Origin of the sequence: Flaviaestuariibacter flavus (genome assembly GCF_004337505.1) — a bacterium.
Classification (GTDB): Bacteria; Bacteroidota; Bacteroidia; order Chitinophagales; family Chitinophagaceae; genus Flavisolibacter; species Flavisolibacter flavus.
Genome location: NZ_SJZI01000011.1, coordinates 8,300 through 96,232, shown reverse-complemented (window position 1 = coordinate 96,232; position 87,933 = coordinate 8,300). Strand labels below are relative to the sequence as shown.

At 55.3% G+C, this 87,933-nt stretch carries 59 protein-coding genes, 2 tRNA genes and 2 pseudogenes; 37 read left to right on the top strand and 26 right to left on the bottom strand.

What is annotated here, in order from left to right:
* Positions 1–168: 168 nt before the first annotated feature.
* The 4 genes and pseudogenes from EPD60_RS07545 to EPD60_RS07535 form a co-directional block, all read right to left on the bottom strand.
* Positions 169–756, bottom strand: a complete 588-nt coding sequence (locus EPD60_RS07545; protein WP_131448455.1) for an SMI1/KNR4 family protein — start codon at positions 754–756, stop codon at positions 169–171.
* A gap of 39 nt (positions 757–795) precedes the next feature.
* Positions 796–1,620, bottom strand: coding sequence for a hypothetical protein (locus EPD60_RS07540; protein ID WP_262708835.1), 825 nt, complete (start codon positions 1,618–1,620; stop codon positions 796–798).
* Between the two features lie 18 nt (positions 1,621–1,638).
* Positions 1,639–1,857 (bottom strand): annotated as a pseudogene (locus EPD60_RS17305) (RHS repeat domain-containing protein); the annotation flags it as partial.
* A gap of 100 nt (positions 1,858–1,957) precedes the next feature.
* A complete protein-coding gene (locus EPD60_RS07535; protein WP_131448451.1) occupies positions 1,958–3,007 on the bottom strand; it encodes a tyrosine-type recombinase/integrase in 1,050 nt (349 codons plus the stop codon).
* Positions 3,008–3,270: 263 nt separating this feature from the next.
* On the opposite strand from EPD60_RS07535, the gene EPD60_RS07530 reads away from it, so the two are divergent.
* Genes EPD60_RS07530 through EPD60_RS07520 form a run of 3 tightly spaced genes read left to right on the top strand, consistent with a single transcriptional unit; the run spans position 3,271 to position 10,720 of the window.
* Positions 3,271–4,434 (top strand): M48 family metalloprotease, encoded by a 1,164-nt coding sequence (locus tag EPD60_RS07530; protein ID WP_165871460.1) that lies wholly within the window; start codon positions 3,271–3,273, stop codon positions 4,432–4,434.
* Positions 4,435–4,468: 34 nt separating this feature from the next.
* Positions 4,469–9,862, top strand: a complete 5,394-nt coding sequence (locus tag EPD60_RS07525) for an AAA domain-containing protein (protein WP_131448447.1) — start codon at positions 4,469–4,471, stop codon at positions 9,860–9,862.
* Between the two features lie 54 nt (positions 9,863–9,916).
* A complete protein-coding gene (locus EPD60_RS07520; protein ID WP_207896559.1) occupies positions 9,917–10,720 on the top strand; it encodes an ion transporter in 804 nt (267 codons plus the stop codon).
* A 472-nt stretch (positions 10,721–11,192) separates the two neighbouring features.
* On the opposite strand, the gene EPD60_RS07515 is transcribed toward EPD60_RS07520, so the two are convergent.
* The gene (locus EPD60_RS07515; RefSeq protein WP_131448445.1) at positions 11,193–12,008 is read right to left on the bottom strand and encodes a hypothetical protein; all 816 of its coding nucleotides are present in this window, start codon (positions 12,006–12,008) and stop codon (positions 11,193–11,195) included.
* Between the two features lie 118 nt (positions 12,009–12,126).
* On the opposite strand from EPD60_RS07515, the gene EPD60_RS07510 reads away from it, so the two are divergent.
* The 5 genes from EPD60_RS07510 to EPD60_RS07490 all read left to right on the top strand — a co-directional run bounded on the left by EPD60_RS07510 (position 12,127) and on the right by EPD60_RS07490 (position 18,926).
* Complete coding sequence (locus EPD60_RS07510; protein ID WP_131448443.1) at positions 12,127–12,513, top strand: helix-turn-helix domain-containing protein; 387 nt, start codon at positions 12,127–12,129, stop codon at positions 12,511–12,513.
* A gap of 222 nt (positions 12,514–12,735) precedes the next feature.
* On the top strand, positions 12,736–14,082 hold the full coding sequence (locus tag EPD60_RS07505) for a hypothetical protein (RefSeq protein ID WP_131448441.1): 1,347 nt from the start codon (positions 12,736–12,738) through the stop codon (positions 14,080–14,082).
* Positions 14,055–14,711, top strand: a complete 657-nt coding sequence (locus tag EPD60_RS07500) for a condensin complex protein MksE (protein ID WP_131448439.1) — start codon at positions 14,055–14,057, stop codon at positions 14,709–14,711. The genes EPD60_RS07505 and EPD60_RS07500 overlap by 28 nt, the downstream gene beginning before the upstream one ends.
* On the top strand, positions 14,708–17,983 hold the full coding sequence (locus EPD60_RS07495) for a hypothetical protein (protein WP_131448437.1): 3,276 nt from the start codon (positions 14,708–14,710) through the stop codon (positions 17,981–17,983). The genes EPD60_RS07500 and EPD60_RS07495 overlap by 4 nt, the downstream gene beginning before the upstream one ends.
* Positions 17,970–18,926, top strand: coding sequence for a hypothetical protein (locus tag EPD60_RS07490; RefSeq protein WP_165871458.1), 957 nt, complete (start codon positions 17,970–17,972; stop codon positions 18,924–18,926). The genes EPD60_RS07495 and EPD60_RS07490 overlap by 14 nt, the downstream gene beginning before the upstream one ends.
* 465 nt (positions 18,927–19,391) lie before the next feature.
* On the opposite strand, the gene EPD60_RS07485 is transcribed toward EPD60_RS07490, so the two are convergent.
* Both EPD60_RS07485 and EPD60_RS07480 read right to left on the bottom strand, forming a co-directional pair.
* A complete protein-coding gene (locus tag EPD60_RS07485) occupies positions 19,392–19,703 on the bottom strand; it encodes a hypothetical protein (protein ID WP_131448433.1) in 312 nt (103 codons plus the stop codon).
* Positions 19,696–20,100, bottom strand: a complete 405-nt coding sequence (locus tag EPD60_RS07480) for a hypothetical protein (RefSeq protein WP_131448431.1) — start codon at positions 20,098–20,100, stop codon at positions 19,696–19,698. Before EPD60_RS07480 ends, EPD60_RS07485 begins: the two co-directional genes overlap by 8 nt.
* Before the next feature lie 92 nt (positions 20,101–20,192).
* On the opposite strand from EPD60_RS07480, the gene EPD60_RS07475 reads away from it, so the two are divergent.
* Positions 20,193–21,101 carry a hypothetical protein gene (locus tag EPD60_RS07475; protein ID WP_131448429.1) on the top strand — a complete coding sequence of 303 codons (909 nt, stop codon included), beginning with the start codon at positions 20,193–20,195 and terminating at the stop codon, positions 21,099–21,101.
* A gap of 239 nt (positions 21,102–21,340) precedes the next feature.
* Positions 21,341–22,204: pseudogene (locus EPD60_RS17380) on the top strand (recombinase family protein); the annotation flags it as partial.
* Positions 22,205–22,937: 733 nt separating this feature from the next.
* On the opposite strand, the gene EPD60_RS07460 reads toward EPD60_RS17380, so the two are convergent.
* Positions 22,938–23,019 (bottom strand) — tRNA-Leu (locus tag EPD60_RS07460).
* A gap of 319 nt (positions 23,020–23,338) precedes the next feature.
* Entirely contained in the window at positions 23,339–24,151 is an 813-nt protein-coding gene (locus EPD60_RS07455) for a 2,3,4,5-tetrahydropyridine-2,6-dicarboxylate N-succinyltransferase (RefSeq protein WP_131448427.1), read from the bottom strand.
* Between the two features lie 62 nt (positions 24,152–24,213).
* On the opposite strand from EPD60_RS07455, the gene EPD60_RS07450 reads away from it, so the two are divergent.
* From EPD60_RS07450 to miaA, 5 genes are all read left to right on the top strand, one after another.
* Positions 24,214–25,395, top strand: a complete 1,182-nt coding sequence (locus EPD60_RS07450) for a glycosyltransferase family 4 protein (RefSeq protein WP_243647783.1) — start codon at positions 24,214–24,216, stop codon at positions 25,393–25,395.
* Positions 25,365–25,943 carry an L-threonylcarbamoyladenylate synthase gene (locus EPD60_RS07445; protein ID WP_131448425.1) on the top strand — a complete coding sequence of 193 codons (579 nt, stop codon included), beginning with the start codon at positions 25,365–25,367 and terminating at the stop codon, positions 25,941–25,943. The genes EPD60_RS07450 and EPD60_RS07445 overlap by 31 nt, the downstream gene beginning before the upstream one ends.
* A gap of 99 nt (positions 25,944–26,042) precedes the next feature.
* Positions 26,043–27,464, top strand: a complete 1,422-nt coding sequence (locus EPD60_RS07440) for a CCA tRNA nucleotidyltransferase (protein ID WP_131448423.1) — start codon at positions 26,043–26,045, stop codon at positions 27,462–27,464.
* Positions 27,465–27,562: 98 nt separating this feature from the next.
* Positions 27,563–28,132 carry an IS1096 element passenger TnpR family protein gene (locus tag EPD60_RS07435; protein ID WP_131448421.1) on the top strand — a complete coding sequence of 190 codons (570 nt, stop codon included), beginning with the start codon at positions 27,563–27,565 and terminating at the stop codon, positions 28,130–28,132.
* Positions 28,133–28,213: 81 nt separating this feature from the next.
* Positions 28,214–29,131 (top strand): tRNA (adenosine(37)-N6)-dimethylallyltransferase MiaA, encoded by a 918-nt coding sequence (gene miaA / locus EPD60_RS07430; protein ID WP_131448419.1) that lies wholly within the window; start codon positions 28,214–28,216, stop codon positions 29,129–29,131.
* Positions 29,132–29,259: 128 nt separating this feature from the next.
* Here the strand turns inward: miaA and EPD60_RS07425 are convergent, their stop codons facing one another.
* Positions 29,260–30,801: an OmpP1/FadL family transporter gene (locus EPD60_RS07425; protein ID WP_131448417.1), complete on the bottom strand. Its 1,542-nt coding sequence runs from the start codon at positions 30,799–30,801 to the stop codon at positions 29,260–29,262.
* 26 nt (positions 30,802–30,827) lie between these two features.
* Complete coding sequence (locus EPD60_RS07420) at positions 30,828–31,460, bottom strand: hypothetical protein (RefSeq protein ID WP_131448415.1); 633 nt, start codon at positions 31,458–31,460, stop codon at positions 30,828–30,830.
* A 163-nt stretch (positions 31,461–31,623) separates the two neighbouring features.
* Here EPD60_RS07420 and proS point away from each other — a divergent pair, with 163 nt between their 5' ends.
* Positions 31,624–33,102 carry a proline--tRNA ligase gene (proS, locus tag EPD60_RS07415; RefSeq protein ID WP_131448413.1) on the top strand — a complete coding sequence of 493 codons (1,479 nt, stop codon included), beginning with the start codon at positions 31,624–31,626 and terminating at the stop codon, positions 33,100–33,102.
* Between the two features lie 229 nt (positions 33,103–33,331).
* On the opposite strand, the gene EPD60_RS07410 is transcribed toward proS, so the two are convergent.
* On the bottom strand, positions 33,332–34,144 hold the full coding sequence (locus EPD60_RS07410) for an RDD family protein (protein ID WP_131448411.1): 813 nt from the start codon (positions 34,142–34,144) through the stop codon (positions 33,332–33,334).
* Positions 34,145–34,226: 82 nt separating this feature from the next.
* On the opposite strand from EPD60_RS07410, the gene EPD60_RS07405 reads away from it, so the two are divergent.
* From EPD60_RS07405 to truB, 6 genes are all read left to right on the top strand, one after another.
* Entirely contained in the window at positions 34,227–35,192 is a 966-nt protein-coding gene (locus EPD60_RS07405; protein WP_131448409.1) for a stage II sporulation protein M, read from the top strand.
* Positions 35,185–35,985 carry a DUF4129 domain-containing protein gene (locus tag EPD60_RS07400; protein ID WP_131448407.1) on the top strand — a complete coding sequence of 267 codons (801 nt, stop codon included), beginning with the start codon at positions 35,185–35,187 and terminating at the stop codon, positions 35,983–35,985. The genes EPD60_RS07405 and EPD60_RS07400 overlap by 8 nt, the downstream gene beginning before the upstream one ends.
* Positions 35,982–37,175, top strand: a complete 1,194-nt coding sequence (locus tag EPD60_RS07395; protein ID WP_131448405.1) for a DUF4350 domain-containing protein — start codon at positions 35,982–35,984, stop codon at positions 37,173–37,175. Before EPD60_RS07400 ends, EPD60_RS07395 begins: the two co-directional genes overlap by 4 nt.
* Position 37,176: 1 nt before the next feature.
* The gene (locus tag EPD60_RS07390; RefSeq protein WP_131448403.1) at positions 37,177–38,154 is read left to right on the top strand and encodes an AAA family ATPase; all 978 of its coding nucleotides are present in this window, start codon (positions 37,177–37,179) and stop codon (positions 38,152–38,154) included.
* Positions 38,154–39,500 carry a DUF58 domain-containing protein gene (locus EPD60_RS07385; RefSeq protein ID WP_131448401.1) on the top strand — a complete coding sequence of 449 codons (1,347 nt, stop codon included), beginning with the start codon at positions 38,154–38,156 and terminating at the stop codon, positions 39,498–39,500. The genes EPD60_RS07390 and EPD60_RS07385 overlap by 1 nt, the downstream gene beginning before the upstream one ends.
* Before the next feature lie 125 nt (positions 39,501–39,625).
* The gene (gene truB / locus EPD60_RS07380; protein ID WP_131448399.1) at positions 39,626–40,327 is read left to right on the top strand and encodes a tRNA pseudouridine(55) synthase TruB; all 702 of its coding nucleotides are present in this window, start codon (positions 39,626–39,628) and stop codon (positions 40,325–40,327) included.
* A gap of 107 nt (positions 40,328–40,434) precedes the next feature.
* Here the strand turns inward: truB and EPD60_RS07375 are convergent, their stop codons facing one another.
* On the bottom strand, positions 40,435–42,765 hold the full coding sequence (locus EPD60_RS07375) for a BamA/TamA family outer membrane protein (RefSeq protein ID WP_131448397.1): 2,331 nt from the start codon (positions 42,763–42,765) through the stop codon (positions 40,435–40,437).
* A gap of 17 nt (positions 42,766–42,782) precedes the next feature.
* Here EPD60_RS07375 and EPD60_RS07370 point away from each other — a divergent pair, with 17 nt between their 5' ends.
* A complete protein-coding gene (locus EPD60_RS07370) occupies positions 42,783–43,520 on the top strand; it encodes a TrmH family RNA methyltransferase (RefSeq protein ID WP_131448395.1) in 738 nt (245 codons plus the stop codon).
* A 131-nt stretch (positions 43,521–43,651) separates the two neighbouring features.
* Here EPD60_RS07370 and EPD60_RS07365 read toward each other — a convergent pair whose 3' ends face one another.
* The gene (locus EPD60_RS07365) at positions 43,652–44,890 is read right to left on the bottom strand and encodes an ABC transporter permease (RefSeq protein ID WP_131448393.1); all 1,239 of its coding nucleotides are present in this window, start codon (positions 44,888–44,890) and stop codon (positions 43,652–43,654) included.
* Between the two features lie 226 nt (positions 44,891–45,116).
* On the opposite strand from EPD60_RS07365, the gene EPD60_RS07360 reads away from it, so the two are divergent.
* A complete protein-coding gene (locus EPD60_RS07360) occupies positions 45,117–46,325 on the top strand; it encodes a type IX secretion system plug protein (RefSeq protein ID WP_165871457.1) in 1,209 nt (402 codons plus the stop codon).
* A gap of 163 nt (positions 46,326–46,488) precedes the next feature.
* Entirely contained in the window at positions 46,489–48,738 is a 2,250-nt protein-coding gene (locus EPD60_RS07355) for a Tex family protein (RefSeq protein ID WP_131448389.1), read from the top strand.
* Positions 48,739–48,810: 72 nt separating this feature from the next.
* Here EPD60_RS07355 and EPD60_RS07350 read toward each other — a convergent pair whose 3' ends face one another.
* On the bottom strand, positions 48,811–49,800 hold the full coding sequence (locus tag EPD60_RS07350; RefSeq protein WP_131448387.1) for a M48 family metalloprotease: 990 nt from the start codon (positions 49,798–49,800) through the stop codon (positions 48,811–48,813).
* A gap of 183 nt (positions 49,801–49,983) precedes the next feature.
* On the opposite strand from EPD60_RS07350, the gene EPD60_RS07345 reads away from it, so the two are divergent.
* The 3 genes from EPD60_RS07345 (at position 49,984) to EPD60_RS07335 (ending at position 67,729) form a co-directional block, all read left to right on the top strand.
* Positions 49,984–50,394, top strand: coding sequence for a hypothetical protein (locus tag EPD60_RS07345; RefSeq protein ID WP_131448385.1), 411 nt, complete (start codon positions 49,984–49,986; stop codon positions 50,392–50,394).
* 259 nt (positions 50,395–50,653) lie between these two features.
* Positions 50,654–58,681: a beta strand repeat-containing protein gene (locus EPD60_RS07340; protein WP_131448383.1), complete on the top strand. Its 8,028-nt coding sequence runs from the start codon at positions 50,654–50,656 to the stop codon at positions 58,679–58,681.
* A gap of 360 nt (positions 58,682–59,041) precedes the next feature.
* Positions 59,042–67,729 carry a beta strand repeat-containing protein gene (locus EPD60_RS07335; RefSeq protein WP_131448381.1) on the top strand — a complete coding sequence of 2,896 codons (8,688 nt, stop codon included), beginning with the start codon at positions 59,042–59,044 and terminating at the stop codon, positions 67,727–67,729.
* A gap of 166 nt (positions 67,730–67,895) precedes the next feature.
* Here the strand turns inward: EPD60_RS07335 and rocD are convergent, their stop codons facing one another.
* From rocD to EPD60_RS07310, 5 genes are all read right to left on the bottom strand, one after another.
* Positions 67,896–69,131 (bottom strand): ornithine--oxo-acid transaminase, encoded by a 1,236-nt coding sequence (gene rocD / locus EPD60_RS07330; protein ID WP_243647782.1) that lies wholly within the window; start codon positions 69,129–69,131, stop codon positions 67,896–67,898.
* 172 nt (positions 69,132–69,303) lie between these two features.
* Positions 69,304–70,128, bottom strand: coding sequence for a 4-(cytidine 5'-diphospho)-2-C-methyl-D-erythritol kinase (gene ispE, locus EPD60_RS07325; RefSeq protein WP_131448379.1), 825 nt, complete (start codon positions 70,126–70,128; stop codon positions 69,304–69,306).
* Positions 70,129–70,131: 3 nt separating this feature from the next.
* Entirely contained in the window at positions 70,132–70,755 is a 624-nt protein-coding gene (locus EPD60_RS07320) for a bifunctional nuclease family protein (RefSeq protein WP_131448377.1), read from the bottom strand.
* Positions 70,756–70,849: 94 nt separating this feature from the next.
* Positions 70,850–71,809, bottom strand: a complete 960-nt coding sequence (locus EPD60_RS07315; protein WP_131448375.1) for an electron transfer flavoprotein subunit alpha/FixB family protein — start codon at positions 71,807–71,809, stop codon at positions 70,850–70,852.
* 97 nt (positions 71,810–71,906) lie between these two features.
* Positions 71,907–72,647: an electron transfer flavoprotein subunit beta/FixA family protein gene (locus tag EPD60_RS07310; protein ID WP_131448373.1), complete on the bottom strand. Its 741-nt coding sequence runs from the start codon at positions 72,645–72,647 to the stop codon at positions 71,907–71,909.
* 98 nt (positions 72,648–72,745) lie between these two features.
* Between EPD60_RS07310 and EPD60_RS07305 the strand changes: the two genes are divergently transcribed.
* Complete coding sequence (locus EPD60_RS07305; RefSeq protein ID WP_131448371.1) at positions 72,746–73,057, top strand: tetratricopeptide repeat protein; 312 nt, start codon at positions 72,746–72,748, stop codon at positions 73,055–73,057.
* Between the two features lie 82 nt (positions 73,058–73,139).
* Complete coding sequence (gene tilS, locus EPD60_RS07300; RefSeq protein ID WP_131448369.1) at positions 73,140–74,519, top strand: tRNA lysidine(34) synthetase TilS; 1,380 nt, start codon at positions 73,140–73,142, stop codon at positions 74,517–74,519.
* On the opposite strand, the gene EPD60_RS07295 is transcribed toward tilS, so the two are convergent.
* Both EPD60_RS07295 and EPD60_RS07290 read right to left on the bottom strand, forming a co-directional pair.
* Complete coding sequence (locus EPD60_RS07295) at positions 74,485–75,135, bottom strand: rhomboid family intramembrane serine protease (protein ID WP_131448367.1); 651 nt, start codon at positions 75,133–75,135, stop codon at positions 74,485–74,487. The genes tilS and EPD60_RS07295 overlap by 35 nt on opposite strands.
* A gap of 4 nt (positions 75,136–75,139) precedes the next feature.
* On the bottom strand, positions 75,140–75,613 hold the full coding sequence (locus tag EPD60_RS07290) for a 23S rRNA (pseudouridine(1915)-N(3))-methyltransferase RlmH (protein ID WP_131448365.1): 474 nt from the start codon (positions 75,611–75,613) through the stop codon (positions 75,140–75,142).
* Between the two features lie 136 nt (positions 75,614–75,749).
* On the opposite strand from EPD60_RS07290, the gene EPD60_RS07285 reads away from it, so the two are divergent.
* From EPD60_RS07285 to EPD60_RS07275, 3 genes are all read left to right on the top strand, one after another.
* Entirely contained in the window at positions 75,750–77,105 is a 1,356-nt protein-coding gene (locus EPD60_RS07285; protein WP_131448363.1) for a hypothetical protein, read from the top strand.
* Between the two features lie 202 nt (positions 77,106–77,307).
* The gene (locus tag EPD60_RS07280) at positions 77,308–77,637 is read left to right on the top strand and encodes a hypothetical protein (protein ID WP_131448352.1); all 330 of its coding nucleotides are present in this window, start codon (positions 77,308–77,310) and stop codon (positions 77,635–77,637) included.
* A 146-nt stretch (positions 77,638–77,783) separates the two neighbouring features.
* Entirely contained in the window at positions 77,784–78,266 is a 483-nt protein-coding gene (locus EPD60_RS07275) for a hypothetical protein (RefSeq protein WP_131448350.1), read from the top strand.
* Positions 78,267–78,344: 78 nt separating this feature from the next.
* On the opposite strand, the gene EPD60_RS07270 is transcribed toward EPD60_RS07275, so the two are convergent.
* Complete coding sequence (locus EPD60_RS07270; protein WP_131448348.1) at positions 78,345–78,533, bottom strand: hypothetical protein; 189 nt, start codon at positions 78,531–78,533, stop codon at positions 78,345–78,347.
* A 185-nt stretch (positions 78,534–78,718) separates the two neighbouring features.
* Between EPD60_RS07270 and EPD60_RS07265 the strand changes: the two genes are divergently transcribed.
* Both EPD60_RS07265 and EPD60_RS07260 read left to right on the top strand, forming a co-directional pair.
* Positions 78,719–79,009: a hypothetical protein gene (locus EPD60_RS07265; RefSeq protein ID WP_131448346.1), complete on the top strand. Its 291-nt coding sequence runs from the start codon at positions 78,719–78,721 to the stop codon at positions 79,007–79,009.
* A gap of 152 nt (positions 79,010–79,161) precedes the next feature.
* A tRNA-Arg gene (locus EPD60_RS07260) sits at positions 79,162–79,235 on the top strand.
* Between the two features lie 261 nt (positions 79,236–79,496).
* Here the strand turns inward: EPD60_RS07260 and nagB are convergent.
* Both nagB and argS read right to left on the bottom strand, forming a co-directional pair.
* The gene (nagB, locus tag EPD60_RS07255; RefSeq protein WP_131448344.1) at positions 79,497–81,416 is read right to left on the bottom strand and encodes a glucosamine-6-phosphate deaminase; all 1,920 of its coding nucleotides are present in this window, start codon (positions 81,414–81,416) and stop codon (positions 79,497–79,499) included.
* 99 nt (positions 81,417–81,515) lie between these two features.
* On the bottom strand, positions 81,516–83,393 hold the full coding sequence (argS, locus tag EPD60_RS07250; RefSeq protein ID WP_131448342.1) for an arginine--tRNA ligase: 1,878 nt from the start codon (positions 83,391–83,393) through the stop codon (positions 81,516–81,518).
* A gap of 243 nt (positions 83,394–83,636) precedes the next feature.
* Here argS and EPD60_RS07245 point away from each other — a divergent pair, with 243 nt between their 5' ends.
* On the top strand, positions 83,637–84,149 hold the full coding sequence (locus EPD60_RS07245; protein ID WP_131448340.1) for a GtrA family protein: 513 nt from the start codon (positions 83,637–83,639) through the stop codon (positions 84,147–84,149).
* Here the strand turns inward: EPD60_RS07245 and EPD60_RS07240 are convergent.
* Entirely contained in the window at positions 84,146–85,549 is a 1,404-nt protein-coding gene (locus EPD60_RS07240; protein WP_131448338.1) for a DUF4403 family protein, read from the bottom strand. The two genes, EPD60_RS07245 and EPD60_RS07240, sit on opposite strands and share 4 nt — an antisense overlap.
* Positions 85,550–85,946: 397 nt before the next feature.
* On the opposite strand from EPD60_RS07240, the gene dnaK reads away from it, so the two are divergent.
* A complete protein-coding gene (gene dnaK, locus EPD60_RS07235; protein WP_131448336.1) occupies positions 85,947–87,851 on the top strand; it encodes a molecular chaperone DnaK in 1,905 nt (634 codons plus the stop codon).
* Positions 87,852–87,933: the final 82 nt, after the last annotated feature.

Below are 87,933 nucleotides of genomic sequence, written 5' to 3'. Positions count from 1 at the left end.
CCTAGGGCGATGACTGCGTATTTGTATACTTCTTGTTTTTGAGGGTCGATTAGGAGATCTGAAGTCCCCGCTTTCTATAAAAAATCTATTCCAAGCGAGTTCTTATAGATCCTGGACAAAGCCCCCCTCTAATTCTCCGCCGAGAATTGGAAATTTATTACGATTTGATCAAGACTCCGCAACTGGTATCGGACAAGTTGGTGAGTCGCTTTCTATTAATTTGCCATTTGCATCGAAAAGACGAGAGAGCCGATTACATTCCTCATTTATGTATGTTTTAAAGTTCTCCCAGGTATTCAATGGCTCAACGGACTCGCGCGAACATCTAAATACACGTTCTTCGCTCGACTTCAGATAAACTAATGAACCATCCCAATCATATCCCCCAATAAAAAAATCTTCATTCATCGCGTCATCAACTCTTTCATCGACGTTTGAAGTAATAATTGAAAATGGCTGCCAAGCGTTCTCAATGCGCCGCCCTTCGCTTTTTCGAAGCCCATCTAGACTCAGTGAGCCAGAAAAAACTTTCAATCCGTTTGATACCGTGCACAGAAAGGACCTGTAAGCAATTGGGATTGAACGTCCCAGAGCGTGTTCTAGCTCGATCGCCTCAGATTCTTTTAGCGGTGGGTAGACTGAATGCAGCCAGGCTTCTTCCGCCACATGTGGAGCATGAGATATAAGACGTGTTCCATCTGGCAGCACCTTGGTTCCGTTGATGCCATAAGATTCAATCAGTTCAATGAAAGTCATAAGTCAATAAATTTAGAACAGGAATCACTATCCTCCTTTCTAGCCATCCTTTTTTCTGTTGAGAAGCTTTCCTTTTGTCGGGTTGGCATAGTTGCCATTGTGTTTCCTGAGGTGCTCTGCACCTTTTTTAACAAACTGAACATTATCAGGATTTTTCGCCATCGCCAGCGAGTTATCATGTACACTATTTGTATGGTGCCCGACATACCCTTTTACTTTTCCATTTTTTAGCAATTCTACCTTTTCTCTGATTGACCAACGACGGGTACCGTCACCAGTCCTAGCTAAGAGTGCACGTTCCTCTCTCCATGCCTGTCGAACGCCAGCTCGCCGAGCTAGTGTTATTTCTCTCTTGGTCGCTACGTTTCTTAGGAGTGTAGTTGCTACTTCTTTCTTTAAAATAGTACCGGCAATTCCCCCACCAAGCAATTTTAATTCAGCTGGACCGACCCAATCAAACAATCCTAAATTGTCACTCTCAATTGGAGCGTCGTCTGGCTTTGAAATGTCCAGAAACTTTTGGTTAAGAACCGTACCGATTTGAGCACCGGTTGCTCCCTTGTAATTTCCTTGTACTCCTTGTGAGTTTGTTACGCTTTGGATACTGCCGTCATCGTCAAGAACCTGAAAGTTTATTTTTGCTGTTCCGTCGTTATATAAGACAGCTGCTTTGACAATGTTAGATCCATTGTCAACACTTAACGTTCCTGAATTGGTGAAGAACGGTGAGGATTGATATCTATATATCTCGTTACCTCTGACGAGAGTTGCGTTACCAACTGAACCTTTGGGAGCCGACCCGTCTGCGTTAAATCCGGCCCAAGAGTAATCTGTTATGTTACCTTTAGAGCCAATGACTGGCATCCATTCCAACCCATCAAGATCAATCCCATCTAAGGGACGGTTACTTGCAAATTGATAAGGTGTTAACATCGGATACTCCGATGTAACTGGATCTACCGAGAGGAATCGACTAATTTGAGGATTATATATCCGCTCGCCATAGTCCTGAACTCCTATTTCTGGGTCTTCTTCTTTTCCGTTAAACCCATACCGGTAGCTCGTTCCAGCCGCAAAAGCCTTTCCTGGCATTTGCATTCCAAATGGATAGTAATAATTATTGCATAAATAGTTGGTTTAGTGTGAATAACGTTGATGTCATTGGCGCTCCATTTCGCCAAAATACGCATTTTTCGACGTTTTAGTTCGGGTTGCTGAGCTTAGAAAAGGCATGCGTCAAGTGCTGGTTTACGTAATCCTGGGCAATGACAACGTACTTATAAAATTCCTTGCTCCCTGGGGCATGACCTGAAATACGACGTACAGCCAGTTCGGGTACCCCCATGATGAGAAGGGTGGTTATTGCCGTTCGGCGCATAGTATGTGCAGTTACTTGTCCCGCAAAGGTCTGCGTGCCGCCATCTGCGGTTCGCTGCTCTACAACCCTGCCTCGCCGGTGACGCAGTTTAGGTAGGGGATGGTCCCAACCAGCTTCAATGCAAAGTTCCTTAACCTGCAGGTTCACATTAGTAGAGGAAAGGCGAGGCAGCAGGTATCGGTTTCTGGGGCTTTTATAGCGCTTGATTATATCAATCAGGTATGGAGGCAGCGGAATTTGGACAGGCGTGCCGGTTTTCTGCGTCCTTATATTAAGGCTGTATCCCTGATCAGTTGGGATCAAATGCTTACGTTCCAAGGCCATTAAGTCGGAATAGCGTAGCCCAACGGTACAGCCAAAAACAAAAAGGTCTTTTGTACGGGCTAATCGGGGTGATAGGCGTTCGGAAAAGGGACGATCGTGAATAAGGAATTGAAGTTGTTGCGGCGATAGGATTACCGGTTCGATCGACGGGGCCTTGACCTTAAACGACTTATGAAAGCTTACAACTGGTAAGTGCTTGTCTTGAATAATATAGTTAATGCATGCCCTGATCGTTTTCAACACGGCAGCGACATAGGAATCGTGATGCTTTTTACGAGAATACAAAAAGTCAAGGAATTGCCGAAGAAATCGTTGCCAATACCGTTTTTCCTGACCAAGTATCCGGGTTGATGTTCCCTTGTAAACCAAGAGACGGATGGGAGCCCCATCCAAATTTTCGTACTCTTCCAGTAGCTGGTCTACGAATTCATATTGGCGAATGGTGCCTTTCGTTAACTTTTTTCCGGGATACTTTTCTCTTTGCCCTTTTTCAGATTTCGTAATAAAATCTCGGAATAAGGGCCGGAGCAGGTAGGTTTTGGTGGACATGTTTTTCGGCAAATATATTTGTGATGGCAGAGGGCAATTTTTAAGGAATGCCTGTTTCAATGTATTGGATGGGATTAGCGCCGGAGAAGAGCGTAAACCTGAAGATCACGGGGGATTTTCTGTTTTAAGAGTCTGCAACACGTAAAGGCGATTTTTCAATTCTAAATTGCTCTGGCGTGTTGGACATCAAATTTCATCCCGATGCACTATATTAATGCCTCAAATCAACTGTAGTTATGCTATCCCCATTAGCCTACCACCAAATGGCCGTTGAGTACTTCCGCAGAAATGAACCCGTCTGGAACTTTTTCGCCAGCCCAAAGCATCAGAAAGAGCAGCTGCAGGATTTCAAAGTAAACCTGCTGAAGAGCACGTACAAGTTCGACGAGGCTGGGCATCCCGTCCTGTTTCAGCAACTGGAAACAGCCAAACAGGCTTTGGGACTATCAATTCCGGTATACGTTTACCAGGCTGAGCACGCTACTGAAATGAATGCCTCGATCGTATACTTAAACGAGGAGGCACATATTGTCTTCACCGGAAAGCTGATAGAGGTCCTTTCGACCGAAGAGCTACTGGCCATTCTGGGCCACGAGTTGAGCCACGTACTCCTGTACCGGCAGGAGGGAGGCGCCATCGAGGTGGTGGACCGGATCGTGACCGCGATCGGCGCCCACTCGGATGCGACCCCGGCCCATTACGAAACGGCGCGGCTTTTTCAACTCTATACGGAGATCTTCTGCGACCGGGGCGCCTGCCTGGCCACAAAAGACCACCGCCCCATCATTAGTTCACTGGTTAAGATTTCCACCGGCTTGCAATCCGTAAATGCCGACAGTTTTGTAAAACAGTCCGAAGAGGTCTTTGCAAACGATGCCCTCACCAAAACATCGGGCTTGTCTCACCCGGAAAACTTCATCCGGGCCCGTGCGCTGGCACTGTGGCAGACTAAGGGGCAGGGGGCGGAACCGGAAATTCAGAAGATGATCGAGGGGCATGCGGGCATCGACGAACTTGATCTTTTCAAACAGCTTCATATATCGGAAATCACCCGAAAAACGATTTTGTGCGTTTTGGGAGAGGAGCGGCTCCGCACGCCACCGGTCCTGGCGCTTGCAGCCCAGTATTTTGGAAAGCTGCAGGTTGATGAGGTGGTTGATCCGGTCATACTCGGACAAGCGACGGAACTACTGCACGCCAGCCTGAAAGACTACCTGGCCTATGTGCTGTACGACTTTGCCACTGCAGACAAGGAGGTTGAAGAACTCGGCCTTGGGCGCTCCTTCCAATTAGCTGACGACCTCAAAATTCAGGAAGCCTTTTCCGCAGCAGTCAAAAAAGAGCAGAAGCTCACGGACAAGAAAGTAGCCACACTGCGAAAGAATGTCCTGAAAGCTTACCAGCAGCAACCTTCAGTTGAGGCCTGAGCCTTCCATCTATTTACCAACCAACTAACTCCGCATGTCACCCGTTACGACATTTCAGCAATTTCTTCAATCCGCTTTTACCCGCGGCCCCCTTTCCACCGACGAGGTCGTCGAATTCGTGCTGCCACTCTTCGAAGAAGTTTTGAGTTTCCACGATGCCGGCCAGGTTGGCTCTTTTGACCGACCGGACACTGTTTTCCTGACCGATAGCCGCCTGGATATTGACGAGAACTTCACCCATGCCCCGGCGTCCGGGCTGGAAGCGGTGCAAAGGCTGCTCGACGAGCAAGCCATACAGGGGTATGAGATCACCGGTCGGATACTTGTTGATCTGGACCTGTCGGCCATTACCAGTAACGTGGCCAATCTGGAGGTGCAAGGCGATCGGAGTCAGAAATTGGCGCACCCGGCCTACCTGCCCGGTTACCAGTGTTACGAGATGTTGCTGGGGCATCATGATGCCCGTACCGACATTTTTTGTCTTGGCTTAATCCTCGGGAGCGTCGTTATGGGACTCAACCTGTACAACCGCGAAGAGCTGGACCGCTTCGCTTCGTTCCGGGTGCAGCCAATCGGCCTTAATCCAAGGATGCATCCCACCATTTGCGCATTGGTAACCGAGATGACCGAGCTGGACCGGCGGAAGCGCTCGGTAGACCTCGCAGAAGTAATCCAGCGCCTTCGCAATTACCGGGATTACGATCCACAGCGCAATTCGGATCTCTCGGAACTGGCTGCCCTAAGTGCCGCAAAGCCTGCAGACCGGAAAGGATTCATCCTTTCCAAGCTCCGGAACCGTCTGTTCGATACGAGCCGGAGAAACCGCCTGCTATATTATAAACCTAATGCCCGCTTTGTTAACCTGACAGTAAGCAGCGTTCCGCTGGTATTACATTACCAAACCATCAACCCCCAGTTGCTGTTTACGTGGAATGAGGAGATCTCGAAACTCCTTATCAAGCAGTCCGATCTCGCCTTGAATAAATACCTGCGATTTGAGGACCATCCTTATCTCAACAGTCAGCTAAATGCGATCCGGCACCAATCGGAAAATGATAAGAAGGAATTCGGCTTTAGCCAGCTCAAACTAGTAGTTGCTTTCCTGCACTGGCACAACCTGAAGGAAAACCCGAAAGAACGGATCCAGAGTCCGCTGCTGCTCCTGCCTGTGGATCTGGAGCGGAAGAAGTCTCTGAAAGAGGAGCGGTTTACCCTCAAAATCAAGGACAACGCCGCCATCATCAACCCGGTTTTGGCGAACCACCTGAAAGACCTTTATGGCATCGTTCTTCCGGAAAGCATTGATTTCGATGATACGAGCATGGAGCAGTTTTTCGAGTTGCTCCGCGCCCAGATCGATGCGGCCAAACAGGGAGTAAAGCTTAGTTATATCGACAAACCCCGGATCAAGATCGTACATACCGTGGCGCGGCAGACGGTTAATAATTACCGCAAGCGCCTGAAACAGAAAGGGACACCAGCGTTTCATCAGGTAGAATACAGCTACAGCGAGGAAAACTACCGGCCTTTGGGCCTGGAGCTGTTCCGCCAGCGCGTAGAACCGCGGCTCAGCACCCTCGAATTCCTACTGAAAGACCTTCCACCGGCCCAACCGGCCGCGAATTTCGCAGCCGAGGCGGTAAAAAGCACCTTTCAGCTTACCGACGGAGATGAGAATCCCTATCACTGGGATTTTGACGTCTGCAATGTCGTTCTGGGCAATTTCAACTATAAGAAAATGAGTCTCGTTCGCGACTATAACCTGGTTGCGGAGGAGGGGATTGATCATAAGGTATTTGAGGATCTGTTCAGCAAACACCCGAAAGAAGCCGAAGGTGCGGCCGTAGTCAATGATCCGGCAGAATGGTACCATGTGGTATCGGCCGATCCGACGCAATCGAAAGCCGTATTGCAGGCCAGAACTGGAAAGAGCTACATTATTCAGGGGCCTCCCGGTACCGGGAAAAGCCAGACCATTACCAACCTGATCGCCGACTTTTTGGCGAATAACAAGACGGTCCTTTTTATTTGCGAGAAACGAGCTGCGCTGGATGTTGTGTATTACCGTCTGCAGGAGAGTGGGCTCTCCGAACTGTGCTGCTACATCCACGACAGTCAGGCCGACAAAAAAGAGTTCATCAAAGACCTGCGAACCGTTTACGAGGATTTCCTCAAAAACAAGATGGATCTGCCCTCTATCGTGGCGCACCGCAGCGAAACGCTCCGCCGCCTGCTTGCACAGGTGGATGTATTAAAGCACTATCACGATACGCTCACTGGTGTACCTGCCGACGCCGGCATTCCGGTGCGAGGCCTGATCGAGACGCTGATCGAGCTAAAGCCTCATTTACCGGGGGATGGAGTGTTGAAAGACGATGGTCTGCCGCATTACCAAAGCTGGGTCCGGTTCGGTCATGTAGTTTCCGAGTTGAGCGAAGCCCTGGATAAGAGCGGCGCCGAGCCGGTTCTTGCAAAGCACCCGTTCCGGAACCTTTCCCATACGGTGGTTCAGTCAGACAACCCGTTTTCTTTGCTTGAAAGTGTCTCAGGAAGCGCCCTGAGTGCGATAGCCGGGCTGATGGAGGTGGTTGCAAAGAATAACATTCCCCAGCAACACGCGACTGAATTGCAGCAGCTGAAAAACCTCATAGAGGATTCGCTTGTTTTGGAAGACCTGGCCCGAACCGGCAACCTGCGACTGGTTGACCCGGCAACACCAGAAGCCAGAAAGTTTGAAACGGAGCTGGATGCATACCGGTCGCTGCAAAACAGTTACGAGGAAGCGGCCCGGAAGAACGGCAAATGGCGTGACAAATTCGGAAAAGACGAAGTGGTCGGCGCCCTGGAAATAGCCAGTAAGTACGAGCGCTCGTTCTGGCGGATCTTCAATGGTTCGTGGCGCCGCTTGAAAAAGCAGCTGGAGCAATCCTATGATTTTAGTGCCCATAAGCTAAAACCAGCCTATAGCCAGATCCTTCAACTGCTTCAGGAAGAGTACCGCGAGCAGGACAAAGCGGAGGCTGTCCGCAGATCGCTTCAGGGTCAGTACCGCGTGGATGATATCGAGTCGGTTTATAGCGGGATTAGGCTTTTACGCGAGAAGCAAGGCGATAAGGAGGTAGATTTCCTCCTTGCCCATCCGCGCTCCAATGAGCTCGTACTGGCGCTGAGCAGGCTCAATAATCCGCTGCAACAGCTCGAGGTGCAGCTGGCGCAATGCCTGGCGGGTTTGGGGCAGAAAACGATCCAACAGATCAACGACGAACTGACAACCATCCTTGCGAACAAAGCTGCCTTGAAGGATCTATTGCCAGCGCTGCGGAAGTTTTCGGAGCTGCCAGTTGGTCTGCAGGAACTGTTGCGCCGCCTTCCGCTGACACCGGTGCAGGCGCAAGCAGCAATGGCCAAACGTACCCTTGAAGAGATCTACCGGCAGAATACCGCTTTTGCCGCGGCTAATCAGGCGACGCTACAAGATGCTGTGCGCGAGCTCGAGAAGGCCTACCGTGAACTCCTGGATCTGAATAGTGCTTTTATCCGGGCCCAAAGGCGCCAAACCTTTCTCGCCCACTACGAAATCAGCAATGCGTCGGTGACGGTGCTATCTCCTGACCAAAAGGTATTCAAAAAAGAATATGCCAACGGTCGCCGTGTGCTGGAGCATGAAATGGGCAAATCCACCCGGCATAAAAGCATCCGGGAACTTGCTTCGGGCGACAACGGGAAAGTGTTGCGGGATATCAAGCCGGTTTGGCTAATGAGCCCTTTGAGTGTAAGCGACAGCTTACCGCTGGATACTTCCTATTTCGATGTGGTCATTTTTGACGAGGCAAGCCAGATCACCCTCGAGGAGGGAATTCCCGCCTTGTTCCGTGCCCCGCAAAGCATCATCGTCGGCGACGATAAACAGATGCCGCCAAGTAATTTCTTCAATGCCCGTGGCGAGGATCCGGAAGACCTGGAGTCCGTCGAAGGGGAGAAGGAGGATGAAATATTGAGCTCCGACGCGGACAGCCTGCTGGTACAGGGTGCCCGCAAGTTGCATGGTACGATGCTGAGCTGGCACTACCGCAGTCGCCATGAGACACTGATCAGCTATTCCAACCATGCCTTTTACGAAGCCGGACTGCTGACGATCCCGGACCGGGCCTTCCAGAATATTGAAAAGCCGCTGCTTGAGGTAAAGTCGCCTGATGAGGGCGCCGGAAATGCCGGTTCGCTGCTCGGAGGTGGCATCACCTATCATTACCTCCCGCAAGGAGTATACGAGGCACGCAGCAACCGGAGCGAAGCCCGGTATATTGCCCAGATGGTTCGAAAGTTGCTCCTCGATGGTGCTCCGGATAGTATCGGCATCGTTGCCTTTAGCCAGGAGCAGCAAGGTGTCATCGAAGAGGCGATCGACGAGCTGGCGCTGGCGGATAAGGCCTTTGAAGAAGCACTGGAAAAGGCAATCAACCGAAAAGATGACGGACAGTTCACCGGGCTTTTCGTAAAGAATCTGGAAAACGTTCAGGGCGATGAGCGCGACATCATCATTATGAGCGTTTGCTATGGTTTCGATGCGAACGGGAAAATGATCATGAACTTCGGTCCGATCAACAAGAAAGGAGGCGAGAAGCGCCTGAACGTCATTTTCAGCCGGGCGAAGAAGCATATGGCTGTTGTGGCCAGCATCCGTCACCAGCACATCACCAACGACCATAACGACGGCGCGAGCTATTTCAAGCGTTTCCTGCACTATGCTGAAATGGTCAGCACGGGAAATCTTCGCCTGGCAAGGACCATCTTGGACAGTCTCGTGCTATCTGAAGGACGGAAAAGCCAAACAGTTGCCGGGTGGTCAAAAGTTGCCGAGGGGATCAGGCAGGCGCTCCAGTCTAAGGGGTATTTGGTCGATGCTTCGGTCGGGCAAAGTAGCTTCAAATGTTCGCTTGCCGTGCGAAAGGGCGGTGCGGCCAGCCATTACCGCATGGGAATCTTGATCGATGACGAGGCCCATTACCAGAACCGTGACTTGGTGGAGCAGTATTTCCAACGGCCGGCAATCCTGCAAAGCTTCGGCTGGGATGTAGTCAGCGTTTTTGCCAAGGATTGGTGCGAGTCTCCGGACAGTGTGCTGCAAAAAATCGTAAGTCGGCTGGAGGGGAAAGCACTGGAGGTCGATCCTGCACCGGCCGCGGCCACGAAGGCGAGCCCCCAGGCAGCTCCAACTTTTACCGAACTTACCTCTGCTGACGGGCTTCGGTTCTGGCGAATTGCGCAGGAGCAAAGGCAATTGCGCATAACGGAAGGTAAGGCGGGAACAAACGGACTGGTTCAGGTGAGCACGTATGGGAGCGAGGCTGAAGCGGAAATGCACATGAACCTTTTGATCGAAAAGCAACTTTCCGAAGGGTATCAGAAACAAGCGCCGGTATCACAATAGAGCTGACGATTATCAATGGTTATCAAAAGTTGATTTGATGAAATTTAGTTTGGTATGTATGCATTAATAAAAAGGCGCGTTTTTACGTTTCTGGATCCATCTGAGACCGAGCACCCTGCTGAGAAGTGGGTCGATGCGGCAGTAATCGCACTCATCCTCGCCAATACGGTGGCTGTGATACTGGAAACAGTGGAGCCGCTCTACCAGCGCAACCGGGTATTTTTCGACGGCTTCGAGAGCTTTTCCGTTGCTTTTTTCACGGCCGAATACCTGCTCCGCCTCTGGACGGTAACTGCCAATCCAAAGTACCGACACCCAATTCAGGGGCGTGTGAAGTGGATGGTGAGCTCCGGGGCGATCGTGGACCTGCTGGCGATCCTTCCCTTTTATTTACCGCTTTTGATCGGCTACGACCTCCGCTTTATCCGGCTGCTCCGGCTTACCCGGCTGCTGCGCTTCTTCAAAATGGGACGTTATGTCGGTGCCTTCCGGATGATTCACCAGGTATTCCGTACCAAGAAAGAGGAGCTGGTTTTAAGCTTGTCGATTACGCTGCTTTTGATTGTAGTCGCCTCCTGCCTCATGTACTTTGTCGAACATGACGCGCAACCCGCCAAGTTTTCCAGCATACCCGAAACGATGTGGTGGAGCGTGGCCACCCTGACTACAGTAGGTTATGGAGATGTCTATCCGGTAACTACGCTTGGTAAAACACTCACAGCGCTGATTTCCATATTGGGCGTAGGGATGTTTGCCTTGCCGGCCGGAATCTTGGCCTCGGGTTTCTCGGAGAGCTGGAAAGGGGAGAAGAATGGGCAGAACTGTCCGCATTGCGGTGAGTCAATTAAGTGTCAATAGATTAGCCTTAGGAGGTGCCTAACGAAAATTTGATTAGGCACGTGCCCAAAAGTTTGGGGAGGTCCTCCGGACTTTGGTCGGATTTTCTGGAGATGTTTCGGGAGCTAGGGGCCGGGGCCTCAGAAATTCGAAATCATTTTTGCGTACCTATTTTCGGAATCTGGTAAATACAGCTGGAAATTGTAAGATGAACGGGTGCCTGTCGTTTCAAATCCCTTTCCTTGCTATTTTATAAGCTGGCGCCGGAATCTATGCCGATTTCCCGGAAAATGAAAAATGGTTCTCGTGACCTGGATGGAATTCCGTGAAAATTCACGATTACTGACTAACGTCGCCCGCGAAATGCATCATATCAATGCACTTCAAAGCGTTTTGAAATTCATTGATACGTATCAATACGCATCGACTTTTCGGGGTTCACGTGCTTTTTTACGGTTTTCCGCGTTTTATGCGATTTCTCTGGGCTTGCTCCTTAATTGCTAAAAAGTGAGTTTTCGGCTGCTTTTGCTTCTGTGTACCAAATAGCTTCGAGATCCGTTTTCGTTATTCCGAGGATCGATTGGGCTTTCAACTTGGTGAGTTTGGGCTCCTTTTTCCGGAGATCAACCAGCTTCGTCTCGAGTTCTTTTTTCACAATCGGCAGGACCCGCTCCGGATATTGCCGTTCTGCCATCCGGAACACATTGAACGCAATGTCATAAGATTTCCCCTTTTGGTTCTGTAAGAAGGATAGTACAAAACGTGACCGGTCTGGGAATTTCATCTTTTCTCGGTATTCAGGATGATTCAACACCTCTTCAACCAGGGTTTCTATTTCCTGGCGCCAGCTCCTGGATTCCTCTGATTCTGCCTGATTTTCGCTGTTGTCCTCATCCCCAAATTCGGCGTCTAAAAGTGTTTTCACGATTTCTGCCAGTTCGTTTTCTGCTTCGTATTTATAGAGTACGGAGTTATGGAAGAAAGAAAGCTCAAAAGAATAGGGCTTTCCGTTCGACACTTTGGCTTTCTCAATAAGTTCCGGAGTGAGGTCTTCGTCATCCGGTGAATCTTCCACGATTTGGTCAATGTCGTCGGCGTCGTAGTCAAAATGCTCCACTTCCAGGTGAAGCATAGGCGTTCCGCACCTTTGCGCGATTTCAATGAACTTTCGCCAATCCTCCGTGTTTTCACCTTCCCAGGTGCAATCAATCAGGTCGGGTGCATATATGCGCCCGGGGAAAATCAAGGTGTTCTGTTCCGAACAATACTTCTTTAGCTCAGAAATAATCTGCTCTAAGTTGGCTGCCATTTCGTGGATTTTAAGGTATTCGGAATTGAATTTCCTCAATCCAGCATAGATCCACCCCAAGGTGATAGCTGTGTTTTACCCGGCGGAAGTTGTATTTTACGCCAAATTCTGGCAGATTATGAACGGTACGGGTAAAGGCACCCACATTGGACAGAAGATCGTACGCATCCGGGAACTCCGGGGCATGAAGCAGGATACCCTTGCCACTATTCTGGGGGTTTCTCAACAGTCAATATCCAGGATGGAGCAAAGCGAACAGATTGATGACGAACGTTTAAAGGCAGTGGCAGATGCCTTAGGGGTAACGCCAGAGGCCATTCGTCAATTCAACGAAGAGGCACTTTTCAATAACATTCAGAATAATTCGGATACCGCTTCAAATAATTTCATCGTCAACTATCAGTTCAACCCAATCGATAAAATCGTTGAATTGTACGAACGTCTTTTGCAAAGTGAGCGGGAGAAAGTGGAATTATTGAGCGGGATTGCGAAAAAGGATAGCTGACATATTCGATAATCTTTACACCTTCCAAGATGTTTTAATGTAGTTGGACTTTTTGCTTTTTTCCAAGTCCGTTTTTTGAAATATAGCCGTTGGGCTTGCCAAGATTATATCCTGCGAACAATCAAAAGCCCTAATAGCTGCCTTTTTTGCCATTTCAATCATTTACAGCAGGAGTAAAGCACATTTTTGTTGTACATTTTACCTCCTAAACCAATCTGGAATATGGAGGAGGTGAATCCTAAATTCGATTTTTTAAGCGAAATAGAACGCGATCGTACCTATTCTCTGTTATTTCCTACGCGCCAGCAAGGGGTTGCAATCATTCGTTTATACCTGGCGGTTAAGAATGGTGCTTTCCCGGATAAGAGTTTCAAAGAAGAAGATATTTACGATGCTTTAAGCAGTTCCCATGTCGGTGACGAGGCATATTCCAGAATACCACAGGAGCATTTCGTTGAGCTCATTGGACAATTAAAAGAATATTTCCTGATTTGGGACGATGAGCGGCAGGTATATTACTTAAAGGAATATGCCTTCGATTTCTGTAGGAATGCGGAGAAAATACTCGAAGCAAATTTTAACCCTACCAAAATCGAGGTGCTTTGTTCAGAACTGCTACAGCGTTTAAAGCAGGTAGGGGGTGAAGGAGAATTGACAACCTGGCTCGAAATTCATTTTGATTTGTTTAAACCCGAAATGAAGAGTCAAGTCGATTTTCTAGATAAGCAAATTGATAACACTGTAGCTGAATTGCGCCAAACTGCTGGGGTACAAAATGAGTCAATTTTGGCTGTTTTGAAGAGGATTGATGCCGAGTTGGATCGGCTACGGGACCAGAACAGGGAATTGCGGGCGGCATTTCGCCAGATGAAAATAATACGGGAGACTCTGGAACAGTTGTCCGTGAATATTGACAGTGCGGCTTTATTTGAAAAAGCAGCACTAGCCAGAGAATTTTTTCCTGAAGTCAAACGACGGCTTTCACTCATCGATCGGCGATTGGATCGCATTCATCCGAAACTAAGACAGTTTTTCGGAACGCTCAACAAGCCCTTGTTCAATAACCGCGTCGAGAAATTTTTGAATTTTTTGTTCCAGTATTCCAATGTTACATACTTAAAAGCTAGAAAAATCCTTGAATTGCCATCTAATGTCAGCCTTCCGCAGATCTATATTCCGACTGCCCATCTAGCGATCTTGGAGCGCAAGGAAAATCTATTTCCGGTGAAAGCTAGAGCAGCACTTGATTTTGAACAAAATCCCGTTCAGGCGAAGCAGGCCGCAATCTTTGTACAGTCGAAACTTAAGGTCCAAGAAGAAATAGAAGAATGGTTCGGGCGTATTCTCGAAGATGTCAAGTCGCGGAGTAAAGTTTATTTTTCTCAGTATTTCTTTGCGCTTGCAGAGGCTAAAGATGGCAATCTGGAACTTCCGATAAAGCTTGCGCATCGAATTGTCCGATCTGGATTCTTTCTGCATGCTTATCTTATAGATGTTCAAGAAGAACTTATTGTCCACGAAAATTTTACAGGTGTAGCAATATGCGAAATCAGCATTTCTCTGAAATAGAAAAATTTGATTTTCTGTTTGACTTGGAGGCCCGAGATCTCTTCGGGAAATTGGACTATTTATTAAAAGATGGCGTCCATATACAGAATCGAGATGGACAATTCAATTTTTTCCAATTTATACAAAAGCACATTGGTTCACTTAAGCATTATTATGCCACATTTTTTCAAGTGAAACTCGACAGTGGTGGGAGTGGTAATGATATATATTATTTTTTAAGTTTTTTCGAGTCCGGCCGAGGCAAAATCGACGCAGATCATAGGTACTTCCTTAGGAGCGAGTTCGTTGTTATTGGGATTCTGTTGTACAAGATTGTTTACATCGATAAAAACTTCGAGCTTTCTTCTGTCAAGAAGCTTCAAGAAACCATTCGGCACGACTACGAAGAGTTAAAACTAGGTATATACCGTTTGCTTGCTAAAACTAAAAATGGAATTATTTCTCATAAAGGCGATAGCCGAATCGACAGCTTGGTTTTGGATTGCTTAGAAGAATTTAGTAAAATCGGTTGGGTGGATTTGGATGATGATTACTTCGATTTATTACCGGCTTTTCAACGACTAATCAGTATCTACGGTGACCAGATCGCAAACATTGATACTTGGCTGCATCAATTTATAACCGAATGAAAGCTTATCCCCGCATCTATAGCCTGACCACTTTAGGTATAAGGCAGCATCAGCATTTCGAGTACCGGTTTCACCCGTTTCGTACTGATTTTGTAGGTGACAGCGGTTCCGGAAAAAGTATGATAGCAGATATGCTTCAGCTCATTTTTGTTGGGTCGGAGGCTTGGATGTCACCCACTGAAGCGACTGAACGGCGAACCGTTGATGGTATGGTGCTAAGAACGGCGTCGCGGGGGACCGAGATTGCCTATATGTTTTTGAATCTAGAGGTTGAACAGGAGGAATATGTCATTGTAGGGGCTTACTTAGAGTCATCAAGCGAAAACACAAGGTCTTTTATTATACACAAAAGTTTCGACGAGAATATATTAGAGTCGACTGCAGAGCCCCTTGCCAAAGCGACCTTCCTCAAGGATAAAACCATTCTGCCTTTAGATGAGCTAAAACACCACCTTGAGTCGCAAAATCTGGTGCTGCACACCTACTCAAGAAAGAAATTCCATAAAGTTCTTTTCGATAATAACATTTTGATGTTAGATATGAGTAGCAACGAACGCTTACTGCGTGACTATGCTATGATCATTCAATCGTTTTCTAGAGGCAAGGTTCTGGAGATAAACAGAAGTGATAGTCTCAAAGCTTTTTTGTTCGGCCACACAAAAGGGAAAGAGTTTGCCAGGCTGTTTCGCCAGGCGGAGGATGAAATGCGCGCAACTATCAATGACTACAGTTTGAATAAGGCTGAAATAGAACAAGTCGTGCAAAAGCACAAAGCCCTGCTTGAGTTGCAAAGGCAGCAGCAGGAGCGTGATGCAGCGAAAAAGGATTGGTTAACTAGCAACTGCCGATTCGCGAATCAGGAGGTGCGGTTTCAATTCGAGAAGCTGCAGGGGGGGGTTAAATCGCATGTGGTTGCAAAGCAAAGGTTGGTAGCTATTCAACGAGTACTGATGGAATATGTAAACGCACTCGACGAAGAGCTGGCACAATCAAACGGATATTTAGAAAACGCTAAAGCAAATTATGAAAGTTATGTTCCCCAGTGGGAAGGTCTGAAATCGGCTAGAGAGCTTGTTACAAAGCTCGGTATTCCCGCTGGCCGTCTTTCGGAAAGGTATATAGAGAACAAAACGTACCGTCGAAAGCAGGAACTGCTTGATCGCGTTGATCCAAAACTAAAAAATGCGGGCTTAGAAATATTGTCAATTGAGATCGCTAACTATTCTACAAATGCAGAATTGCTCGAAACCTTACACCAACTTCGGGAGCAATTTAGGTCGGATCTAGAGGAGAAAGAACGATATCTTGAGTTTGCAAACATGCGGGATGAACGCTCCTTGGGCTATTGGGCGTTGAAGGAAGGACGTGCTTTAACAGACGTAGAAGAAAGTATCCTTATGCATTTCAAAAGTACACGCCTATCGCAACCAGCAAATCCGAGCCCTGGGGACAAATATATTCCGGATCCTTTAAGGTTACTAAAAGAAGCAATACCAACAAGTATTACAGAGGAGGGCTTTTGGACAACGTTTGGCGGAATAAGGGAGTACATCACATTGGTAAAAGAACAGAAGTTTACCGCATTGAACATAGAAGGCCTTGACAAAGTTCTTAAAATGATCAGTGAAGGGGTGTCGGGAGAAATCGAGAGTATAAAAAGGATAATTAATGCAATCGATTCAGTTAAAGAGGTCATTCTAGCAGAAAGCGATTTCAATGAATACTTACAGGCCGCCAGGGACCGCACGCAGGTTCGTTCATATGAGCACATTGAAGCTTTAGATAAAGGAATCGAGGAAGTGCATCGAATGCAGCATCTGCTAAGCTCCAGTATGCAAATTGAAGCGGGCTACTCGCAATCTCACTTGGTTTTTTGGGATTTGAGTCAATCAATATCAAACAGGAGGTTTGAAAAAGTGCGGTTGACGAAAGAGGGGGAAAAACTCGAATTAATACTTTCTGATTCTCAATGGACAGATCGCCTGCAATCAGTAGTAGATCAAGTTCGGCCCCACTTGGAGATAATAGATGACTTGCGTCCCGTCGTGGCAGATATAGAAAAAATGGTGAAAATTTCGGCTGATCCGGCTAAAGTCATCTATGATGAAATCGAGGATCAAAGACCTAAATTGAACTCGCTAACTATTATAGGAGAATTCGAAGAGTATCAAAAAAAGATCAAGGTTCGGGATGAGGTCTGGAGAAAGTACCAAAGCACCTATATGGCTGATCCCGAATTTTTTGGCACTGATAAGGAATTCCAGTCAGATCCAAGTGGTAAAGAGCGCGTTTTTCAAGTCTTGAAAGAAGTGTTCGAACGTTCTTTTTTGGCGGTGATCGACCAGTTTCAATTAAAGGACAGTTATAAACTAAAAGATGAATTTAGCCTGGTCGTTCTAAGCCATATGTTGTTGCCGGAGGCTTTTAAGGAGGTTGACGTTCACGAAGAAGCAATTATTACGACGATTGAATCTTACCTGAAGAAGATTAACGAAAAAAATAGGGAACTAAGTAAGCGGAAACTGCAGAAAATACATGACGTATTAGAAAAGGTTCGTGATGAAATCAGTTTGAATGTTGACTTTGCCCGTAGGATCGACTTGTTCTTGAACCGACCAGAAAGCGAAATTACTGGTGGAAACCGCGCACGCCTTAAACTAGAGTTTTCGAGAGAGTTTCCAAAGGTTTGGATTGACAATTTTTCTGAAAAATTGCAACAAGAAGGGACACTTTTTCAAGATGTATCAATTGCGGAACAGCTTGCGGAAAGTATTAGTCTTCAAGATAAGTTATTTCAGGCTTTTCAGCTTTGCGGAGGCTCCTATGCTATCTACAGTTTGGAGAAGTTACTCGATCCGAACTCCTATGTTGACCTCAATTTTCTAATGGAGTCAATTCTGACTGGTCGGTCCAATAAAGGCAGCTCTGGGCAAACATATGCGGCTGTAGCCTTGCTTTGTATTGCTCGAATGTCATTGATTGATAAAGATGCCGGTTCTAAACGACGCAAAGGAATCCGGTTCATGCCGATTGATGAGGCGGAGGGACTTGGAAGTAATTATGATATGCTTTATTCGATTGCCAAGAAGTTCGATTATCAGATTATATCGATGTCAATCAATCCTCTGGGACGATTTGTCGAAGGCGATCAATATTTGTACATGCTGCATAAGAATACAGATTCAGAATTGGATGTAAACAATGAACCCTTCGCTGTTTTGCAAAATTATACCAACAAGGAAAACACTGATTTCGCAAATGGGCAGTCGTAATCTTTCTTGGTCGGAGCTGCGAGGTTTGCATGAATTGTTTGTCGCTGGCGAGACCCGGTTGGCTATTCTTAATAGTGCTTATGTCAAAAGGCTGAAAACGGACCGAAGATTAATTGATTACAAGTTCGGCAATCGTGGGGTTTTTGTTGCTAAACGCGGCTATTCGGAATTTTATGAAGAAGTACTGATGGATGATTTTATTCGATACTCGGATTTCTTTAGTCGAAATGGGATTGAAAATGATGGTAGACGAAACTACGATGAATATGACCTCAATACGCTACTCTTTATTGAAAGAAATCAAAGTGAATTAGCTAATAGCCTAACAACGATAAGGCAGTTCTCGGCTATTGTTTTTAAGGGGAAGGGTTCAAAGTATTTGCAGGAAAAGCGTAGTTTGAAAAAAGCAGTTTGCAAAATTCTGGGAATAGAGGAGTTTCCGGATAAAGATCCTAAAACACATCAATGGCGATTGGTTGTAGATTGCCTTAATCCGGAGGCTGTAGTGCTCTGTGAGAATATTGCCTATTTAAAGAGTCCTGATAGCGCACGCGCCAATAATATTGAGCCTTGGTACGTCGGAGGGAATAATATTGCGATCCTAGAGCATATTCCTCCAAGCAAGTTGGCATTGCCTCTTTACTACTCCTGTGATTGGGACTTGGCTGGTTTACAGATTTATGTCCGAATAAAGCGGTTGCTTAGGGAAAAGGGCATATCTATTGGGTTGTTTTTCCCATACGAAACATCCAATCGGTTGTCGGTAAATTCTCCATTTCACAGGAGTAAATGGAATAGTTCAATAGATTTTTCTGGACTGCCGGAAGATTGCTTCACAGCACGTGAGCGGAGTTTGATTGGTGAATTAATAAGGCAAGGACGGTGGATCGAAGAGGAAGGATTGGATTTGATATCAAACTTTGTTTTCAACCATAATCGATAGAGCTCATTTTGTTTATTTTTGCGGTTGCTCGCTTGAAAAACATCCGGCCAATCCATGACGTTTATTGTCTTTATGCAGCTCTATGGACTGTTAGGATTTTGAACAGTGCCTTTAGCGCTGTTCTTTCTCTTCCAAATTACATACGGGGTTTGCACCTTTGGCAAATAAGGGCGCAAATCGACCTGTTCTCTTTTTTTGAGGTTTCGAAAACAGTTTTAGTGAAGACTCTTTTGTCCCATGCTCATTACCTGCCGGGTCTTAACCATTTGTTATGGAGACAGATCAGATTCTCGAACGATATTTTTTTCCGGGCGACGACCAAATTAGTGAAGATGGCGGCATCGACCTTCTAATCTCGGAATGGCAAACAGGAATTCTGCATCTTATGCCGTAACCTGGAAAGTAAACCTTTCAAAACTCAAATGGGCATGTTTCAATATGTGGCGTTTCCAAGGGGGTATCTATTTAGTCGACAGAATTATTTACATCTTGGGTTTCTTGATCATTATCCTCTTTGTTCTTTTGTTGCTGATGTTGGCAGTAGATAATTGTACATCCAACAACTATTATAATAGCCAATCCAATCAGCAAACCGCGGTGTTTGCTTGATGGTGCTTTTGCTACTTTTTCGGCTATTGCTGCTACTTCTGGAGCAGGTGCGACCGGGATGGGCACTATTATCGGCTGGACGGGCAGGGCAATCGGTTTGCCAATGCGCCATCTTGGAAGGCGGATCAATTCATCGGGGGTAAAGGGGGCAGATCTCGGATTAAGCATAATACTTTGTTTTTGTACGGTAATGAATGGTGAATAGGCGGGCCTCAGCGTTAACTAACTCCAGGCCATAGGCGTAAAACCAGAGTATCGGCCGGCCCGTATCAAGGTTTTTTTCCCAAGTTCCAACCTCTTGGTCGATGCACAGTAGTTCCAGGCTGGACTCCGGAACCCCGTTCTCTTCATAGTTAGGGCTCTCGTACAGGCATTCCAGCAGCTGGTCATTGAGCCGCCGAACCCCGTCGGTCGCAAAGCGGGTGGTGTTCTGCAGCCGTCGCTGATCGTTGTGATAAGCCACCCGGCATCCGGTACTGCAATACCGCATGCGGAAGTCGTCGGGGAAAAACTCGACCCGGCAATTCGGGTTCTCACATGTACGGGGTGGATGTATACGGCCCATGTTAACTATTTTTCAAAATCGTGCGTATTGCACAAGATATTTGTAAAAATAGATAAAAATCGTAGTATTGGGTGCTCAAACGCGATTTCTACATGAATTTGGAAAAAGTAAATCAATCTCAGAATCTGCCCGTGGAGGTGTTCCGAACAAAATTGTTCGACCCGTTGATCCCAATTGACACTTTAGGCATCGATCGGTCGGTTACTGCTTTTTGGAGGCGCGAAGGGCTGATGCCCTTTATGATGAATTACCAACATGCGCGCCTGAGTCCTGTTAAAGCCATGTGGGTTATGCTTCTGGACGTCGTGCGCGGACTGGGGCTCCCCACAAAGCGGATGCGGGAACTGGCGGAGTACTTCCTGTATCGGGCCGAAAGTGACAATCTGCCGAAGCTCAATATTGAACATCATATCAATCGAATGGAAGAAAAGGCGCGGCTTGTACCACTTATGGTCGAGGAACTGGAACTGCTAACCGAAATCAAGCGCACGCTCGCGGACGAAGCTGCACTTGAGATCCTGCGTTGGGATGTCAACTACTTTTCAAACCTGGTGCTGGAATCGCTGACCACGGGAAAGCAGGCCGGGATTCAGCTCTATAAGGATTATATCGTTGAATACGTGGGTGATAAATACCGGACGTTTCCCGATCGGGAGTGTGATCTGGGCGAACCCCATATTAATATTCCACTTCACCACCTCCTGAACCATTTTGTAGTCTGGGAGGAGCTGGACGGTTTCCCCGGGCTTTACTTTTTTCCGAGCCCGGATGAGCGCAAAGTTCTTGATGCCATTGCCGATAGAAGGGTAAAGACCATCACGATCAAGCGCGGAAAAAAGCGCGAGCCGCTCATCATCACCACAACGGAGATGAAATACCTCAGCTCGGAGGAAAGCGCAAAGCTCCGGGAGGTTTTGCGCCTGAAAAACTACGAGTCCATCACGCTCGATACCGTTGACGGCAAAACCGTCTCGTTTACGAAAACTAAGAAAAAGCTATAAACGGTTCTGATACAATCAGGCCTTTGGTTGGACCCTTGGCTGCATTCTGATACAATCAGGTGCCGGCCGCAAAGCAGGGTGAAACATGTTCAAAGAAAATGAAAACGCCTATGTAACAGAGAATAGTAACGAAAGCGATTCCCCGACACACAGTAATACTTCGGCCTCCCTTCCAACTTTGGAAGAGCAGTTGGAGCGGTTCGCAGAAATTCTCATTGATCAACTTTTAAGCAACCCCGATGTCGAAAAATAAAGCCGGCAGCGATCTGGTGGCGCTCCTGGAGGCTGCCACCGAAAAGCAATATCAAAAGTCCACGGCCAAAGCCCGTACTGGCCGAAGCGGAGTGATTTACACCCGCGTTAGCTCGCAGGAACAAGCGGAAAGCAATTCTTCCCTTGAAGTGCAAGCAAAGCTCTGTGCGGAATACGCCCAGCGGCATGGAATTACCGTTAAAGCCTCCTTTGGAGGCACCTTTGAGTCTGCCAAAAGCGATGGTCGAAAGGAGTTCCAGAAGATGCTGGCTTACGTAAAGAAGGAAAAGGAGATAGCATTTATCCTTGTATACAACTTTGATCGCTTTTCCCGAACCGGACCGGCCGCTGCGCAGCTCAGTGCGGACCTAAGGGGGATTGGCGTGTCAATTAAGTCTGTGACCCAGGAAATAGATGCCTCAACTCCTTCCGGGAGCCTACAGGAGAATTTCTTTCACCTATTTAATCACTTCGATAACCAACAGCGGGCCTCCCGCACCTCGACCAACACCCGGGAGGTAATGCTTAAGGGTTATTGGCCTTATCCGACACCGTTGGGATATCGGAACCTGAAGCCAAAACACCGGGCCTGTGAGCACGTTTACGAGATTACAGAGGAGGGCAAATGGCTTAAAAAAGCCTTCGAGTGGAAGGCAGAAGGATTGCTGAGCAACGTAGAAATCGTAGAACGCCTAAAAGTGCGGGGGCTTCGGCTGAACACGAGCAATTTCAAATGGATCCTTTCCAATCCGTTCTATGCAGGCTATGTGACCGGCAAGCTGGTAGGAGGGAAGCTGATCGCGGGCAAACATCCAGCGCTGGTCAGTTTGCACACCTTTTTAAAAGCCAACGAAATGCTAGCAGGAGCCTCTAACGTGGGCATAGCCAAGGTGCCCAATCGAGAGGAACTGCCACTCAAGGTATTTATTCGGGAGGAGGCGACCGGCTCGCCACTTACAGGCTATAAGACAAAAGGGAATTGGTATTATAAGGCCCGGGCGAAAGGGGCGGGCGTTAACATCCGCGCAGAGTCCCTTAACAGTCTGTTCTGTGACACTTTAAAAACCTTTGAATTCGATAAGAAGCACAAGGCTGCGCTGGCTCAGAAAATCGAAGAGGGGCTGCACAAACGGCTTGCATCGGCACTCGAGGAATGCAAGGCGCTAAAGAAGCGTCTCGCCGAATTGGAGGGCCAGTTGGAGGAGATGGAAGAGCGTTATGCACTCGGAAAAATTAAAGAGGAGACCTATGAAAAGTTCGCGGCTAAATACAATCTACAGATGTTGGAAATTAAGGCGGAATTGCAAAAGTCCGACGTAGACAGTTCGAACCTGAAAAAAGCCGTTGAAAAAGCGCTCGAACTTGCGCAAAGCCTAAGTGGGCAGTGGATTTCAGGGACCTATGAGGTGAAACAGAAGTTGCAACAGCTTGTGTTTCCTGAAGGAGTCCTGTATAACAAGGAAAAAGGGTTAGTTCGAACTACCCGTGTCAACGACCTCTTCCTCGAAATCCCGCTACAGGCAAGGGATTTGGACACAAACAGAAAAGGCAACCCGTTGCCGGATTGCCTTTTTGTTGATGCTGTGCCCAGGACTGGATTCGAACCAGCACACCTCGCGGCGCCGCCACCTGAAGACGGTGCGTCTACCAGTTTCGCCACCTGGGCAACTCTTAAAACTCATCCCGCCTTGGCAGGATCCCCAACTTCCTAAAGTATTGGTAGCTACTTTGTTCCGTTGCGGGAGTGCAAATTTAGGGGGATGGGATTATTCCAGCAAAAAGTTTTTTTGCCGGAGGCAGCAGGAGAGAAGGAACGCTGATCCGCAAGCGGAATACGCAGATGGGTTATATTTTATTATGATCGCTGACGCACGCTTGATTTGACAAGCTCACCATGACATTGTCTGCCTGAGCGTAGCCGAAGGCGGCGTACATCCTAACAATCATAAAAGAGCTGCGTTCTTTCTCTCCCAGCGCTTGCATCATCACACACTCACGTTGAAGTCGCGCAGCGCATCATTCAGGCTGGTCTTCAGGTCGGTGCTTTCCTTGCGCTTGCCGATGATAAGGGCGCAGCCGACGCCGAATTCGCCGGCAGGGAACTTCTTGGTGTAGGAGCCGGGGATCACCACGCTGCGGGCGGGCACCACGCCCTTCATCTCGATGGGCTCAGGGCCGCTCACGTCGATGATCTTGGTGGATTGGGTGAGCACCACGTTGGCGCCAAGCACCGCCTCTTTCTCCACGCGAACGCCCTCTACCACGATGCAGCGCGAGCCGATAAAGCAGCCGTCCTCGATCACCACCGGGGCTGCCTGCAGGGGCTCCAGCACCCCGCCGATGCCCACACCGCCGCTCAGGTGCACGCCCTTGCCGATCTGGGCGCAGGAGCCTACCGTGGCCCAGGTGTCCACCATCGTGCCCTCATCAACATAAGCGCCGATATTTACATAGGAGGGCATCAGCACCACGTTGCGTGCGATATAGGCACCGTAGCGGGCCACCGCATGCGGTACGGCGCGCACGCCAAGCTCCTGGTAGTTCTTTTTCAGCAGCATCTTGTCGTAAAACTCAAAAGGAGCGAGGTCCCATGTCTGCATCGGCTGGATGCCGAAATAGAGCAGGATGGCCTGCTTTACCCACTCATTCACCACCCACCCGTTTTCGGTGGGCTCGGCCACGCGGAGGCGGCCCTTGTCCACCTCTTCGATGATGGCGCGGATGTCGTTCTGAACCGATGGGTCTTGCAGGAGACTGCGGTCCTGCCAGGCTTTTACAATGGATTCTTTTGCGTTCATGCCGCAAAAGTAGCGCATGCCGTCCTTCCCTCGGCGCTTCGGCGTATCTTGCGCAGCACCGCATGATGACGATCGCCTTTGATGCAAAACGCGCCTTTCACAACGGCACCGGGCTGGGTAACTACAGCCGTACGCTTATCCGCGGACTGGCAACCTTTTACCCCCAGCACCGCTACCTGCTGCTGAACCCGAAGCCGGGAAAGCATTACCACAAGCCGGCCCTGCCGAACGTGGAGGAAGTGCGGCCGTCCGGCTTTCGCGACAAGGCCTTGCCGGGCGCCTGGCGCAGCCGCTTTGTAAGCGGTGAGCTCAAAGGCCTCGGCGTGGACCTGTACCATGGGCTTAGCCACGAAATTCCCGTAGGCATCGGTGCCACCGGCATCCCTTCGGTGGTAACGATGCATGACCTCATTTTTGAGCGCTACCCGCACCAATACAAGAAGATCGACCGCGCCATCTACCGGCGCAAGTTTTTGTATGCCTGCCGGCATGCTACACGGATCATTGCCATCAGCGAGCAGACGAAACGCGATCTCGTGGATATCTACGGTGCCGATGCGTCGCGCATCGACGTGTGCTACCAGAGTTGCGACCCGGCTTTTGCGGAGCGGGTTTCCGGCGACATGCGCGAAGACATCCGGCGGCGCTACCACCTTCCGGAAAAATTTCTCCTTTACGTCGGCTCGCTCATCGAGCGTAAGAACCTGCTTGGCATCTGTAAGGCGCTCGATGCGCTTCGCAAAGAAGCGTTGCCGCCCCTCGTTGTTGTGGGCGGAGGTGGCGCCTACGCACAGCAGGTAAAGGATTTTCTCCATGACAAAGGACTCCAGGACCGCGTGCGTTTTCTTTCGGAAGAGCCGGCGGTGAAGACAGACCCACGCTTTCGCGAGCCCGCCACGCTGGCGGCCCTTTACCAGATGGCCGATATGATGCTGTACCCTTCTTTTTTCGAGGGTTTCGGCATCCCCGTGCTGGAAGCGCTCTGGAGCCGCGTGCCGGTGATCACGTCCAACACCTCCTGCCTGCCGGAAGCCGCGGGACCGGGCGGCTGCTATGTCGATCCCGCGCAGCCGGAAAGCATTGCCGAAGCGATCCTCAAGCTGCGCCGCGACCCGGCGTTGGCCGCTTCGCTGGTGGAGCGCGGCTGGGAGCATGCACAGAAATTTACACTGGAACGCTGCAGCGCTTCGGTGATGCAGGTATACGAACAGGTATGGAAAACGCATTCTTCAACTCGGAAATAGAAGCGGCACTGGCGGCGCTGCGCCGCGGCGGCACCCTGCTGTATCCCACCGATACCGTATGGGGCCTTGGCTGCGATGCGCGCAACGCCGAAGCGGTGTCCCGTATTTATACGATCAAGCGACGCCCCGACAGCAAGAGCCTCATCGTTCTGGCCTCTTCCGCGCGCGACATCCTGGAGCTGGTGGCGGCACCCGACCCGGAAGCGCTGGCATTCATGGAGGTGCAGGAACGGCCCACCACCGTGATCTTCAGCGACGCTATCGGTCTGCCCGGTAACCTGATAGCCGAAGACGGGTCGATCGCCATCCGCATCGTACGCGACCCTTTCTGCCGCCACCTGGTGCGGCGCCTCGGCGGCCCCATCGTGAGCACATCCGCCAATATCAGCGGCGAGCCGGCAGCCCCCTTCTTCAAGGATATATCAGAACCGATCCGAACCGGCGTCGATCATATCGTCAGGTGGCGGCAGGACGACGAAACACCCGCGCAGCCATCAATGATCGTAAAATGGATCGGCGGCGGAAAGTATGAGGTCATCCGGAAATAAGTTAGTCAAGGTTGCATACCCCTATTTGCATGAACCAACCTTAAAACCTCGGAACCACAGAACCTTAGAACCTTCCCGGGAGCCTTATCTTTGCGCCCCATGGACATCCCGGTTTCTCCATACGAGCTCGATATCCTGAAGAAAGTGGCCGCGGCGGCGCAAGCCAACAGCCTTCCGGCTTACCTGGTCGGTGGCTTTGTGCGCGACAAGCTGCTCGGCCGTCCCACCAAGGATGCCGACTTCGTATGCATCGGCGACGGGATCGCGCTTGCAGATGCGGCCGCGGAGCAGTTCCGGCCACGTCCGCGGGTGCATTTCTTCAAAAACTTCGGCACGGCGCAGTTCCGTATGCCCGAGGGCTTCGACCTCGAATTTGTAGGTGCCCGCAAGGAAAGCTACAGCCGCGGCTCGCGCAACCCGCAGGTAGCACCCGGTACGCTGGAAGACGACCAGAACCGCCGCGACTTCACCATCAACGCGCTCGCCATTTCGCTCAACCGCGACGACTTCGGCACACTCGTGGACCCCTTCAACGGGATGGCCGACCTGAAGGAAGGCCTGATCCGTACGCCCGGGGAGCCCGCCATCACCTTCAGCGACGACCCCCTGCGGATGATGCGCGCCATTCGTTTTGCATCGCAGCTCGGTTTTCGCATTCACCCGCCCACCTTCCGGGCCATCCGCGAGCAGCGCGAACGCATCCGGATCATCAGCCAGGAGCGGATCACCGATGAGCTCAACAAGATCATCGCCAGCCCTAAGCCCAGTGTCGGCTTTAAGCTGCTTTACGATTCGAAGCTGCTGGAGCTCATTTTCCCGCAGATGGTCGACCTCGCCGGTGCAGAATTCGTGGATGGACTCGGGCACAAAGACAATTTCTACCACACCCTGCAGGTGCTGGATAATGTGGCCGTGCGAACCGGCAATATCTGGCTGCGCTGGGCGGCCATCCTGCACGACATCGCCAAACCGGCCACGAAGCGCTTCGAGGAAGGCCACGGCTGGACCTTTCACGGCCACGAGGTGGTGGGCGGGCGCATGGTACCCAAGATCTTCAACCAGTTCAAGCTGCCGCTGGGCGAACCGCAGAAATACGTGCGCAAGCTGGTGGAGCTGCACCTGCGCCCTATATCGCTTTCAAAGGAAGACATCACCGATTCGGCCATCCGCCGCCTTCTTTTCGATGCCGGCGCCGACTTCGATGACCTGATGATCCTTTGCGAAAGCGATATAACGTCGAAGAACAAAGCCAAGGTGCAGCGCTTTCTCGACAACTTCGAGCTGGTGAAGCAGCGCTGCATCGAGGTGGAAGGCAAAGACCGGATGCGCAACTGGCAGCCGCCCATCACCGGCGAGCTCATCATGGAAACCTTTGCCCTGCCGCCCTCGCGCGCCGTAGGAGAGATCAAGGACGCCATCCGCAACGCGATCCTGGACGGGCATATTCCCAACGAATACGAGGCGGCTTTCCAGTTTATGCTGGTGAAAGCGGCTGAGCTCGGAATCAAGCGCCCCGTGTAAATAATCCGGCTTTTCCGCAGATCTGAGGTCCGAGATCCGAGATCCGAGATTCCTGTGTTTCTCCTTATTTTTGACGTTCACCCATTTGGCAACCCTGCATGGCGATTCTTAAGTTTCGAGTACAGTACGAGGATGACGATAGTGTTTACCGCGATATCGCCATCCGCCATACACACACCTTTTTCCAGCTGCACGACGCGATCCTGAAGGCATTCGAGTTTGACAACAAGCACGCCGCCACGTTTTTCCGCAGCAACGACAACTGGCAGCGCGGCCGCGAGATCACGCTCGAGCATTACGACCGGCCCTACCGCATGGCGCCCCTGCTGATGAAGGACGTGACGATCGGATCGGAGATCAAGGACCCGAACCAGAAATTCGTATACGTGTACGACCTGGCAAAGAACTGGACCTTCCTTGTATCCCTGATCGGTGTGTCGAAAGAAGAAAACCCGAAAGTGACCTACCCCACCACGGTACGTTCCGAAGGCATCGCCCCGAGCCAGTACGGCGCCAAGAGCCTGCTCGGCGAACGCTTTGCCGATGTGGAAGAAAAGTATGACCTCAGCAAGGACGCCGAAGGCTTCGGCACCGAAGGCGAAGGCGGTGGCGACGACCACAGCCCCGAAGAGTCGGGTCATGACGAAGGTGGCGGTGAGGATTTTTAAATATCGAATAACGAATATCGGATAAGGAATATCGAAGACCGCTGCACCGCAGCGGTCTTTTATTTGCGACCTTTACCGGCGATGAAAAAGACCGTGATCGTTATTGCCGGGCCGACGGCCGTTGGAAAGACTGCCGTGGCCATCGATGTGGCCCTGGCGTTCGGAACCGAAGTGCTGTCGGCCGACAGCCGCCAGTGCTACCGCGAGCTCAACATAGGCGTGGCACGCCCCACCGACGAGGAGCGGGCAAAGGTGCGCCACAATTTCATAGCCTCGCATTCGGTATACGACAACCTCCATGCGGCTTCGTATGAGCAATATGCGCTGAATGTAACGCGCCGCGTTTTTCAAAAGCAGGATACGATCGTAGTGGTTGGCGGCACCGGTCTTTACATCAAGGCACTTTGCGAAGGCATGGATGCCATCCCCGAAATCCCCGCAGAAATACGGAAAGGGCTGCAGGCCGATTATGAAAAATACGGCCTGGAGTGGTTGCAGCAACTCGTGGCAAAATCCGATCCGCACTATTTCGCGTCCGGCGAAACGCAGAACCCGCACCGCCTGCTGCGTGCTATGGAAGTGAAGCAGGCAACAGGCCGCTCCATCCTCGACTTTCACAGCCGGCAGCCGTCGGAACGTCCCTTTGATGTGGTGAAGATCGTGCTCGACCTGCCGCGCGAAGAGCTCTACGACCGCATCAACCGGCGGGTGCTGCAGATGATGGCCGACGGGCTTGAAGCAGAAGCCCGGGCGCTCCTGCCATTGCGCAAACTCAACGCCCTGCAAACCGTTGGCTACAAAGAACTCTTCGAGCATTTCGATGGCAAGTGCACACTTGAAGCGTCGGTAAATGATATTCAAACCAATACGCGTCATTATGCAAAGCGACAACTCACCTGGTTCCGGAAGGAGGAAGGAAGCGCGTGGATGGCGCCTGATTCTGAAACAGTAATAAGTTATTTGAAGGAGAATAAGAGTCTTTCACCGCTAAGAGAATAAGAAGAAGCGATATGCTAAGTTGTTACGTTAAAGGTCCCGCCGCAGGCGGGACCTTTTCAATTGTATTCCTTAGCGTAACGCTTATTCAACTTTTTTCTTCGCGGTTTAGAACCTTCTTTTCCTTTCTCTCAAAACTTCACCCCGACTGTTAACGCCACATTTCCCTGCATGCGGTTGGTACTGGCGATCGGGTAGGGGCTACCGGCAAGCCGGTACGGCGCGTTGATATCTTTTTGAAGGCTGTGCACATAGGTGAGGTCAATGAAATAACCTTTATCCCGGTAGCCGAGGCCGCCGCTCAGGTTGAGCCGGTGGCCGGTGCCGCCGTTTACTTCCTTGTACGGGTTGCCGTAGTAGGCCGCGCCTGCGCGCACCATCCAGGTGGTGAATTTGAGCTCGCCACCCACGCGGAAGTTGAAAGCGCTGTGGTACGCGTTCCTGATGGCGCGGTTCAGCTCGTCGAGGTAGGGCTGGTTGCCGCTGTCATCCGTTTCTGCGTCGTTGTCGGTGAGGTATTTCATCATCGGGTAGTGCACGAATTCGGCGTCGGCGGTGATGAAGCCGCGCTGCTTTGAAACATCCTGTGTTTCTCGGATGACGAAGGACACCGAGCCGGTAACCTTGAGCGGCGTTACCAGGCGGTACCTGAATTCATTTTCCTTACCGTCATTATAGTCCTTCGAATAATCGGTCCACTCGCCTTCGTAATGCTCCGTGTTGGTGGTCAGCTCGTATGAATAACGGTCGGTGAGTTTATAGAGTGTCGGTGATTGAAACGACAGGCCAAGACGCCAGAATTCGGTAGGCTTGTAAATCGCGCCCAGTCGCACATTGATGCCGACACCGGAGGTGTTGAGGTTTTCGCGGTACTCGGCAAAGTCGAAACGGTTGGAGGTGTCCGTTGTAGCATCGGCCTCGGTGAACGTTGCCTTACGGTCGTAATACAGAAACGGAATGCCGAGCGTGCCGCCCACGAACCATTTCGACGTCACCTGTTCGCCGCCACCCACCGCGGCTTCGTAAATGCCGCCGCGGCTGCGGATGTACTGCTCCTGGATAAGGCCGGTGGCGATGGGCGAATTGGTAGCGAAGCCCGTAACAGCGCCGCTACCGTCTTTCACCGGGTCGAGCCAGAACGTATTGATCGCAAGGCTGGAGCCGGTGGGATACAGGTAGGCCGCCGAGCCATCACGCACACCGGAGCGCTGCAGTTCTTCCAGGAACCGCTGCGAGTAGGAGCTTTGCCGGTTTCGGCCCAGGTAACGCAGCTCGCTGCGGAAGTCGGCCTGCGTGCTGAAGCCGAGGGTAAAGGCAGAACCGCGTTCTCCGCGTTTGCCTTGCGCATGCCCGAGCACAACGCCGATGGAGCTGAAGTCGAAGCGCTGCTCCTTGCTTTTTTCGGTGCGGCCAAGGTAATCGGCTTTCGTATCGCCCCAATGAAAGGAGGGCGTGAATACAAAGTCACCGGTGCGGTAGAACCCGAGTCCGGCGGGGTTGACGAAAGTGGCGCCGTAGTCGCCGCCAAGTGAGCCCATGGCGCCGCCAATGGCCTGCTGACGGGCGGTGGCGCCGGGAAAGGTTTGCGAAAAGCGCAGCGCGTCGGTCGGCTCCTGCGCGCGGAGGGCACCCGCTGCAAGCAGCACCGGGGCCAGGAAAATCCCTTTGTTCATATGGGTGTATTCGGGAGGTTCAGGAATCAGAATCGGCGCACGCCTGCGTTGCGGCTACCCGAGGAGGAGCTGGACGAAGACGAGGAGCTGGACGAAGAAGACGAACTGCTGCGCGTCGGCGTGCCCGAGCTGCTGCCATTGTTATAGGCATCGCGGAGCGAGCCGCCGCGGGTATTACGCGGCTCGTAGCTGTTGGCGGGCGGCGTGTAATATTCGTTCTTGCCTCCCGTCTGCACGGTCGGTGCCGGCGGCGTCTGCCAGCCGTCAAAGTTGAAACGGCGCGGCGTGTTGGGCACTACCGGGCGGTATACCACCGGCCCGTAATAGCTGTACGGCGAATAGTAGTAGCCCCAGGAGAGACGCGGGTTCACGGCGTAGCCGCACTGGCAGTAGTGGTAGTTGTACGCGTAGGGATCGCGGTAGTATTCGTCGAGGTCGGACCAGCGCTGGCGGTTGCGGACGCGCATCCGCAGGTAGCGGTCTTCCTGCGTCGTGGGCTCGTCGCGGCGCGCCACGCTGCGTTCTTCCACTTCCTCGTATTCGCGCACCGGGCGGCCGGCTGCGTAATAAACGTCGTCGGGCGTTTGTCCCGACTTGTAAGTAGTGCTGCAGCCCGCAAGTGCCGCGGAGAAAAGAAGGACAGGTAGAACAGGTTTCATAAGCGCTTCTTTATAAGGTGCAATCGGAGGGATGTGTTACTTTTGGGCGCCCCGGCCGCGACAGGTGGCAGGAGGGTCTTGCTGTAAAGTTGGCAAAAGGACATTTAACAGTTGCGCAGCAGGTTCGCATTCACAAAACATTAGCAAATATCGCCATAACATCATGAGCAAAGAAATTACTTCCCGGGAACAGGATTATTCGCAGTGGTACAACGATCTCATCCTCCGCGGCGGCCTCGCCGACTATTCGGCGGTGCGCGGCTGCATGGTGATCAAGCCCTATGGCTATGCCCTTTGGGAAAACATGCGCGACGTGCTCGACCGGATGTTCAAAGACACCGGTCACCAGAACGCCTATTTCCCGCTTTTCGTGCCCAAAAGCCTTTTCGAAGCCGAGGAGCAGAATGCCGAAGGCTTCGCCAAGGAGTGCGCCGTGGTGACGCACTACCGGCTTAAGAACGACCCGGAAAAGAAAGGCAAGCTGATGGTGGACCCCGAGGCGAAGCTCGAAGAAGAGCTCGTGGTGCGTCCTACTTCCGAAGCCATCATCTGGAATACCTATAAAGACTGGATCCAGAGCTACCGCGACCTGCCGATCCTGGTGAACCAGTGGGCCAACGTGGTGCGCTGGGAAATGCGTACGCGTCTCTTCCTGCGCACGGCCGAGTTCCTCTGGCAGGAAGGCCACACGGCGCACGCCACCGCCGATGAAGCCATCGTGGAAACGAAGCAGATGCTCGACGTCTATGCCGCCTTCGCAGAAGAGTATATGGCGATGCCCGTCATCAAGGGGGTGAAGTCGCCCGCCGAGCGCTTTGCCGGCGCCGAAGACACCTATTGCATCGAGGCCCTGATGCAGGACGGCAAGGCCCTGCAGGCCGGCACCTCGCACTTCCTGGGGCAGAATTTTGCCAAGGCTTTCGAAGTGAAGTACCTCACCAAAGAGAACAAGCAGGAATACGTGTGGGCTACCTCCTGGGGCGTGAGCACCCGCCTCATCGGCGGCCTCGTGATGACGCATTCCGACGACCAGGGCCTGGTGCTGCCGCCGCGGATCGCACCGCTGCAGGTGGTGATCGTGCCCATCTACAAGGGCGACGAGGGCAAGGCCGAAATGGCACCGCATGCCGATAAGCTGATCGCCGAGCTCAAAGCCGCCGGTATCCGCGTGAAATACGACGACAACGACAATACCCGCCCGGGCTGGAAGTTTGCCGAATACGAGCTGAAAGGCGTTCCGGTGCGCGTTACCCTCGGTGCCCGCGACCTGGCCAATGGCGTGGTGGAGCTGGCGCGCCGCGATACGAAAGAGAAATCGACCGTGCCGCTGGAAGGGCTGGCGGAGCGCATCAAGGGCCTTCTTGTAGAAATACAGGACAACCTATTCGCCCGTGCCAAAGCCTTCCGCGACGCACACATCACCAAAGCAGATACCTGGGAAGAATTCGAGCGTGTGCTCGATGAGAAAACGGGTTTCGTTTCCGCTCACTGGGACGGCACCGCCGAAACCGAAGCTGCGATCAAGGAAAAAGCAAAAGCCACGATCCGCTGTATTCCGCTCGACAACCCGCTGGAGGAAGGCAAGTGCATCCTCACCGGGAAGCCGAGTACGCAACGGGTGCTGTTTGCCCGGGCGTATTGACCTCAGCCCCGGCCCAAACCCATCCCCCGGCCCCTTTCCAAGGGGAAAGGGTGACTCTCGGGTAGTTTCCTGTTGTGTTTAAGCAGTCCTCTGTTTAATCCTATACTAAAGAGCGGATGCCGAAGGCATCCGCTCTTTGCTTTCGAGGTTCAATCAGCAGACAGTAACAAACATTAAGAATGATCCACAGAGTCACCCCGCTCCGCTCCGGAGAGGGGCCGGGGGGAGGTCAGTGCGTCGTCAAATAATTATAATCCTTCAGCAAAATCTCCAGGAAATCATAAGGCGACATGGAATTGTCGATCCGGAGGTGGTTGCGGATCTTGTCGGCGGCGCGCTCGGCGAGGGCATAGTCGTGGTGCCTGCGGGCCGAGTCGAGGATATTCTTAATGGCGTTGATGTCGCGGTCGGAAAGCTGCAGCACCTGCGGGAACTGCGGCGTATAGGTGTCTACCACGTGCTGGAAAATGGTTTCTTCAATGCCGGTCTTCTGGGTGGTCCGGATAAGGATGGTATGGGCGAGGATATCGCCCAGCCGCTGGTGACGCGCGGTTACGTTTACCAGGATGATATCGAGGGCCAGCAGGCCGAAGGCAATACCGACCTGCGTCAGCACCTGCGGGTAGCGGCTCGCGATCAGTGACATCAGGATCACCACCAGCACCATGTAGTCGGAGGTGCGGATCAGCCAGCGGATCAGCACCTGCGAGATGCTGGCACGTCCGCCCTTGTCGTTGATCACCCGCAGCTGGGTCACTTTTTTGCCGATGCTTTGCCCGTTGAGCAACAGCTCGCAAAGCGGGTGGTACGTAAAGATGGGCACCACCGTCAGGAACATCCAGATGCCGCGGACTACCGATCGCTCGGCGTCTTCATCGAAGGGCGTTCCGCTCACAAAGGCGCTGAAGATCTTGGTGAGGAAATACAGGTAGGTGATCAGGATCGCCAGGTCGATGGCCCAGGCACCCAGCCGCCGGTGAAAGGAAGCCGCGGGGAAGGTGATGCTGATGTTGAAACTCGTGGGAATGTGGATGGTGGACATAAGCGCGATGGGGACAAGTTAGGATTAAATCGGCTGCGGCGAAGTGAAAAATCTGTATTTTACGAAGCCTAAACAGACCCGTTTGCGCGAAGGTTTATTTATCAAGAAGAACAAGGACCACTGGGAGCAGATCGAGCACGACCGTACCGCCAATGCCGATGAAACCGCCAGCCATTTTACCCGGCTGGTCAACGACCTGGGCTACGCCAAAACTTTTTATCCGACCAGCAAGATCACGGCCTACCTCAACGCGCTTGCCTCGCGCATCTACCTCAATATTTACCAGAACCGCAAGGATCCGTCGAACCGACTCGCGCTGTTTGTAAAACGCGACGTGCCCCTGGCGATCGCGCGCCACTACCGCGTGCTGCTGTTCGCCCTGGGCGTTTTCCTGGTTTTCTTTAGCGTCGGGTTCTTCTCCGCGATGCAGGAAAAAAGCTTCGTGCGCCAGATGCTGGGCGATGCGTACGTGGATATGACAGAAAAGAATATCGCTGCCGGCAATCCTTTCGACGTTTATGGCGACACGAGCCCCTTCCTGATGTGGATCATGATCATGCTCAACAACATCCAGGTATCACTGCACTACTTTGGTGAAGGCATCCTGCTCGGCATCCCGAGCATCATCGCGCTGGGACGCGAATCGGTGCGCATCGGCGCCTTCGAATACATGTTTTACCAGCACGGCCTCGGCTTCAACTGGCTGGTGTCGGTGATGCTGCACGGCACCCTTGAAATCACCGCCATCATCATGACCTGCGGGGCTGGTGCCATACTCGGCACTTCCTTTCTTTTCCCGGGGACCCAGCGTCGCCTCACGGCCTTCCGCGAAGGCGGCAAGGACGCTATCAAGATCGTACTCGCCCTGATACCCGTGTTCATGGTGGCCGCTTTTATCGAAGGCTTTATCACGCGTCATTACAAGATGCCGCTTTATGCAAGCGGGTCGATCCTGCTTGCCAGCCTGCTGTTTGTAATCGGATACTTTGTGATCTACCCGATCCGTGTGTGGCGCCAGGTGCGCAAAGAGGAGGCCGCCCATGCGTAATTTCTGGCTGCTTGCTTTGATGCTGGCTTTGGGCTTTTCCGCCGGTGCCCAGGCAACGGATGAATCGGATACGGTGGTGGTAACGGAGGCGCCTGTATCGGCGGATGAACAGACCACGACGGTTGAATCGGAAGAAAGAAGTGATTCCGAAGAGAATACCCCGAAAAATTACCTGTTACCCGTACGCCCCGAAGACCGCGCGCCCGTTGCCGCACGGAGCGTTCCGCCGGCGCAGCTGGACTCCATGCGGCGCTCGAAGGATTACTGGTATTGGAACCACCGCAACAAAGAAGAGCGTCCGGAGGGTAAAAGCTGGCTTGCTTCGCTTTTCGAGTCGGGAGCGATGCGCTACCTGTTCTGGGCGCTTATCGCCCTTGGCTGTGCGGCACTGCTGTACTTTTTCCTGCTTTCGCTCAACGTCAACCCGTTTGCCCGGCGCGTTCCGAATGCTGACGATGAAGGCACGGCTGCGGATGCCGAAGCCGATTTCTTCAGCCGCGACTACGACGCGGACGTAGCACGCGCGCTCGCCGCCGGCGACTACCGCTCGGCCATCCGGGCGCGCTACCTGCAGCTCCTCCGCGAGATGGCCGGGCGCAATATCATCCAGTACCGCCACGAGCGCCCCAACGGGGTATACGTGAGCCAGCTGCTTGGCACCAACTATTTCAACCCTTTCTTTCGCATCACCCGCACCTTTGAATATGCCTGGTACGGTGAAATGGCCGTGACCCGCGCCGCTTACGATTACATGGAGCAAGACATCGATCACCTCAAAAAGCAGTTTGTATGAAACGGAACGGGTTGCTGATCGGCGGGGCCCTGCTGCTGGTGGTGATCGCCGTGCTGGTGATCGGGGGCGGGCGGCGCAAGGAATTCAACCAGCGCATCACCCTGCGCTATGAAGACCGTATTCCCTACGGCTACAGCATTGCGCGGGGCCTCGTGCCCGATCTGTTTCCCGGGGTGCCCCTGGTCAACGACCGCAATGCGCCGGGCGCGTGGGATTCGATCGACGTCAACACCGGCGGGCAGGCCGTCGTGCTTGTCGGGCGCGAACTTGCCGCCACCGACGACGAGCTCGAGACACTGCTGGCCTTCGTGGAAAAGGGTAACTACGTTTTCTGCATCGCGCCCGATTTTTCAAGTGCCGTGTTTGACCGCCTTCGGCTCTATAATTCGACTTTCTACTCCCTGAAGGGTGAAGACACGCTGCGGGTGCAGCTCCGCGCCCCACGCTTCAACGAAAAGCGCTATACATTTCCGGGGCCTTCGGCCGGCATCCATTTCTCGCTCCGCGGTGCCGACAGCACCGTGGTGCTGGGCACCGACGGCGATGACCATCCGAATTTTCTGCAATACCGCGTCGGCAAGGGCGCGCTTTTCCTGCACGGTGAGCCCATGGCCTTCACCAATTATTTCCTGCTGCAGCCCGGTAATGAAACCTATTATGCACAGGCGTTTTCCGTGCTGCCGCAAGGGCTGCGCCGCCTGGTGTGGAACGAATACTACCTGACCGCGCACAGCGGCGCCGGGGGCGAGCCCAACTGGCTCGGGGTGCTGATGAAGCAACAGCCCTTTGCGTGGGCGTTCTGGGTGTTATTGTTCATCCTGGGGCTCTACCTGTTGTCGGAGATGCGTCGCCGCCAGCGCCCCATCCCGCCGCACCCGGCGCCGCGCAACGAATCGCTTGATTTTGTAAAAACCGTCGGGCGCCTTTATTACGACAAGCGCGACGATCATAACCTGGCGCTCAAGATGATCCAGTATTTCCTCGAAGGCGTGCGCCATCATTACAAGATCAATACGACGGTGCTCGACAGCGAGTTTGTGCAGCGCCTGGAGGCCCGCTCGGGTTACCCGCGCGAGCGGCTGCAGTCGCTGATGGACCTCGTCGCCCGCCTGCGCCACGAAGGCCGCACCACGCCCGCCGAACTGCAGGACCTGCACCGGCAATTAGAAGCCTATTATCAAACTATATAGAATGGAATCAGAAATTTTTGAACAGAGAACCGACCTCAGCGCACTCAGCGAAGCCATCGCGGCCGTGCAGCACCAGATCCGCACGGTGATCGTGGGACAGGAGGAGCTGGTGCGTCTCGTTATCGCCGCCCTGCTGGCCGACGGTCATGTGCTGCTGGAAGGTGTGCCGGGCGTGGCGAAAACGCTTTCGGCCAAGCTGACGGCCCGAAGCCTCGACGTACCGTTCTCGCGGATCCAGTTTACCCCCGACCTGATGCCTTCCGATGTGCTCGGTACGCCGGTCTTCAACCCAAAGGAAGGAACCTTCGACTTCAAGAAGGGCCCCCTTTTCAGCAACGTCGTGCTCATCGACGAGATCAACCGCGCACCCGCGAAAACGCAGTCGGCAACCTTTGAGGTGATGGAGGAGCGGCAGATCACCATCGACGGCAAGACCTACCCGATGCAGCCGCCCTTCATGGTCATCGCCACGCAAAATCCCATTGAGCAGGAAGGCACCTATCGCCTTCCCGAGGCGCAGCTCGACCGCTTCCTCTTCAAGATCGTGGTGTCATACCCCGATGCCGACCAGGAGTACGCCATCCTGAAGCAGTTCAACCACCAGGCCACCGCCGAAGTGCTGGCCGCCATTCAGCCCGTGCTGCGCCGCGACGACGTGGTGCGCCTCCGCGAGCAGGTGCGCTCCTTTGTGATCGAAGAAAAACTGCTGCGCTTCATCGCCAACTTCGTCAGCAGCACCCGCAACCACAAGAGCATCTACCTCGGCGCTTCGCCCCGCGCATCGCTGGCGATCATGAATGCCTCGAAGGCGGTGGCGGCCCTCGGCGGCCGCGACTTCGTAACGCCCGATGACATCCTGGAGGTGATCCCGCCGGTGCTGCGGCACCGTATCATCCTCACTCCTGAAAAGGAGATGGAAGGAGTGACTGAAGACACCGTGATCAAACAGATCCTTCAAACGATAGATATCCCGCGTTGATGAACAAGCTTCGCTACCTGCTCAACCAGACCAGCTTTTTCCCGAGGCCGAAGGTGTATTATGCCGGCTTCGTGATCAGCGTGTTGTTCATGGCCAGCTATTATGTGCCCGTGCTTTTCGCCGTGGCGCAGCTGTGCCTGCTGTTCGGGGTGGTGGCGATTGCCGCCGATACGCTGCTCCTGTACACCCGCCGCGGCATCCGCGCGGCACGTATCTGTCCCGACCGGTTCAGCAACGGCGACGAAAACACCGTACAATTACAGGTGCACAATGCGTACGGCTTTCCCGTTTCGCTGAAGGTGATCGACGAGCTGCCCTTCCAGTTCCAGGAACGGTCCTGGGAACGCTTCCTGCACCTGGGCAGCGGGCAGAAAGATGGCATCACGTATTCACTTCGCCCGGTGCAGCGTGGTACTTATGACTTCGGTGCCATCAACGTGCTTGCCCGCTCGCCGCTCGACCTCGTTAGCCGCCGCTACCGCTTTGCCCAGGAGCAGACGGTGAAGGTGTATCCCAGCTTCCTGCAAGTGCGCCGCTTCCAGCTGCTGGCGGCCGCCAACCGCCTGCAGGAGGCCGGCATCAAGCGCCAGCGGGCCCTGGGTCACAGCCTCGAATTCGAGCAGATAAAGGAATATGTGCGGGGCGATGATTACCGAACCGTGAACTGGAAAGCCACTGCCCGCCGCGGCGACCTGATGGTGAACAACTTTACCGACGAGCGCAGCCAGCAGGTGTACTGCATCATCAACAAGGGCCGCGCCATGAAGATGCCCTTTAACGGGATGACCCTGCTGGACTATTCGATCAACGCGGCGCTCGTGCTGAGCAATGTGGCGCTGCAGCGCCAGGATAAGGCGGGCCTGATCACCTTTGCGCAAAAGACCGGCGCCTTCCTGGCGGCCGACAAGCGACCCGGCCAGTTCAGCCAGATCCTGGAAACCCTCTACAAGCAGGAAACCACTTTTCTGGATGTCGACTTCGAGCGGCTCTTTGCCGTGGTACGCAATCGTATTACCCAGCGCAGCCTGCTGGTGCTGTTTACCAATTTCGAATCAATTGAAAGCCTGGAGCGGGAGCTGCCTTCGCTGCAACGGATGGCGCATTACCACCTGCTGGTGGTGGTATTTTTCGAAAACACCGAGCTCAAAGAGCTGACGCAGAAATCGGCAAAAAACGTCGAAGAGATCTACATTAAAACCATCGCGGAGAAGTTCATCCAGGAAAAGCGCCTCATCGTGCGCGAGCTGCGCAAGCACGGCATTCTCGCCCTGCTCACCTCCCCGGAGAACCTGACGGTGCAGACGATCAACAAATACCTGGAAGTAAAGAACCGCGCGGGGATTTGAGAACGAGAGAACAAGAGGACGAGCGGTGAAAGAACGAGATGCGTTCTCAAATTTGACCAGCTCTCTTTGTCTTGTTCTCACGTTCTCTCGTTCTCTTTTTCTCGTCCACCGTACCTTTGCGCCCGATGAACAAGCCGCTGAACAAATATGAGGAAGGCCAGGTGTTGCTGGTGAACAAGGAACTGCGCTGGACCTCCTTCGACGCTGTGCGCAAGCTGCGCAACACGATGCGCATCAAGAAGGTCGGGCACGCCGGCACGCTTGATCCACTGGCCACGGGGCTGCTGATCATCTGCACCGGGAAGTTCACCAAGCGGATCAACGAGTTTATGGCGCAGGAGAAAGAGTACACCGGTACCATCACCCTGGGCGCTACCACGCCTACTTATGATCTCGAAAGCGAGCCCCGCGATTTCAAGGCAATCGGGCATTTGAGCACCGACGAAATCCGCGCCGCCACGGCACAATTCACCGGCACTATCCAGCAACTGCCACCGGCGCATTCGGCCATTAAGAAAGACGGCAAGCGCCTCTACGAGCTTGCCCGAGCCGGAAAGGAGGTGGTGCTCGAGCCGCGTACCGTAGCGATTTCTGAGTTCGAGCTGACGCGCATCGAAGGCGCGGAAGTTGACTTTCGCGTTGTTTGTTCCACCGGCACTTATATCCGGAGCCTTGCCAATGATTTCGGCGCCGCACTCGGCGTAGGCGGCTACCTGAGCGCACTTTGCCGCACCCGCATCGGGGCATTCACCCTTGATCAGTCGAAGACGGTCGGTGAGTGGGAAGAAGAGATCCGTCTTGAATTAGCGAAAGAGAAAGAACACTGATTCCGTAAGCGGAATGCGCAGATTGATTATGATTTGCGCAGATGCCGGTGCCGACATCAGTGTGCATCATAACAGATCATAAAAAATCTGCATTCTTTCCCTCTAAATCAAAACGGGTAATCCACCCCCAACTGCACCGTTCCTCCCAGCACCTTGAAATTCGGGAAAGGCTTGTTCTGCAGGTTCGGGTCGGCCGGGCTCGGATCTTTTGCCTTGTAGGCATAATCAAGGCGAATCTTGATGAATCCGAAGTCGACGCGTACGCCGGTACCGACGTCGATTGCGATGTCTTGCCAGAGGCGGTTCAGCTTAATGTTTCCGTTCGGAAAATCCGGGTTTTCCCGCAGGTACCACACGTTTCCGAAATCGGCAAAGACCGCGCTGTTCACGAACACGCCCCGGATATTGGCCACCAGGAACCGGTATTCGATATTGGCTTCGAGCTGCATGTCGCCGAAGCGCTCGGGGAAGGAATCACGGGCGAACGTGCGGATGGTGGATCCCGGCCCCAGCTTGCGCAGGCCCCAGCCCCGCATGCTGTTGGCGCCCCCGGCGAAGTAGGCTTTAAAGAAGGGCATATAACGCCGGCTGTCGTTGTCGCCGGGATAGCTGTAGCCAACGCCCCCAAGCACCCGCCAGGCAAGCACCGAGTTCTGCCCGAGCTTCCGGTTTTGGGCATACGAAGCATCGAATTTAAAAAAGCGCTTCAGGGTTGTATCCAGGAACGCGGATTTTCCCATTCCCAGGAAAAGTCCTGAAATCTCGGCACCGAGACGCAGGATGCTGGTGGTGCGGGTTTTCACACGGCTGTGGGTTGCGCTAAGGATTGTAGATACTACCAGACCGTCGTTAAAAATGTACTTGTACGATTTGTTGTTTTTTATCAGGGTGTCAAGGATACTCCGACGCTGTACGCTTGTGAACTCAACATTGGGAAGACGAACAGACACCAGCCATTTAGGAAGGGAAAAATCGTATCCCCAGGAGGCGTTCACGCCCACGAGGTCGAGGTAGTTTACCCGGTGGATATACCGCGCATTGATGCCGATCGACGTGCGTGGATTGGCGTCGCGCCACTTTGCAGGCAACCGGAAGCCAGGGATGAATCGGGGAAATACAAGTGAATACCCCCCGGAAAGCTGCGTTGTTTGCGTCACGGTGGAATTCAGCTCGGTGGCCACGCCCAGGCTATAGGTAGCCTGCACGGCCCGCTGCGCAAAGTTGCGGTTCTGCAGGTTGAGATTTATACCTACCAGATTGCTTCCTACAAAAAGACCACCGAGGTTCTGGCTCGCTTCGATGTTGAAGTCGTAAATGTATTTCTGCGCCGGTGCGAGGCGGATGATCATGTCCACGGAATCCGTCCCCGGCCGCGGCACGGCTTCGATATTGGCGGTGCGCCAGGCCGGTATCGAGTTGAACCGGTTGGCCGTTTTCTGGTGGATGCGCTGGTCGTACAGCTGCCCGCGCTTGAAGTAAATGTTTTCGGTAAGCACGCGGAACTTGAAACGGTCCTCGTAGTGCTTGATAAATACGTCGCGGTAGTAGTCGTTATAGACAACCGGGAGCTTGCTGTTTTCGGCGTTGAGATCGGGAAAGATGGTCACGTTGCCGATATGGTAGCGCACCAGCTTCGTGCTGTCGGTGATGGGGCGCAGGCGGAACTCGATGTCGGCCACCGGGTTTTCGCGCCGGTGTTGCAGGGCCTCCAGCAACTGGGCCTGCTCGAGTGGGTCGGCTGTGGGACGCAGCAGCCCGATGCCTACCGTGTCCCAGATCACCCGCAGCTCGTCGCGCGTCATCCGGAGGTAGCCATTGTTGCGGTAGATATTGGTAAGGCGATCGAGTTCTGAGGAAAGCAGCGGCTTGGCAAAGGGAGCCCCTTTTTTTACTTCCGAACCGGCACGCGCCGCCAGCGTAAGCTGCTGCAGCGTATCGAGCGAAGCCGCCTGGCGCGGGCTGTTGAGTACCGTGTCGTTCAGCGCGACGCTGATGGAGTCGACTTTGAACAGCTTTTTGGCATCCACGTAAAAGCGAACCGTGGTGCGCTGCTGGTCGTCTTTTGCCCGGATGTCGGCATTGTACCAGATCGAGTCGCGGTAATACCCCAGTGAATGCAGCAAGGCATTCATGAAGCCGATCGATTTGTCGGCATTGGTACTATCGTATACCGGCGGGTTTTTAAGCTGGGAGAAGAAGAACTTCGATACCCGGCGCACCGCGATGCTGTCGTGGAGCTGCTGGTAGAGGCGGCTTTCGAGGTCCTTGCGGTCGTCGGGCTTAACGTCTCCGCCCACCACATGCACCTCGGCATTGTATACAAAAGGCCTGCCTGCGGGATAGTCTTTTACCGAACAGGCGCTTAAAAACAGGAGCAGGGCAGCGAGGAGGATGCTATTTTTGACGCGTTTGGTGCGAATTGCTGCCGAATGGATCATACAGTTAATTACAGGCCATGCCCAGTAAACAAGTGCTCAAAGATATTCAAAGATTAGGCCTGAAAAAAGGGCGCGCCGGGAGCGGCCGCTTCCTTGCCGAAGGCCCGAAAGTAGTAGGGGAGCTGCTTGCCGCGATCCCGGAGGCGGTGGAAAGCGTTTATGCATTACCGCAATGGATCGACGCACATGCTGCCGCCGTCCCCGACGGCCTCCTGCAGCCGGTCACACCGGAAGAACTGGCGCGCATCTCCCAGCTACAGACGCCCAACGAGGTGCTCCTGGTTGCACGGCAGCTCCCGGCCCGCGAGCCCGTGCTGCAAAGGGAGCTGGCGCTTTACCTTGATGCCATCCAGGACCCGGGCAACCTCGGCACCATCATCCGCATCGCCGACTGGTTCGGCATTCGTCACATCGTGTGCGGGCCCGGATGCGCCGAGCTGTACAACCCGAAAGTGGTGCAATCCACGATGGCTTCGCTGGCGCGCGTCAATATCTGGTACGATGAGGAAGACACCTGGCTTTCCCGCCAAACCCTTCCCGTGCTGGCCGCGGTGCTCGGCGGCACTTCAGTGTATGAATACAGTGGCAATGCGGGCGGCATCCTGCTCATCGGGAACGAATCGAAAGGGCTCCGACCGGAGCTCCAGGAGCGCGCTACCGTCAAACTGACGATACCCCGTATTGGTGGTGCCGAAAGCCTGAATGCGGCGGTGGCGACGGGGATTATGCTGAGTGAGCTGACAAAGCCGCGGTAGAGAAAGGCCGCAGATCTTCTATGATTCTTATGATTTACGCAGATATGATTGCGTGCGTCAGCTAATCATAAAAAATCATAACCAATCTGCGCATTCCGTCCGCGGAATCAGCGTTCTTTCTCTCCGCTGGTCTAGCTAAAGCGGATCGCCTGGATCGGCCGGATCCGCCGCACGATCAGCGAGGGCAGCAACAATACCAGTAATGAAATGACCAGGGTTCCGCCCACAACGGCGCCGACCTGCGTCCAGTCGACACGCACGGCAGCCGTGGTCATGTAATACTCTTCTTCCTTCAGGTGCACAAACTGGAACCGTTGCTGCAGCCAGATCAGCAGCAGCGAAAGCCCGGTGCCGATCACGAGTCCCGTCAGCGTGATGATCGCCGAATGGGCGAGGAAGATCTTTTGAATGGCCCAATCGGTAGCACCGACGGCCTTGAGAATGCCGATCATCCGCACGCGCTCGAGCACCAGGATGATGAGGCAGGTGATGAAGTTGATGATGACGATCACCGCAACGATGATCAGCAGCACACTGCCGTTGTTGGCCACGATGCCGAGCCAGTCGAAGATATTCGGGTAGATCTCGCGGATGGTGCGGGTTTCCCAGAGCTGCGGAAAAGAGGGCTGCTCATAGATCCGGCTGCTGACGGCATCCATGTTGTGGTAGTCTTTCAAAAACACCTCGTAACCGCCAATCTCGTCGGCCGACCAGCCGTTGAGGCGGCGGATAAGGCGGATGTCGCCGAGGGCAAAGGTCTTATCGTACTCTTCGATGCCCGTTTTGTAAATCCCCACGATGCTCAGCTTGTCGGGACGCAGCGAGCCGTCGGGCCGCACGAAGTAGATCAGCAGCCGGTCGTGGAGCTTCAGCCGCAGCTGGTTGGCGGTATAACGGGAAACCACGATCTCGCGGGTATAGCTCGAATCGTCGAAGCGAATCCAGCGCCCGCCTTTTTCGATATAAGGCTTGATATGAGCCGAATCGTAGGTGTCATCGAGCCCCTTGATGAGCGTGCCCTCCATCTCGTCGGGCGTTTTCAGGATGGCGTATTTCGTGGCAAAGGGGTGGATGGAGCGTACGCCCGGCATCTCCCGCACCGTTTGAACAATTGAATCGCTTTTCTCCATGGGCGCCTCTTCGGCGATCGCCACCTTCCCCGGCTGCCGGTAGCCGATCCGGATGTGGCCCCAGAAGGAAAAGACCTTCTCGCTTACCGCATCCTGGAAGCCGTTTACGAAGGAGAGCGTGACGATCATCACCGTTACCGAGATCACCGTGGCCACCGTAGAGAGGCGGATGATGAAGCGCGAGAAGCTGCGCTGCTGGTTGAAGGCGATCCGGCGGGCAATGAAGGAGGAAATATTCACAGTGTTTTTTCGTTTCTTCGGGAACCATCGGGCGCCTGAGCGCGTCTTCTGGATCAACGCGGTAAAGATAAAGGCACCCGCAATAGAACGCCCCGATATGAAACGTATTATCCTTTTCCTGATAAGTTCCCTTTCCCTCGTACCGGTTTTCGCTAGTGGGAAAACCGGAGGTCTTCACCCTGAGATCCGAGATCGGAGATCCGAGATCAGAGATCCTTCCGGCTATGTGGGTGATATCCACAGCGTCAAGCTCTACCGCCCCGGCGACCAGACCTCTTTCCCGATGTATGCACTCAACTCGGCAGAGGGCCTGGAACTTCACTTCGACGACCTCGATGCCGACGTAAAGAATTATTATTACGCCTTCCAGCTCTGCAACGCCGACTGGTCGCCGAGCATTCTCAATCCATTCGAATACACCCAGGGTTTCCGCAACGTGCGGATCACCAACTACCGGCAGTCGTCGATGACCTCGACGCGTTACACGCATTACCAGGCCTCGGTTCCCGACCGCAACTGCGCGCCTTCCCGCTCGGGCAACTACCTGCTGAAGGTGTTCATCAACGGCGATACCTCGCAGCTTGCCTTTTCAAAGCGATTCGTGGTTACCGACAACAAGGCCGTGGTGGCGGTGCAGGTGCAGCAGCCTTATAATGCGCGCTACTTCCGCACCCACCAGAAGCTGTTCATCGGGGTTACGCCCGACGAGCGGCGCGTGCGCCTCATGGGCCCGCAGGACCTCAAAGTGGTGGTGCTGCAGAATAACAACTGGGCAACCTCCCTGCAGTTTAACCGGCCCACCATTTACCGGGGCAATTATTACGAGTACAGCGATGAAACGCTCACCGGCATTCCCGCCGGCATGGAATGGCGATGGGCCGATATCCGCAGCCTGCGTCTTATGAGCGACCGCGTGGAGTCGATCAACACCCGCGCCGATACCACCCAAATCTACATGCGGCCGGATGCGCCCCGCAACGGCCAGATGCGGGTTTACTATCGCGATCTTAACGGCGCTTACTCCATCGAGTCGATGGAAGGCCTCAACCCGTTCTGGCAAACCGAGTACGGCGCCGTCCATTTCCGCTTCCAGCCGCCCGGGGGGCAGGCCATCGAGGGGCGCGACGTGTATGTATTCGGCGAGCTGACCAATTATGCGCAGGATGGAGATGGCCTGATGACGTTCAATTCCGACAAGGGCGTCTATGAAGCCACCCTTTATCTGAAGCAGGGCTATTATAACTACCAGTACATGACCCTTCCGAGTGGAAAAGGCGGCTACCCGGACTTCGAGGCCACCGAGGGCAATAACTGGTCGACCGAGAACAGCTATATCGTGCTCGTTTACTACCGTCCTTTCGGTGCCCAGGCCGACGAGCTGATCGGGGCGTCGCGGGTGAGCTCACTGTTCAGCGACGAGCTGCGGCAGCGGTAGGGAAGGAACGCTGGTTCCGCGAGCGGAACGCGCAGCCTGTTTATGATTAACGCGGATATCGGTACCAACATCCGCGTAAATCATAACAGATCATAATAAATCTGCGGTCTTTCTCTCGCCCGCGCAGCCTACCTTTGCCGCCCTACAAAAGACACTGCAGCGAATGGAACCGAAGTATATCCAGCAAATTGCCGGGAAGCTTTCCCTGGCCACCAAACAGATCACCGCCGTTGACGGCATGCTCGCCGAAGGCGCCACCATCCCCTTTATGGCCCGTTACCGCAAGGAAGCCACCGGCGGTCTCGACGAAGTGCAGATCGGGAACGTGGTGGAGGAGATCGGCTATTTCAACGAACTCGTGAAGCGCAAGGAAACGGTGCTCAAGACCATCGGCGACCTGGGCAAGCTCACCCCGGAGCTGCAAAAGCGGATCGACGAGTGCTTCAGTGCCACCGAGCTTGAAGACATCTACCTCCCGTATAAGCCGAAGCGCAAGACGCGCGCCACGCAGGCAATCGAGAAAGGCCTCGAACCGCTGGCGCAGAAGCTCTTTGCGCAGGAAGGCGATCTGAACCTGGACGAGCTGGCTGCCGCCTTCCTCAACGACCAGGTGAAGGACACAAAAGAAGCCCTGCAGGGCGCCCGCGATATCATCGCCGAATGGGTTAGCGAAACCGAGGAAGCCCGTGCCGGCATCCGCAAACTGTTTACCGAAACGGCTACCGTTGTTTCGAAAGTACTGGAGTCGAAGAAGGACGAGCCGGAGGCGCAGAAATACCGTGACTATTTCGAATTCAGCGGCTCGCTGGAGAAGAGCCCGTCGCACCGCATCCTGGCCATCCGCCGCGGTGAAAAAGATGGTTACCTGCTGATGGACCTTACCGTAGACAAGACCACCGCCGTAGAACTACTGGACCGCCAGTTCGTGAAAGGATCGGGACCTGCGGCCGCCGAAGTGCGCCGCGCGCTGGAAGATTCCTACAACCGCCTGCTGAAGCCTTCGATCGAAAATGAGTTTCGCATGGCGAGCAAGAATAAAGCCGACGAGGAAGCGATCGCGGTGTTTACCGAAAACCTGCGCCAGTTGCTCCTGGCCTCGCCGCTGGGATCCAAGCGTGTGCTGGCCCTCGACCCGGGTTATCGCACCGGTTGCAAAACAGTTTGTCTCGACGCGCAGGGTGCATTGCAGCATCATACCGTCATTTACCTGCACCAAAGCGACAACGCGGTGCACGAGCTCAAATACCTGGTACAGAAATACGAGATCGAGGCGATCGGTATCGGCAACGGCACCGCCGGCCGCGAAACCGAGGCGCTGGTGCGCAGCATCGACTTCGGCAAGCCGGTAAGCATCTTCCAGGTAAACGAAAGCGGCGCTTCGATCTACAGCGCTTCTGAGGTGGCACGGGAAGAGTTTCCCGACCAGGACGTAACGGTGCGCGGCGCGATCTCCATCGGCCGCCGCTTGCTGGATCCGCTCAGCGAGCTCGTGAAGATCGATCCCAAATCGATCGGGGTGGGGCAGTACCAGCACGACGTGAACCAGGTGAAGCTCAAGAGCGCCCTCGACCGCGTGGTGGAAAGCGCCGTGAACTTCGTGGGGGTTGACGTTAACACGGCATCGAAGCACCTGTTGCAATACGTGTCCGGTATTTCTACAACGCTGGCCGGCAACATTGTAGCGTACCGCAACCAGAACGGACCCTTTAAAAGCCGCGACGAACTGAAGAAAGTACCGCTGATGGGGCCGAAGTCTTTCGAGCAGTGCGCAGGCTTCCTGCGCATCCCCGGCTCGGAAAACCCGCTCGACAATTCGTCGGTGCACCCGGAACGCTATGGGCTTGTATCACAGATGGCGACGGACCTCCAGGCGACGCTCGAAGACCTGATCAGAAAGTCGGAGCTCCGCAAGCAGATCGACCGCAAGAAGTATGTGAATGAAACGGTAGGTACTTATACCATCGATGATATCCTCAAGGAGCTTGAAAAGCCGGGCCGCGACCCGCGCGGCGTGGTGGAAGAGTTTCGCTTCGAGGAAACGATCAAGAGCATCGAGGACGTAACGCCGGGCATGCAGGTGCCGGGCATCGTTACCAATATCACGGCCTTTGGTGCCTTCGTGGATATCGGTGTGAAGCAGGACGGCCTCGTGCACGTGTCGCAGCTGAGCAACCGCTTTGTCAGCGATCCCAACCAGGTGGTGAAGCTTGGTCAGAAAGTACAGGTAACGGTTAGCGAGGTAGATGTAGCCCGTAAGCGCATCGCCCTTACGATGAAGACCGCGGCACCGCAGAAAAACGAGGCGCGTCCTGCAAAGAACTTCAGCAAGCCGGCGCCCGCAAACAAGGCGCCGCAAAAAGAGGAGAGCTTTGCCGATAAGCTGGCGAGTCTCCAGAGTAAGTTCAAGAAGTAACCTGCTGTTGCGCGGATGCGTTTGCACAAAGGGGCCCCGCCGGGGCCCCTTTGTCATAATGAGCCTGAAGCACTAGGCTCTTGGCGTCAATTTGCCAACCGTCCGGCCGCTTTGCGACACAACGGCACCGCTTGTATGTACCAGCAGCTTTGTCTGGTCGTCGTAAATGACGTAGGGATAGTTGCTGCTGTTGCTGCGCGCCAGCTTTCCGAGCACCTGCAGGCCATTGGGCTGCACTTTTACCACGTTATAGCCGGTAGTTACATAATACTGCGCGCGCGGATCGTTGGTGAAGGTGAGCACGCCCAGGATGTTGCGGTCGGAGAGGCCGCCGCTGTTGCCGCGAACCGTTGACGAGCGTACCGTAGAAGTACGGGACGGTGCCTGGGCCGTGCCGCCTTGAGCAGGAGCGGGGAGGGGCTGCTGCATTACCCTCGCGATATCGGTGGTTTCACCGGGGCCGCTCACTTTGTTCCAGCCGCGGGCGATGGCGGTGAGGCGATCGCTGCGGCCCGGATGGGTGCGGGTGGCCGCGTCGGAAGCGATGGTGCGCATGGCAGCCTGGGCGTCGGCGAGGGAGGCACCCATGCGGTGCAGCACAAGGCCGGAAAACTCGTCGGCTTCCAGCTCCAACTCGGGTTGCGAGCCGGCGCTGGTAACGGTGTGGCCATCGAGGTGGTGACCGATCTCGTGGGCCAGTACGCTCACGGCAGCCCACTTGTTGCCGGTACGCTGCACCAGCTCGTCGATAAAGGTCGGGTTGTAAAGGATATAGCGCTGCCCGCCATAAATAACGGCGGCGGCATTGTCGATCCGGGCGGCCTGCACCTTGAAATTGGGCTTGAGGCCAACGGTATTCATGATCTCCTGCACATAATACGGTGCTTCGGATGCAACCGAGCTGGCCGCCGCCGAGGATGTGGGCGTCCAGTTATTCAGCATTCCCGCGGTGCTCCCGGGGTGGGTGCCGATGCGGATCACGATCTGCTGGGCATTCACGCCGGCGCCCACCAGGAGGGCAAACAGCAGGACGAAGGGGCGGAATAGGATACGGTTATTCATGCACCGCTAAAAGCAAATTTGGAGCCGGTCGCCAGCCTTTTTTCAGGGCTTAACACGGGCTTAGATTAATTAACGTTAATGGAAAAACGGGGAGGAAGCTTCAGGAGGTTCAAGAGGTTCGGATTACCGCTTATCCCATTACCGCATTATCCCATTACCCCATTAGCACATTATCTTCGCGCCATGCGATTCCTGAAGCCGCTTGGCGCTCTTTGTGCTGTTCTCCTGATCTGGTGCTGTTTCCTGCCCTGGGTGCGGATCGTTTCGAAAGGCCTTGAGATAACGGGGATGGACACCACGGGCACCAACTTCGGTAAGCCCGGTTACCTGCACCTCATTTTCGCCGTCATCTTCCTGGTGCTGATTTTTGTGCCGCGGGTGTGGGCGCGGCGCCTTAGCCTCTTTTTTATGGCCTTCAACGTGGCCTGGGCCTTCAAAAACCTGCTCCGCATCGGCGCCTGCGAAGGGGGCGAATGCCCCGAAAAGCAATGGGCCCTCTGGGCGCTCCCGGTGCTGAGCCTCCTGATGCTGCTGACGGTGCTGCTGGCACCCGAAAAAATACCGGCGGCAAAAGATGCGTCGGCCCAGGACTAACGTCAGAACCTTAGCACCCTGGAATTTTTCCCGCTTTTTATCCACTTTTCTTCGAAAAATATTCTCATCCCGGCTTTCGTATAGCCGGAATTCTTAATTTGGTAATCTTTCCCCGGATTTTGCTTGCCCCGGGACGCCTAGTTTTGCTTGCTCTAACCTCCTGACAGACACCTTCTTCCAGTCTCCGTCCTGAAAACCGACCCTGTGGAACCGGCATTCAGCCGTATACCGCTCTAAAACGTTTTAAACCAAAGCTGATATGACAAAGTCTGTCTTGTCTGTCGCCGGCATTGCTCCGGCGTCGATTGCTTCGCAGTCGCGTTTCCTTGCTACCTGTTTCCGGAAAATGGTTCTCCCGGTGCTCTTGCTGTTAGGAGGAAGTGCCTGCGCCCAGGTAACCCTGTTTTCGGAAAATATGGGAACCACTACAGCATCAACCATCACCGGCTATACCGGATGGCAGAATGCCGGGCTGATATTTGGTGGTGATGGTGACCTGCGCACCACAACGCCATCGAACAATACCGGGTCCAGTGCTGGAAGTAACGTGTTCCTGACAACGACGGCAGGCAAGAACTTTGTGATTTCCGGAATCAGCACGCAGGGATTTACCGGGCTGACACTTACTTTCAACATGCTTAAGAGCTCGATTGCTTCGGGTGGTATCATTGTAGAAGTAGGAAGTGACGGAACAAACTTTTCTGCTTTGACACTTATCCAGGCAGGAAATGCTTCCTGGAATGCGTACACAATTGCTACAGGGATTATTGCTACACCAACCCTTTATATACGCTTTCGTAACTCAACCACCACGGCTAGTTATAGGATCGATGACGTGAAACTCACCGGTACCCCCGCCACACCTACCACATCCGGGATCAGCCCGACATCTGTAACTGCCGGCGGCAGCGCCTTCAGTATGGTTGTTACCGGCACCAACTTCGTGCGCGGCAGTAATAATACAACCGGCCTCCCCTCGGGCACATCTTCTTCTCTGGTGACCGTAAACGGATCCACCACCGGCGTTACTACTGTCTGGAATTCGGCAACGCAACTCACCGCCCAGATCCCGGCTTCGGCGATCGCCGCCGGTGGGTCGGTTAACATTGGCGTAACGACAAACGGCGCCGCCGCCGCTTCCAACACCCAGGCGCTGACGGTGACCACTGCCCCTGCTGCAACTACCGGCACGGCAACCGTTACCAATGGCGCTACCGCAGTCACGCTCAACGGAACAGTGAATCCTGCCACCGCTTCCACCACTGTCAGCTTCGACTACGGCCTGACGACCGCTTATGACAACACTGTCACTGCCATCGAAAGCCCGATCTCCGGCAACAGCAGCACCGCGGTTACGGCTTCGGTGAGCAGCCTCAGCCCCAACACAACCTATCACTTCCGCGTCAACGCTACGAACAGCGGCGGCAGCAACAGCGGCAGCGACGCCACTTTCATTTCGCCCGCCGCCACACCGGCCGCACCGGCGCTCTCCAATGCGAGCACGACCACGCTTGACATCAACCTTGGCGCCGACGCCAACCCCGCGGGCACTGAATACGCCATCCAGGAAATCGCTTCGGGCAACTACGTGCAGCTGAACGGCGCCCTTGGCGCCACACCGGTGTTCCGCACCGCCGCCCAGTGGAACGGCAGCAGCATCACCGGCCTGGTAAGCAGCACCACTTATAATTTCCACGTGATGGCCCGCAACTCGGCGTCTGTAAACACCGCCTTTGGCAGCAACGGTTCCGGCAGCACCCTCGCCGGCAACACGATCTCCGTCACCGGTGGCGTGCCTGCCGGCCTTTGCAATGCCGCGGTCAATAATTTCAACGTGTCGTTTGCGGCCGGCGGCTCCTTCTCCGGCAATTTTTACGTTCAGATCTCCGACGCCAACGGCGCTTTCCCCAACAATACCACCGACAACCTCGTGAGCGCTGCAGCCACTGTTTCGCCGATCAGCGTCACGATCCCGGCAGGCTTTACTGCTGGTACCGGGTACCGCTTCCGCGTCATCAACGATAACCCGCAGTTCTACGGGTCGGATAACGGGGCCGATGTCACCATTACCGGCGCAGTAACACCTTCTGTAACCATAAGCGCCAACCCCGGCACAGCAATCTGTTCCGGCAGTTCCGCCACCTTCACGGCTACACCCGTCAATGGCGGCACGGCTACTTACCAGTGGAAGAAAAACGGCAGCAACGTAGGCAGCAACAGCACTACGTATACGGATGCTGCCCTGGTAACGGGCGATGTGATCTCCGTGGAAATGACCTCCGGTATCAGCTGCGTCACCAGCAGCTCCGCTACCGACCAGGTGACGATGACGGTAAACACGACCCCGGCACCGCCCACACCGACAGCCACCGCCGGCTGCGGCAGTGCGCAGCTTCCCGCCATTGCCGACCCGGGCGCTCCGCTCAAGTACTACTGGCAGGGCACCGACGCCAATGGAACCCGTACCGACTCGGTAGCTACCGATCCTTACCAGGCGGGCGGACAAGGCACTTACTACCTCCGCGCCTATAATACAACTACCGGCTGCTGGTCGGCCAGTTCCACTTCGGTTTCCACCACAGGCCTGATTACCAGCGCGCCCGCCATCAGCCAGCAGCCTTCCAATATCAGCGGCTATGCCGGCGGCAACGGCACCTTTATGTCGACCGCAGTGAACGTAACCGGTCGCACCTGGCAAATCTCCACCGACGGCGGAAGCAACTGGAGCAATCTGACTGTCAGCAGTCCCTACTCCGTAAGCACGGTCGGTACTACCACCTACCTCGCCATCAGCGACCTTACCGGTCTAGCCGGCAACCGCTACCGCGTGGTGTATACGGGCAATGCGCCCTGCGGCAATGTGAACAGCAGCGCCGGCACTATTACTTCGGTAGGAGCGGCCCAGGTGCAATTGTTCCTGGAAACCGTAGGTACGGCCGGCACCGGCGGCACCAATGTCAACAGCTATACCGGCTGGACCAATGGCGCAGGGCTCACCTTCAGCACCACTAATGGTACGGATGCCCGTAACACGCTTGCCTCGTCCGGCTATGCCGGGGCGTCGGGTGCCTCTGGTATCTTCATGGGTACCGCGGGTGGCAATACCAAAGACTTTACGATCGCCAACATCAACAGCAGCAGCTACACCAACCTGGTACTGACCTTCGGCATGCTGCGCACCAACAATACCACCACGCTGGATGTAGAAGTGAGCACCAACGGCACTGACTGGACGCTCCTCACCTTCAGCTACCCGGCGGTTACAAGCACCTTCACGCAGATCACGGCCTCGGGTATCATTCCCGCGGCATCGAACCTGCGCATCCGCTTTACCAAGAATGGCACCGGTGATGTGCGTCTTGACGATATCCGCCTTGCCGGCAACCTGCTCGATCCGACCACCAGTGCGGTATCGCCGAACTCGGTATATGCGGGCGCAGGGAACACGACAATTACCGTTACGGGTACCAACTTCGTGACCGGCAAGACCGCTATTACTTTCAATGGCTCCACTACGGGCGTGACCATGGGTGCGGTTACCGCGACCACTGCAAGCGCAACGATCTCTTCTTCGTTGCTTACTTCAGTTGGAACGGCGCAGGTTGGCGTAACTGTTACGGGTGCGCTGAACCCATCGAACACGCAAACGCTCAGCATCCTCCAATCGCCGCCGGCAGTAGTTACGGGGACCGCCACGCTTGCCAACGGCAGCAGCACCGTGACCCTCAACGGCACTGTGAATGCCCAGGGCGCCGATGCCGCCACTTCCTTCCAGTACGGCCTCGACAACAATTACGGCAATTCGGTAAATGCGCAGCCGAACCCGGTTACAGGCAACACCAGTACCGCTATTGCGGCCGATATCACCAACCTCGTTCCCAACACAACCTACCACTTCCGTGCGGTGGGCAGCAACAGCGCCGGCACCACCAACGGCAGCGACGCCACATTCGTGTCGCCGGCTGCAGCGCCCCTTGTACCTGGTGTTGGCAACGCAGGCGTGACCACACTTGACGTAACTATCAACGACCCGAACAACCCGGCGAATACCGAGTATGCCATCCTGGAAACGGGCAGCAACCGATACGTTCAGGCCAACGGCAATCTCGGCGCCGCGGTGGCCTGGCAGCCTGCCGGCGCCACCGCCGGAACCTGGGGAGATAACTCGGGCAACCCGGGTACCGCCCGCGTAAACGGGCTCAGCGCCGCAACCCAGTACACTTTCGTGGTGATCGCACGCAACAGCACCGGCGTTCTGTCGGCCCAGTCGGGCTCGGCATCGGCAACGACACTCGCCGGCAACTCCATCGTCATCAACAGCGGCGTTCCTGCGTCGATCTGCAATGGCGCGCCGACAAATATCTCAATCTATTATACGGTTTCATTCACGTTTAACGATTACTCCAGTTTCCGTGTTCAGCTTTCCGACGAAAATGGTGTCTTCCCGAACAATACGAATCAAAACATCATCGGAGGGTATTTTACCAATACGCTTGGCAACGCTATCGCTAATCTTGATGTGCCGGCAGGTCTGACTCCCGGTTCTGCTTATCGTTTCAGAATCGTAAAGGCATCCAACCCGGAATTCATCGGAGCCGACAACGGTTTCAACGTGAGGATTGTCGCGGCTTTAACACCCGCGGTGTCGATCGCAGCCAACCCGGGCAGCACTATCTGCTCCGGCACTCCGGTGACCTTTACGGCAACGCCTGCAAACGGTGGTACGCCTGCTTACCAATGGAAGAAGAACGGCAGTGCCGTGGGGTCCAACAGCGCTACGTATACCGACGCGGCCCTGGCCAACGGAGATGATATCAGCGTTGTGATGACCAGCTCACTGGGCTGTGTGACCAGTGCTACGGCAACGTCGGATGTTGTTGTTACCGTGAACAGCACGATGGCACCCGCTGCACCCGTAGCCGCTGCCAACCCGTCCTGCGGTCCCACTACGCTCAGCGCCATGACCGACCCCGGCAGCGGCGTTAACTATTACTGGCAGGGCACTTCTGCAACCGGTACTTCTACGGCTTCGCCGGCTACGGCTGCCTACCCGGTTGCAGCATCGGGCACCTATTATGTACGTGCGTATAACAGCAACACCGGTTGCTGGTCTTCCGCTGCAGGTGTGTCCGTAACGATCAACCCAGCACTTGCTGTAACGACGCAGCCGTCCAATGCCACCACGATTGTGGGCAACACGGCCTCCATTACCGCGGCGGCAGCCAATGCCTCGGGGGTTGTATGGCAGGTGAACACGGGCAGCGGTTTCAGCACTATCACCGACGGCGGCAACTACAGCGGCGCCACCACCAGCACCCTGAGCATTTCGGGTACGACGCTCACCATGAACGGCTACCAGTACCGCGCCGTTTACACCGGCACCGCTCCGTGCACCACCGCCGTTTCCAATGCGGCTACGCTGAGCGTGTTCCCCACACCGGGTACGGTGTTCGCGGAGAACGTAGGAACCGGCACTGCCAGCGGCACCAACCTGGGTGTGAACACCTATACCGGCTGGCAAAACCAGGGCGTACTCTCGTTCAGCGGCTCCATCATTAGCAGCCAGCAGGCCGATGTGCGCACCTCGACGCCTTCAACCGGTTACACGGGTGCGTCCGGGAACAGCAACGTGTTTTTTGGTACGGCGAGCGGCATCAACAACCGCAGCCTGGTGATCGGGAACATAAACACGACCAATTACAGCAACCTGGTACTGAGTTTCGGACTCAACCGCGATAACACGAGCAATGCGATGACAGTTGAAGTAAGCAGTGACGGCACCAACTATACACCACTCACGTTTACACAACCGGCGGTAAGCGCCACAACGTGGTCGTTGATCACACCAACCGGCTCCATCCCGGCAACCGCTAACCTTCGCATCCGCTTCTCCAAAAACAATACGACTTCTTTCCGTCTCGACGACATCAAGCTTACCGGCAACCCGGCCACCCCCGCAACCACGGGTCTTACCCCGGCCAGCATCGTGGAAGGCAGCAACGGCTTCACGCTGACGGTAAACGGCAACAACTTCGTGCCGGCTTCGGCTGTAACCTGGAACGGCTCTTCAGCCGGCATCACCACCACCTTTGTAAGCAGTACCGTGCTGACAGCTTCCATCCCGGCCAGCCTCGTTACCAATGCCGGCCCGGCAGCGGTGGGTGTGAGCTCGGCCGGCGCGGTGAGCGCTTCCAACACGCAGACCTTCACCATCAGCCCGCGCAGTATTACCATCAATTCGCTTTCGGCGAATACCTTCTGCAACGGTGCCGTGAATACCTTCAATGTAGCCTTTACGAGCACCGGCACCTACTCAGGCAGCTACTACGTGCAGTTGTCCAATGCAGCCGGAACATTCCCTGCCAACACCACCGACAACATCATCAGCAGTGCCTCGACTGGCTCGCCCATCACGGCAACGCTGCCCGCAGCGCAGGTGCCTTCGCCATCGTACCGCGTGCGTGTTGTTAACACGGCCCCGCAGGTGTTCAGCACCGGTCTGCCGATCACGGTCAACAACGGCGACCTCAGCGTAACAGTGGCACCGCAGGACCAGTTCCTTTGCACTGCCGGCTCCGCCACCACGATTCATATCACCGGTGGTCCGGCCAACGGAACCGTTGACTACAAGGTCAACGGCGGCGCAACGCAAACCATCGCGCTCGATGGCAGCGGCAATGCCAGCATCGCTACGGGCGCCCTGAGCGCGAACGTCACCTACACCGTGACTTCGGTGAGCAGCGGCACCTGCACCCGTGCATCGAGTGCGTCGGCCACTGTGTACGTGGGCGCCATTGCTGCCACTACGGGTGGTAACCGCGAGTTCTGCGCCGGCGTCACCACGCCCGCACAAACCTTTACGGGTAACTTCCCTGCCGGTACACAGTTTACGTGGACGGTGCGCGGCGGCCTGCCCATCGGCATGAACGCTGCGGATACAACCGGAACGGGTACCGCCATTCCTTCTTTTGTTACGATGAATGCCACCAGCCAGCAGATCTCGGCCCGCGTATCGGTGATCCCGGTGGTGAGTGCACCGGCCGGCTGTAAGGTGAACTCTTCAGAATACGTGATCCGCGTTAACCCGCAGCCGGCCGTACAGGTGATCGGCGGCGGCGACCAGCAGGTGTGCGCCGGGAACACTACGGCACCCATCCAGCTCCAGGGCAGCCAGGCCAGCGGTATGACCTTCCGCTGGGCCAGCTCCAATACGGCGGTGGGTACCCTGGCAACCGGTGCGGTCGGGTCGTCCAGCCCTTCGATCCCTGCCTTTACCGCGCAAAACAGCTCGGCGAGCGCGTCGATCGTAACCACGTTCACCATCACGCCCTACCTGGGCAACTGCGCCGGTTCGCCGGTAACAACAACGCTGACGGTTAACCGCTCGGTGAGCGCCATCACTTATGCCGGTGGTCCCAGCTTCTGCGGATCGACCGGTATCATCAACCCCCGCATCACCGGCGGCAGCGGCGGCACCTACAGCTATGTAAATCTCGGCACCAGCACGGCTACCGGCCTCACGCTGGATGCCGGCACGGGTGCGGTAAATACCCTCACGTCGACTGCGGGCAACTACCGGGTTACGTACATCATTCCCGGCTCCGCTGCGAGCTGCGGCGGCACAGTCACAACAGACATCAGCATCACCCCTAATGTTACGGTTACACCCTACCGCAACCTGACGGTATGCTCCGGCCAGCCCCAGACCCTCACGTTCACGTCGCCGCAGGGCGGTGAGCCGGGTGTCAGCTGGATCTGGAGCATCAGCGGCGCCAACGCCAACCTGCTGGGTGTGGCCCTGTCCGGAACCGGCAACACCATCACCATGACGCCCCAGAACCCCACGGCTTCGCCGATCCGGGTGCTGGTGGGCGCCAAAATGAGCATCGCAGGCGGGGGCACCTATTGCGGCTCGGCACAGACCAATTTTTACCTGACGGTAAATCCATGCGGACCAGTGACGCAAATCGGCAATACGGGCGGCGGCAATACCGCCATGGCACGTACGGCACGTATACCGGTTGAAACAGCACAGGAAAGCGGCATCACCGTGGGCCCGAACCCCACCAGCGGACGCGCCATTATCACCTTGCCCGGCGAAATGGCCGGCAAAGTCTACTCGGTGCAGGTGCTGAGTCAGCAGGGTGTTGTGATCACGCGCCCCGCACAGGTTTCGGGCAACCGGCACCAGGTTGACCTCGGCGGCCTTCCGGCTGGTATTTATGTGCTGCAGCTTACCGATACACGCAGCGGCGAAACAATCCGCAGGCAGCTGGTGAAGCTTTGATAGCAGCGTTTACTTCCCGAAAGGGGAGGAGCGGATAAAGCAAAAAGAAAGAGCCTCCCGGTAAGGGGAGGCTCTTTCTTTTCGTAACGAGTGGCGGCAAAGCCATATTTCTTATTGAAGTGTGCCTTTCTTTTAAAGGAAATCCGGTACCCGTTTTCCGGATGCTGCCTCCTGTATTTCCGGTGCCGGTGCATACCGGTCCGGCAAATCCCGCCCCGGGCACCGGCCCGATCTGGCTCCCCGGAGAACTGTGGATAACAGTGAGTTATCCACAGTCTTCGCGCCTTTTTTTTAATATATACCCAAAAAAATCATTAATTTCAGCCCTCCTTTTACGGACTAACTATTTCAAAACTGCTTATGAGAAAGCTTTACTCGCTTTTTGCCCTGCTGTTTATTGCCGGTACCACATTGGCACAAAGCACGGCCAATTACTCGGTTTCCTCAACGACGAACGGATCGCTGGCGCTCGACCTCAATGGCAACGCCATTGATATGAGTACCGGCACCAACCTGATCGCAGCCGCTTCGTCCGACCAGCCGACGGCAACCGTGAACAACATCGGGTTTGATTTCTACTTCATGGGTGTGCCTTACTCCCAGTTTTCTGCCACGGCCAACGGTATTATCCGCCTGGGTTCAACGGCGATTGCTACATCTCAATACACGATCGGCTCGGCAAGCATGGCGCTGATTGCTCCTTTTGGCGGTGACGAGGAAACGAGTTCTACCGGAAAGGTGCATTACAAGGTGGTCGGCACCGCCCCGAACCGGGTACTTGTTGTCGAGTTCCTGAATATGGGACTTGACTACACGGGCAGCTACCAGAACCCGGACGGTACCTTCCAGGCCCGCCTTTATGAGAGCACCGGCAAAATCGAGTATGTATATGGGAACATGAACGTCAACTCGTCCGGCGCCAATACCGGCGTTTTCAGCATTGGTTTTTCGTCCGGATCGGCAGCCAACACAATCATGTCGATCACTAACACATCAACCAACGCCTTCTCGACTACAGCGGTAACGCTGATTACACCGACCCGTCCTACGGGCACAACGGCTCCCTACCCGACCAGCCCGATCCCCGATCTGAACAGCGCTTCGGACGGAAGCCGCAAAACCTATGTATTCACTCCCCCCGTGCCTGCCGCCCCGACCGCGCTGAACTTTACCGCCGTTACGGTTTCGTCGATGACCCTCAACTGGACGGATGCCGCCGGTGAGCTCGGTTATGTCATTCAACGTTCGTCGGATGGCATTAACTATACCAATATTGCCTCGCTCGCAGCCAACACGACCACCTACGCTGCCACTGGCCTTGCGGCAAATACCAACTACTTCTGGAAAGTTGTAAGCTTCTCGGAAGGCACCTTTAACAACGCACTTTCGGGTTCGCAGGCAACACCTGCCGGTACGCTGTCGGGCATCAAGACAGTGGGCACCGGTGGTGACTATACCAACCTGACTACGGCCTTCGCTGCCATCAACGCCAACGGCCTTGCCGGAAACATTACCCTGCAGCTGATCGCCGGCTACCCGGCCGCCCCGGAAACGTACCCGATCGTTTCGTCGAACTCCGTGGTCGGCAATTTCACCGTTACCGTGTATCCGACCGTGTCCGGCCTGCAGATCACCAGCAGCAATGCCACGGGTACACTGAACCTGAATAACGGAACCAACATTATTTTCGACGGCCGCGTAAACGCGACAGGCGGTGCACCCGACCTCGTTATCAGCAACACCGCAACCGGCGGCTATGGTATCCAGATGATCAATGATGCCACCGGTAACATTTTCCGCTTCCTGGTGATCCAGGGAGTTACGACTTCTACCACCAGCGGTGTGATCGCCTTCCAGGGTACTACCGGTACGCTCGGCAACAGCAACAACACCATCACGAGCTGCTTTATCCGCGACGGGGCGACAACGCCGACCAACGCAATTTATTCTTCCAGCTCTGCTGCCGCGGCTCCCAACGCCAACAACGTAGTGAGCAACAACTCGATCATCAACTTCTTCGCCGCAGGTTCCAGCTCCAACGGTATTCTCGTCAGCTCGAACGGAACCGGCTGGACGATCTCGGGCAACAGCTTCTACCAGACAGCCACCCGCACTTCCACCTCCGGTAACACACATGCGGCCATCACCATCTCCAATACGGGCGGTGGCTATGTGATCAACAACAACGTCATCGGCGGTGGTAATAATACTGCAGGCGGTACTCCCTGGACCCTCGCCGGCGCCTTCGGCAACAAACTGATCGGTATCAGTATTTCGGCCGGAACCACGCCTGTATCCTCGATCCAGGGAAATACCGTCGCCAATTTCAGCCTCGCATCCACCAGCTCGGCTACCACTGCCGGCGGTGTGTTCTCCGGCATCTATATCGGCAGCGGTTCCGTCAATGTCGGCACCACGACGGCCAACACGATCGGCAGCGGCACCGGTACCGGTTCCATCACAGTAACAACCAGCAGCAACTCCGGTGGAGCGATTTACGGTATCTATTCGGTAAGCAGCAACGTCGTTACGATTAATAATAACGTCATCGGCAGCTTCAATATCACGAACCCGGCCTCGTCCGCTATCTACGAAAGCTTTTATGGAATCCGTGTTACTTCCGGTACCAATACGGTTACGGGTAACTCGATCGGCAGCAGCACCACTGCACTCAGTATCAACAACGCTGCCGGTAACACTTCCACCACATCGCATGCCACCCGGGGCATCAGCTCGGAGAGCGGCACTTCGTCGGTGATCTCGAACAACAATATTTATAATATCGCCTATACAGCCGGTGGTACGGGTGCCCAGGTTCAGGGGATCAACATCACCTCGGGAACCAATACGGTTTCGGGCAACGTGATCTACGCGCTGTCGAGCACCGGCCCCAACGCGGGCACCGGAACCGCGGTTTCGATCATGGGTATCTATTACGGTGCCTCCACCGCTCCGGCTACCGTGTCGCAAAACACGATCTATGACCTGAGCAACAGCGCTGCCACCGCGGCGGTGACCGTACGTGGTATGTATTATGGTGGCCCCGCCAGCGGCACCAACCTGGTGAGCAGGAACTTTATCCATAGCCTCAGCACAGCTTCCAACAGCACCACGGCCATGATCGAAGGCATTTATATTGCTTCGGGCATTGGTACCTTCCAGAACAACATGGTCCGACTTGGTATCGACAAAGCGGGTGCGGCACTTACCAATGCAGGCTATGTCGGTATCGACAAGCCTGGCACCGGTAACGTAAACATCTATCACAACAGCATCTATATCGGTGGCGCCGGCGCAGCAGTGAGTGCAAACTCGGTCGCCTTCCGCCGCACCGCTACCGGCACCGACGACGTGCGGAACAACATTTTTGCAAACGTTCGCTCCAATGCTGCCGGCACCGGCAAGCACTACGCGATCGGCATCAATGCCACCACGACGCTTACCAGCAACTACAATATCCTGTTTGTCAGCGGTACCGGCGGCTTCATTGGCTACAACGGCGCTCCCGGCGCAACGGATTACGTCGATCTCGGTACCTGGACGGCCGCAACCGGCCTGGATGTCAACAGCGTTTCCTCCAATCCCAAGTTTGTAGCACCCGAAGGCACCAGCACTACGGTTGACCTGCATGTACAAATGGGCACACCGGCCGAAGCCGCGGGTGTAAACATCGCCGCGGTAACCGACGACTTTGACGGACAGACCCGCTCGACGTTGACCCCGACCGATATCGGCGCGGACGCCGGCGACTTCACCATCCCGGGTGCCGACGTTGGTATCACGGGGGTTACTACCCCGGCCGCTACCGGCTGCTATTCGGCCACCGAAACAATTACGGTAACGCTGAAAAACTTCGGATCCAACCCGATCAACTTTGCCACGGATAACGTAACCGTCAACGTCAACATTGCCGGACCGACTCCGTTCAGCGGCAGCCGGGTTCTGAACACCGGAACACTGGCAGCGGGTGCCTCCATGGCGGTGACGATGCCTACAACGGCCAGCCTCACCGCTCAGGGTACCTACACCATTACGGCGAATGCTGTAATTGCCGGCGATGTGAACGCCAGCAACAACGCGATGAGCCCGGCGATCCGTACTTCGCTGGTGCTGGGCGGAACAAAAACCGTCGGTGTAGGCGGCGACTATGCAACGCTTACCGCTGCAATTGCTGCGTATAACAGCGCATCCTGCTTCTCCGGCCCCGTGGTGTTCTCGCTCATCGATGCGACCTACCCGGGCGAAGCCTTCCCGATTGTTATCAATCAAAATACGTTTGCGGGAGCCAATTCGCTTACCATCAAGCCAGCCGCGGGTAACAATGCCACCATTTCCGGCAGCTCGAGCTCGGCGCTTATTAAGATCAACGGTGCAGACCGCGTCATTATCGATGGCTCCAACAACGGCTCTGCCAGCCGTAACCTGACGCTGGTCAATACCAACACCGGCACATCGTCGGCACTGATCTGGATCGCCAGTGCTACGGCTACCGATGCTGCCACGCAGAATACGGTGAAGAACCTGGTGCTCACCGGCAACGCATCCACCACAACCCTGATGGGTGTATTTATGGGTGGTACCGGCTCCATCTCGACCAGCACCAGCGCCTTGGCCGCCAACAGCGGGAACACGATCCAGAATAACGTGATCTCGAAAACCCAATACGGTATTTTCCTGCTCGGCACATCTGTTACGACACTTGACGACGGAAACGCGGTTATTGACAACCAGGTAGGTGTGACCGGCGCCGGAAACGAGCTGTTTATCGGCGGTATCGACATTCGTCGTCAAACGAACGCGATCGTCCGCAACAACATTGTAGAGAACATCAAGGGCGCTTCCGGAACCAACATGCAGGGTATCAACCTGCAGGATGTTACCAACTCGGTTGTGAGCGAGAACATCGTTCGCGATATGAACTACTCGGGTTCCAGCACGACCAAGGTTTACGGTATCACAACCTCTACCTCGACGTTCAATACAGCAGCAAACGCTTCTGCCAACCAGTACATCAATAATATGGTGTATGGACTGACCAGTGCCGGCACGAGCGCTTCCTGGAACACTTCCGGCATCAACAACAACGGTGGCTACGGAGACAAGTATTACTTCAACACGGTATATCTGAGCGGCCAGCTTTCGGGCTCGGGTGGTACGGCAGGTTCAGCTGCTTTCAGCAACGGTAACGGCATTACTTCCACATCGGCCGACGCCATCGAAGTGGTGAATAATATCTTTTATGTAAATGCGACTTCTGTTGCTGCCGCGCCGCTGTATGCACACTATACTACGCGTGCCAACTATACCGGAAGCGTGATTAACTACAATGACCTGGTTTCGATCGCTACCGGTCCTGCCACGGCGCATATCGGTTACATCGGTGCCAACCGCACGACGCTGGCCCTCTGGCGTACGAACACCGCCCAGGAAGCCAACTCGGTGAGCATCCAGCCTTTCTTTACCAACAATGCCCTGCACCTCGACCCGGCCAACTCCTATGCGCTTGACAACCTGGGTACTTCCATTCCTGCCGTGAACAACGATATCGACGGTGATGCCCGTGCTGCCAACCCGGATATGGGTGCCGACGAATTCGACGCGGTAACCTGCTCCGGTGCCGTCGGAGGCAACGCAACCGCCGCCACTACGACTTTCTGTAATTCCGGCTCGGCTACCATTACGGCCACCGGCTATTCGGAAGGTGCCGTGAGCTCGTACCAGTGGGAGTCTTCTGCAGATGGCAATACCTGGACGCCCGTTGCCGGCCAGACTAACCCGGCCACCCTCAGCACCGGCACCCTGACCGCTACTACCTACTACCGCCTGAAAGTTACCTGTAACACCGGCCAGGCGACGGATTACTCCAACGAGGTGCTGATTACGATCAACCCCAACCCGAACGTGACGGTTGCAGCTTCCCAGGCGACCATCTGCCCGGCCGGATCGACCACGCTTACTGCTTCGGGTAACGCCTCTACGTACGCCTGGAGTCCCGCTACCGGCCTGAGCGCCACCACCGGTGCTTCCGTAACGGCTACACCGGCTGCCTCCACCACGTATACGGTAACCGGCACGATTACAGCCACCGGCTGTACCGCATCGGCGACGGTTGTTGTTGCGGTATCATCGCTGCCGAGCGCAGTGACGGTGACCCCGGCCAGCGCTACCATTTGCCCGACCGGTCCTGCTGTCCAGCTTACCCTGAGCGGCGGACTTCAGACGGCGACTGCTACCACCGGCACCAATGCGACCACAACATCCACTGCCGGTATCACTCCTTTCAACAGCAACTGGGAAGGTTCGCGAACCCAGTACCTGGTACGTGCATCCGAACTGAATGCCCAGGGCCTTACCGCCGGCGACATTTCGGAGCTCTCCTTCAAAGTAACGGCGGCCGGAACAGGCACCTTCACCCAGAAGAATTTCTCCATGAAGATTGCGCATACGGCACAGTCGGCTCTTACGTCGGCCTACGGCACACCCGTTGGTTCCTTTACCACGGTGTATACCAATGCTTCGGAGCCCGCACCGGCTGTTGGTGTGAAGACGTTTACGTTCATCACTCCCTTCTCATGGGACGGCGCGTCGAACATCCTCATCGACATTTGTCATGATAACGATCCCACCGCTACCTGCGCCAGCTGCTTCAGCTCCAGCAGCACCGTGGCTGCCACCACCACTTCCTTCAACTCGGTTTGGGGCAGTTACGCCGACAACGCACCGAGCTGCGGTGTCCAGGCTTCGAACACCATTACAACGGTTAACCTGCGCCCCGATATGACCTTTAAGGTGGTGAGCGCGGCTACATATTCCTGGTCGCCGGCAACAGGCCTTTATACAGATGCTGCCGCTACGACTCCTTATTCCTCCGGCAACGTAACAACCGTTTACGCGCTTCCCGCTACCACAACGGTATATACCGCGACTGCCACGAATAGCGCCGGTTGTACCGCATCGGGAACGGCAACAATCACGGTGAACCAGGCTCCGGCCATCACGGCGCAGCCGCAGGCAACCGCTGTGTGTGCAGGTGGAAATGCAACTTTCCATGTAACAGCCACCGGCACCGGTGTAACCTACCAATGGCGTAAGGATGGTGCCGACATCACCGGCGCTACGACGGACACCTACTCCATTACTGGTGTTTCCGCTGCTGCTGCGGCTCAATACTCGGTTGTCGTTAGCGGCACCTGTACGCCTGCCGTTACTTCGGCGAATGCCCAGCTGACCGTGAATACCGCTCCGGTTATTGGTACGCAACCCGTTTCGCAAACGACCTGCGCCGGCAGCCCGACGACCTTCGTTGTGGCTGCGAGCGGTTCCGCGCTCACTTACCAATGGCGTAAGAATGGTGCGAATATCACCGGGGCCACCAGCGCTTCGTATACCATCAGCAATACAGCTTCGGCTGACGCGGGTAGCTACGACGTTGTCATTTCGGGTGCCTGCGCACCGGCTGTGACATCCGCTGCCGCTACGCTTACTGTTGCAGTCGCGGCTGCCATCACAACCCAACCTGCTTCGCAAGCGATTTGTTCGGGTGCTACTGCCAGCTTTACAGTCGTGGCCACTAACGCTACGGGCTACCAATGGCGGAAAGACGGCGTGGACATTCCCGGCGCCACAGCAGCTACTTACTCAATCGCCGCCGCAACGGCCGGCGACGCGGGTACCTATAGTGTAGTTATTACCAGCAACGCGCCTTGCACGGTTGTTGTTTCCTCCGGTGCTACGCTTTCCTTTAACGCGGTAACGGCTATTACTACACAACCCGCAGCCGCAACGGTTTGCGCGGGTACAGCAGCTTCCTTCACGGTTGCAGCCACGGGCACCGGCCTGAGCTACCAGTGGAAGAAAGACGGTACCAACGTCCCCGGGGCCACAGCCGCTACGTACACGATCGCCTCAACCGGGGGTGCCGATGCAGGCGCTTACACGGTTGTTGTAACGGGTGCCTGCGGTACGCTCACCTCGGCCGCCGCGCAGCTGACGGTGAACGCAGCCACGGCTATCTCCACCCAGCCTGCAGCTCAAACTGTATGTACGGGTGCAGGTGCCACCTTCAGTGTTTCCGCCAGCGGTACCGCCCTTTCCTACCAGTGGAAAAAGAACGGCACCGATATCTCCGGGGCTACGGCCGCTACCTACAGCATCGCTTCTGCTAGCGCTGCCGATGCTGCCACCTACAGCGTGGTGGTAACCGGCACCTGCGGCACCATTACCTCGGCAAACGCCGCACTGACGGTTAACGCTGCTACTTCGATCACGACCCAGCCCGTTGCTTCCCAGGCTGTTTGCGCCGGCTCCAACGCTACTCTTACCGTTGTGGCAACAGGTGCGGGCCTCAGCTACCAGTGGAAGAAAGACGGCAATAACATCACGGGTGCAACCAGCGCTTCCTATAGCATTGCCGCCGCTTCTGCCGGCGATGCAGGAACCTACACCGTGGTAGTTACCGGGGCATGCGGATCGGTTACTTCTGCAAATGCCGTGTTGACTTTGAATGCCACCACTTCCATTACCACACAACCGGTTGCGGTAAGCACCTGCAACGGTACCTCGGCATCCTTTACCGTTGCTGCGGCCGGTTCGGGCACGCTGACCTATCAGTGGCGCAAGGATGGAAGCAATATCACGGGTGCAAACAGCGCCACGTATACCATCAATGCCGTTACGGCTGCCGATGCCGGATCCTACAGCGTAGTTGTTACCGGTGCATGCGGCAATGTGACCTCTGCTGCAGCTGCGCTCACCGTAACTACCTGCACCGCGGTTTCGACATTAGACCCCACCGTTTCAGCGGTAAGTCTGCGTCCGAGCCTTGCACACGACTACACGACAATTGTGGTGCGCGCCACCCGCGCGTCCCGTCTGGAATGGCAGTTGGTTGATGCAAAAGGCACCATTGTCAAAGTGCTCCATCAGAATGTAGTGCCTGGTGAAAACCAGCTCCGCGTAACACTTGCCGGTCAGGCTGCAGGAAGCTACTTCCTGAACGGCATCTCCGAAAAGGGTAAGGTGGCAACGCTCCGACTCGTGAAGCTTTAATAAGCGTTCGTCTTAATTCAGAAACCCTCCGGCACCCGGAGGGTTTCTTTTTTACGAATCAATTGGCACTGCAAACAAAAGAGCCGGTCCATGGGCCGGCTCTTTATCAAAATGGACGATTGCTGTTTTGTAGCAGGCCGTGTATAATCAGGCAGGCCGAAGATTGTCAGGAAAGGGTTTTCAGGCTCGTGGCGATCCGGTCCACACAATCGTCGATCTGTGCCCGGTTGATTACCAGCGGGGGCGCAAGGCGGATCTTGTCGCCGTGGGTGGGCTTGGCCAGGATGCCCTGGTCTTTCATGTGGAGGCAAAGCTTCCAGGCGGCCTCTTTATCCGTGTGTTCAACGATAATGGCGTTGAGCAGGCCTTTGCCGCGTACAAGGCGAAGGAAGGGCGATTGCATCTGGCGCAGCTGCTCGCGGAAATAAGCGCCCATCTCTTCGGCGTTTTCGGCCATCCGTTCATCTTTCAGCACAGCGAGGGCTTCCATGGCCACAGCACAGGCCAGCGGGTTGCCGCCATAGGTAGAACCGTGCTCGCCCGGCCCGATCGTCATCATTACGGAATCGTCGGCCAGCACCGCGCTCACCGGGAGCACGCCACCACTGAGGGCTTTGCCCAGTATCAGGATATCGGCACGTACGTCTTCGTGGTCAACGGCGAGCATCTTGCCGGTGCGGCATAGGCCTGTCTGGATCTCGTCGGCGATAAACAGCACGTTAGCCTCTGCACACAATTGTTTGGCGGTGCGCAGGTACCCTTCATCCGGTACCACCACGCCCGCTTCACCCTGGATGGGCTCCACGAGAAAGGCAGCGACGTTTTCATCCCGCAGCGCAGCGCGGAGCGCGTCAAGGTCATTGTAGGGCACCCGTTCAAATCCGGGCATGAAGGGGCCGAACTGGGTGTAGGAGCTGGGGTCGGAGCTGAAAGAAATCACCGTAGTAGTACGGCCGTGGAAATTTTCGTTGCAAACGATGATTTTGGCCGCGCCCTCGGCGACTCCCTTCACCCGGTAGGCCCAGCGGCGTGCCAGCTTGAGCGCGGTTTCCACCGCTTCAACACCGGTATTCATGGGCAGCACTTTGTCGTAGCCGAAATAACCGGTGATGTAATGCTCATATTCACCCAGCAGATTGCTGTAAAAAGCACGGCTGGTAAGGGTCAGCTTTTGCGCCTGCTGCACCAGCGCATTGACGATGCGCGGGTGGCAGTGGCCCTGGTTGACAGCCGAATAGCCTGAGAGAAAATCGAAATATTGCTTGCCCTCTACGTCCCAGAGGTGCACGCCGAGCCCGCGCTCCAGCACCACGGGCAGCGGATGGTAATTGTGGGCACCGTACTGGTGCTCCAGTTGCATAAAATAATTGGGGTCCTGGACCCGTGTTTCTACGGTAGCCATAATAGAAGAATAAGAAAGTTAAACAGGAGAGGAGCTGCAGGTAAATGCCACCCGGGGGGCGGGGAATGTCATGCCGGTACTCAGTGATTGAGTAGGTCGAGATTAGCCTTTAAAATATGGGGCGTTGCCGGATGCATCGGAAACAAATATAGCAATTTGCCGCAAAGCAGCCTTAGAGGCGTATTGAACGCACGAAGTAATCCGGCGGGTAGGACGAAGCGATCTCCGTATGTTCTTTCGGGAAAATGCCGAATACAGCGGAGCCGCTGCCGGTCATTGCGGCGTAGCATGCACCGCGGTCGTAAAGATCCTGTTTCAGCTCCGCGAGCTCTGGGTATTGCGGGAACACGGAATCCTCGAAATCATTGTGAAGGGTGTCGCGCCACTGCGCAACCGGGAGTGTGGCCAGCGTGCGGAGTGAGGGGCGGTCATCGTCGGGCCTTACCCGGCTGAAGGCGGCGCTGGTTGGAATGTGCAGCCCCGTATGGACAAGCTGCAGCCAATAACCGGAAAGATCAAGCGCCAGGGCCTCAATGCGTTCGCCACGACCCGACGCAAAGCCGGGGCGGTTGTAGAGAAAGAACGGGCAATCGCTTCCCAGCTGGAGTGCGAGCGCCGCAAGTTCATCGGTTGAAAGTCCGAGACCCAGCTTTTCATTGAGCAGCATCAAGGTAAATGCCGCATCGGCGCTGCCGCCGCCAAGGCCCGCGCCGCTGGGCAGCACCTTGTGCAGGTGCAAGGCAACCGATGGAAGGTCGGGGAAGCGCCCTTGCAGCAGCCCGTATGCTTTGAAGCACAGGTTCTGCTGCGGGGTGGCGGTGACGGCGCGCCCGCTGGCGGTGAAGGTAATGTGCCCTTTTCCCGCCACCTGGATCCCTTCCAGCATATCATAAACCGGCACCGGGTAAAAGATGGTTTCCAGGTCATGGTAACCATCGGCGCGCCTGCGCCGCACCTGCAGACCGAGGTTGATCTTGCAATTAGGAAAAACGATCATTAATTATTTCCGCTTCTTCCGGTTGTTGATCTCATCGCGGATGGCGATGGCGCGGATATAGTCCTCCTGCTCGAGTACTTCGCCCAGCAGCGTATTCAATTCTTCAAGAGAGAGGCTGTGGAGGTCTTCCTTGCTGCCGGTAGTGGTGGTGGTCGGCTCGTCGTCTTCCTCTTCTTCCGAGGTGGCCGACGACTTGCGGCGCTTGGTGGTGCTGCTGTCTTCCATCATGATGCCGGCCGAATCGAGAATGTGCTCGTAGGTATACACGGGGCAGCCGAAACGCACGGCAAGTGCCAGGGCATCGGAAGTGCGGGAATCGATTTCGATCGTATCGTTATCAGAGGAGCAGACAAGCTTGGAGTAGAAGATGCCTTCCTGGAGGTCCGAGATAATGATCTCGTGCAGGTCGATGTTGAAGGCATTCATGAAGTTCTTCATCAGGTCGTGGGTGAGGGGGCGGCTCGGTTGCATCTTCTCGAGCGCAACCGCGATGGCCTGCGCCTCAAAGCCGCCGATCACGATGGGCAGACGGCGCAGCCCGCCAACTTCGCCCAGCACTACGGCATAAGAATGAGTTTGGGTAATACTATGCGACAACGCCACAATTTCCAGTTCTATTTTCTTCATATCCGTATTCTAAAACTTTGCTGCTTTACAAACCTACTGATTTAAACAATAAAAATGCCACAGCGGAGGCTATGGCATCGGGTAAGCTCTTCTCTTAAACGCCCTTGTATTTCTTCACGGCTTCCACCATCTTCGGCACTACCTCGAAGGCGTCTCCGACGATGCCGTAATCGGCGGCTTTGAAGAAGGGTGCCTCGGGGTCTTTGTTGATCACCACGATGGTCTTGGAACGGTTGACACCGGCAAGGTGCTGGATGGCACCGGAGATGCCGATGGCGATGTAGAGGTTGGGAGCGATCGCTACACCGGTCTGGCCTACGTGCTCGTTGTGCGGGCGCCAGTGGGCGTCGGCAACGGGGCGGCTGCAGGCCGTGGCGGCACCCAGCGCGTCGGCGAGGTCTTCCACCATCTTCCAGTTTTCAGGGCCTTTGAGGCCACGACCGGCGCTCACCACAATATCGGCTTCGGTAAGGGCCACCTTGCCGGAAGTCTTGGTGGTAGCGGTAACGCGCAGCTTCGGCTCATCCACCTGTGCACTGAAGGGCACTACCTCGGCGGAGCCGCCGCTTTCGGTGATGGCGAAGGCGTTGGGGTTGAGTGCGATTACCTTGCGGTCGGTTTTCACCGAAACCTGGGCGAAGGCCTTACCGGAGAAAACGTTTTTGCGCACCGTGAAGGCACCGTTGGTATCGGGCAAGGCGGTGGCACCGGCAACAAGACCGGCTTTGAGGCGTACTGCCACGCGTGGTGCGATGGCTTTGCCGGAAGAGTTGTTGGAAAATACGACGATGTTGGCGCCGGTAGCTTCGGCGGCTTGTGCCACCACCTTCGCATATACCTGGGCATCGAGCTTGTCGAGCTTGCTGTCCTGCACCTGGTGGATCTTCGTGATTCCGTATTTGCCGATGGATTGAAGGTCGTTGGGGTTGCCGAGCACGAGGGCTTCAGCGGTGGTGCCGGTCTTCTGGGCCAGCTGTGCGGCATAAGAAGCTGCCTCGAAGGAGGCTTTCTTGATGTGGCCGTCGATATGGTCGATGAAAACAAGAACAGACATAAATGTGTGGATCTAATAATTTGAAGATTGGATGATCGCATCTTTCGATCTCGGATCTCGGATCTCCGATTTGTAGCAAATCGGAGATCGGACATCGTTAGATTACTCTTGCGTCGTCGTGCAGCATGCGCACGAGCTCGTCGACATTGTCGGCCGAAACAAGCTTAACACCTGCCTTGGCCGGCGGGAGACCGAATTCGGCCACCTCGGTGAGGGTTTCGGCCGAAGCTTCCACCACTTTGAGGGGCTTGGTACGGGCAGCCATGATGCCGCGCATGTTGGGGATGCGTGCTTCGGCCATGCCCTTCTGGCAACCGAGCACGAGCGGGAGCGCGCCTTCGAGGGTTTCTTCACCGCCTTCGATCTCACGCTTAACCGTAACCGTATTGCCAGAAACCTGCAGTGAGGTGGCCAGTGCCACATAGGGCATATCGAGCAGCTCGGCGAGCATGCCGCCAACAGCGCCGTTGTTATAATCAATCGTTTCCTTTCCGGTGAGAACGAGATCGTAGCTACCGCCCCTGGCTACTTCAGCAATGGCGGAAGCCACCTGGTAGGGGTCGGTAGGATCAAGGTTGATGCGGATGGCCTCGTCGCCGCCCAGCGCAAGCGCTTTGCGGATGATGGGCTCGGCATCGGCGCCGCCGACCGTTACGAGGTGAATCGTTGTGGATGCATCGGCTTCCTTCAGTTCAATCGCACGCACCAGGGCGTACCATTCATCATAAGGGTTGATGATCCACTGCACCCCGGCATCGGCGAATTTTTTGTTGTTGTCCGTGAAGGCTATTTTTGCCGTGGTATCTGGCGTCTTACTGATGCACACCAAGATTTTCATATAAACAAACAGGTTTTAGAGTGAATAGCGGAAAGTTGCTTATGCAACCATCCGGCATGCAAATATAAGCTTTAGCCCCTGCCAAAATACATTTTGTAATGGACCGGATCGCCCGTTTGAAAGAGCTCCTGAGCACCCAGCCCGACGACTCATTTTTGCAGCATGCGCTGGCCCTCGAACACATAAAAAACGGCGACGACGCCACGGCACGCACCCTCTTTGAATCTGTGCTGGGACGGGATCCTGGCTATATCGGCTCTTATTATCATCTTGCCAAGCTGCTGGAACGGCAGGGGGAGGAGGCGCTCGCCATCAGCACCTACGAAAAGGGGATGGCAGCAGCCAAAGCAGCGGGCGATAACCACGCTTTTTCAGAGCTGCGTTCGGCCCATGAAGAACTGACAATGTAAGGACCGTTACCCGTGGTTTCCCTGCCGGCCGCCAGAACCGTTCGCCGGGTAATTTTTCCCACCGATTTCATAAATGTTGATTGTGGATCTGTTTTCCCGTTTCATAGAATATATCAAAGACGAGGAGCTCTTCGGGTCGAAAGACCGGTTGCTCCTTGCCGTTAGCGGCGGCCTCGATTCGGTGGTGCTCACGCACCTGTGCCGGCGTGCGGGCTTCCCGGTCACGCTTGCCCATTGCAATTTCGGGTTGCGTGGCGGCGAGAGCGACGGAGACGCAACATTCGTACGGCAACTTGCCGAAACGCTGGGGCTGCCCTATTTCGAAAAAAGCTTTCCCACGCAGGCCTATGCCCTGGAACAAAAGTTATCGATCCAGGAGGCAGCGCGGGAGCTGCGGTATACCTGGTTTGAAGAGCTGCGCCTGCAGCTGGAGGAGGCCGGTACGGGCAGGGCATACCTGCTTACTGCCCATCATCTTGATGATTCCATTGAAACGCTCCTGATCAACTTTTTCAAAGGAACCGGCATTGCAGGCCTGCACGGCATCCGCCCGAAGAACGGGAAACTCGTTCGCCCCTTGCTTTTCGCAAGCCGTGCCGAGCTGGAGGCGTGGGCACATGCACAGGGGCTCCGGTGGCGGGAAGACCGCTCCAACCAGGACCCGAAGTACACCCGTAACGCGGTGCGGCTCGAGCTGCTCCCGGCCATCGAACGGGTGTTCCCGGGGGCGCGCGCCAACCTTGCCGCCAATATCGGTCGCTTCGCGGAGGTCGAGCAGTTGTATCGGGCATCCGTAGATCTACGGATTCGCAAAATGACCCGAGTTTCGGGCGCCGAGCTGCGTGTGCCGGTACGGCAGCTCCTGAAGGCCGAAGCGGTCGATACGCTGCTCTGGGAGCTTGCCCGCCCCTTCGGCTTCAAGCCGGGGCAGGTGCCGGGCCTGCGGGCACTGCTGCAAAGCGCGCCGGGACGTTACCTCGCCTCCGGCACCCACCAAGCCGTTCGCCACGGTGCCTGGCTGCTCTTTGCGCCGCTGGGCGTACCCGACAACACGGTTTTTGTTATCGACAAAACAGAGGAGCGGGTCCTGTTCGGAACGCAGCTCCTGCAGATGCAGGTACTCCCTGCCGCGCCGGCCGTATTGCCGGCCGACCCGCAACTGGCCTTGCTGGATGCCGCGACGCTCGACTACCCGCTGGTGCTGCGGCGGTGGAAGCCCGGCGACTATTTTTACCCGCTGGGCATGCGCAAGAAGAAAAAGGTGGCGCGCTTCCTCATCGACAGCAAGCTGTCGAAAACGCAAAAGGAGCAGGTATGGGTGCTGGAGTCGCACAAGCGCATCGTGTGGGTGGTGGGTCACCGCATCGACGACCGGTTTAAGATCACCGCGCACACGCGAAAGGCGATCAGCGTCCGCGTCGGGCCCCTCAGCGGTCCGCCCAATGACGCACCTGGAAAATGAAGTCGCTCACGACCGGCTGGCCTGCAGCTATCCCCGCCACGATAATGAACGCAATACCGAAAAGCGCTCCCCAGAGGTGGGCCGAATGGTTGATATGTCCGGCTCCTTTCCGGTCGAGGTAGGAGGTAAGCAGGAGGTATAGAAAGCCGAAGATGAATCCCGGCAGGGCCGGAAGAAGGAACAGGCGGATCGGCATTGTGGGCGAAAGAATGATGCAGGCAAATATGACCGCACTCACCGCCCCCGACGCACCGAGGCTGCGGTAATACGCATTGTGCCGGTGCTTGTTGAAGGATGGCAGGTCGCTCGCCAGCAGTGCAGCTACATATAGAAACGCATAAGCCAGCTGCCCGTAACCGGGGAAGAGCTCCGTAAACCGGTATTCCACATAGCTTCCGAATCCATACAATGCATACATGTTGAACAGCAGGTGGAAGTAATCCTGGTGAATCAGCCCGCTGGTAAAGAAGCGGTACCATTGGCCGTTGTCGATGGCCGGGCCGTAGAAGATCAGGTCATCCATTACTTTCTGATTTGAAAAGGCAATGAGCGACACGATCACCGTTACGGCGATGATCACGTAGGTAATCAGGGGCACAAAGGGTTGTTCGAACATAAGCTTACTTGTGGTGGTATTTTTCGTTGCGGAGAATGGTGCCGGCGCGGTAGAGCTGCTCGGCCAGCACGAGGCGCACCAGCTGGTGGGGAAAGGTAAGGGCCGACAGCGACCATTGAAACTGGGCCCGTCGCAGCACCGCCGCGTCGATGCCAAAGGCGCCGCCGATCAGGAAGACAACCGTCCGGGTGCCTTCATTGGCCCTTTGCTGCAGCAGCCCCGCGAGACCTTCGGAGCTGAGCCCTCTGCCGCGTTCGTCAAGGGCCACCAGGTAGTCGTCGGGCTTCAGCGCGGCGAGGATGAGCTCGCCCTCACGCCGCTTCAGTTCGGCTTCGGAAAGGGTACCCGCGCCCTTCGGCACGGGGATGATGTTCCACTCCGCCGGGAAATAATGATTGAGCCTTTTGGTGAAATCCTCGATCCCCGCTTTTACATAGGGCTCGTGTGCTTTCCCGATGGTCCACAATGCTAGTTTCATGCGCTTTTCTCCGGGGCAATACTACGGCAATTCGCCGGGTCGAAGGCAGGCCGTGGCATCTTAGTACAACATTTGCAGAACGGGAGGGAAAGACTACGAACGGATGTGTTTTAAGGCCTGGTGTTTTTTTGCCTGGATGTTGATAATGAATGCCTGCGTGGCGCAGGCGCAACCCCGCGATTCGGTGACCGTGCCGGTAAGCCTGCAATACCGGCATCCCGGGCTGCTGAACCGGATCCTGCTGGGCAATAATTACCGGAAGCTGTGGGAAACCCCGGTGCGCCTGCCGGTGTTCCGGCTCGATGGCTTTACAATAAAAGAACTCGGCGGAGGAAATCAAACGCTTTCACTTCAGCTCGTCGATGGCGATGGCAAAGCCTGGGTGTTGCGTACTGTTGACAAAAACGTAAAACGCGCCCTACCGCCGGTGCTACGGAGCACCTTTGTGCTCAATATGACCCAGCAGCAGGTCTCGGCAGCGCATCCTTATGCCCCGGTGGTGGTGGCACGGCTGGCAAGGGCGGTAGGGGTTACGGCCCCCGATCCAACCTTTTATTATGTGTCCGACGACCCGGCGTTGGGCGAATATCGGCCGCTTTTTGCAAACTCCGTTTGCCTGCTTGAAGAACGCGAGGCCGGGGAGCGCAATACCCATAATTCGGGAAAGGTGATGGAACGCCTCGTGGATGAGGGCAGCGTGCGCCCCGACCAGGGCGCCATCCTGCGGGCCCGGGTACTCGATATCCTGGTGGGTGATTGGGACCGGCATGCTGACCAGTGGCGCTGGGCCGAGCGTCGCGAGTCCGACGATATGGCGATGGTATTTGGCATCCCGCGCGACCGCGACCAGGCCTTTTTCTTCAGCGACGGGCTTCTGCCACGTTTCCTCCAGGTGGTAGCGCTCCGCTACCTCGTTTCCTATAACCGCGACCTCGACCACTGGCGTCCGCTTACTTATAAGTCCTGGCCCTTCGACCGGTATTTTCTCAACGGGCTCGACCGCGGGCAGTGGAGCCGCAACCTCTCTACCATGCAGGCCTCCCTTACCGACAGTGTACTTTCGGAAGCGGTGCACCGCCTTCCGCCCGAGATTTATGCCAGGAACGGCAAACGGCTGCTCCGCCAGCTGAAAGGGCGCCGCGATGAACTGTACCGCAAGGGCATGCGTTATTACCATTACCTGTGCGGCTATGTCGATATCTATGGTACGGACAAAGACGATGAGTTTGTGATAACCGGGAGCGGCGATTCGCTACGGGTGCAGGTGTTTCAGCGAAAAGGCATGCAACGCGGCGCCGTGCTTTACGACCGGCGCTTCCTGCGCGCAGAAACCCGCCTGCTGCGGCTTTGGGGCATGCGGGGCAAAGACCGCTTTGTATCCGACCCCGGCGACACACGCTTCGTTATCGAGATCGCTACCGATGACGGGGGCGACGAATTTGCGCTCGATCCGCTGAAGCGCGTACGCCAGGTAAAAGACAAAATGCCCTGATCACGTAAGTATACGAAACGGATACGTGGATCTTACAATACTTCGGTCGTACATCTTCGTTGCCTTTTGCACGCCTCGTGGAATTTCCTAAAGCCGGGCTAATGCTTTTCACAGGCCGCGCTAAAAAAGCTCATCCGGGAAAACCATTTTGAAACCGGAAGCCGTACTTTGGGAAAGTATTCTTAACCCAAAACCCGTCCTTATGAAAAAGATCCTCCTGGCAGGAATCCTGCTTTCCGCAAGCACGCTCTCCATCGTAGAGGCGAACGCTACAAGCAGCCCCGTACACCATGTGCAGCGCCTGGCGTTGCCGAAGAATGTTGCTGACGCTTTCAGCGCGTTCGAGGCGCAATATGCCGCACAGGGCTTCATCCTCACCAATGTTCAGTGGTCGCACAGCAAGAACAAGTACACCGCTACGTACCTGATCGCCGACATGGCGAGCGACAACGTGTATGACGGTTCCGCTTCCTGGCTGGCCAACGGCCAGCGTGTTACCGGCGGCACCGGAAGCGGCACTACTCCCGAATGAGTTATCCGCGCTTTTGCAAAACAGGCCCCGGCAGGGGCCTGTTTTGTTCAGATCGGGTGGCGCTGGCTTTTTTGAAGGATAAACGCGTCATTTTGACGGCGTTTCGGGCAGATGAGCTAATTTTGCCGGCACCAAATTCTAGCAGCATGAAGCAAACGATTACCTTGTTCCTGTTAATGATCGGCATGGCGGCTTCGGCCCAGCGCACCGAGTTGCGTGCCGGCGCGTTGGCGTCTTTTTTCGGTAAGTCGGGCGTCGGCGATGGCTTCGGCGGCGAATTATACGTGGGTGAGCGCTGGGGTGTTTTCTCCTCCGGGCTCAACATCCAGGCGGTGCACTCAAGCCACAACGGCATCTATGCGCCGGTGACGGCATCTATCGGCCTGTCGGCCGGCCCGCTTACTTTCCACGTCGACCCGGGTTTCCTCATTCACAACCAGTCGGTGGGTAAATACGAAGAAAAAGGCCGCTTTTATTTCGGCAGTGGTATCCGCATTACCGGCGAAGACGGCCTGTATGTGAACCTGCAATACGGCAAGCACTACACCCGCGTCGACGATGGCTCGAAAGCAAGCGGCACAAGCGCGGTGGCACTTTCGATCGGTTACCAGTTCGGCTCGCGTAAATAATGCGTCGTACGAAAAATTAATAAAGGCTCCCTGACCGGGGGCCTTTTTATTGCGCGGAAGCGAACCCGGGAACACGGATTATTCCGGAAACTCCTGGATGACCTTTGCGTCCAGGTAATTCATGGCGTAGGCAACTTCCTTATCGCTGCAATTGCAGGTAATACTGAGGTTGATGAGGTCCTTCTCAATAATGTTATTATCCACGAGGCTTCGGAACCGGGTAAAGTCCTGAGGCGTCTGAAACTGTATGGTCACCTTTCTTTTCAAAAGCAGGATTTGTTTGTGTGTCGCCGGCATTCGGGGGCGCCGGTTTTCAGGAGTCTAAATTAGTGTGTTCGGATGAACTGTAGCGTACAATACCGCATTAGGAAGGAAAAGAAATCCGAATTCATGATTTGCTGATGCCTGGGCGGTGGCACTGGAATTGCAGCGCTTACTGCAAACGCATTCCAATGAAAAAGGTATTGGTTCTATGTTCCGCGCTCCTGCTGGGCACGGCAGCGCTTCATGCGCAAACAACGGACGACATCAAGTCGACACCGACCAAGCAAAAAGAAGAACACAGCGACGGCACCAAGGTAAAGGTGAAGCCGAAGACCACCGCGAAGGACAAAGCTTACAACGTGGTGCACCGGAACAAGAAGCGCAGCAGCGGTACAAAGGCCAAGATGAAATCAGCCGACGGGGAAAAGACGCGGGTACAAACAAAAACATCTGAGTCCACAATCCGCAAAGACAACTGACTGAAAGCCCCGCACGCCGGGGCTTTTTCATTGCTAACACATTGAATGCAAGGACGCAGCGGGTTAAACGCGGACCGATTCTCTGAAAATTTTTTCGCAGGTTTTTTGTTTTTTAAACTCCGGCCTCCCTATATTTGCACTCCCAACGCGATGGCTGCGTAGCTCAATTGAATAGAGCATCTGACTACGGATCAGAAGGTTTCAGGTTTGAATCCTGACGCGGTCACAGAGAACCTCACAGAAATGTGAGGTTTTTTCTTTTTGCCCATAGCTCGACGGAATAGAACATCCTCCCTTCGACGGGAATGTTTCAGGTGGAAATCCTTTTATGGTCACAAGAGCACGTTTCAGAATCTTGTGGTTTTCGTTTCATGTCGGGGCCGGCTAAATAGCGCATTCCTGACACGGGCCCAAAGAATGAGCCCCGGCAAAATCCGGGGCTCATTCTTTCTAAGACGTATCGTAAAGGCGCTCGGTTCTGGTTCAATCAAAACTCCCAACGGCGAAACGATTCAAGCGCTGCATAGCGGGTGAGGCCGAGCTGCGCGAAAAGGTTGGCGGTTGCGGCGTTCCGCTCTTCGGCACGCTGCCAGAACTCGCGCGCGTCGTTGCCCTGGAAGGGAACGATGTCCTTTTGCGACTGGTGCATAAATATTCCGTGGCGCTTTTCCAGCACCTGGCCGGGGCTCATGGGCACCGCCATATCGGTTTCCTCCACCGACCATTCCTGCCAGGCACCCTTGTACAGCCAGAGGCGGCAGTCTTTGATCCAGTCGGCACCGGCTTCCTTCAGCTGGCGCAGGGCCTCGAAAATGATATCGAGGCATACCTTGTGCGTGCCATGCGGATCGGCGAGATCGCCGGCGGCAAACACCTGGTGCGGCCGCACTTCTTCCAGCAGCTTTTTCGTGAGCTCGATATCGGCAGGGCCCATCGGCGCTTTTTCGATCGTGCCGGTTTCGTAAAACGGCAGGTCCATAAAATGCACCTGCCGTTCGGGCAGACCTACATAGCGGCAGGTGGCGCGCGCCTCGCAGCGGCGGATGAGTCCTTTGAGCGAACGCACCAGCGGCGAATCGAGCTCGTGCGGCGCTTTCTGCGCCAGGTATTCGCGCACCTCGCGGATGGCGCTGGCCGAACGCTCGTTGCTGCCCGCGGCGATCGACTCGAATCCTTCGGCGAAGTCAAGGTGGCGGATCACGAATTCATCGGTGACCGCGATATTGCCGGAGGTCTGGTAGGCCACATGCACCTCGTGGCCCTGCTCGTGGAGGCGGCGGAAGGTGCCGCCCATGGAGATGATGTCATCATCGGGGTGCGGCGAAAACAGCACCACGCGCTTGGGCCAGGGCTCGGGGCGCTCCGGGTGCGACGGCAGCGAGCCGGGCTTGCCACCGGGCCAGCCGGTGATGCAGTCGCGCAGCATGTAATAAACGTCGAGGTTGATGGCGTAGGCATCGCCCTGCTCCGCCAGCAGGTCGCTGAGGCCGTATTCGTTGTAATCGTTGTTGGTGAGCGAGAGGATCGGCTTGTCGCGCTCCAGGGCCATGTTCACCACGGCGCGGCGGATCATCTCCGGGGTCCATTCCACTTCCCCGGTGAGCCAGGGCGAGCGGTGCCTGGTCAGCTCGGTTGCTGCGGCGTCGTCGAGAATGAAGGTGCAGTCGGGATGCTGCTGCAGCAGCGAGGCGGGCACCGATTCGCTGACAGCGCCTTCCACGGCGCGGCGCACGATGCGGGCCTTGCCGCCGCTCCAGGCCATCAGCAGGATGCGGCGCGCCGACAGGATGGTGCTGAGGCCCATCGTCAGTGCTAGGCGCGGCACCTCGCCGGGGTTGGCAAACTCAAAGGCGTTGGCAATGCGTGTGTCCTGCTCCAGGTTGATGAGACGTGTGCGCGAGTGAATGCTCGAGCCCGGCTCATTGAAGCCGATATGCCCGTTGTGCCCGATGCCAAGCACCTGCAGGTCGATGCCGCCCGCCGCTACGATGGCGGCTTCATAAGCCGCGCAGTGTGCCTTGAGCTCGCTCTTGGGAAGCCTGCCGTCGGGGATGTGGATGTTGGCGGGGTTGATGTCGACGTGGCGGAACAGGTGCCGGTGCATGAACTGCCAGTAGCTCTGGAAGGCATTCCGGTCGATGGGGTAATATTCGTCGAGGTTGAAGGTGACGGCATGTGCGAAGGAGAGGCCTTCCTCCCGGTGCAGCCGCACGAGTTCGGCGTAAAGGGCGATCATGGTACTTCCCGTAGCCAGACCAAGCACGCAGGGTTTGTTTTCGGCAGCACGCGCGCGCAGGGTCTGCGCGATGATGTTCGCCGCCGCGCGGGAGCCTTCGGCAGGATTAGGGAAAATGCTGACAGGTATGCGCTCAAAGGCGTCGATCAGGTTTTGTTCGGCAATCGGCATCGTAATCGTTATCGTTATGGTTGCTTAAAAGTAGTACCATGCAACCAATAAAAATGCCCGCCTTGTATGTGCGGGCATTTCAGTTTGATGAACCGGTATTTACATGCGTTCCGGAACACGGATTCCGAGCAGGCTCATCGCGGCTTTCAGCACTTCGCTGGTGCGGCGGCAAAGCTCGAGGCGCAGCCACTTCTTGGCTTCGCTCTCGGCGTTGAGTACGCTGTGTTCCGAATAAAACCCGTTGTAGGTTTTGGCAAGCGTAAACGCATAGTTGGCGATCACCGACGGGTTGTATTCGGTTGCCGCCTGCTGCACTGTGCTGCCATACTGCTCGATGAGCAGAAGCAATTCTTTTTCCTTCGGCAGCAGACTTTCCTCCCCGGAAGGCGCAAACGAAATATCGCCGGCTTTGCGAAGGATGGATCGGATCCGTGCGTGGGTATACTGGATGAAGGGACCCGTGAAGCCCTGGAATTTGATCGTCTCTTCCGGGTTGAAGAGCATCTTCTTCTTCGGGTCTACATGCAGCAGGAAGAACTTGAGGGCGCCGAGCGCGATGGTTTCATAAAGCTCTTTCAGCTCGCCTTCGCTGAATTCTTCCACTTTGCTGTGGGCCCGGGTTTCGGCCTCGGCCACCTTCACCATTTCGTTCACGAGGTCGTCGGCGTCCACCACGGTGCCTTCGCGGCTTTTCATGCGGCCTGTCGGCAATTCCACCATGCCGTAAGAAAGGTGGTGAATGCCGTCAGCATAGGGCGCACCCAGCTTTTTGAGTATGAGCTGCAGCACCTTCATGTGGTAGTTCTGCTCGTCGGCGATGACGTAGAGGCTCTGGTCGTAGGGGAACCACTCGTATTTCTGCTGCGCAAGGCCCATGTCCTGCGTGATATAAACCGATGTGCCGTCCTTGCGGAGCACCAGCTTTTCATCGAGGCCTTCGGCCGTGAGGTCGATCCATACCGAGCCATCTTCCTTGCGATAGAAGACGCCTTTTTCAAGTCCCTCCTTTACGAGGTCGCGGCCCAGCAGGTAGGTATCGCTTTCATAATAAATCTTATCGAAGTCGGTGCCGATGCGTTTGTAGGTGGCGTCGAATCCTTCATACACCCAGCTATTCATTTGCTTCCAGAGGCTCATCACCTCCGGCTTGCCCGCTTCCCAGTCTACGAGCATCTGCTGCGCCTCTTTCATGATGGGCGTAGAGGCACGTGCGATCTCGCGGAGGCCATCGAGCGCTTTCTGCGCGGCTTCGCCTTTGCGGTCGCCGTTGGCCCAGTTCTTATAGATCGCTTCGGCTTTCACGCGCTGCGCTTCGGTAAGGGTGTCGAACTTGCCGTTCTTCAGGCGCTCCATGACAGGCTCCGTCTGGGCCTTGAGTTCGTTCTCGAAGCGCACGTAATAGTCACCCACAAAATGGTCGCCTTTCTGGCCCGCACTCCGGGGCGTGGCGCCGTTGGCAAACATCTGCCAGGCGATCATGCTTTTGCAGATATGGATGCCGCGGTCGTTGACGATACAGGCTTTTCTTACTTCGTTGCCGGCTGCCTTCAGGATCTCGGCCACGCTCCAGCCAAGAAAGTTGTTGCGCAGGTGCCCGAGGTGCAGCGGCTTGTTGGTGTTGGGAGAGGAGTACTCCACAATGACGTTCTGCCGGCTACGGGTTTCGGCAGCAACGGGTTTCCGCAGGAATTCAAGCAGCACCGCATCGGCGAGCGTGAGATTCAGGAAGCCTTTGATCACATTGAAGGCCGTGAACAGGCCCGGGTTATCGGCCACGATGCGGGCGCCGAGCTCCTGGCCCAGCGCTTCGGGGCTTTTTCGCAGGCTCTTCACCAGCGCAAAAAGAACAACGGTATAATCGCCCTCGAACTCGGGCTTCGTCTGGTTAATGGTGATCTCCTCCGGCGTCACCGCGGTGCCGTAAAGGCTGTTGATTGCGGCGGCGCTGGCTTCTTTAACACGGGCTACAAGGCTCATTTGCTGCGAAAAATTAGGTCGCAAAGATAGTAGTTGAATGGGGTAATGGGGTGATGGGGTAATCGGAGCATCAGTATTTCGATGGATCGATGAGCCGGACGATAGCTGGATGTGTGAGCTCAATCAGTACAACGAGGCGCGTCGGCATTCGGTTTCTGATGTAACCGCCAAAATATGTCGGTCGATAAGATTACCCCATTATCCCATTCTCCCGTTACCCCATTCGCATTAAATTCGCGCTTCATGAAACAGGTGCACTATACCGTCCGGGCGCTCATATTGCGCTTTATTGACCTGTTTTACCCGCCATTCCGGCGCTTTATGCCCCTGCAGCTGTTTCGATACGCGGCCTGTGGCGGCGGCAACACGGTGTTCAACATCGTGCTGTATTATCTCTGTTACCATTATGCGCTCCGCGAAGAAGTGCTCGATCTCGGGTTTTATGCCTTTGAGCCGCATACCGCGGCGGTGTTCCTTGCCTTCTGCTGCACGTTTCCAACCGGTTTTTACCTGAGTATGTTCGTCGTCTTCCAGGGCTCCTACCTGAAGCGGCGCGTGCAGTTGTGGCGGTATTTCCTGGTAACGATGGCCTGCCTCTTCCTCAACTGGATCTTCGTTAAGCTGTTCGTGGAAGGCCTCGGCTTTTACCCGACGCCGGCCTACATACTCACTGTGGTGATCGTGGTGCTGTTCAGCTACCTGGCCCAGCGTTTTTTTACGTTCAAAGGCAACGGCTCCGGACCCCTTGAGGACTAGAGCGCGATCTCATTCACCACCACTGCCAGCTTGCCGGCGCAATTTGTCCGGATCTTCAAGGCGTCGGGCAGCGCATACAGCGCCGTAATCTGCAGGTTCGATACCGAACCCGAACCGCGGATGCCCCTGGTCCATTCGCGGTTGAGCCAGTCGTTGATGGTTTTCGACGCAGAATCGTAATAGGGCTGCATCGGGAAGGAGGTATATTTCTTCAGCTCCGTGGTGATCTTGTTGGAGAAAAGCCACTTGGCGGTTTTCAGCAGCAGGTTTTTCGTTTGCAGGTCATAGGCGAGTTCGGCCACCTCGATGGTCTTTTTAGCCGCATCATAAACCGGCTTGCCGATAAAGACCGCCGTACCATTGAAAGAACCGGAGAAATCGAGTTCGAAGCGCAGGTTGCCGGTGGTATCGGAGGTGACCCGGGTGCCTTCTACCACAATGTATTTTTTGAAAAGCCCGTCGCTCACATCGAAGCGCTTGTGGAGCATATAGGTGTTGAGCACCTGCGTGAGCGAATCGTACTGCAGTGCTGCCTCAAGAAAAATGTTGAAGCCGCCGGGGTGCGCGGTGTTGCTCAGGTCGGGCACGGCCGAAGCGGTTTCGGCGGGCCGCGAAAGGCTTACCACCGGGGTGGCGGAGATGCCGATCGAAATGTTGAGCAGGTCGTTTTTCGCCGATATGTTTTCCATGCGGAGTCGTTTGGGGTGAAGGGAGAAATACCCTGCTCCCGGGATTGCATAAACCGTGCTGAGCTTATTCCAGGCCTGTTGCAGAAAGGGGCGGAGGTTGACGCGGCCGAAGGAGTCCTGCAGCTCTTTCTTCGAAGCGTCGAGCTTGGCGCGGATGCCGTCGATGACCGTACTGGTCACGTCCTGCCCCCAGAAGCAAACCGTGCATTTGTCGAGTGCCTGCGGCTCGGGACGCACGATCGTGGTCTGCAGCAGCAGGTCGGGGCGGACGTTGAAGGTGGCACCGAAGCCGATCACCACGCGACGCTCGCTCTCCTTGATGCCGCAGGAGCACTCGGGTGTCCAGGGGCTTACCACCGTGCCGTTGACGCAGGCACGGGAAGAGCCGATGATCTGGTAAAAGCCGGTAAAGGCCAGGTTGAACGCGGTGCCGGTGGCCGAGAAGCGCAGGGGCGAACGGCGGAGGTGGTATTTGTAGCGGGTGCCGCAGTCGGGCTGCACCCAGCCGGCCGGCCAGCCGGGGGAGGCAAAGGCCGTGTCGACCTTTTTTTCGGCCATGGCGTAAAGCGGGCGGAGGTTGATGGTGATGGGGATATCGATGTCCGACTCGGGCAGGGAGTCGAGCAGGCGGCGGGCAGAGTCGGTAAGCGGCTTCTGGGCAGCGGCACCAACGGTCAGCAGGAGCCCAAGGACGGTAAAGAGGCGTTTCATCGGCTGCAAAATAAGCAATCGGGATGTGGAAGCGAGAAAGGACGGATAAGTAAAAGAAGAGTTTTTCACCGCGAAGAAGAGAAGGAGCTAAGGATTACGCTAAGTTTTTATTGTCTGTATCGTCGCAAGCAAAAGTCTGCCATCAAGCGCGACCGTTATCCTTGGCGTAACGCTTCTTTACTCCTTTTCTTCGCGGTGAAAGACCTTAGTCACCTTTGCCCCCTTCCTTCGACGAACCGGCAAAATGTCGCCTCTGCCGTAAAGGCCTGTCATTTTACGACCCTGTTCCGCCTCAGACCGGCCCCGCCTGACACGTTCCTGACAAAATTGCACATTACGGCGCAGGGGCATAATGATTGATGATAAAATGCGAACTCATTAAAAAATCAGACAAGAAATGGGAAAGATTATCGGTATTGACCTGGGAACGACCAACAGCTGCGTCGCGGTAATGGAAGGCAATGAGCCCGTGGTGATCGCCAACGACGAAGGCCGGCGTACGACCCCGTCGGTAGTGGCATTCCTCAAGAACGGGGAACGCAAGGTGGGCGACCCGGCGAAGCGCCAGGCCATCACCAACCCGCAGAATACGATCATGAGCGTGAAGCGCTTCATGGGCCGCCGCTTCGATGAAGTGACGGAAGAAATCAGCCACTGGAGCTATAAAGTAGCCAAAGGCGACAACAATACAGTGCGCATCGACATCGATGGGCGCCTTTATACACCGCAGGAGATCTCGGCCATGGTGCTTCAGAAAATGAAGAAGACCGCCGAAGACTACCTCGGCCAGGAAGTAACCGACGCCGTCATCACCGTGCCGGCTTACTTCAACGACGCCCAGCGCCAGGCCACCAAGGAAGCCGGTGAGATTGCCGGTCTCAACGTGCGCCGCATCGTAAACGAACCCACCGCGGCCGCACTGGCCTATGGTCTCGACAAAGGCGGCAAAGACCACCACATCGCCGTATTCGACCTCGGCGGCGGTACCTTCGATATCTCCGTGCTGGAGCTCGGCGAAGGCGTATTCGAGGTGAAATCCACCAATGGTGACACCCACCTCGGCGGTGACGACTTCGACAAAGTAATTATGGACTGGCTTGCAGAGGAGTTCCGCAGCGACGAGAACGTTGACCTCCGCAAAGACCCGATGGCCCTGCAGCGCCTCAAGGAAGCTGCCGAAAAGGCCAAGATCGAGCTGTCCTCTTCCTCGGAAACAGAGATCAACCTCCCTTATATCACGGCCATCGACGGCGTGCCCAAGCACCTCGTGAAAAAGCTGACCCGCGCCAAGTTCGAGCAGCTGGCCGACAACCTCTTCGAGCGCTGCCTGCGGCCCTGCGAGCAGGCCCTCAAGGACGCCGGTCTCAGCGTTGGCCAGATCGACGAAGTGATTATGGTGGGCGGTTCTACCCGTATCCCCAAGGTGGGCGAGATCGTAGAAAAGTTCTTCGGCAAGAAGCCCAACCGCGGTGTTAACCCCGACGAGGTGGTTGCCATCGGTGCCGCCATCCAGGGTGCCGTACTCACCGGTGAGGTGAAGGACGTGCTCCTGCTCGACGTGACCCCGCTGTCGCTCGGTATCGAAACCATGGGTGGTGTGATGACCGCGCTGATCCCCTCCAACACTACTATCCCCACCCGGAAGTCGGAGACCTTCTCCACCGCTTCCGACAACCAGCCCGGCGTACAGATCCACGTGCTGCAGGGGGAGCGCCCGATGGCCTCCCAGAACAAGAGCCTCGGCGTGTTCAACCTCGACGGCATCCCGCCGGCACCTCGCGGCGTTCCGCAAATCGAAGTGACTTTCGACATCGACGCCAACGGCCTGCTGCATGTGACGGCTAAGGACAAAGGCACCGGTAAGGAGCAGAAGATCCGCATCGAAGCCGGCTCGGGACTGAGCAAGGAAGAAGTGGAAAAGATGAAAGCGGAAGCCAAGGCCAACGAGGCTACCGACAAAGCCGAGCGCGAGCGCGTGGAGAAAGTCAACGCGGCCGACTCGATGATCTTCCAAACCGAGAAGCAGCTGAAGGAATTCGGCGACAAGGTACCGGCCGATAAGAAGGCGCCCATCGAGGCAGCCCTGGAGAAGCTCCGCGAGGCGCACAAGAGCCAGGACCTGGCCGCCATCGATACAGCCATGGCCGAGATGAATGCTGCCTGGACATCCGCTTCGGAAAGCATGTACAACTCCACCCAGGGTGGCCAGCCCGGCCCCGACGGAGGCGACCAGCAAGGTCCCCAGGGCCAGCAGGGCGGGTCGGAAAATGTAACCGACGCCGAGTTTGAAGAAGTGAAATAAGGCTATATGAAGGGGCGGCTACCGTAGCCCGGATTTTGAAAATGACGATTAAGACAGCAGCCGCCCGCCCGATAAAAAAAGC

Bases quoted from the DNA above. Each gene is read 5' to 3' on its own strand.
- EPD60_RS07545 (WP_131448455.1), bottom strand. From the start codon at position 756: ATGACTTTCATTGAACTGATTGAATCTTATGGCATCAACGGAACCAAG.
- EPD60_RS07540 (WP_262708835.1), bottom strand. From the start codon at position 1,620: ATGCCAGTCATTGGCTCTAAAGGTAACATAACAGATTACTCTTGGGCC.
- EPD60_RS07535 (WP_131448451.1), bottom strand. From the start codon at position 3,007: ATGTCCACCAAAACCTACCTGCTCCGGCCCTTATTCCGAGATTTTATT.
- EPD60_RS07530 (WP_165871460.1), top strand. From the start codon at position 3,271: ATGGCCGTTGAGTACTTCCGCAGAAATGAACCCGTCTGGAACTTTTTC.
- EPD60_RS07525 (WP_131448447.1), top strand. From the start codon at position 4,469: ATGTCACCCGTTACGACATTTCAGCAATTTCTTCAATCCGCTTTTACC.
- EPD60_RS07520 (WP_207896559.1), top strand. From the start codon at position 9,917: ATGTATGCATTAATAAAAAGGCGCGTTTTTACGTTTCTGGATCCATCT.
- EPD60_RS07515 (WP_131448445.1), bottom strand. From the start codon at position 12,008: ATGGCAGCCAACTTAGAGCAGATTATTTCTGAGCTAAAGAAGTATTGT.
- EPD60_RS07510 (WP_131448443.1), top strand. From the start codon at position 12,127: ATGAACGGTACGGGTAAAGGCACCCACATTGGACAGAAGATCGTACGC.
- EPD60_RS07505 (WP_131448441.1), top strand. From the start codon at position 12,736: ATGGAGGAGGTGAATCCTAAATTCGATTTTTTAAGCGAAATAGAACGC.
- EPD60_RS07500 (WP_131448439.1), top strand. From the start codon at position 14,055: ATGCGAAATCAGCATTTCTCTGAAATAGAAAAATTTGATTTTCTGTTT.
- EPD60_RS07495 (WP_131448437.1), top strand. From the start codon at position 14,708: ATGAAAGCTTATCCCCGCATCTATAGCCTGACCACTTTAGGTATAAGG.
- EPD60_RS07490 (WP_165871458.1), top strand. From the start codon at position 17,970: ATGGGCAGTCGTAATCTTTCTTGGTCGGAGCTGCGAGGTTTGCATGAA.
- EPD60_RS07485 (WP_131448433.1), bottom strand. From the start codon at position 19,703: ATGCTTAATCCGAGATCTGCCCCCTTTACCCCCGATGAATTGATCCGC.
- EPD60_RS07480 (WP_131448431.1), bottom strand. From the start codon at position 20,100: ATGGGCCGTATACATCCACCCCGTACATGTGAGAACCCGAATTGCCGG.
- EPD60_RS07475 (WP_131448429.1), top strand. From the start codon at position 20,193: ATGAATTTGGAAAAAGTAAATCAATCTCAGAATCTGCCCGTGGAGGTG.
- EPD60_RS07455 (WP_131448427.1), bottom strand. From the start codon at position 24,151: ATGAACGCAAAAGAATCCATTGTAAAAGCCTGGCAGGACCGCAGTCTC.
- EPD60_RS07450 (WP_243647783.1), top strand. From the start codon at position 24,214: ATGATGACGATCGCCTTTGATGCAAAACGCGCCTTTCACAACGGCACC.
- EPD60_RS07445 (WP_131448425.1), top strand. From the start codon at position 25,365: ATGGAAAACGCATTCTTCAACTCGGAAATAGAAGCGGCACTGGCGGCG.
- EPD60_RS07440 (WP_131448423.1), top strand. From the start codon at position 26,043: ATGGACATCCCGGTTTCTCCATACGAGCTCGATATCCTGAAGAAAGTG.
- EPD60_RS07435 (WP_131448421.1), top strand. From the start codon at position 27,563: ATGGCGATTCTTAAGTTTCGAGTACAGTACGAGGATGACGATAGTGTT.
- miaA (WP_131448419.1), top strand. From the start codon at position 28,214: ATGAAAAAGACCGTGATCGTTATTGCCGGGCCGACGGCCGTTGGAAAG.
- EPD60_RS07425 (WP_131448417.1), bottom strand. From the start codon at position 30,801: ATGAACAAAGGGATTTTCCTGGCCCCGGTGCTGCTTGCAGCGGGTGCC.
- EPD60_RS07420 (WP_131448415.1), bottom strand. From the start codon at position 31,460: ATGAAACCTGTTCTACCTGTCCTTCTTTTCTCCGCGGCACTTGCGGGC.
- proS (WP_131448413.1), top strand. From the start codon at position 31,624: ATGAGCAAAGAAATTACTTCCCGGGAACAGGATTATTCGCAGTGGTAC.
- EPD60_RS07410 (WP_131448411.1), bottom strand. From the start codon at position 34,144: ATGTCCACCATCCACATTCCCACGAGTTTCAACATCAGCATCACCTTC.
- EPD60_RS07400 (WP_131448407.1), top strand. From the start codon at position 35,185: ATGCGTAATTTCTGGCTGCTTGCTTTGATGCTGGCTTTGGGCTTTTCC.
- EPD60_RS07395 (WP_131448405.1), top strand. From the start codon at position 35,982: ATGAAACGGAACGGGTTGCTGATCGGCGGGGCCCTGCTGCTGGTGGTG.
- EPD60_RS07390 (WP_131448403.1), top strand. From the start codon at position 37,177: ATGGAATCAGAAATTTTTGAACAGAGAACCGACCTCAGCGCACTCAGC.
- EPD60_RS07385 (WP_131448401.1), top strand. From the start codon at position 38,154: ATGAACAAGCTTCGCTACCTGCTCAACCAGACCAGCTTTTTCCCGAGG.
- truB (WP_131448399.1), top strand. From the start codon at position 39,626: ATGAACAAGCCGCTGAACAAATATGAGGAAGGCCAGGTGTTGCTGGTG.
- EPD60_RS07375 (WP_131448397.1), bottom strand. From the start codon at position 42,765: ATGATCCATTCGGCAGCAATTCGCACCAAACGCGTCAAAAATAGCATC.
- EPD60_RS07370 (WP_131448395.1), top strand. From the start codon at position 42,783: ATGCCCAGTAAACAAGTGCTCAAAGATATTCAAAGATTAGGCCTGAAA.
- EPD60_RS07355 (WP_131448389.1), top strand. From the start codon at position 46,489: ATGGAACCGAAGTATATCCAGCAAATTGCCGGGAAGCTTTCCCTGGCC.
- EPD60_RS07350 (WP_131448387.1), bottom strand. From the start codon at position 49,800: ATGAATAACCGTATCCTATTCCGCCCCTTCGTCCTGCTGTTTGCCCTC.
- EPD60_RS07345 (WP_131448385.1), top strand. From the start codon at position 49,984: ATGCGATTCCTGAAGCCGCTTGGCGCTCTTTGTGCTGTTCTCCTGATC.
- EPD60_RS07340 (WP_131448383.1), top strand. From the start codon at position 50,654: ATGACAAAGTCTGTCTTGTCTGTCGCCGGCATTGCTCCGGCGTCGATT.
- EPD60_RS07335 (WP_131448381.1), top strand. From the start codon at position 59,042: ATGAGAAAGCTTTACTCGCTTTTTGCCCTGCTGTTTATTGCCGGTACC.
- rocD (WP_243647782.1), bottom strand. From the start codon at position 69,131: ATGGCTACCGTAGAAACACGGGTCCAGGACCCCAATTATTTTATGCAA.
- ispE (WP_131448379.1), bottom strand. From the start codon at position 70,128: ATGATCGTTTTTCCTAATTGCAAGATCAACCTCGGTCTGCAGGTGCGG.
- EPD60_RS07320 (WP_131448377.1), bottom strand. From the start codon at position 70,755: ATGAAGAAAATAGAACTGGAAATTGTGGCGTTGTCGCATAGTATTACC.
- EPD60_RS07315 (WP_131448375.1), bottom strand. From the start codon at position 71,809: ATGTCTGTTCTTGTTTTCATCGACCATATCGACGGCCACATCAAGAAA.
- EPD60_RS07310 (WP_131448373.1), bottom strand. From the start codon at position 72,647: ATGAAAATCTTGGTGTGCATCAGTAAGACGCCAGATACCACGGCAAAA.
- EPD60_RS07305 (WP_131448371.1), top strand. From the start codon at position 72,746: ATGGACCGGATCGCCCGTTTGAAAGAGCTCCTGAGCACCCAGCCCGAC.
- EPD60_RS07295 (WP_131448367.1), bottom strand. From the start codon at position 75,135: ATGTTCGAACAACCCTTTGTGCCCCTGATTACCTACGTGATCATCGCC.
- EPD60_RS07290 (WP_131448365.1), bottom strand. From the start codon at position 75,613: ATGAAACTAGCATTGTGGACCATCGGGAAAGCACACGAGCCCTATGTA.
- EPD60_RS07285 (WP_131448363.1), top strand. From the start codon at position 75,750: ATGTTGATAATGAATGCCTGCGTGGCGCAGGCGCAACCCCGCGATTCG.
- EPD60_RS07280 (WP_131448352.1), top strand. From the start codon at position 77,308: ATGAAAAAGATCCTCCTGGCAGGAATCCTGCTTTCCGCAAGCACGCTC.
- EPD60_RS07275 (WP_131448350.1), top strand. From the start codon at position 77,784: ATGAAGCAAACGATTACCTTGTTCCTGTTAATGATCGGCATGGCGGCT.
- EPD60_RS07265 (WP_131448346.1), top strand. From the start codon at position 78,719: ATGAAAAAGGTATTGGTTCTATGTTCCGCGCTCCTGCTGGGCACGGCA.
- nagB (WP_131448344.1), bottom strand. From the start codon at position 81,416: ATGCCGATTGCCGAACAAAACCTGATCGACGCCTTTGAGCGCATACCT.
- argS (WP_131448342.1), bottom strand. From the start codon at position 83,393: ATGAGCCTTGTAGCCCGTGTTAAAGAAGCCAGCGCCGCCGCAATCAAC.
- EPD60_RS07245 (WP_131448340.1), top strand. From the start codon at position 83,637: ATGAAACAGGTGCACTATACCGTCCGGGCGCTCATATTGCGCTTTATT.
- EPD60_RS07240 (WP_131448338.1), bottom strand. From the start codon at position 85,549: ATGAAACGCCTCTTTACCGTCCTTGGGCTCCTGCTGACCGTTGGTGCC.
- dnaK (WP_131448336.1), top strand. From the start codon at position 85,947: ATGGGAAAGATTATCGGTATTGACCTGGGAACGACCAACAGCTGCGTC.